Annotated in this window: 104 protein-coding genes and 1 CRISPR repeat array (2 of these 105 running past the window's edge); of the genes, 35 read left to right on the top strand and 69 right to left on the bottom strand. The window is 63.2% G+C overall.

Features of this window, described 5'->3' with window-relative positions; all coding sequences use genetic code 11:
• From RBH77_RS09185 to RBH77_RS09170, 4 genes are all read right to left on the bottom strand, one after another.
• Positions 1–2,503: the 5' portion of a sarcosine oxidase subunit alpha gene (locus RBH77_RS09185; RefSeq protein WP_311031820.1), read on the bottom strand. Its footprint begins 491 nt before the window's first position; 2,503 of the gene's 2,994 nt are visible here — the first part of the coding sequence; it begins with the start codon at positions 2,501–2,503; its stop codon lies beyond the left edge, outside the window.
• Positions 2,500–2,799 carry a sarcosine oxidase subunit delta gene (locus tag RBH77_RS09180; protein ID WP_311031818.1) on the bottom strand — a complete coding sequence of 100 codons (300 nt, stop codon included), beginning with the start codon at positions 2,797–2,799 and terminating at the stop codon, positions 2,500–2,502. Before RBH77_RS09180 ends, RBH77_RS09185 begins: the two co-directional genes overlap by 4 nt.
• Before the next feature lie 9 nt (positions 2,800–2,808).
• Positions 2,809–4,062: a sarcosine oxidase subunit beta gene (locus RBH77_RS09175; RefSeq protein WP_311031817.1), complete on the bottom strand. Its 1,254-nt coding sequence runs from the start codon at positions 4,060–4,062 to the stop codon at positions 2,809–2,811.
• A gap of 132 nt (positions 4,063–4,194) precedes the next feature.
• Positions 4,195–5,004, bottom strand: coding sequence for an AraC family transcriptional regulator (locus RBH77_RS09170; RefSeq protein ID WP_311031816.1), 810 nt, complete (start codon positions 5,002–5,004; stop codon positions 4,195–4,197).
• 51 nt (positions 5,005–5,055) lie between these two features.
• Between RBH77_RS09170 and RBH77_RS09165 the strand changes: the two genes are divergently transcribed.
• The 4 genes from RBH77_RS09165 to RBH77_RS09150 all read left to right on the top strand — a co-directional run bounded on the left by RBH77_RS09165 (position 5,056) and on the right by RBH77_RS09150 (position 7,672).
• Entirely contained in the window at positions 5,056–5,466 is a 411-nt protein-coding gene (locus RBH77_RS09165) for a DUF2000 family protein (RefSeq protein WP_311031815.1), read from the top strand.
• A gap of 197 nt (positions 5,467–5,663) precedes the next feature.
• The gene (gene rpsU, locus RBH77_RS09160; RefSeq protein WP_311031814.1) at positions 5,664–5,894 is read left to right on the top strand and encodes a 30S ribosomal protein S21; all 231 of its coding nucleotides are present in this window, start codon (positions 5,664–5,666) and stop codon (positions 5,892–5,894) included.
• 287 nt (positions 5,895–6,181) lie between these two features.
• Positions 6,182–6,955, top strand: coding sequence for a tetratricopeptide repeat protein (locus tag RBH77_RS09155; protein WP_311032483.1), 774 nt, complete (start codon positions 6,182–6,184; stop codon positions 6,953–6,955).
• 228 nt (positions 6,956–7,183) lie between these two features.
• Positions 7,184–7,672 (top strand): DUF992 domain-containing protein, encoded by a 489-nt coding sequence (locus tag RBH77_RS09150; RefSeq protein WP_311031813.1) that lies wholly within the window; start codon positions 7,184–7,186, stop codon positions 7,670–7,672.
• Between the two features lie 52 nt (positions 7,673–7,724).
• Here RBH77_RS09150 and RBH77_RS09145 read toward each other — a convergent pair whose 3' ends face one another.
• The 19 genes from RBH77_RS09145 to RBH77_RS09055 form a co-directional block, all read right to left on the bottom strand.
• Positions 7,725–8,567, bottom strand: coding sequence for an amino acid ABC transporter permease (locus RBH77_RS09145; RefSeq protein WP_311031812.1), 843 nt, complete (start codon positions 8,565–8,567; stop codon positions 7,725–7,727).
• 14 nt (positions 8,568–8,581) lie between these two features.
• Positions 8,582–9,424, bottom strand: coding sequence for a transporter substrate-binding domain-containing protein (locus RBH77_RS09140; RefSeq protein WP_311031811.1), 843 nt, complete (start codon positions 9,422–9,424; stop codon positions 8,582–8,584).
• Positions 9,425–9,588: 164 nt separating this feature from the next.
• Positions 9,589–10,986 (bottom strand): NAD(P)(+) transhydrogenase (Re/Si-specific) subunit beta, encoded by a 1,398-nt coding sequence (locus tag RBH77_RS09135; protein ID WP_311031810.1) that lies wholly within the window; start codon positions 10,984–10,986, stop codon positions 9,589–9,591.
• A gap of 3 nt (positions 10,987–10,989) precedes the next feature.
• Positions 10,990–11,421: a proton-translocating transhydrogenase family protein gene (locus tag RBH77_RS09130; RefSeq protein WP_311032482.1), complete on the bottom strand. Its 432-nt coding sequence runs from the start codon at positions 11,419–11,421 to the stop codon at positions 10,990–10,992.
• Positions 11,421–12,695, bottom strand: a complete 1,275-nt coding sequence (locus RBH77_RS09125; protein ID WP_311031808.1) for a Re/Si-specific NAD(P)(+) transhydrogenase subunit alpha — start codon at positions 12,693–12,695, stop codon at positions 11,421–11,423. Before RBH77_RS09125 ends, RBH77_RS09130 begins: the two co-directional genes overlap by 1 nt.
• Before the next feature lie 66 nt (positions 12,696–12,761).
• A complete protein-coding gene (locus RBH77_RS09120; protein WP_311031807.1) occupies positions 12,762–13,010 on the bottom strand; it encodes an aa3-type cytochrome c oxidase subunit IV in 249 nt (82 codons plus the stop codon).
• 114 nt (positions 13,011–13,124) lie between these two features.
• Positions 13,125–13,958, bottom strand: a complete 834-nt coding sequence (locus RBH77_RS09115; RefSeq protein ID WP_311031806.1) for an ABC transporter ATP-binding protein — start codon at positions 13,956–13,958, stop codon at positions 13,125–13,127.
• Between the two features lie 65 nt (positions 13,959–14,023).
• Positions 14,024–15,334, bottom strand: a complete 1,311-nt coding sequence (locus RBH77_RS09110) for an ABC transporter substrate-binding protein (protein WP_311031805.1) — start codon at positions 15,332–15,334, stop codon at positions 14,024–14,026.
• A 49-nt stretch (positions 15,335–15,383) separates the two neighbouring features.
• Positions 15,384–16,460: a branched-chain amino acid ABC transporter permease gene (locus RBH77_RS09105; protein ID WP_311031804.1), complete on the bottom strand. Its 1,077-nt coding sequence runs from the start codon at positions 16,458–16,460 to the stop codon at positions 15,384–15,386.
• 4 nt (positions 16,461–16,464) lie between these two features.
• Entirely contained in the window at positions 16,465–17,424 is a 960-nt protein-coding gene (locus RBH77_RS09100) for a branched-chain amino acid ABC transporter permease (RefSeq protein ID WP_311031803.1), read from the bottom strand.
• A 30-nt stretch (positions 17,425–17,454) separates the two neighbouring features.
• Entirely contained in the window at positions 17,455–17,598 is a 144-nt protein-coding gene (locus tag RBH77_RS09095; protein WP_311031801.1) for a DUF3096 domain-containing protein, read from the bottom strand.
• 19 nt (positions 17,599–17,617) lie between these two features.
• On the bottom strand, positions 17,618–18,442 hold the full coding sequence (locus tag RBH77_RS09090) for an ABC transporter ATP-binding protein (protein WP_311031800.1): 825 nt from the start codon (positions 18,440–18,442) through the stop codon (positions 17,618–17,620).
• The gene (locus tag RBH77_RS09085) at positions 18,439–20,424 is read right to left on the bottom strand and encodes an AMP-dependent synthetase/ligase (protein WP_311031799.1); all 1,986 of its coding nucleotides are present in this window, start codon (positions 20,422–20,424) and stop codon (positions 18,439–18,441) included. Before RBH77_RS09085 ends, RBH77_RS09090 begins: the two co-directional genes overlap by 4 nt.
• Positions 20,425–20,645: 221 nt before the next feature.
• Complete coding sequence (locus RBH77_RS09080; protein WP_311031798.1) at positions 20,646–21,332, bottom strand: Crp/Fnr family transcriptional regulator; 687 nt, start codon at positions 21,330–21,332, stop codon at positions 20,646–20,648.
• A 57-nt stretch (positions 21,333–21,389) separates the two neighbouring features.
• Entirely contained in the window at positions 21,390–22,103 is a 714-nt protein-coding gene (locus RBH77_RS09075) for an N-acyl amino acid synthase FeeM domain-containing protein (protein ID WP_311031797.1), read from the bottom strand.
• A 299-nt stretch (positions 22,104–22,402) separates the two neighbouring features.
• Complete coding sequence (locus tag RBH77_RS09070) at positions 22,403–24,715, bottom strand: putative bifunctional diguanylate cyclase/phosphodiesterase (protein ID WP_311032481.1); 2,313 nt, start codon at positions 24,713–24,715, stop codon at positions 22,403–22,405.
• 95 nt (positions 24,716–24,810) lie between these two features.
• The gene (locus RBH77_RS09065; RefSeq protein WP_311031796.1) at positions 24,811–28,290 is read right to left on the bottom strand and encodes an indolepyruvate ferredoxin oxidoreductase family protein; all 3,480 of its coding nucleotides are present in this window, start codon (positions 28,288–28,290) and stop codon (positions 24,811–24,813) included.
• A 198-nt stretch (positions 28,291–28,488) separates the two neighbouring features.
• Complete coding sequence (locus RBH77_RS09060; RefSeq protein WP_371832853.1) at positions 28,489–30,444, bottom strand: LTA synthase family protein; 1,956 nt, start codon at positions 30,442–30,444, stop codon at positions 28,489–28,491.
• Between the two features lie 150 nt (positions 30,445–30,594).
• Positions 30,595–31,944: an Nramp family divalent metal transporter gene (locus tag RBH77_RS09055; RefSeq protein WP_311031793.1), complete on the bottom strand. Its 1,350-nt coding sequence runs from the start codon at positions 31,942–31,944 to the stop codon at positions 30,595–30,597.
• A gap of 158 nt (positions 31,945–32,102) precedes the next feature.
• Between RBH77_RS09055 and mntR the strand changes: the two genes are divergently transcribed.
• The gene (mntR, locus tag RBH77_RS09050) at positions 32,103–32,561 is read left to right on the top strand and encodes a manganese-binding transcriptional regulator MntR (RefSeq protein WP_311031792.1); all 459 of its coding nucleotides are present in this window, start codon (positions 32,103–32,105) and stop codon (positions 32,559–32,561) included.
• 3 nt (positions 32,562–32,564) lie between these two features.
• Here the strand turns inward: mntR and RBH77_RS09045 are convergent, their stop codons facing one another.
• Genes RBH77_RS09045 through RBH77_RS09035 form a run of 3 tightly spaced genes read right to left on the bottom strand, consistent with a single transcriptional unit; the run spans position 32,565 to position 35,672 of the window.
• The gene (locus RBH77_RS09045; RefSeq protein ID WP_311031791.1) at positions 32,565–34,112 is read right to left on the bottom strand and encodes a DHA2 family efflux MFS transporter permease subunit; all 1,548 of its coding nucleotides are present in this window, start codon (positions 34,110–34,112) and stop codon (positions 32,565–32,567) included.
• Position 34,113: 1 nt separating this feature from the next.
• Positions 34,114–35,211: an HlyD family secretion protein gene (locus RBH77_RS09040; RefSeq protein ID WP_311031790.1), complete on the bottom strand. Its 1,098-nt coding sequence runs from the start codon at positions 35,209–35,211 to the stop codon at positions 34,114–34,116.
• Positions 35,208–35,672, bottom strand: coding sequence for a MarR family winged helix-turn-helix transcriptional regulator (locus RBH77_RS09035; RefSeq protein WP_311031789.1), 465 nt, complete (start codon positions 35,670–35,672; stop codon positions 35,208–35,210). The genes RBH77_RS09040 and RBH77_RS09035 overlap by 4 nt, the downstream gene beginning before the upstream one ends.
• A 451-nt stretch (positions 35,673–36,123) precedes the next feature.
• Between RBH77_RS09035 and RBH77_RS09030 the strand changes: the two genes are divergently transcribed.
• From RBH77_RS09030 to RBH77_RS09020, 3 genes are read left to right on the top strand one after another with little or no spacing between them, the layout of a single operon-like run.
• Positions 36,124–36,705 (top strand): TRAP transporter small permease subunit, encoded by a 582-nt coding sequence (locus tag RBH77_RS09030; RefSeq protein WP_311032480.1) that lies wholly within the window; start codon positions 36,124–36,126, stop codon positions 36,703–36,705.
• Complete coding sequence (locus RBH77_RS09025; protein ID WP_311031788.1) at positions 36,705–38,507, top strand: TRAP transporter large permease; 1,803 nt, start codon at positions 36,705–36,707, stop codon at positions 38,505–38,507. The genes RBH77_RS09030 and RBH77_RS09025 overlap by 1 nt, the downstream gene beginning before the upstream one ends.
• A gap of 23 nt (positions 38,508–38,530) precedes the next feature.
• Positions 38,531–39,337, top strand: coding sequence for an LssY C-terminal domain-containing protein (locus tag RBH77_RS09020; protein ID WP_311031787.1), 807 nt, complete (start codon positions 38,531–38,533; stop codon positions 39,335–39,337).
• 48 nt (positions 39,338–39,385) lie between these two features.
• Here the strand turns inward: RBH77_RS09020 and RBH77_RS09015 are convergent, their stop codons facing one another.
• Together RBH77_RS09015 and RBH77_RS09010 are read right to left on the bottom strand one after the other, a co-directional pair.
• Positions 39,386–40,492 (bottom strand): TRAP transporter substrate-binding protein, encoded by a 1,107-nt coding sequence (locus tag RBH77_RS09015; protein ID WP_311031786.1) that lies wholly within the window; start codon positions 40,490–40,492, stop codon positions 39,386–39,388.
• A 200-nt stretch (positions 40,493–40,692) separates the two neighbouring features.
• Positions 40,693–41,799, bottom strand: a complete 1,107-nt coding sequence (locus RBH77_RS09010) for a TRAP transporter substrate-binding protein (protein ID WP_311031785.1) — start codon at positions 41,797–41,799, stop codon at positions 40,693–40,695.
• 1,137 nt (positions 41,800–42,936) lie between these two features.
• Between RBH77_RS09010 and RBH77_RS09005 the strand changes: the two genes are divergently transcribed.
• Entirely contained in the window at positions 42,937–43,710 is a 774-nt protein-coding gene (locus tag RBH77_RS09005) for a gamma-glutamyl-gamma-aminobutyrate hydrolase family protein (RefSeq protein WP_311031784.1), read from the top strand.
• Positions 43,711–43,726: 16 nt separating this feature from the next.
• Here RBH77_RS09005 and RBH77_RS09000 read toward each other — a convergent pair whose 3' ends face one another.
• The 4 genes from RBH77_RS09000 to RBH77_RS08985 form a co-directional block, all read right to left on the bottom strand.
• Positions 43,727–44,143, bottom strand: a complete 417-nt coding sequence (locus tag RBH77_RS09000; protein ID WP_311031783.1) for a hypothetical protein — start codon at positions 44,141–44,143, stop codon at positions 43,727–43,729.
• Between the two features lie 82 nt (positions 44,144–44,225).
• Positions 44,226–45,200, bottom strand: a complete 975-nt coding sequence (locus RBH77_RS08995) for a 2-hydroxyacid dehydrogenase (protein ID WP_311031782.1) — start codon at positions 45,198–45,200, stop codon at positions 44,226–44,228.
• 18 nt (positions 45,201–45,218) lie between these two features.
• Positions 45,219–46,238, bottom strand: coding sequence for a LacI family DNA-binding transcriptional regulator (locus RBH77_RS08990; protein WP_311032479.1), 1,020 nt, complete (start codon positions 46,236–46,238; stop codon positions 45,219–45,221).
• A 107-nt stretch (positions 46,239–46,345) separates the two neighbouring features.
• Complete coding sequence (locus tag RBH77_RS08985) at positions 46,346–46,831, bottom strand: MarR family winged helix-turn-helix transcriptional regulator (protein WP_311031781.1); 486 nt, start codon at positions 46,829–46,831, stop codon at positions 46,346–46,348.
• A gap of 198 nt (positions 46,832–47,029) precedes the next feature.
• On the opposite strand from RBH77_RS08985, the gene RBH77_RS08980 reads away from it, so the two are divergent.
• From RBH77_RS08980 to RBH77_RS08970, 3 genes are all read left to right on the top strand, one after another.
• A complete protein-coding gene (locus tag RBH77_RS08980) occupies positions 47,030–48,094 on the top strand; it encodes a CobW family GTP-binding protein (RefSeq protein WP_311031779.1) in 1,065 nt (354 codons plus the stop codon).
• 7 nt (positions 48,095–48,101) lie between these two features.
• A complete protein-coding gene (locus RBH77_RS08975) occupies positions 48,102–49,076 on the top strand; it encodes a WD40 repeat domain-containing protein (protein WP_311031778.1) in 975 nt (324 codons plus the stop codon).
• Between the two features lie 62 nt (positions 49,077–49,138).
• Positions 49,139–49,801 (top strand): UdgX family uracil-DNA binding protein, encoded by a 663-nt coding sequence (locus RBH77_RS08970; RefSeq protein ID WP_311031777.1) that lies wholly within the window; start codon positions 49,139–49,141, stop codon positions 49,799–49,801.
• 234 nt (positions 49,802–50,035) lie between these two features.
• Here RBH77_RS08970 and RBH77_RS08965 read toward each other — a convergent pair whose 3' ends face one another.
• The 3 genes from RBH77_RS08965 to RBH77_RS08955 all read right to left on the bottom strand — a co-directional run bounded on the left by RBH77_RS08965 (position 50,036) and on the right by RBH77_RS08955 (position 54,093).
• A complete protein-coding gene (locus RBH77_RS08965; RefSeq protein ID WP_311031776.1) occupies positions 50,036–51,298 on the bottom strand; it encodes a glycerate kinase type-2 family protein in 1,263 nt (420 codons plus the stop codon).
• A gap of 244 nt (positions 51,299–51,542) precedes the next feature.
• Entirely contained in the window at positions 51,543–52,862 is a 1,320-nt protein-coding gene (gene guaD / locus RBH77_RS08960; protein WP_311031775.1) for a guanine deaminase, read from the bottom strand.
• 1 nt (position 52,863) lies between these two features.
• Positions 52,864–54,093, bottom strand: a complete 1,230-nt coding sequence (locus tag RBH77_RS08955; protein ID WP_311031774.1) for a urate hydroxylase PuuD — start codon at positions 54,091–54,093, stop codon at positions 52,864–52,866.
• A 123-nt stretch (positions 54,094–54,216) separates the two neighbouring features.
• Between RBH77_RS08955 and RBH77_RS08950 the strand changes: the two genes are divergently transcribed.
• The gene (locus tag RBH77_RS08950) at positions 54,217–55,137 is read left to right on the top strand and encodes a LysR family transcriptional regulator (RefSeq protein WP_311031773.1); all 921 of its coding nucleotides are present in this window, start codon (positions 54,217–54,219) and stop codon (positions 55,135–55,137) included.
• Between the two features lie 12 nt (positions 55,138–55,149).
• On the opposite strand, the gene RBH77_RS08945 is transcribed toward RBH77_RS08950, so the two are convergent.
• The 4 genes from RBH77_RS08945 to RBH77_RS08930 are packed head-to-tail and all read right to left on the bottom strand — an operon-like array spanning position 55,150 to position 60,216.
• A complete protein-coding gene (locus tag RBH77_RS08945; RefSeq protein ID WP_311031772.1) occupies positions 55,150–56,820 on the bottom strand; it encodes an ABC transporter ATP-binding protein in 1,671 nt (556 codons plus the stop codon).
• Positions 56,813–57,643 (bottom strand): ABC transporter permease, encoded by an 831-nt coding sequence (locus tag RBH77_RS08940; RefSeq protein WP_311031771.1) that lies wholly within the window; start codon positions 57,641–57,643, stop codon positions 56,813–56,815. Before RBH77_RS08940 ends, RBH77_RS08945 begins: the two co-directional genes overlap by 8 nt.
• 11 nt (positions 57,644–57,654) lie before the next feature.
• Positions 57,655–58,614 carry an ABC transporter permease gene (locus RBH77_RS08935; protein WP_311031770.1) on the bottom strand — a complete coding sequence of 320 codons (960 nt, stop codon included), beginning with the start codon at positions 58,612–58,614 and terminating at the stop codon, positions 57,655–57,657.
• Positions 58,615–58,629: 15 nt separating this feature from the next.
• Entirely contained in the window at positions 58,630–60,216 is a 1,587-nt protein-coding gene (locus RBH77_RS08930; RefSeq protein ID WP_311031769.1) for an ABC transporter substrate-binding protein, read from the bottom strand.
• Between the two features lie 558 nt (positions 60,217–60,774).
• On the opposite strand from RBH77_RS08930, the gene RBH77_RS08925 reads away from it, so the two are divergent.
• Positions 60,775–60,963 (top strand): type II toxin-antitoxin system Phd/YefM family antitoxin, encoded by a 189-nt coding sequence (locus RBH77_RS08925; protein WP_442920462.1) that lies wholly within the window; start codon positions 60,775–60,777, stop codon positions 60,961–60,963.
• Entirely contained in the window at positions 60,953–61,240 is a 288-nt protein-coding gene (locus RBH77_RS08920; RefSeq protein ID WP_311031767.1) for a type II toxin-antitoxin system RelE family toxin, read from the top strand. The genes RBH77_RS08925 and RBH77_RS08920 overlap by 11 nt, the downstream gene beginning before the upstream one ends.
• Before the next feature lie 12 nt (positions 61,241–61,252).
• Here RBH77_RS08920 and RBH77_RS08915 read toward each other — a convergent pair whose 3' ends face one another.
• From RBH77_RS08915 to puuE, 4 genes are read right to left on the bottom strand one after another with little or no spacing between them, the layout of a single operon-like run.
• Positions 61,253–61,846 carry a nucleoside deaminase gene (locus RBH77_RS08915; protein ID WP_311031766.1) on the bottom strand — a complete coding sequence of 198 codons (594 nt, stop codon included), beginning with the start codon at positions 61,844–61,846 and terminating at the stop codon, positions 61,253–61,255.
• A 10-nt stretch (positions 61,847–61,856) separates the two neighbouring features.
• Positions 61,857–62,351 carry an ureidoglycolate lyase gene (locus tag RBH77_RS08910; protein WP_311031765.1) on the bottom strand — a complete coding sequence of 165 codons (495 nt, stop codon included), beginning with the start codon at positions 62,349–62,351 and terminating at the stop codon, positions 61,857–61,859.
• On the bottom strand, positions 62,348–63,178 hold the full coding sequence (locus RBH77_RS08905) for a bifunctional allantoicase/(S)-ureidoglycine aminohydrolase (protein ID WP_311031764.1): 831 nt from the start codon (positions 63,176–63,178) through the stop codon (positions 62,348–62,350). Before RBH77_RS08905 ends, RBH77_RS08910 begins: the two co-directional genes overlap by 4 nt.
• 28 nt (positions 63,179–63,206) lie before the next feature.
• The gene (puuE, locus tag RBH77_RS08900) at positions 63,207–64,670 is read right to left on the bottom strand and encodes an allantoinase PuuE (protein WP_311031763.1); all 1,464 of its coding nucleotides are present in this window, start codon (positions 64,668–64,670) and stop codon (positions 63,207–63,209) included.
• Positions 64,671–64,839: 169 nt separating this feature from the next.
• Here puuE and uraH point away from each other — a divergent pair, with 169 nt between their 5' ends.
• The 4 genes from uraH to xdhC are packed head-to-tail and all read left to right on the top strand — an operon-like array spanning position 64,840 to position 69,891.
• The gene (gene uraH / locus RBH77_RS08895; RefSeq protein WP_311031762.1) at positions 64,840–65,205 is read left to right on the top strand and encodes a hydroxyisourate hydrolase; all 366 of its coding nucleotides are present in this window, start codon (positions 64,840–64,842) and stop codon (positions 65,203–65,205) included.
• Positions 65,206–65,207: 2 nt separating this feature from the next.
• Complete coding sequence (gene xdhA, locus RBH77_RS08890; protein WP_311031761.1) at positions 65,208–66,680, top strand: xanthine dehydrogenase small subunit; 1,473 nt, start codon at positions 65,208–65,210, stop codon at positions 66,678–66,680.
• The gene (gene xdhB / locus RBH77_RS08885) at positions 66,680–69,028 is read left to right on the top strand and encodes a xanthine dehydrogenase molybdopterin binding subunit (RefSeq protein WP_311031760.1); all 2,349 of its coding nucleotides are present in this window, start codon (positions 66,680–66,682) and stop codon (positions 69,026–69,028) included. The genes xdhA and xdhB overlap by 1 nt, the downstream gene beginning before the upstream one ends.
• Before the next feature lie 29 nt (positions 69,029–69,057).
• Positions 69,058–69,891 (top strand): xanthine dehydrogenase accessory protein XdhC, encoded by an 834-nt coding sequence (xdhC, locus tag RBH77_RS08880; RefSeq protein WP_311031759.1) that lies wholly within the window; start codon positions 69,058–69,060, stop codon positions 69,889–69,891.
• Between the two features lie 6 nt (positions 69,892–69,897).
• On the opposite strand, the gene RBH77_RS08875 is transcribed toward xdhC, so the two are convergent.
• The 6 genes from RBH77_RS08875 to bcoG form a co-directional block, all read right to left on the bottom strand.
• Positions 69,898–70,842: an alpha/beta hydrolase gene (locus tag RBH77_RS08875; protein ID WP_311031758.1), complete on the bottom strand. Its 945-nt coding sequence runs from the start codon at positions 70,840–70,842 to the stop codon at positions 69,898–69,900.
• Positions 70,842–71,624 carry a carnitinyl-CoA dehydratase gene (locus tag RBH77_RS08870; protein ID WP_311031757.1) on the bottom strand — a complete coding sequence of 261 codons (783 nt, stop codon included), beginning with the start codon at positions 71,622–71,624 and terminating at the stop codon, positions 70,842–70,844. The genes RBH77_RS08875 and RBH77_RS08870 overlap by 1 nt, the downstream gene beginning before the upstream one ends.
• The gene (locus tag RBH77_RS08865; protein ID WP_311031756.1) at positions 71,617–73,887 is read right to left on the bottom strand and encodes an acetate--CoA ligase family protein; all 2,271 of its coding nucleotides are present in this window, start codon (positions 73,885–73,887) and stop codon (positions 71,617–71,619) included. The genes RBH77_RS08870 and RBH77_RS08865 overlap by 8 nt, the downstream gene beginning before the upstream one ends.
• The gene (locus RBH77_RS08860; protein WP_311031755.1) at positions 73,884–75,059 is read right to left on the bottom strand and encodes an acyl-CoA dehydrogenase family protein; all 1,176 of its coding nucleotides are present in this window, start codon (positions 75,057–75,059) and stop codon (positions 73,884–73,886) included. Before RBH77_RS08860 ends, RBH77_RS08865 begins: the two co-directional genes overlap by 4 nt.
• Positions 75,060–75,257: 198 nt before the next feature.
• The gene (locus RBH77_RS08855) at positions 75,258–76,325 is read right to left on the bottom strand and encodes a carnitine 3-dehydrogenase (RefSeq protein ID WP_311031754.1); all 1,068 of its coding nucleotides are present in this window, start codon (positions 76,323–76,325) and stop codon (positions 75,258–75,260) included.
• Positions 76,326–76,335: 10 nt separating this feature from the next.
• The gene (gene bcoG / locus RBH77_RS08850; protein ID WP_311031753.1) at positions 76,336–77,259 is read right to left on the bottom strand and encodes a 3-dehydrocarnitine:acetyl-CoA trimethylamine transferase BcoG; all 924 of its coding nucleotides are present in this window, start codon (positions 77,257–77,259) and stop codon (positions 76,336–76,338) included.
• Between the two features lie 77 nt (positions 77,260–77,336).
• Between bcoG and RBH77_RS08845 the strand changes: the two genes are divergently transcribed.
• The 3 genes from RBH77_RS08845 to RBH77_RS08835 all read left to right on the top strand — a co-directional run bounded on the left by RBH77_RS08845 (position 77,337) and on the right by RBH77_RS08835 (position 79,070).
• Positions 77,337–78,311, top strand: coding sequence for a GlxA family transcriptional regulator (locus tag RBH77_RS08845; RefSeq protein ID WP_371832852.1), 975 nt, complete (start codon positions 77,337–77,339; stop codon positions 78,309–78,311).
• Between the two features lie 70 nt (positions 78,312–78,381).
• The gene (locus RBH77_RS08840; protein WP_311031751.1) at positions 78,382–78,666 is read left to right on the top strand and encodes an antitoxin; all 285 of its coding nucleotides are present in this window, start codon (positions 78,382–78,384) and stop codon (positions 78,664–78,666) included.
• Positions 78,663–79,070, top strand: coding sequence for a type II toxin-antitoxin system VapC family toxin (locus tag RBH77_RS08835; protein ID WP_311031750.1), 408 nt, complete (start codon positions 78,663–78,665; stop codon positions 79,068–79,070). The genes RBH77_RS08840 and RBH77_RS08835 overlap by 4 nt, the downstream gene beginning before the upstream one ends.
• Before the next feature lie 41 nt (positions 79,071–79,111).
• On the opposite strand, the gene pcaF is transcribed toward RBH77_RS08835, so the two are convergent.
• The 3 genes from pcaF to RBH77_RS08820 are packed head-to-tail and all read right to left on the bottom strand — an operon-like array spanning position 79,112 to position 81,706.
• Positions 79,112–80,317: a 3-oxoadipyl-CoA thiolase gene (gene pcaF, locus RBH77_RS08830; RefSeq protein WP_311031749.1), complete on the bottom strand. Its 1,206-nt coding sequence runs from the start codon at positions 80,315–80,317 to the stop codon at positions 79,112–79,114.
• Between the two features lies 1 nt (position 80,318).
• A complete protein-coding gene (locus RBH77_RS08825; RefSeq protein WP_311031748.1) occupies positions 80,319–80,990 on the bottom strand; it encodes a 3-oxoacid CoA-transferase subunit B in 672 nt (223 codons plus the stop codon).
• Positions 80,987–81,706 carry a 3-oxoacid CoA-transferase subunit A gene (locus RBH77_RS08820; RefSeq protein ID WP_311031747.1) on the bottom strand — a complete coding sequence of 240 codons (720 nt, stop codon included), beginning with the start codon at positions 81,704–81,706 and terminating at the stop codon, positions 80,987–80,989. The genes RBH77_RS08825 and RBH77_RS08820 overlap by 4 nt, the downstream gene beginning before the upstream one ends.
• Positions 81,707–81,768: 62 nt before the next feature.
• Between RBH77_RS08820 and RBH77_RS08815 the strand changes: the two genes are divergently transcribed.
• Entirely contained in the window at positions 81,769–82,563 is a 795-nt protein-coding gene (locus tag RBH77_RS08815) for an IclR family transcriptional regulator domain-containing protein (protein WP_311031746.1), read from the top strand.
• Here RBH77_RS08815 and RBH77_RS08810 read toward each other — a convergent pair.
• The 3 genes from RBH77_RS08810 to RBH77_RS08800 all read right to left on the bottom strand — a co-directional run bounded on the left by RBH77_RS08810 (position 82,545) and on the right by RBH77_RS08800 (position 85,867).
• Positions 82,545–84,065 (bottom strand): mannitol dehydrogenase family protein, encoded by a 1,521-nt coding sequence (locus RBH77_RS08810; RefSeq protein ID WP_311031745.1) that lies wholly within the window; start codon positions 84,063–84,065, stop codon positions 82,545–82,547. The genes RBH77_RS08815 and RBH77_RS08810 overlap by 19 nt on opposite strands.
• 48 nt (positions 84,066–84,113) lie before the next feature.
• Positions 84,114–85,439: a xylose isomerase gene (xylA, locus tag RBH77_RS08805; RefSeq protein ID WP_311031744.1), complete on the bottom strand. Its 1,326-nt coding sequence runs from the start codon at positions 85,437–85,439 to the stop codon at positions 84,114–84,116.
• A gap of 194 nt (positions 85,440–85,633) precedes the next feature.
• The gene (locus tag RBH77_RS08800) at positions 85,634–85,867 is read right to left on the bottom strand and encodes a hypothetical protein (protein WP_311031743.1); all 234 of its coding nucleotides are present in this window, start codon (positions 85,865–85,867) and stop codon (positions 85,634–85,636) included.
• Between the two features lie 280 nt (positions 85,868–86,147).
• On the opposite strand from RBH77_RS08800, the gene RBH77_RS08795 reads away from it, so the two are divergent.
• A complete protein-coding gene (locus tag RBH77_RS08795) occupies positions 86,148–87,191 on the top strand; it encodes a purine-nucleoside phosphorylase (RefSeq protein ID WP_311031742.1) in 1,044 nt (347 codons plus the stop codon).
• Between the two features lie 27 nt (positions 87,192–87,218).
• On the opposite strand, the gene xylB is transcribed toward RBH77_RS08795, so the two are convergent.
• Together xylB and RBH77_RS08785 are read right to left on the bottom strand one after the other, a co-directional pair.
• Positions 87,219–88,676 carry a xylulokinase gene (gene xylB / locus RBH77_RS08790; protein WP_311031741.1) on the bottom strand — a complete coding sequence of 486 codons (1,458 nt, stop codon included), beginning with the start codon at positions 88,674–88,676 and terminating at the stop codon, positions 87,219–87,221.
• 84 nt (positions 88,677–88,760) lie between these two features.
• Positions 88,761–89,348: a hypothetical protein gene (locus RBH77_RS08785; protein WP_311031740.1), complete on the bottom strand. Its 588-nt coding sequence runs from the start codon at positions 89,346–89,348 to the stop codon at positions 88,761–88,763.
• Positions 89,349–89,483: 135 nt separating this feature from the next.
• Between RBH77_RS08785 and RBH77_RS08780 the strand changes: the two genes are divergently transcribed.
• Complete coding sequence (locus tag RBH77_RS08780) at positions 89,484–90,242, top strand: SDR family NAD(P)-dependent oxidoreductase (protein ID WP_311031739.1); 759 nt, start codon at positions 89,484–89,486, stop codon at positions 90,240–90,242.
• Positions 90,243–90,255: 13 nt separating this feature from the next.
• Here the strand turns inward: RBH77_RS08780 and RBH77_RS08775 are convergent, their stop codons facing one another.
• Genes RBH77_RS08775 through RBH77_RS08750 form a run of 6 tightly spaced genes read right to left on the bottom strand, consistent with a single transcriptional unit; the run spans position 90,256 to position 95,491 of the window.
• Positions 90,256–90,789 (bottom strand): 2,4'-dihydroxyacetophenone dioxygenase family protein, encoded by a 534-nt coding sequence (locus tag RBH77_RS08775; RefSeq protein WP_311031738.1) that lies wholly within the window; start codon positions 90,787–90,789, stop codon positions 90,256–90,258.
• Between the two features lie 18 nt (positions 90,790–90,807).
• Positions 90,808–91,836, bottom strand: coding sequence for a branched-chain amino acid ABC transporter permease (locus RBH77_RS08770; protein ID WP_311031737.1), 1,029 nt, complete (start codon positions 91,834–91,836; stop codon positions 90,808–90,810).
• Between the two features lie 11 nt (positions 91,837–91,847).
• Positions 91,848–92,714 carry a branched-chain amino acid ABC transporter permease gene (locus tag RBH77_RS08765; protein WP_311031736.1) on the bottom strand — a complete coding sequence of 289 codons (867 nt, stop codon included), beginning with the start codon at positions 92,712–92,714 and terminating at the stop codon, positions 91,848–91,850.
• A gap of 4 nt (positions 92,715–92,718) precedes the next feature.
• Entirely contained in the window at positions 92,719–93,426 is a 708-nt protein-coding gene (locus RBH77_RS08760; RefSeq protein ID WP_311031735.1) for an ABC transporter ATP-binding protein, read from the bottom strand.
• On the bottom strand, positions 93,423–94,139 hold the full coding sequence (locus tag RBH77_RS08755) for an ABC transporter ATP-binding protein (protein ID WP_311031734.1): 717 nt from the start codon (positions 94,137–94,139) through the stop codon (positions 93,423–93,425). The genes RBH77_RS08760 and RBH77_RS08755 overlap by 4 nt, the downstream gene beginning before the upstream one ends.
• Positions 94,140–94,192: 53 nt before the next feature.
• A complete protein-coding gene (locus RBH77_RS08750; RefSeq protein ID WP_311031733.1) occupies positions 94,193–95,491 on the bottom strand; it encodes an ABC transporter substrate-binding protein in 1,299 nt (432 codons plus the stop codon).
• Between the two features lie 216 nt (positions 95,492–95,707).
• Here RBH77_RS08750 and RBH77_RS08745 point away from each other — a divergent pair, with 216 nt between their 5' ends.
• Positions 95,708–96,289, top strand: a complete 582-nt coding sequence (locus RBH77_RS08745) for a hypothetical protein (RefSeq protein ID WP_311031732.1) — start codon at positions 95,708–95,710, stop codon at positions 96,287–96,289.
• A 27-nt stretch (positions 96,290–96,316) separates the two neighbouring features.
• On the opposite strand, the gene RBH77_RS08740 is transcribed toward RBH77_RS08745, so the two are convergent.
• The 3 genes from RBH77_RS08740 to RBH77_RS08730 are packed head-to-tail and all read right to left on the bottom strand — an operon-like array spanning position 96,317 to position 100,129.
• Entirely contained in the window at positions 96,317–98,572 is a 2,256-nt protein-coding gene (locus tag RBH77_RS08740) for a xanthine dehydrogenase family protein molybdopterin-binding subunit (RefSeq protein WP_311031731.1), read from the bottom strand.
• Complete coding sequence (locus RBH77_RS08735) at positions 98,562–99,620, bottom strand: FAD binding domain-containing protein (protein ID WP_311031730.1); 1,059 nt, start codon at positions 99,618–99,620, stop codon at positions 98,562–98,564. The genes RBH77_RS08740 and RBH77_RS08735 overlap by 11 nt, the downstream gene beginning before the upstream one ends.
• Entirely contained in the window at positions 99,617–100,129 is a 513-nt protein-coding gene (locus RBH77_RS08730; RefSeq protein WP_311031729.1) for a (2Fe-2S)-binding protein, read from the bottom strand. The genes RBH77_RS08735 and RBH77_RS08730 overlap by 4 nt, the downstream gene beginning before the upstream one ends.
• 199 nt (positions 100,130–100,328) lie before the next feature.
• Here RBH77_RS08730 and RBH77_RS08725 point away from each other — a divergent pair, with 199 nt between their 5' ends.
• Positions 100,329–100,907, top strand: a complete 579-nt coding sequence (locus RBH77_RS08725; protein WP_311031728.1) for a TetR/AcrR family transcriptional regulator — start codon at positions 100,329–100,331, stop codon at positions 100,905–100,907.
• 84 nt (positions 100,908–100,991) lie between these two features.
• On the opposite strand, the gene RBH77_RS08720 is transcribed toward RBH77_RS08725, so the two are convergent.
• The 3 genes from RBH77_RS08720 to RBH77_RS08710 are packed head-to-tail and all read right to left on the bottom strand — an operon-like array spanning position 100,992 to position 103,302.
• Complete coding sequence (locus RBH77_RS08720) at positions 100,992–102,197, bottom strand: cyanate transporter (RefSeq protein ID WP_311031727.1); 1,206 nt, start codon at positions 102,195–102,197, stop codon at positions 100,992–100,994.
• Positions 102,198–102,200: 3 nt separating this feature from the next.
• On the bottom strand, positions 102,201–102,689 hold the full coding sequence (locus tag RBH77_RS08715) for a nucleoside deaminase (protein ID WP_311031726.1): 489 nt from the start codon (positions 102,687–102,689) through the stop codon (positions 102,201–102,203).
• Between the two features lie 19 nt (positions 102,690–102,708).
• A complete protein-coding gene (locus tag RBH77_RS08710; protein ID WP_311031725.1) occupies positions 102,709–103,302 on the bottom strand; it encodes an ankyrin repeat domain-containing protein in 594 nt (197 codons plus the stop codon).
• 253 nt (positions 103,303–103,555) lie between these two features.
• Between RBH77_RS08710 and RBH77_RS08705 the strand changes: the two genes are divergently transcribed.
• From RBH77_RS08705 to cas2, 8 genes are all read left to right on the top strand, one after another.
• Complete coding sequence (locus RBH77_RS08705) at positions 103,556–104,407, top strand: LysR family transcriptional regulator (RefSeq protein ID WP_311031724.1); 852 nt, start codon at positions 103,556–103,558, stop codon at positions 104,405–104,407.
• 561 nt (positions 104,408–104,968) lie between these two features.
• On the top strand, positions 104,969–107,239 hold the full coding sequence (locus tag RBH77_RS08700) for a CRISPR-associated endonuclease Cas3'' (protein ID WP_311031723.1): 2,271 nt from the start codon (positions 104,969–104,971) through the stop codon (positions 107,237–107,239).
• A gap of 56 nt (positions 107,240–107,295) precedes the next feature.
• Positions 107,296–107,994: a type I-C CRISPR-associated protein Cas5c gene (gene cas5c, locus RBH77_RS08695; protein ID WP_311031722.1), complete on the top strand. Its 699-nt coding sequence runs from the start codon at positions 107,296–107,298 to the stop codon at positions 107,992–107,994.
• Positions 107,991–109,772, top strand: a complete 1,782-nt coding sequence (gene cas8c, locus RBH77_RS08690; RefSeq protein ID WP_311031721.1) for a type I-C CRISPR-associated protein Cas8c/Csd1 — start codon at positions 107,991–107,993, stop codon at positions 109,770–109,772. Before cas5c ends, cas8c begins: the two co-directional genes overlap by 4 nt.
• A complete protein-coding gene (gene cas7c, locus RBH77_RS08685) occupies positions 109,769–110,722 on the top strand; it encodes a type I-C CRISPR-associated protein Cas7/Csd2 (RefSeq protein WP_311031720.1) in 954 nt (317 codons plus the stop codon). The genes cas8c and cas7c overlap by 4 nt, the downstream gene beginning before the upstream one ends.
• A 4-nt stretch (positions 110,723–110,726) precedes the next feature.
• On the top strand, positions 110,727–111,395 hold the full coding sequence (gene cas4, locus RBH77_RS08680; protein ID WP_311031719.1) for a CRISPR-associated protein Cas4: 669 nt from the start codon (positions 110,727–110,729) through the stop codon (positions 111,393–111,395).
• Positions 111,392–112,426 carry a type I-C CRISPR-associated endonuclease Cas1c gene (cas1c, locus tag RBH77_RS08675; RefSeq protein ID WP_311031718.1) on the top strand — a complete coding sequence of 345 codons (1,035 nt, stop codon included), beginning with the start codon at positions 111,392–111,394 and terminating at the stop codon, positions 112,424–112,426. Before cas4 ends, cas1c begins: the two co-directional genes overlap by 4 nt.
• Positions 112,427–112,428: 2 nt before the next feature.
• Positions 112,429–112,719, top strand: coding sequence for a CRISPR-associated endonuclease Cas2 (gene cas2 / locus RBH77_RS08670; RefSeq protein WP_311031717.1), 291 nt, complete (start codon positions 112,429–112,431; stop codon positions 112,717–112,719).
• Between the two features lie 208 nt (positions 112,720–112,927).
• Positions 112,928–113,493: direct repeats of the CRISPR family, unit length 33 nt; unit sequence GTCGCCCGTTCCCACGCGGGCGTGGATCGAAAC (it continues 4,127 nt past the right edge of the window).

Genomic DNA, 113,493 nt, shown 5'->3' with positions numbered 1-113,493 from the left:
GCTTCCAGATCGCCTCGATGACCGCCGGGCCGTAGTCGGACGGCACGTTGATCTCGAAGCCGCGCTCGCCGGAAAACGACATGCGGAAAAGCCGCGTCGGCACGCCGCAGAACTTCCCTTCCCGCACGGACATGTGCGGCAACGCCTCGTCCGAAATGTCGATGCCTTCCACAAAGGGCTGGATGATGTCCCGGCTCTTCGGCCCCTGAACGGCGATCACCGCCCACTGCTCGCTGGTCGAGGTCAGCCACACCTTCAGATGCGGGAATTCCGTCTGCAGATAATCTTCCATGTGCTGGAGAACGCGCGGCGCGCCGCCCGTCGTCGTGGTCACATGGAAGCGATCCGGCGCCAGCCGTCCGACGACACCGTCGTCATAGATGAAGCCGTCTTCCCTGAGCATGATGCCGTAGCGGCAACGGCCCGGATCGAGCTTCTGCCAGGGGTTGGTGTAGAGAAGTTCCATGAAGGTGGCGGCGTCCGGCCCCACCACCTCGATCTTGCCGAGCGTCGTGCCATCAAAGATGCCGGCCGCCTTGCGCACCGTGACGCATTCGCGGTTGACGGCAGCGTGCATGTCCTCGCCGGTCTGCGGGAAATACCAGGCGCGCTTCCATTGCCCGACATCCTCGAACACCGCGCCGCGCGCCACCGCGAAGTCGTGCATCGGCGTCCTGCGCGTCGGCTCGAATAGGCTCCCGCGAGAATGATTGACGATGGCGCCGAAGGTGACCGGCGTATAGGGCGGCCGGAAGGTCGTGAGCCCGACCTCCGGCATCGTCTTGCCGAGCATCTCGGCGGCGATCGCCAGACCGTGCAAATTCGATGTCTTGCCCTGGTCCGTCGCCATGCCGTTGGTGGTGTAGCGCTTGACGTGCTCGATCGAGTGCATGCCCTGCCCGACCGCGAGCCTTATATCCTTGGCCGTCACGTCGTTCTGGAAGTCGACGAAAGCCTTGGATTTCGCATCGGCTCCGGCGCCGGGCGCGGCTCCTGCCATCCCGCGCGACCAGCTTTCGCTCGTCTCCGCCTTCGGCCGCGACAGCCTGCGCGCCTTGGCGCCGGCCTCCCTAGCAGCCTTCTCGCCCGCCGCGAAAGCTTCCGCCACGGACGGGTCGATCCCGTCCGTACCATTGCAGGCCCCCACCGAAACGCAGGCCTGCGCATAGTCACCGGGCACGAAGCGGTTGGTCGTCTTGTTGAACGCGACCTTGCCGCGCGACTGCGAAAAGAGATGAACCGACGGCGTCCAGCCCGCTGACATCAGAAGCGCATCGACCCGGATGGTGCGCTCCGGCCCACCCTTCTTGGCCTGCACCACCATGGAGGAAACGCGCAGCCGGCCGTTCGTCCTGATCACCGTGCGCCCGAGATTGAGTTCGATACCGAGCGCGCGAGCCTCCTCGACGGCCGGCCCGCTCGGGTTGTCGCGTGTATCGACGATCGCCGCAACATTCACCCCGGCCTTCTTCAGATCGATCGCCGCCCAATAGGCGGAGTCGTTGGCGGTGAACACGCCGACATTCGAACCGACGGCGACGCCGTAGTAATTGAGATAGGTTCGCGCCGCGGAAGCCAGCATGACGCCCGGCCGGTCATTGTCGCCGAACACCATGTGGCGTTCGATGGCGCCCGTGGCGAGGATGACGCGCTTCGCCCGTACCTGCCAGAGCCGCTCGCGCGGCTGGTCGACTGACGGCTGGGCGAGATGGTCTGTCACGCGCTCGACGAGGCCGACGAAATTCTGCGCATAGTAGCCGAAGCCCGTGGTGCGGGTGAGCAGGAGCACATTATCCTTCGCGGCGAGCCTGGCGACAGTTGCCTGCGCCCACTCCCAGCCCGGCTGGCCGTCCACAGTCGCGCCCTGCTCGTAGCGTAGCGCGCCGCCCAGATCGGCCTGTTCATCGCAGACGATGACGCGCGCGCCCGTCTCAGCGGCCGCCAGCGCTGCCGCCAGACCAGCCACGCCACCACCGACGACCAGCACGTCGCAATGCGCATAGCGCGCCGAATAATGATCCGGATCGGGTTGATCGGGTGCCACGCCGAGACCCGCCGCCTCGCGGATCTTCGGCTCGTAGAGCGACTTCCACGCCGCTTTCGGCCACATGAAGGTCTTATAGTAGAAGCCGGCGGAAAGCAGCGGCGAGACGAGGTCGCTGACCGATCCAGCGTCGAAGGAGAGCGACGGCCAGTGGTTCTGCGAAACGGCTGTCAGCCCCTCATAGAGTTCCTGTACGGGGGCGCGGATATTGGGCGCTTTCCTCGCCGCATCGCGATGGATGCCGACAAGCGCGCTCGGCTCCTCCGCGCCGGCGGACAGGATGCCGCGCGGGCGATGATATTTGAACGAGCGCCCGACCAGATGAACGCCGTTGGCGAGCAGCGCCGAAGCGAGCGTATCGCCCTCGACGCCCGCATATTCCTTGCCGTCGAAGCTGAAACGGACGGATTTGCCGCGGCCGAGTCGGCCGGCATTGGCAAGGCGGAAAGACGCAGTCATTGCTTGCCCACCCCCGGCACTCTCTTCGGCTTCTTCTCACCGGCCTTGTAAGTCAGCAGGAACCTGTCGGTCACGGTATCGCGCACTGCGTTGAAGAAGCGCGCGCAGCCATGCACATGCCGCCAGCGTTCGTAGATGATCCCCTTGGGATTGGTGCGGATGAAGAAATGCTTCTCGAAATCGTCGTCGTTTTCATTCGCTATGTCGGCCGGCCGGGCGATATGCGCCTCGCCGGCATTGCGGAACTCGATTTCGGGAAGTTCCTGCTCGCAATAGGGGCAGCGGATCAGAAGCATTTCTTTTGCCTAATGTGCCACGGCGGCGGCCGCCGCCTCGTCGATCAGCCGGCCGGTGCGGAAACGCTCCAGCGTGAAGGGCGCGTTGATCGGGTGCGGATTGTCGTTGGCGATGGTGTGGGCGAAGACGTTCCCCGAGCCTGGCGTCGCCTTGAAGCCGCCGGTCCCCCAGCCGCAATTGACGTAAAGTCCCGGCACCGGCGTCTTGGCGAGGATCGGCGAGCGGTCCGGCGTCACGTCGACGATACCGCCCCACGAGCGCAGCATCTTCATGCGTGAGAACATCGGGAACATCTCGCAGATCGCGTCCAGCGTATGCTGGATGATGTGCAGGCCGCCCGTCTGCGAATAGGAGATGTACTGGTCGGTGCCCGCGCCGATGACGAGTTCGCCCTTGTCCGACTGCGAGATATAGGCATGCACCGTATTCGACATGACCACGCAGGGAAAGCACGGCTTCACCGGTTCCGACACCAGCGCCTGAAGCGGGTAGCTTTCTAGCGGCATGCGCACATCGGCCATCTCCATCAGCACCGAGGAATGCCCCGCCGCGACGACGCCGATCTTCTTCGCGCCGATCGGTCCCTTCGTCGTCTCGACGCCGGTGACATGGCCGTTCGGGCCGCGCCGGATGGCCGTCACCTCGCAATTCTGAATGATGTGGACACCGCGCGCCGAGGCCGCCCGCGCATAGCCCCAGGCGACCGCGTCGTGCCGCGCCGTGCCGCCGCGCCGTTGCAAGGCGGCGCCCATCACCGGATAGCGGGCGTCCTTCGAGATATTGAGCAGCGGACAGAATTCCTTCGCCTGTTCCGGCGTCAGCCATTCATTGTCGACGCCGTTCAGCCGATTTGCATGGATATGCCGCTTGAAGACCTGGATGTCGTGGACGTTGTGCGCCAGCATCATGACGCCGCGCGGCGAATACATGACATTGTAGTTGAGGTCCTGGCTCAACCCCTCCCACAGCTTCACCGCATGGTCGTAGATACCGGCCGATTCGTCATAGAGGTAGTTGGATCGGATGATGGTGGTGTTGCGGCCCGTATTGCCGCCGCCGAGCCAGCCCTTCTCCAGCACCGCGACATTGGTGATGCCGTGTTCCTTGGCGAGGTAATAGGCGGTGGCGAGCCCATGCCCGCCTGCACCCACGATGATGACATCGTATTCCGCGCGCGGCTCGGGCGAGGACCATTGTTCCTCCCAGCCCTTGTTCCCGCGCATGGCCTCGCGCGCGATCGCGAAAATAGAATATTTGCGCATGGCCTCTCCGCCCTGCTGCCTCGTCCGGAGCGACGTGTAGCACCACAGCCCCTGTACCGAAAAGGCCGGATCGGCCTTGCGCTGTTTGCGACGGTGTTTGCCGCTTTGCACCGAATGCCCCGGCGGCCTCTTTCATGTCCGGCCGCGCGCCAGCACCGCCATGCGACCAGGCGTGATGCCGTAACGCGCCTTGAAATGCCGCGTCATGTGCGCCTGATCGGCAAAGCCAACGCCGGCCGCCACATGCGAAATCTCCTCACCGGAAAGAATGGCGCGCCGCGCGGCTTCCAGGCGACGGCCGAGCAGATAACGGTAAGGCGAGGTACCAGCGAGCCGACGAAAGGCGCGTGCGAGCTCGAAACGGTCGAGGCCGGTTGCCTGTTCGAGATCGGAGGAGTTGAGCGGCCGCGCAAATTCGTCGCTCATCATTGCGCGTGCCTTCGCCACCTCGGCTTCCGGCAAAGCCATGATTCGCACGGTCTCGCCGTTGTCGCTCCTCCCCATCAGGAGTTCTGCGAGACGCGCGATATATTCGTCCCATGCAAGCGTTTCGGTACCCCGCCCGAAATCCTCGAACATCTCCTCCAGCAGCGCGGAAAGCGCCGGATCGGATGCCACTACCTCGGGCACGAAGGGAAGGCCGCCATGACCGTCTGACGCCCTGTGGATCAGCCAGGGCTCGACATAGACCATGCGATAGCGAAAACCGGTCGCGGCGGGTGCGTGGCCGTCATGAACCTCGTCGGGATGAATCACCATGCACTCCCCGGCGGAGCTTACCCGGCCGACGCAGCGATAGCGAAAGGCCTGCGCGCCCGAAAGCGTGTGCCCGATCGCATAGGTTTCGTGCCGATGCGGATCATAGGCGTGACCTTGGAACCCGGCGACAAGGCGCCGGACGCCGGGAGCCGGCTCGTCGGTCAGGATGAAATCTTCCGGCATGGCCTGCACGATCGTTCAAGACGTGTTCCACCCGACAGATAGGATGGATGCATGATCTATCCTACCAAAACCGCTCTCGTCCTGCTCGACGGTCTTCTTGCCTGGCAGAAAGTCAACGTCGCCGCCTTCCTGACCGGCGGCCTCATGCACAGCTATCCGGAACTTGCCGGTGAACCCTATGGTGACGCCGACGGCAACGCCTACCTGCCGCTCGTACGGGAACCGATCTTCGTCTTCGCCGCCGACGGGCAGACGATGCGCCGCACCTACGACCGGGCAATGTCGCGCGGCATAGGCTTCACGCTCTATACACGCCCGCTGTTCACGACGAGCAGCGACCCCGAAAACCGCGCTTCTGTTGCCGTCACCAACGCTGCGGATCTCGATCTCGTGGGGCTCGGCCTGCATGGCGAACGCAAGATCGTGGACAAGATCGTCAACGGGCTGAAACTGATGACCTGACTCGACGATCCCTCATCGGATCGTTCTGTTTCGATTGATGGATGCGTCTTTGCAAAAACTGCGCAATCCCGCGCTTTTCGCTCGACATTCCTTGCTCATTCTGCTAACAGCCGCCGCTATTCGCGACGGTGGTGCGCCGCGAAAGCCTTGGTGCTGGGCAGAAGACAGCAGCAACTCGCTCGGAAACAGGATCACACGTGCAGGTACTCGTCCGCGACAACAATGTTGACCAGGCGCTTCGCGCGCTCAAGAAGAAAATGCAGCGCGAGGGCATCTTCCGCGAAATGAAGATGCGCGGACATTATGAGAAGCCGTCCGAGAAGCGCGCCCGCGAGAAGGCTGAGGCCGTTCGCCGCGCCCGCAAGCTCGCACGCAAGCGCGCGCAGCGGGAAGGCCTCGTGGCCGGCCCCAAGGCGATAGCGCGCTAAGCGCCCATATTTCGACCTTTTCAAGGGATACTGGAGGCGGCGCGATCGGCAATCGCGGCCGCCTTTCTATTTGAGATCGCCGCTTCTGATGGTATCCCGTAAGCAGAACTAAAGCATGTCTCTCAAAAGTCGGGAGATATGCGTAAAATCAAGAACCTGAAACGTATGGGGCGAATCTGATCGCGACACGCTTCAGCGGCAGATGAGGAACTGACGGAATGGCGGATTTCGCAGATAGCAGGCATTCGGCGTCACGCAAGGCGGGTATTGCCGTCGCGCTGTTTGCGATGCTCGGGCTTGCCGCATGCCAGAGCGCGCCGGAACAGATGTACAATGTCGACCCCGCACAGGGCTCGGCGGAGAACATCGGCTCGTTGACGGCCGTCATCAACCGCAATCCGAACAGCCCCGAATCCTACAATGTCCGCGGGTCGGCCTACGGCCGTGCCGGCAAGTATCGCGACGCGCTCGACGACTTCGATACGGCGATCAAGCTCAACCCGAACTATTACCAGGCCTACGCCAACCGCGCGCTGATCTGGCACTATACCGGTGACGACGCCAAGGCCGTAGCGGACTACTCGCGCGCCATCCAGATCAATCCGAGCTACGATACCGCCTATATCGGTCGCGGCGACATCTACCGTCAGGCGGGCCGGCTCGACCAGGCACTCTCCGACTTCAATCAGGCCATCTCGCAGGACACGACCGATGGCCGTGCCTACCACGACCGCGGCCTGATCTATCAGGCGCAAGGACAGCACAAGCAGGCGATCGAGGATTTCTCCAAGGCGATATCGCTGTCGCCGCGCGCGCCTGAGCCCTACAACGGCCGTGGCCTTTCCTATCTGGCGCTCGGCGACACCGACAATGCCTTCGCCGACTTCAACACCGCCATCAAGCTCGACGGCAACGTCGCGGAAAGCTGGGCCAACCAGGCCCTGGTCTACGAAAAGCGCGGCGACAGGCAGAAGGCGGCTGCCTCCTATGCCAAGGCCGTACAGATCGACCGAAACTACAAGCCGGCCGTCGATGGCCTCGCCCGGACCCGCTCCAGCTAAGGCATGTCTCCCCAACGCGGGAACCGGTTTCGGGATAAAGACATGCGCAGAATCAGAAGCTGAAGCGCCTGGGGCGTATCTGAAAGATCGCGACGCGCTTTAAAGCGCCGCCATCCGGTCATCGCCGGCAAAAGTAAACCGAATCTCTTCCCTGTCACGATCCGTGATCGGAACCGTTGGCCTGTTCGCTGGTTAATCCGCCAGACGAAACGTCAAGGAGATCCCACGATGAAGACGCTCGCACCGGCGGCGGCTGCCGCCTTGTTTATGTCCATAGCTCCCGCCTTTGCCGCGGCATCGGATCAGGCCCAGGAAGTCGGCCGGCTTGAGTGCGTTATCCACGGCGGGGTCGGCATGATCGTCGGTTCGTCGAAGAAGCTGAACTGCACCTATACGCCCTCCGACCCGAACGTTCCGAAGGAGGACTATGTCGGCCGCGTCACCAAGATCGGGCTGGACGTCGGCGTCACCGGCAAATCCGTGATGCAATGGCTGGTGCTCGCCCCGACCAAGAGCGGTTATGGACCGGGCGCGCTCGCCGGCGACTACACGGGTGCTACCGCCGAGGCGACCGCCGGGGTCGGCGCCGGCGCCAACCTCCTGGTGGGCGGCTCCGACCGGACCTTCACGCTGCAGCCTGTCAGCGTCCAGGCGCAGACCGGCGTCAATGTCGCCGCCGGCGTCGCGAGCTTTCATCTGGAGAGCGTGCTGAAATAGGGACCGCTGACGGACAATCGAGGCAAGGGCCGGCCGTATACCCGTGGCCGGCCTATCTCTGCTGCCGGTAGCCTTTGCCGTAATAGGCTTCGAGACGCGCCTGTACGAGCTCGAACAGGAAAGACAGGAACCAGTAGATGACCGCCGCCGTGGTCAGCATCTCGATATAGCGATAACTGGCACGACCGAAGGATTGCGCCAGGAACATGATTTCCCACACGCCCATGACCGAGATGAGCGAGGAATCCTTCAGCATGGCGATGAACTGCGATCCCGTCGGCGGAATGACGATGCGCATCGCCTGCGGCAGCACGATCGTCCACATGATCTGACCACGATGCAGACCGAGCGAAGCGCCGGCCTCGCGCTGGCCCTGCGGCACCGACAGGATGCCGGAGCGGAAGATCTCACTGAGATACGCGCCGTAATTCAGCGAAAGCGCGATGATCCCCGACGGCACGGCGCGCGGCACCGGACCGATCTGCGGCAGGCCGAGATAGATCAGGAATATCTGGACGAGAAGCGGCGTGCCACGGAAGAAGGACGTATAGAAGGTGGAAATGCCGTAGAGGACGGCGCTCTTCGAAAGCCGTGACAGCGCCGACGCCAGCCCCAGGATGATCGACGCCACGATGGCGAAGAAGCAGACGAACAGCGTCAGCGCAGCACCCTGTATGAAGCCGTCGCGCGTCAGCCTGAGCCCCGCGAGCATCGGGAACTTCTCGATGATGAACGGGAAGTCGAGCCCGAAATTCAGGAAGAAGACGACGAAGAGCGCAAAAAGCGTCGTCCAGGTCGCGAGCACCCTCAGCCGGAACGCGTAATTGTGTTCGGAAGCGGGAAAGGGCGACGTCGCATTCCCCTCCCCGGCTGCCGCGTTTTCGCCCTCGCTCATGGGTACCGGAGCGCTCAGGGCTTGGTCGAGATGTCTTTGCCGACCCACTTCTCCGAGATATTCTTCAGCGTGCCGTCATCGTGCATCGCCTGGAATATCTCCTTGATCCTGGCTTCCCATTCCTTGTCGCCCTTGTCGACGGAAACCCAGATGGGCTCGGCATAGAGGCTGTCGCCAACGATCTTGAACTTGCCGTTCGACTTCTCGACCCGGTCCTTTGCGGTCATGTAGCCGCTGACGATGGCATCGAGCCGCTTGCCGCTGCCGAGTGCGAGGTCCTGGAAAGCCGTGTCCTCGGAATCATAGGGAACCACCTCGGCGTTGTCGAAGGGGAAGTCCGGCTTGACGGTGGGCTGTCCCGGAACCTCGATGACGAGCTGTTTCTGGATATATTTCTCGTAGGTCGTGCCGGCCTCTGCCCCGACCTTCTTGCCGTTCAGATCGGCCGCGCCCTTGATATCGGTATTATCCGAATTGACGACGATCACCGCAGGCGCCGCATAATATTCGTTGACGAAGTCGAGCACCTGTGCGCGCTCGGTCGTCGGCGTCATCGAACAGACGCAGATATCCCAACGGCCCTTCCAATTGCCGGCCGTGATGATCGCCCAGGACGGCGTCTCGACCTTGTAGCCGACGCCGAGCCGCTTCGCGACTTCCTTGGAAACGTCGATGTCGAAGCCATCCATCTCGCCCTTGTCGTTGAGATAGGAGAAAGGCGGATAGGCCTGGTCCGTGACCTCGACCAGCACCTTGTTCTTCATGACGCGGTCGAGCGTCTCCCCGGCCTGGGCCGAAGCCAGGGACAGGCCGAACATCCCGGCGATCACCGCCGATTGCAGCAGAATCTTCATCATGTACCCCACATTTCTGTCCCGCCTATGCGCGCATCCACGCGGCAGGCGACTGAAGATTGCCTATCTTGACCATGTGAGGCGCTTCGGCAAGAGACCAGCCGACATGCAGTACGAAGAGTCTCGATACGGAACAGCCCGGAGAGGGCTTGGCCGCTTTCCTTGGCCTACTCGTCAAGCGCCTTGACGATATCCTCGGTCATCTTCTTGGCGTCGCCGAGCAGCATCATCGTGCCGTCCTTATAGAACAGCGTGTTGTCGATGCCGGCATAGCCGGAGCCGAGCGAGCGCTTGACGAAGAGGCAGGTGCGCGCCTTGTCGACCTCGAGGATCGGCATGCCGTAGATCGGCGAGTTCTTGTCGTCGCGCGCGGCTGGATTCGTCACGTCGTTGGCGCCGATGACATAGGCGACGTCGGCTTGCGCGAACTCGGAGTTGATGTCCTCCAGCTCGAAGACCTCGTCATAGGGCACGTTGGCTTCGGCCAGAAGCACGTTCATGTGGCCGGGCATACGACCGGCGACCGGGTGGATGGCGTATTTGACCTCGACGCCCTCCGCCTTCAGCTTGTCGGCCATCTCGCGCAGCGCGTGCTGTGCCTGCGCCACCGCCATGCCGTAGCCCGGCACGATGATGACCTTCTGCGCGTTCTTCATGAGGAAGGCGGCATCGTCCGCCGAGCCTTGCTTGACGGTCCGCTCGATGCCGTCGTCGGCGGCCGCCGCCGTCTCGCCGCCGAAGCCGCCGAGGATGACGGAAATGAAGGAGCGGTTCATGCCCTTGCACATGATGTAGGACAGGATCGCGCCCGAGGAGCCGACCAGCGCGCCGGTGATGATCAGCGCCAAATTGCCCAGCGTGAAGCCGAGCGCCGCCGCCGCCCATCCCGAATAGGAGTTCAGCATCGAGATGACGACCGGCATGTCGGCGCCGCCGATCGGGACGATGAGGAGCACGCCGAGCAGGAGCGCCAGCGCCACGATCAGCCAGAATGCAAGATGGTTCTGCGTCGTGACCAGCAGGACGATGAGTACGACCAGGGCCACGGCGAGAAGGATGTTGATGGCGTGACGCGCCGGCAGCATGATCGGCTTGCCCGACATGCGGCCGTCGAGCTTGAGGAAGGCGATGACGGAGCCGGTGAAGGTGATGGCGCCGATGGCGACGCCGAGCGACATCTCGACCAGCGCCTGCGCGTGGACCGCGCCCACCGTGCCGATACCGAAGCTTCCGGGCGCATAGAGCGCGCCAGCCGCCACCATCACCGCGGCAAGGCCGACAAGCGAATGGAAGGCCGCGACAAGCTGCGGCATCGCCGTCATTGCGATCTTGCGCGCGATGAATGCGCCCGCCCCACCGCCGATGGCGATGCCGAGCACGATCAGCCCGAACCGGTCCCATGACGGCGTGGCGAGCGCCAGCGTCGTCAGGATGGCGATCGCCATGCCGATCATGCCGAGCGTGTTGCCGCGCCGGCTGGTCGTCGGATGCGACAGCCCCCTGAGTGCCAGGATGAAGAGGATGCCGGAGACGAGATAGAGGAAGGAAGCGACGTTAGCCGACATCGGTCACTTCTCTTTCTTCTTGTACATGGCGAGCATGCGCTGCGTGACCAGGAAGCCGCCGAAGATGTTGACCGAGGCGAGCACCAGCGCGACGAAGCCGAAACCGCTCGCAAGCCCGGATGCCGAAATGCCGACGGCAAGCAGCGCACCGACCACGATCACCGACGAGATGGCGTTGGTGACCGACATAAGCGGCGTGTGCAGTGCCGGCGTCACCGACCAGACCACGTAATAGCCGACGAAGATCGCCAGCACGAAGATGGCGAAGCGGAAGATGAAGGGGTCGATAGCACCGCCCGTTGCGGCATGCGCGGCCGCACCAGCCGCGTCGGCGGCATGGTCGGCATAGCCGGCGCTCGTCTCGAGAGCAGCCCGCACCGATGCGGAAGCCTTGTCGAGCTGGTCAAGGGCCTGTGTAAGCGCCGTCTTTTCCATCATGCGCCTCCCTTCGGCTTGGCGGGAGCCTTCTTCGCGCGCGTCTTGGCGGTTGCTGCCTTGCCACCGGCCTTCTTCGCGGCGGCAGGCTTCGATGCCGAAGCCGCTTCATCCGCCTTGGCCGCGCTCGCGGAAGGTGCGGCACCGGCGAAATTCGGATGAACGACCGCTCCGCCGTCCGTCAGCATCGTGGCCTTGACGAGCTCGTCATCACGATTGAGTGCGATCTGTTTCGCTTCCTTGTCCACCATCGTCTCGAGGAAGGTGTAGAGGTTCTTCGCGTAGAGCAGGGAGGCCGTCGCCGCGATGCGGCCCGGCATGTTGAGATGGCCGACGATCTTCACGCCGCTCGCCGTCGTAACGATCTTGCCCGCCGCGGCGCCCTCCACATTCCCGCCACGCTCCACCGCCAGATCGACGATGACCGAGCCCGGTCGCATGGATTTCACCATCCCAGCGGATATCAGACGTGGCGCGGGCCTGCCCGGAATGAGCGCCGTGGTGATGACGATATCCTGCTTGGCGATATGGTCGGCCGTGAGTTGCGCCTGCTTCGCCTGATATTCCTTGGACATCTCCTTGGCGTAGCCACCCGCCGTCTCGGCCGCCTTGAACTCCTCGTCCTCGACGGCGAGGAATTTTGCGCCAAGCGACTGCACCTGCTCCTTCACGGCGGGTCGCACGTCCGTCGCGGTGACGACCGCGCCGAGGCGCTTGGCGGTGGCGATCGCCTGCAGGCCGGCGACGCCGACGCCCATCACGAACACCTTCGCCGCCGGAACCGTGCCCGCCGCCGTCATCATCATCGGCAGCGCCCGGTCATATTCGGAAGCCGCATCGATGACCGCCTGATAGCCGGCTAGATTGGCCTGGCTGGAAAGTACGTCCATCGACTGCGCGCGCGTGATGCGGGGCATGAACTCCATGGCGAACGCCGTCACCCCGGCCTTCGCCATCGCCTGCACGTCGCCCTCGTTACCATACGGGTCCATCGTGGCGATGACGATGGCGCCCTTCCTGTATGATTTGAGCTCGGCGGCGGTCGGCCGGCGGACCTTGAGCACCACGTCGGCCTTGCCGACATCGGACGCCTTGCCGATCGTTGCGCCGGCCGCCTTGAAGTCCGTGTCCGGTATGCGCGAATGCTCTCCGGCACCGCCTTCGACGATGATTTCAAGGCCGAGGCCAGCCATGCGCTTCACCGTCTCGGGCGACGCCGCAACGCGCGGCTCGCCAGCCACCGTTTCCCGCGGGATGAAGACTGTTTGTCCCACCGCCTTATGCCCTCCCGATTGGGAAATAGGCGACTGCGGGCGTGTGCCGAGTCGCCGGAAGAAAGGTCAGGCCACGTGCTCGGGCGCGCGGCGCAGAAGATAGATGCCGACGAGCGAGATAATGATGAAAAGGATCAGCGCGGAGAAGAAGCCGGCGCTGGTGAAATAGCCGAACGCCATCGCGATCATCAGCGCCACGACATGCAGCGTGCCGTATTTCGTCAAGCCCAGGAAGAGCCGATAGGTCTTCTCGTGCTCCGGATAGTCCATCGGTGCGCCCATTTCGACCGGACCGGCGGGCGAATGATCTGCCATGGTGAAACCCTCAAGAATGCCGTTCCCGCCGACATAGCGAAAAGCCGGGTGAAGGGCAATGGCAGGTTTCGCCGCACATGCCGCCAAGGTCCGGCGCGTTGAGCCGTGACCCGTTCACGAAAGCCAGCGTTTACGCCGTTTGTAATGCTTGACGTTCTTGAAGGACCGGCGGCCTTCGCCGCCGATGCCGAGATAGAATTCCTTGACGTCCTCGTTTTCGCGCAGCGCATGCGCCTCGCCGTCGAGCACGATGCGTCCCGATTCGAGGATGTAGCCGTATTTCGCGTAACGCAGCGCGATGTTCGTGTTCTGCTCGGCAAGCAGGAAGGAAACGCCCTGCTCCTCGTTGAGCTTCCGCACGATCTCGAAAATCTCCTCGACCAGTTGCGGCGCAAGCCCCATGGACGGTTCATCGAGCAGGATCATCTTCGGCCGCGACATCAGTGCCCGCCCGATCGCCACCATCTGCTGCTCGCCGCCCGACGTGTAGCCGGCCTGGCTCGACCGCCTCACCTTGAGGCGCGGGAAATAGGAATAGACCAGTTCCAGGTCGCGGTGGATCGCCGCCTTGCCGTCGCGGCGCGTGAACGCGCCGGTCATGAGATTGTCCTCGACCGTCAGATGGCCGAAGCAATGGCGCCCTTCCATCACCTGGATGCAGCCGCGACGAACAAGTTCGTTCGGGGAGGAGGTCTGTATTTCCTTCCCCTCGAACAGGATGTTGCCCTTGGTGACTTCGCCGCGCTCGCCGCGCAGCAAGTTGGAGATCGCCTTCAGCGTCGTCGTCTTGCCGGCGCCGTTGGCGCCGAGAAGCGCCGTGATGCCGCCGGCCGGCACCGAAAAAGAGACACCTTTCAGGACAAGGATCACCCGGTCGTAGATGACCTCGATATTGTTGACCGACAAGATGGCGTCGGTTGCCGGTTGAAGGTTCGTTGCGATCGTCATCGAGGCTCCGCGCTTACTGCCCTTCTCCCCGCGAACGAGGGTTCGCGGGGAGAAGAACGCCTTCATTACATCTTGCACTCTTCGTTGACCGGCCAGGGCTTGTTCGCCTCGGCATATTTCGCGGCCTCGGTCTTGGACAGATCGGCATACATTTCCGTCTCCGGCTTCAGCAGATCGGAAGACTTCACGAATTTGGAGCCGTCCCACTGGAGCATCCAGCCGCCGGCGTGACCGGAATGGTCGGCGCAGGAAGTGGAGAAGGACGGCACCATGCCGGTCATACCGATCTCCGCCAGATGCGCGTCGTCAAGCTTGAGGTTCTCCAGCCCCCAGCGCAACTGCTCGGCCGATACGACCTTGGTGTTGAAATGCTCCTGCGCCGCCTTCATCGCCTCGACGGTGAACATCGAGATCACGACACCCCTCTGGTAGAAGACGTAGTCGAACTCGTCCTTGGGCAGCATCGACTGGCCCGCATCGACGACATATTTCTTCACGTCCTGCATGACCTTGGAGTTGGACTCCGGATAGCTCCACGAGATCGAGCGATAGCCCTTGCCGGCTTCCCCGACCGTCTTGAGGTCGGCATCGCTGCCCGACCACCAGATGCCGACGAAATGATCCATGGGGAACTTGGTCTTGACCGCTTCGGTGAGCGCGCCGGCATTCATGGCGCCCCAACCCCACATCAGGACGTAATCAGGTTTCTCGCGACGGATCTGCAACCACTGCGCAGACTGGTTCTGCATTTCTTTCACGCCGACCGGAATCGCCTGGAAGGTGAAGCCGTATTTATCCGCATAGGCCTGAAGCAGCGGGATCGGCTCCTTGCCGTAGGGCGCGTCGAGATGCAGGAGGACGATCTTCTTGCCTTTCAGGCTGGCGAGGTCGCCCTTGGCGATGTCCTGCAGGATCATCGAGGCGCCGTCCCAATAGCTGGTCGGCGGGTTGAAGGCCCACTGGAAGGTCTTGCCGTCGGCCATCGGCGAGAAGCCATAGCCCGGCGCCAGGATCGGCACCTTATCGATGTTCGACTTCGGCAGAACCTGCAGCGTGATACCGGTCGACCAGGGCTGCGTGACAATGCTCTGCCCCTTGGTCTTCTCGTAGCACTCGACACCCTTTTCGGTGTTGTAGCCGGTCTCGCATTCCTGATAGTCGATCTTCACGCCGTTGACGCCGCCGTCCCGCGCGTTGATCATCAGCATGTAGTCGCGCTGGCCGTTCATGACCGGCGTGCCGGTCGCCGCGAAGGGGCCGGTCCGATAGGAAAGATTGGTGACGTTCACCGAATCTTCCGCCAGCGCCGGAAGGGTGAGCATCGTCCCCATGGCCAGAAGGGCCGGTAGCAGGCATTTCCTTGTAAGTGCGTTCATCGCTTTTCCTCCACTCCAATTGTCACGACCCGGATGAGCCCGGCTTCGCCTAATGCGGGAAAGGCCAGATAATGAGCTTTTCCCTGATGATGCCCCAAAGCCTGGCCATGCCCAGCGGCTCGGCGATGAGGAAGGTGATGATGAGCGCCCCGACGATCATCGTGTTGAGGTGCTCCTGGGTCGCCGCCCCGATCGGCAGGCCGAGCGCCTCCGGTACGACGCCGAGGATGACGGGCAGCGCCACGATCAGGAGCGCGCCGAAATAATTGCCGATGATCGAGCCGAGCCCGCCTATGATCGCGATGAAGAGGATACGGAAGGAAAGCTGCACGTCGAACAGCACCGGCTCCGCCGCTCCGCGCCACAGGAACACGAACAGCGCGCCGCTCACCCCCGCGACATAAGACGATATGGCGAAGGCCGACAGCTTGGCGCGCATCAGGTTGATGCCCACCAGTTCGGCGGCGATATCCATGTCGCGCACGGCCTTCCACATCCGCCCGATACGGCCGCGCGTGATGTTGATGGCAAACCACGTCACAAGGCTGACGATGGCAAGCACGAAATAATACTGCGTCAGCGAACTGGCCTGCGGGCCGGCGACATAGACGCCGAACATCTTGATGTTCGGCACCTGGATGGCGCCCGAGGAATTGTAGTTGTAAAGCCACGCCCATTTCTCGAACAGCCAGACGAGGAAGAACTGCGCGGCGAGCGTTGCGATCGCGAGATAGAAGCCCTTGATACGCAGCGAGGGCAGGCCAAACACGACCCCCACCGACGCGGCGAAGAAGCCCGACAGCGCAATCGCCACCACGAGGTTCATGCCCGGAAAGATGGTCGTCAGCTTGTAGCAGGCATAGGCGCCGACCCCCATGAAGGCCGCCGTTCCGAGGGACAATTGCCCGGCATATCCGGTGAGAAGGTTAAGCCCAAGCGCGGCCAGCGAATAGATGAGGACGGGGATGAGCAGCGTCTGGAAGACGAATTCGTTGGCGCTGAACGGCAGGATCACCCATGCGAAAAACAGGATCACGCCGAGCAACACCGCGTCCTGGCGCACGGGGAAAAGCGCGAAATCCGCTTCGTAGCTGGTCTTGAACTGGCCCGCCGTCCGGTAAAGCATTCTTTTACACCCGCTCGATGATCTTTTCGCCGAAAATGCCCTGCGGCCGGAACAGGAGCACGATCAACGCAAGCACGTAGGCAAACCATGTCTCGGTGTTGCCGCCCAGTAGCGGCTGCCCCCAGTAGATCTCAAACAGCTTCTCCAGAAGGCCGATCGCCACGCCGCCAATGATGGCGCCGGGCACCGATTCCAGGCCGCCCAGCATCAGCACCGGCAGCGCCTTGTAGGCGATGACCTCCAGCGCGAAGGAAACGCCGGCACGCGCGCCCCACACGATGCCGGTAGCGAGCGCGATGATGCCCGCGATGAACCACACCACCACCCAGATCGTCGACAACGAGATGCCGACGGACATCGCCGCCTGATGATCGTCGCCGAGCGCGCGGATGGCGCGCCCCATCTTGGTCCGGTTGAGGAAGAGGATCAGCACCGCCACCAGAACCACCGCACCCACGACAGCGGTCAAATCCTTCTGTTCGATGGAAAGCAGCCCGCCGAAAGGCTCGAACTCGAAGCTGCCCGTAGGAATGCCCAGTTGCTCGGTGATCATCAGCTTGTTCTCGCCGCCGAAGATCAGCTCACCGAAACCGATGAGGAACAGCGTGATGCCGATCGTCGCCATGAAAAGGATGATGTCGGGCTGGTTGACGAGCGGCCTCAGCACGACCCTTTCCACCGTCACGGCCAGAACGAGCATGATGCCGAGAGTAAGGAGCACGGCGAGCCAGGCAGGCACGCCGTGCTCATGCAGGCCGACCAGCGACAGCGCGGCGAACACCACCATGATGCCTTGCGCGAAATTGAACACGCGCGAGGCCTTGAAGATCAGCACGAAGCCGAGCGCGATCAGCGCATAAAGCACGCCGGATACCAGCCCTTCCCAAAGAACCTGCATCAGGAAATCCGGCGCCGAAATCATGTCGGCGAACGGCTTGACCAGTATCTGATAGGCAAGATCCATGTTCCCCCTCCCGGCTCGTCCCCTTAGCAGCTAGCTCGCGAGCTGCGGGAACAGGCCGATAAGGCCGATGACGATCAAGTAGATTGCGACGATGTAGTTCAACAGGCGCGGCACGATCAGGATGAGAATGCCGGCGATAAGGGAGATCAGCGGTGCGAAATGAATTCCATGCATGTCTCTGGCTCCACGAATGTCAGTGTGCGACGCCGAGATAGGCGTCGATAACATCCTTGTTCGTCTTCACGGCGTCCGGAGGGCCGTCCGCGATCTTTTTTCCATAGTCGAGGACGACGACCCGGTCCGAGAGATCCATGACCACGCCCATATCGTGCTCGATCAGCGCGATCGTCGTGCCGCGATGGCGATTCACCTCCACGATGAAGCGGCTCATGTCCTCCTTTTCCTCGAGGTTCATGCCGGCCATCGGCTCGTCGAGAAGGAGAAGCATCGGCTCCATGGCGAGCGCGCGGCCGAGTTCCACGCGCTTCTGCAGCCCGTAGGGCAGCTTGCCGACCGGCGTATGCCTTATGTGCTCGATCTCCAGGAAATCGATGATCTCCTCCACGACCTCGCGGTGCTCGATCTCCTCGCGAAGCGCCGGGCCGTGGCGCAACATCTGCCAGAAAAGGCCGCTTTTCATTTTCACCGAGCGCCCGGCCATGATGTTATCGAGGGTCGACATGCCCTTGAACAGCGCGACGTTCTGGAAGGTGCGGGCGATCCCCTGCCCCACCGCCTCATGCGCCTTCATCGCGCGCCGTTCCCTGCCGCGAAAGAGGATGGTCCCTTGCTGCGCGGTATAGAAGCCGTTGATGACGTTGAGCATCGAGGTCTTGCCGGCGCCATTCGGGCCGATGATGGCGCGGATCTCGCCCTTCAGCACATCGAAGGAGATGTCGCTGATCGCCTTCACCCCGCCGAAGGAGAGCGACACGTTGCGCACATCGAGCAGCACTGCCCCGTCGGCGATCGCGTCGCCCGCATCGGCAAGTCCTGCAGGATCGGGACGCGCGTTCATTCGGCCGCCTCCCGCCAGCCCGTCCGGCCTTCGCCGAAGACCGGAGCGTCGAGGATCGAGAGCGTCGCCCGGATACGGCCCTTGCGGCCGTCTTCATAAGTGACTTCCGTCTCGACGTATTTCTCCGTCGAGCCGTCATAAAGCGCCTCGATCAGTTCGCCGTAGCGCTCGGCGATGAACCCTCGCCTCACCTTGAGCGTGCGGGTGAGTTCGCCGTCGTCGGCGTCGAGTTCCTTGTGCAGTACGATGAAGCGGCGGATCTGCGACCCCGCCATCAGTTCCTCGCGCGATAGCCTCAGATTCGCTTCCCCGACATGGCCGAGGATGATCTTGAGCACTTCGGGATGACTGGCCAGTTCCTGATAGGAAGCGTAGGCGATGCTGTTGCGCTCCGCCCAGTTGCCCACGGCCTGGAGATCGATATTGACGAACGCCGCGCAGAATTCGCGGCCGTGCCCGAAAGCAACCGCTTCCTTGATGTTGGGGAAGAATTTCAGCGTGTTCTCGACATATTTCGGGGCGAACAGCGCGCCCGTCTCCAGCCGGCCGACGTCCTTGGACCGGTCGATGATCTTCAACTGGCCGTCCTTGTCGAAGAAGCCGGCATCGCCGGTCTTGATGAAGCCGTCCGGCGTCATCACCTCGGCGGTCTTCGCGTCCTCCTTGTAATAGCCGGCGAACTGGCCCGGCGAGCGGAACTGCACCTCGCCATCCTCCGCGATGCGGATATCGACATTGGGCACGGCCGGGCCGACCGCGTCGGAACGGACCTCGCCGTCTTTCTGCGCCGTTACATACAAGAACGCTTCGGTCTGACCGTAAAGCTGCTTCAGGTTGATGCCGAGCGAGCGGAAGAAGGAAAATAAATCCTCGCCGATCGCCTCGCCGGCCGTATAGGCGATGCGGATGCGCGAAAGGCCAAGCACGTTCCGGAGCGGCGCATAGATGATGGCGTTGCCGAGCGCATAGGCGATGCGGCCCGAAAGCGGCACCGGGCGCTGCTCCAGGATCGCCTCGCCATATTTCTTCGCCACGCCGATGAAATGGCGGAAGAGCCAGCGCTTGGGACGGCTGGCATCCTCCATGCGGATGGTGACGCTGGTGAGCAACGATTCGAAGATGCGCGGCGGCGCGAAATAGAAGGTAGGCCCGATCTCCCTCAGATCCTGCGGCACCGTCTCCTGGCTTTCCGGGCAGGCCATGCAGAACCCGGAAACATAGCTCTGCGCGAAGTTCAGGTAGTGGTCGCCGACCCAGGCGAGCGGCAGATACGCGAGCACGCTGTCCTTTTCCGTCAGCGTGTCAAACGTCACCGTGTCGAGCGTCGCGGCGACCGCCGCCCCGGCACGCACCATCACCCCTTTGGAGCGTCCCGTCGTGCCGGATGTATAGAGCATGACGGAAACGTCCTCGCCGCTGGCGGCGCGGACCTTCTCCTCCCATCGGCGGGCCGCCTCCGGATCGGCGGCGACTATCTCCCTGCCACGCGCCTGCAACGCCTCGAAGGAATGGAGCGTAGCCGGATCGTAATCCTCGAGCCCGCGCGCCTCGTCATAGATGACGTGTTCGAGCGCCGGGATACGTTCGGCGAAGGACTGGATCTTGTCGACCTGCTCCTGATCGCTGACGATGGCGAAACGCGCACCGGCATGGTCAAGCACATAGGCCATCTCCTCGGCCACCGCGTCGGCATAGACGGGAACGGGAATGGCGCCAAGCGCCTGCGCCGCGGCGAAAGTCCAGTAAAGCCGCGGTCGGTTCGGCCCGACGATCGCAACCTTGTCGCCATGTTCGACGCCAAGTTCGGCAAGGCCGATTGAGAAGGCGCGCACCTCGTCGAGCTGCCGGGCCCAGGTCCAGCTTTGCCAGATGCCGTAATCCTTGAAGCGCATGGCGGGCCGCTCCGCGAAGCGCGAGGCGTTCAGCAGCAGATATTTCGGGAACGTGTCGAGAGTTTCGGCGGCACCCGCCGTCGAATCCATTTTTTATCTTCCTCCCAGCCGTCCTCGCATCATTCGCGATGTTGGACCAAATTTATCGCGTGCGCTGATCCAGCCGCAAGTAGCCAATCGGCTATGCCTGCCGAGCGGGCGACATGGACAGGATCGTTTAAATGGGTCTGTCCCGCAACAGATGGCTTGACAGACAGAGCGGCACGATGCGTGATAGATGGGAGCTTCTGTGTGTTTCGCGGCAAACAGCCTCAGTAGGTTCTGAGCGCCGCCAGGTTGAGCACCCTTATTTTTCCGTGCTCGGCACGGATCAGCCCCTCATCTTCCAGTTCGGCAAGGCTGCGGTTTGCGATTACGCGCGAAACGCCGGCCAGAAGCCCGAGCTCTTCCTGGGTGATCTCGATCTGAGAGCCGGCGCCCGGATAGAGCACCGGATTGAAGAGCCAAGACAGATTGCGGGCGACACGCGCCTTCGCGTCGAGGATCCGGTCGTGCTCGATCGTGGCGATGAACTGGCCCATGCGCTCGTTGAGCTGACGAACGAGGAACCGGTTGAAGCCGGTGCTGTTCTCGTAGAGCCAGAAGAAGGTGGCCCGGTTCATCATGGCGAGCCGCGTCTCGCGCAGCGCGACCAGATCGTATTGGCGCGGCTCCTCCTTGAGGATCGATCCTTCGCCGAACCAGCCGCCAGTGCCGATGCCGGCAAAAGTCATCGCCTTGCCGCCTTGCGATACGGTGCTGATCTTGACGAGACCCTGCGCCACTCCGGTCCAGTAATCGAGACGATCGCCGCGATGGCAGATATAGGCCCCCTTCGGAAAGACCTTCTCGATGGTGCCTTTGCGGGCACGATCGATCTCGTCCGCGGAAAGCTCCGCCGCCCAGACCGAATTGCGAACGGTCTCGTCTCGGGATGAACTCGCCTTGTAGCTCGTCAAATGTGTACGGTTTACCTCTCGAATGGCGCCTGCTGCAAGCGCGGCGCGAGCGGACCGTTATGCGGCGTGTCGGATATACTTCGCGCTCGGCAGGATCGTCAGCGACGCGGAGCGGTCATCTTCCGGCGGGCTGAACAGCAACCGCCTCTCGAGCGCCGTGGACCGGAAGAAGGCGAAGCGCCGCGCGCCCTGATCCGGCGACATCGGGCACGGAGCCTGCCAAAGATCCACCGGCGTCGTCAGGCCCGGATAGATGCGCCCTCTCACGATCGGCTCGGCGATGAATACGCGCCTGTAGAAGGCCGCATGCTCCTCTTTTATCGCTGTCAGGCAGGCGGTCGGCTTGAAATGGTGGCAGGCGATCAACGCAAGCCGCAACGTGATGTAAGGCAGGACCCTGAGTTCCGCCGACCAATCCTTGTCGGCCGCGAAGCGGCTGGGATCGACATAGGATGCACCATTGGCGATACGGGGCTCGAGCACATCGCCGAACACCTTGACGCTCGGCGAGACAGGTACCTCGCCGGTCACATGATGGAGCCTGACCGTGCTGACCAGATGGCCGTCATAATAGACGCCGTAGTTGAATACATTCGCGCTGTAGTCGAATTCATCTTCGACGATGCGCTTGGCATCCGCCTTGATCATGCCGACCGACAGGTAAGAATCGTAGCGGAGACGGAATATGCTTTCCAGATCTTCCCCGCTTCGGCAAATCCTGTATTCGATATGCTCCATCAATTGCAGGACAATTCTGGAGAAAGCGTTCATACCGGGATCGTCAAACTCTACACCCCCGCGCTTCCCCACACTTTCTTCGACAGAATGAGTGTCCAACACCGCCTCCTCTACCACCGTGGAAAGCGTAAACCCATCCTTAACCACAGGAAAGTTGAAAATAAAAACCAAAGAATTTACGGTATGTTAACCTTAACGGATCGTTAAGATCGGCTCTCTCCCGATGAAGGCAATGCCCCGAAGGTGAAGGCCGGTTTCGGGATAAGGCTATGCGCGAAATCACACGCTGAAGCGCGTGAGCCGGTCACAAAGATCGCGGCGCATTTTTGGCTTCAGCGCCGGGAGGATCTGCGGACGTTCTCGATTTCGCTGCCGAACGGCCATACGGTGCTGGACATCGTCTCGATGCCGGAAGCGGTGAGTGCCGAGCCGAAAAGGAAGCCCTGCACCAGGTCCGGCTTTACGTTCAGTGCAAGCACCTTCAATTGCTCGAAGGTTTCCACGCCTTCCATCGTGACGACGAGTCCGAGCGAACGCGACAGATCGGCGATCCCTCGCAGCAATTGCAGCGAACGCTCGTTGCGCACCACATCCATGAGGAAGCTGCGGTCGATCTTGACCTTGTCCAGCGGCAGCGTGTGCAGATAGCTGAGGCTCGAATAGCCGGTGCCGAAATCGTCGAGAGCGATCCTGACGCCAAGCGCCTTGAGTTCGCCCAGATACTCGCGCGTGAGCGACTTGTCGTCCAGAAGCGCCGTCTCGGTGACCTCGATCTCGAGCCGCCGCGGCGCCAGACCCGATGCGGCCAGCGCGTCGCGGACCTTTTCGACAATGCCGTGATCGCGGAAATCCTTGGCCGACAGATTGATGCAGACCGTTATGGGGTCCGGCCACTTGGCACATTCGGCGCAGGCCGCCGCCAGCATGAAGCTCGATATTTCCGAGATGATCCCCATCTCTTCGGCGAGAGGGATGAAGATCGCCGGCGAGATCGGGCCGAGCTGCGGGTGATCCCACCGGCAAAGCGCCTCGCAGCTTGCGATCCGCATCGTATCCATTGCCACGATCGGCTGATAGACCACTCTCAGTTCCCGCGCCTCGACGGCGCTGCGCAGATCGGCTTTCATGATCTGGCGATTGCGGAACGCCGCATCCATTGCGGTCTCGAAAAGCCTCCAGCTGTCCTTGCCCTGGTCCTTTGCCTTGTAGAGCGCGAGGTCGGCCTTGACGATCATGCTGTCGACATCGGTCTCGCCGACCATGTCCAGGACAGCGCCGGCGCTGCACTGGATGCGCAGGCAATGCCCGGCGACGTCGACTTCGCCTTGCAGGCCCTGGAAAATGGTATCGAGGTTTCGCTTGAAATCCGCCTCGTCGGCGATACGATCGAAGAAGATCATGAACTCGTCGCCACCGAAGCGGCTGACCTTGGCATCCTCGCTCGCAAAAGAGGCGAGCCTCTCGGCAACGGCATAGATCAGCCCGTCCCCCACCGGGTGCCCGAGCGTATCGTTGATGCTCTTGAAATCGTCGAGATCGAAGACGGCGAGGCCGCATAGCCGGTCGCGGCCGCCGCTCGCCATCGCCTCCATCACCTGTTCGTTGAAATAGGCCCGATTGGCAAGCCCGGTAAGATTGTCGTAGCGAGCCATGAAGCGAACGCGTTCCTCCGCCTCGACCCGAGCCGTCACATCCTCGAATGTTATGACGCCAAGTTCGTCACGGCCTTCGCGTGTGGAGAACTCGAAATGGCGACCGTTCCGGAAACTGAGCAGCAGCTTGCGGTCGCGGCCTTCGTGAAGCGCCCGCGTGAGCTGAGTCTCCGCGAATTGCGCATCCTTGCGGCTGAGAAGCCCCGCCGCGACACCCCGCGCCATGAGCGATTTCAGCGAACGGCCAAGCAACCTGTCAGGGGAAGCCGTGAGCATCAAATGCGCGGCTTCTGAATTGGCCACGGCCACCTGTCCCTCGGGGTTCAGCATGATCAGGCCGTGCGGCATGGTGTTCAATGCGCGGTCGAATCTCTGGGCCAGTTGCTTGGCAGTCCGATGGCCGATAACCGCCGAGAACAAGACTTCACGAATTTGACTGGCAGTGCTCCTGATGATCAGGAAAAATGGAATGGTCATTATCCCGAGCAGGATATGGGCGATATCCCCGCGCAGAACGAGCCCAAGACCATACGGAGTCAGAAAGCACGCGGAAAATATCGCCACCATTCGCGGTGAGCCATAATTGCGCCCCGCCACCGTGACGATGGAACCGAATGTCAGGCACACAGCAACTATTTCAGCGAAATGATCTCTCGCTACAAAAAAAGCAACGAAGCAAAATAGTCCAAGGGAAAACGCCTGAGCGCTTCCCCGAAAAATATAGTGTTTTTCCCACCGTTGCGCATCGCTCTCGTCGATGATCTGTTCCGAGCGATAGAATTTCAGCATTCCGACGTAACGCCAGATGCCGACGATCAAGAGCAGGATCGCCATTTCGGCGTAGATTGGATAGCCGCTTTTCCAGAAAGTCAGAAAAGCAAGGAATGCGTGGATACAGGCGCCGGAAAGAACAGTATGGACGCTGTTAAACAACGAGCGAACAAACTGGATGTAGACATCGGCAGGGATGTTTCCCGGTTTTGTTCGCTTCATTGATAGGAGTCCGCCGGCTGACGGCAGATAATGGCACACCCCCCTTAATAAATCGCTTATGTAGCGCCAAGCAGGGAGAAGCCGAAAAGCCCTTATCATTCAGCGGCTTGCAGCACCTCGGATGCTTCAGAACCGTGCAAAAATCGGGACGTAAGGCGCTTGCGCTCCCCCTCGGCCTTGGCCGCATTGGCCGCCTTCACGTGGCCGAAGCCGCGGATCAGCGACGGCACCGAGGCGAGCGCCACGGCGGCCTGGATCCGCTCCGCCGAAAGCGTCGCGGCGATACGGTCCAAATCGCTCTCGTACTCGGCAAGCAGACGCTTCTCCATATGCCGCTCTTCCGAATAGCCGAAGATGTCGAACACTGTGCCGCGCAGCCCTTTCAGCGAGGCAAGCACGCCGAACGCCTTCATCATCCACGGGCCGAATTTCGACTTGCGCAAGCGGCCGTCCGCACCACGCCGATTGAGGATCGGAGGCGCGAGGTGGAATTCGAGCTTGTCGTAATGCTCGAACTCGGCGGCAAGCTGCTTCCGGAACGAGCCGTCCGTATAGAGCCGGGCAACTTCGTACTCGTCCTTGACCGCCATCAGTTTGAAGAGGTTGCGCGCCACCGCCTCGGCCACAACGGTCGAGCCTGGCACGGCCTTCTCCTCGGCCGAGCGGATCGCGGCTAAGCGCTTGCGGTAGCGCTCCGCATAAGCCTTGTCCTGATAGGAAGTCAGGAACGCGGCGCGCTTCTGGACGATCTCGTCGAGCCCTTCGGCGAATTTGCGATCGGACGCTCCGCCGCGTGCCTTCTCGACCATGCCACGGACGAAATCCGGATCGTGCGCCGCGCGCCGGCCCCAGCGGAAGGCCGAGACGTTCATAGCCACCGCCTGCCCGTTGAGCTCGATGGCGCGCTCGATCGCCTCCGCAGAAAGCGGCAGTCCGCCATGCTGATAAGCGAAGCCGAGCATGAACATGTTGGCGCCGAGCGAATTGCCGAACAGGACGGTCGCGGTGCGCGTCGCGTCGAAGAAATGCGCATGCTCCTCGCCCGCCGCCGTCCTGATCGCCTTCTTCAGCCGCTCGGTCGGCAGCGAGAAATCGGTCGAGCGGGCAAAGTCGCCCGGCATCACTTCGGCGGTATTGGCGACGAAGATCGTATGCCCCTCGCGGGCCGCCGCCAGCACCTTCTTGGCACCCGATACGACAAGATCGCAGCCAAGGATCAGGTCCGCCTTGCCGGCGGATACACGGATGGCGTGGATGTCGGCCGGAGACCTTGCCACCTGGATGTGGCTGTAGACGGCGCCACCCTTTTGCGCGAGGCCGGCCATGTCGATCATGCCGCAGCCCTTGTCTTCCAGATGGGCGGCCATGCCGAGGATGGCGCCGACGGTGACGACGCCCGTCCCGCCGATGCCGTCCACGATCGCCGACCATCCGCCTCCGAGCGGTGCAAGCTCGGGCTCCGGCACGCCTTCCAGCGGATCGTGCCGGCCGGCCGCGCCCTCCGCCTTGCGGATGCGCGCGCCATGCACCGTCACGAAGGACGGGCAGAAGCCATTGACGCAGGAGAAGTCCTTGTTGCAACTCGACTGGTCGATCCGCCGCTTGCGGCCGAACTCGGTTTCCAGCGGCTGCACGGAGACGCAATTGGAGGCGATGCCGCAATCGCCGCAGCCCTCGCAGACCAGTTCGTTGATAACGACCCGCTTGTCCGGATCGGGGAACGTGCCGCGCTTGCGGCGGCGGCGCTTCTCCGCCGCGCAGGTCTGGTCATAGAGCAGCACCGAGACGCCCGGTACCTCACGCAACTCGCGCTGAACGGCATCCAGATCGTCGCGATGGCTGATCGTCGCGCCCACGGGGAAATCGGCTTTGCCGGCATATTTTTCCGGCTCGTCAGTCACGATTGCGACGCGCTGCACGCCCTCGGCGCGCACCTGCCGGGCGATCGCATCGACGGAAAGGCCGCCCTCATGCGGCTGTCCGCCGGTCATGGCCACGGCGTCGTTGTAAAGGATCTTGTAGGTGATGTTGGCGTCCGAAGCGAGCGCGAAGCGCAGCGCCAGCATTCCGGAATGGTTGTAGGTGCCGTCGCCGAGGTTCTGGAAGATGTGGTCGCGCTTGGAGAAAGGCGCCTGGCCGATCCATTGCGCGCCCTCTCCGCCCATCGCCGTGAAGCCGACGGTGGAGCGGTCCATCCAAAGCGACATGAAATGGCAGCCGATACCCGCTGACGCGAGCGAGCCTTCCGGCACCTTGGTCGAGGAATTGTGCGGGCACCCTGAACAGAAATAGGGCGTGCGCGTCGCCACGTCCGTCGTGTCGGCGAGCATCGCCTGGAACTGCCGCATGCGGTCGACGCGGGCCGCGATCTCTTCCGAAGGCCCGATGATCTTGAGCACGCGCTCGCCGATGGCAATGGCGACCTCGTTCGGATCGAGCGCCCCCTTGGCCGGGAAGAGCCAGTCGCCGCGCTCGTCCTTCTTGCCGACGATGACCGGCTGCATCGCCGTGCCGTACAGGCTTTCGCGCAACTGCACCTCGATCAGCGACCGCTTCTCCTCGACCACCATCACCGTTTCGAGGCCCTTGACGAATTCGCCGATATGCTCGAAATCGAGCGGCCACGGGCAGGCGACCTTGAAGAGACGGATGCCGAGTTCGTTGGCGCGCGCCTCGTCGATACCGATATCGTCAAGCGCCTGGCGCACGTCGAGATAGCTTTTTCCCACCGTGATGATGCCGAGCTTGGGATCGCGCCCGCCGGAATAGACGATCCGGTTCAGGTTGTTGGCGCGGATGAAGGCGGCCGCCGCCCGTCGCTTGTGCTCGTGCAGCCGCTCTTCCTGACCGAGCATGTCGATCTCATGGCGGATAGAGAGTCCGCCGTGCGGCATTTCGATCTCTGGCAGGGTAATGGCGAGCCGGTCGAGTGAAACATCGACCGAGGCGGTCGATTCAATATTGTCCTTGACGCATTTCATCGCCGCCCACATGCCGGCGAAACGTGAAAGCGCGTAACCGTAGATGCCGTAATCGACCATCTCCTGAACCCCGGCCGGGTTGAAGATCGGGATCATCGCATCGACGAACGCGAATTCGCTCGAATGCGCAGTGGTGGAGGATTCGGCCGTGTGGTCGTCGCCCATCAGTGCAAGCACGCCGCCATGCGGAGACGTGCCGGCGAGATTGGCGTGGCGGAACACATCGCCGGAACGATCGACGCCCGGGCCCTTGCCGTACCAGAGGGCGAAGACCCCGTCATATTTGCCTTCGCCGAGAAGTTCAGTCTGCTGCGAGCCCCATGCGGCGGTCGCCGCCAGTTCCTCGTTGAGACCGGGCTGGAAGACGATGTCGGAAGCCGACAGTTGCTTCTTTGCCTTCCAGAGTTGCTGGTCCAGCCCTCCCAACGGAGAGCCGCGATAACCCGAGATGAAGCCGGCAGTATTCAGCCCGTCGCGGCGGTCGCGCTCGCGCTGCATGAGAAGCATGCGCACGATCGCCTGCGAGCCGGAGATGAATATCCGCTCCTTGGAAAGATCGTATTTGTCGTCGAGCGCGACCTGATGCAGCGTCATCTGCCATTCCTTCCGGTTCCGCGCTCGTTCGGCGGACTCTGTAACGGATCAGGAGATAGTGTTTCGCCGCTTTCTTACCACGTCAAACGAAATCGTGCCCCAGCGAAGATGGCGACAGGAAGCAACACCGAGCGCACGCAGGCAGAAATATTGCTGCGCTGAAACCGCCTTACCCGCATGAAAATTACGGCACTTCCGTCAGCTTCCCGGCTTCGATGCCTGCATGGCCGGGAAGAATTTCGGCGAGGCATATTCCTTGCCGAACATCTGATCGTACTGGATCAGGCGAAAATCACGCAACACCGGGTCAGCCGGCTCCTTTTTCTGCCAATTGTCCACGGCGTTGCCATCCGCGCCGATCAGCATCTGCCGATAGACCACCGGATAGCGATCGCGCACCTGGCTGAGGAAGCCGGTGTAATAAGGATGCTCGATCCCGGCGAGCTTGAGAACATAGAGCGGGATGAGCGAGGGGCTGATCGTGCCGACATCGCGGACCGAACCGGAACGATTCGACCAGATGACGAGCGGCGTTTCGTGGTCCATCTTCATCTTGTCGACAGGGCCGCTGCGTGGTGCGACATTGTCTTTCAGGAAGCCGGTCGCGACATAGGCGGGGCCGAGCGGCGGCAGATGGTCGCCGAACATGACGAGGATCGTGTGCCGCTTGCGGTGCTTGGCCCAGTCCATCAGACTCGCCAGCGCCTTATCGCCGTCCGCCGTGCCCTGGGCGTAGCTCAGGATCGATTGCTTGGAGGCGTCGTCAGCCGTCGTCTCGACATCGATTGTCGGGTCTGTGTAGCGGAACGGCTCGTACGGACCATGATTCTGCAGCGTGACGGCAAAGAAGAAGAAGGGCCTTTTCTGCTGGTCGGCCTCACGGATGATCTCGTTGAAAAGGGCCTTGTCGGAGACGAGCGGGCCATGTGTGTCGAGCGGCGGCAGGTTCTCCTCCGACATGAAGCTGTCGAAGCCGAAATCCTTGTAGGTCGTCCCGCGGTTCCAGAACCACTTCGCGAACGGATGCAGCGCGCGCGTCACATAGCCCTGCGAGCCGAGGAAGGACGCGAGCGACGGCATCGGCCGACGCATATATTGCTGATAGGGGATACTGCCATACGGCAGGAAGGCATTCGAAAAGCCCGTCAGCGCCTCGAATTCGATATTCGCGGTAGTACCGCCGAACTCCGGCGAGAACATCTCGCCCGAAAGATTGGCGCGCACTGTCGGGATCGGGTCGGGCGTTATCTTGGTGTTGGGCAGCCGGGTCGCATCCCAGAATGATTCGTTCATGACGATGATGATGTCTGGCGCATCGGACGGCACGGAGATGGCCGGGCCTGCCGCGAGGCTTTCGATTGCCTTTTTCGAGTAGCCCTTCGGCTTGGCGACATCGGCCATCGGCACGTTGAGGATGAAGGCGGCGGCAAAGCCGTTATGCGAATAGTTCTCCTTCTGGTCCCACATGATGGGGCTGATGCTCAGTCGGTCGCGCACCCACGAGAAAGTGGAATAATCCATGACCGATGCGAAGGAGGCGAGCACCGGCAACGCCACGGCAAGCCGCAGGATACGCCCGCGCCAGGCGATCGGCGCCTTCCGACGCCACAGCATCAGCGCCGCGATCAAAAGGGCGACACCGCCGACCGCGCCGGCAACCACCGCCACCATCGTCCACGGCCGCTCGCGTGCGAGCAGCGGCAGGAGATCGAGAATCTGCCGCGCATAGAGGATATCGGCCGGATAGAGCGGATCGCCGAGATAGCGCGCCTTCTCATGGCTGATGAAGGCCAAGGCAAGTACGATCGGCCCAACGATGATCACTGCCTGATGCGCTCGCCCCAGTATCGCATCAAGCGCGATCAGAAACAGCGCGAAGAGAAGGATCGTCGACCAGCCCGGCATTTCGACGGTCGAGAAAAACTGCACCGTCTCGGCAAACGAGCCGCGCACGATAAGTTCGACCAGAAAGACGAGAGCGGACGCAAGAACGACGGTGACCAGCACCGAGCCCGCCGTCCGCAGCAAAGGCCAACGCCGCGCGGCTGGCGTGCCCTCGCGAACCGACGAAGATTCAGAAACCGGGTGATTTTGAACCGAACCCGTCAACGCATCTCTCCACGCAGCAAGCCACGCCTGTCGCGCAGCCGTCATATGGCTGTCATCCAATTGTCACATAAGTTAGACGGCGCGGAAGAAAAGTGACGTTTTCGTAATGTCCATCAAATCTTACGCAAAGCCGAAACGTCGCGTGAATGTCAGGCGCAAGAGAAAATCGTGGAAGGAAGACGGGTTTGGTTCAATTCAATATGAAATGAAAGTATCGAAAAGTAATTTTACATTGAGAACTATGATAACTGCCGCGACAACCCATGCAATGCAGGCAGTCTTTCTTGATATTGCGAATTCCCCCATCTGGCCACGGTCGGTGACGAACCGGATCAAAGGCACGATGGCGAAGGGCAGTTGCATGGATAGAATGACCTGGCTGAGCACGAGAAGCTTGGCGGTCCCGCTTTCTCCATAGAGCGCCGTCACGAAAACCACCGGCACGATGGCGATGCCGCGGGTCACGAGCCGCCGCGCCCATGGCGGCATCCGAAGCTGCAGGAACCCCTCCATGACGATCTGCCCGGCAAGCGTTGCCGTGACGGTCGAATTCAGGCCGGATGCGAGCAGCGCCACCGCGAACAGCGTCGAGGCGATACCAAGCCCCAGAAGCGGCGACAGAAGCTCGAAGGCCTGGCCGATCTCCTCGACCTGATGGCCGCTGGTATGGAAACTCGCCGCCGCCACGATGAGAATGGCCGCGTTGACGAACAGTGCCAGCATCAGCGCGATGGTCGAATCGATCGTCGCGAACTTCACCGCCTCCCGCCTGCCTTCCGGGTTCCGCTTATAGGCGCGCGTCTGCACGATCGAGGAATGCAGGTAGAGATTGTGCGGCATGACCGTCGCGCCGATGATGCCGATCGCGATGTAAAGCATCTCGGGATGGCGGACGATCTCGGGCGACGGGACGAAACCGCGGAGCAATTCGCCGACCACCGGCTGGGCCGCGATCACCTGAACGCCGAAGCAGACGGAAATGACGATCAGCAGCGCCACAACGAAGGCTTCCAGGTAGCGGAATCCCTTGTGCATCAGGAGAAGCACCAGGAAGGCGTCGAGCGCGGTGATGAGCGCGCCGGCGATCAGCGGGATGCCGAAAAGCAGATTGAGCGCAATCGCCGTGCCGATCACCTCGGCCAGATCGCAGGCGATAATGGCCAGTTCGCACAGGAACCAGAGCGCCAGATTGACCGGGCGAGGGTAATACGCGCGGCACGCCTGTGCCAAATCCCGGCCCGTCGCGATGCCAAGCCGCGCGGCAAGCGCCTGCAGCAGGATCGCCATCAAATTGGAAAGCAGGATGACCGACAGGAGCGTGTAGCCGAATTTCGAGCCGCCGGCGAGGTCGGTCGCCCAGTTGCCGGGGTCCATATAGCCCACCGAGACCATGTAGCCCGGACCGGCGAAGGCAAACAGCCTTCTCAGCCAGGACGCGCCATGCGGAACCACCACCGTCGAATTGACCTCGGCGAGGCTTGCCCTGCCGCCCTCGGCGAGGTCGGAACGGCTTTCGTCGATCGTACGGGATGTGACCTGGAGCATGATCTTCAATCTGAATATAGCAGATGCTATAATTAAGAGTTAATGCTAACTACCGGTTTGTCAAGATGCCATCGTCGCCTCCTTCCAGTCAGGGGGTTCCAATTCCCCGCCCGCTGACGCAAATAGGGGTGATTGGGAGAACCGCCGGGACGACCATGGTGAGCCGACCGACGCATGCCGACGACCCTTCGCTTCCGGATGCGGATGTGCAGGCCGAGGCGTTTCGCCAGGCGCGCGAAGCGCGCAAGGTGGAACTGTTCGAGGATTATGTCGAACTGATAGACGATCTGATCCGCGACGGCGGCGAAGCGCGTCAGGTGGACATTGCCGCACGGCTCGGCGTGGCCCAGCCTACCGTGGCGCGCATGCTGAAGCGGCTGATCGAGGAGGGGCTGGTCTCGCGCAAGCCCTATCGCGGCGTCTTCCTGACCGAGCGCGGCCGCACGCTCGCCGAGCAAAGCCGCATCCGCCATGGTATCGTTGAACGTTTCCTGATCGATATCGGAGTGGATCCCGAGACCGCCCGCCGCGACGCGGAAGGCATCGAGCACCATGTCAGCGAGGCGACATTGGAAGCCTTCCGGCTTTATTCCGCAGGCTGCGCCAGGCGGAGATAGCGATCACTCCATCACCGCATGCGTCCCCGCCCCGCTTCCCGCCTGGTGCTTCGGCGAACGCAGGAGGAGAATGATCGGCATGGCCAACAGACAGATCACCATCATCAGCCTGAAATCGTCGAGATAACCGATCATGGCCGCCTGTCGCGTCACCTCGCCGTTGATCTGGGCGAGCGTCATGGGATCGCCTGTCAGGAGCCCCGGGGCGTGGTTGACGACGTTGCGGTTGAACGGCGTCAAAAAGCTGCCGATCTCCGCGTGGTTGACCTGTGTCATCTGGGCGAGGACCGTCGAGACCACCGAGATGCCGATGCTGGACCCGACATTGCGCACGAGGCTGAACAGGCCGGTCCCGTCTGTCCGGTAGCGGGGTGGAAGGGTGGCGAAGGCAAGCGTGGTAAGCGGCACGAACACGAGGCCCATGCCGATCCCCTGGACGACGCCGCTGGTGATGAAGGGCCAGTCCGACATGATGATGGAGAATTCCGCCATCATGTGCATGGAATAGGCCGTCAGCGTCAAGCCGATGAAGACGAGGATGCGCGCATCGACGATACGCGTCAGCCGCCCGACGATGATCATGGATAGCATCGTGCCGACGCCGCGCGGCGCCATGACCAGCCCGGTGGTGATGACGGGATAACCGAGCAGGCTCTGCATCAAGGGCGGCAACAACGCCAGGCTCGCCAGAAGCACGATGCCGATGATGAAGATGAAGACCAGGCCCATCGAGAAGTTGCGATCCCGGAACATGGCGATGTCGATGAAGGGATTCTCGGCCGTCAGCGAATGAACGACGAATACCCACGCGCCCGTGATCGTCAGCGCAAGCTCGATCCAGATTTCAGGCGAATTGAACCAGTCGAGCTGTTCGCCACGGTCGAGCATCATCTGGAGCGCGCCGATGGCGAGCGACAGCATGGCGAAACCGAACAGGTCGAAGCGGCGTTCTCGTGTCGGCTCCTTGGGCAGGAACACTAGGATGCCGGAGAAGGCGAGGATGCCCACCGGCAGGTTGACCAGGAACACCCAGCGCCAATTGTAGCTTTCCGTCAGCCAGCCGCCGAGCGTCGGCCCGATGATCGGCGCCACCATGATGCCCGCGCCCCACAGGGCCATCGCCTGACCATGACGCTCACGCGGGTTAATATCGAGGAGAACGGCCTGCGAAAGGGGAACCAGCGCGGCGCCGCACAGACCCTGGAAGAGGCGGTACATCACCATTTCCGGCAGGCTCGTGGCAATGCCGCAGGCGAGCGAAGCAAGCGTGAAGCCGGCGACGGAAAGGAGGAAAAGGTTCTTGCGGCCCAACCGGTCCGAGAGCCATCCGGTCACCGGCGTCATGATCGCGGCGGCGACGATATAGGACGTCAGGACCCAGGTGATCTGGTCCTGCGCCGCATTGAGGCTGCCCTGCATGTGAGGCAGAGCGACGTTGGCGATCGTGGTGTCGAGCACCTGCATGATCGTGGCCAGCATCACCGCCACGGTGATGGCGCCGCGGTTGCTGACGGATTCTGCAGCCTGCCCGCTAGCGGCCGCTCCGCTCATGTCAGAATATCCCGCGATCGAGCCGGGTCTTGCCAGTATCGACCGTCACGTCGGAGCTCATGCCGGCACGCAGGATGTCGGCGCCTTTCTGGTCGACGCGTATCCGGACGGGAATACGCTGCACGACTTTGACCCAGTTGCCGGTCGCGTTCTGCGCCGGGATCAGCGAGAATTCCGAGCCGGTCCCCTGACCGATCGACTCGACCTTGCCTTCGAGCTTCAGCCCCGGATAGGTGTCGACCGTCACCACGACCGACTGGCCGGGATGCATATCGGTGAGCTGCGTTTCCTTGAAATTGGCCTCGATCCAAGTGTCGCTCGTCTCGACCAGCGAGAGCATTTCGGTGCCTTCCGAGACGTACTGGCCGACATTGACCTTGGCCACCTGGCTGGCAATCCCGTTCTTGGGCGCCTTGACCGTCGTGCGCGCCAGATCGAGCACGTCCTTTTCCTTCGCAGCCAGCGCGGCCTGGACGGTCGGGTGGGCGTCGATCGGCGCACCGGGATTGCCGTCGAGGGCGGCGGCCGCGGCATCGACGCCTTTCTGCGAAAGCTCGACCTGCGCGTCGGCCTGCTGTGCCGCAAGCCGGCTCTCGTCGAGCGCCGAGGCTGCCGCGAAGCCCTTGCCAGCAAGCTCGACGGAACGCGTCAGTTCACGATGCCTGATCTCTGCCGTCGCCTGATCGGCCTTCAGCTTGGCCTCGGCTGTCGCGTAGGCGGCGTGCAATTGCTTGACTTGAAGCCTTGCGTTCGCCAGCGCCGCATCCGCCTGATCGACCGCGATCCGGAAGGGTTCGGGATCGATCTTGAAGAGCACGTCTCCCACCTTGACCTTCTGGTTTTCCCGGACGTCGACCTCGATGATCTTACCCGCGACATCGGACGAGATGGCGGCCATCGTCTGCTTGACGTAGGCGTTGTCCGTCTCGATGTAGCGGCCACCGGTCAACCAGAAATAAGCCCCCGCCACCGCCAGCAGCAGCGGCACGCTGACCATCAGCACAAGACGCCACATACGCCGCTTGCGCCTCTGCGGCGGGAAAGAGGTCTCCGGAACGGCCGTCTTGACGTCCGCCGGTACTTCGACACGCGCATTCATGCAATTTCTTCCTCGCGAACCGCGATCACCCTGGAAAGGTTCGCGTTGATCCTGTTGAGCGTACCAACCAGCCGCACGCGCTCGTCTTCCTCGAATCCGGCAAAGGCATCTTCGTAGACTTCCGCCGCCACGACCTTCATGACGTCGAGCAGTTCGCGGGACCTCTCCGTGAGGTAGACAAGCTTCGCGCGTTTGTCCGCCGGGTCGGGCTGGCGCACGACGAAGCCGCCCGCTTCCATGCGATCCACCAGGCGGCACACACTCATCGGCTCGATCTCGAGGAGATGCGCCAGCGCCACCTGGGTCAGCCCGTCATTGCGCGACAACTGCGCCATCGCGCGCCATTGGGCGGAGGTGATGTTGTAGTCGCCCGCCTTCTGCTCGAAGCGCCGGCGCAGGAGCCGCGCCGTATCGTTGAGCAGATAGCCGAAGCCGTTGAGAGTGTTCCTTGGCGATGCCATAAGCGCCGATATAATCACCTAGCTTATTATATCAAGTTAATTCCGCACCGATCGGTGACCAAAATGCTGTCGCCGCCGAAATCTCCGAAAAAGCGGCATCTACCGACGCACCTCAGAGGGCAGCCCGGCCCATACCTATCAACAGGTTTGCGGCGGCGAGGCGATCAAAACTTACCAAAGGGCACCGACCCGCCGCACCATTTTGTTTGCACGAAGCGGTAAAGCTGTTAGGGGAAAAATGCGATTCTCGCGCACGTGTAAAAGCACGGCGCCGAGAACAGCCAAGGAAGGACCGCCGGTCGGGAGCAGGCGGTCCGATACTCGTTGAGGGGAGGAAAAGCGGGTGGGGTTCCATCTTGCCATTGACCTGTCGCCGGCGACGGAGGTCATAGGAGCCATCGTTCTGGCCGTCGCGGCGGCCGCATTGTGGACGCTCCTGTTCGACCGCCGGATGACGGTCCTGATCGCGCTGGCGCGCATCATCGACCGGATAACCGCCTTCGTCGGCAAGGCGGTTTCCTGGCTGATCCTGCTGGCCGTTCTCGTCAGCGCCGGCAATGCGATTTCGAGAAAGGCATTCGATGTCGCCTCGAATGCCTGGCTCGAATTGCAATGGTATCTGTTCGGCGCGGCCTATCTCCTCGCCGCAGCCTATACGCTCCAGCAGAACGAGCACATCCGTATCGATATCCTCTACAACATGTATTCGCGCCGTAAGCAGAACATTGTCGATCTGTTTGGGCATATCTTCTTCCTGATGCCCTTCGTTCTCCTGATGCTTTCCTATTTCTTTCCTTACGTCCTGCTCTCCTACCATTCCGGCGAAGTATCGACGAATGCCGGCGGCCTCATCATCTGGCCGGGTAAGCTGATGCTGCTTCTCGGATTCGGGCTGCTCGCACTGCAAGGCGTGTCCGAGATCGTCAAGAAGATCGCCATCATGCGCGGCCTGATGCCTGATGAGCACCAGCATGTCGCAACGCACCAATCCCTCGACGATATCGAGGAACTCGATCCCTCGGAGATCCGCTGATGATCGAGTTGATCGCGCAGAACATGGCGCCAATCATGTTCGCCGCCCTGGTGATCTTCCTCATCATCGGGTACCCCGCCGCCTTCGCGCTCGCCGCGAACGGGCTTCTGTTCTTCTTTATCGGCGTGGAACTGGCGCCTTATTCGGGCGGCAGCATTTCGCTGTCATGGCCGCTTCTCTACGCGCTTCCCGAGCGCTTCTGGGGCATCATGTCGAACGAGACGCTGCTTGCAGTCCCGTTCTTCACCTTCATGGGCATCATCCTCGAACGATCCGGCATGGCCGAGGATTTGCTCGACACGATCGGGCAATTGTTCGGCCCGGTCCGCGGCGGCCTCGCCTACGCGGTCATCTTCGTCGGTGCGCTTCTCGCCGCGACGACCGGCGTGGTCGCGGCTTCCGTCATCGCCATGGGCCTGATCTCGCTCCCGATCATGCTGCGCTACGGCTATGACAGGCGCATCGCCAGCGGCGTCATCACCGCGTCCGGCACGCTCGCCCAGATCATCCCGCCCTCGCTGGTGCTGATCGTTCTGGCCGACCAGCTCGGCCGCTCCGTCGGCGACATGTATGCGGGCGCGATCGTGCCCGGCCTCGTGCTGACCGGCCTCTACATGGGCTACGTTCTTATCATGTCGATCGTCAGGCCGGACTCGATGCCGGCTCTGCCGCCCGAAGCACGCACCCTCGGCTCAGGCGTCACGTCGCTGATCGTGGCGCTGGTGATAGCGGTTGCCGTCGCCTACGGCGCGAACCGCATCCTCATCCCCCATTACGGCCAGAACGCCGACATCTGGGGCGCGACGATCGGCATCATCGTCATCTACGTCGCGGCGATCCTCGATAAGGGCCTGAAGATCGGTCTGATGTCACGATTGGCGCAGCAGGTGGTCATCGTGCTCATTCCGCCGCTGGCCCTTATCTTCCTCGTGCTCGGCACCATCTTCCTCGGCATCGCCACGCCGACCGAAGGCGGCGCGATGGGCGCGGTCGGCGCGCTTGTCATGGCGGCGGTAAAGGGCCGGCTCTCGATGGACGTGGTCCGGCAGGCGCTCACCTCGACAACGCGGCTCTCCTCCTTCGTGCTCTTCATCCTGATCGGCGCGCGCACCTTTTCGCTCACCTTCTACGGCGTCAACGGGCATCTCTGGGTGGAGCATCTCCTGCTGTCGGTGCCGGGCGGCGAACTCGGCTTCCTGATCGTCGTCAACATCCTGGTTTTCGTCCTCGCCTTCTTCCTCGATTTCTTCGAACTCGCCTTCATCCTCATCCCGCTGCTGGCGCCCGTCGCGGACAAGCTCGGCATCGACCTGATCTGGTTCGGCGTGCTCCTGGGCGTCAACATGCAGACGAGCTTCATGCACCCGCCGTTCGGCTTCGCATTGTTCTACCTGCGCTCGGTCGCTGCCCGCGTGCCCTATATCGACAAGGTTACCGGAAAGAAGATCGAGCCGATCACGACCGGCCAGATCTACTGGGGCGCGGTGCCGTTCGTCGTCATCCAGGTCATCATGATCGGCCTAACCATCGCCTTCCCGCAAATGGTGATGCGCTACAAGGCCGATGCCGTTCACGAGGACATAACGAACATCCATATCCAGGTGCCGGGTCTGGGCGGCGGCGGCATAGGTTTCAATCCTTTCGCCACGCCGGGCAGCGGCAATGCGCAGTCACCTGGCCTCGGCGGTACGCCTCCGGGCCTTGGCGGCACACCGCCGGCGCTGGGCGGCGGTAACAACGCACCCAAGCCGGCAACACCCGCTCCGGGGACCGACCTCAGCCAGCCGCCTAAATTCAACTAGGACGCACCAAGGAAGAGACGGCGATGTCCGAAAGGCCCTCGTCTCTCCTTCGCCGTCATCGTCGCCTTCTGGGCCTGCTGGCGGCGGTGGTTGTGCTGTACGTGACCGTTGCTTATTTCGTGCTGCCGCTTCTATGGGTCCACTATGAACATCAGCGCGGTCTCACTGGCCTGCCGATGGTAACCCGTACCGGCGACGACCTTCCAGGGGATCCGCTCAACATAGGCATGGTCGGAGCAACAGAAGACCTGGTCCACGCCATGCACGCTGCCGGCTGGCACCCGGCCGACCCCGTTACCTTCCGCACCAGCATCGGCATCATAGGCAGCGTCGTTCTCGATCGTCCCTATCCGGACGCGCCGGTCAGCCCGCTCTTTCTCGATGGCCGTCGCGAGGATCTCGCTTTCGAGAAGCCGGACGGCAGGAGCGCTGATCGCCGCCACCACGTCCGGCTGTGGCGCGTACTGGAAAACGGCGAAGAAGGACGTCCGGTCTGGCTTGGCGCGGCGACATTCGACAAAGGCGTCGGCATCAGCCGCTATACGGGCCAGGTGACGCATCACATCGCGCCGGACATCGACGCGGAGCGCGAATTGCTGGCGCACGAATTGGAGGCTGCGAAGATGGCGACCGAGACCTACGAGGTTTCCGGCATCGGGCCGACCCTTCTCGGCCGCAACGGCGGCGGCGACCCCTACTACACCGATGGTGAAATCCGCGTGCTCGTTCTCACAAGAGACGGCCGTCCGGCCACCACAGCACCCGTCAACCTGCCATCGCCTCCCCTGATCGAATGGAAGAACCGGCTCTGGCACGGCGTCGCCGACTGAAAAGGCCCCGGCGCTTGCCGGGGCCTTTCGATCATGAAATCAGGCGGCTCAGAGCTTTCCGGCGCGCTGCTGGATCATCATGAACGTGTCATAGGTATATTCCGCGACCTGCGCCCACAGATAGGCGTCCTTCTTGAACGCGGTCTGGCTGTCGTAGATCTTCTTGAAGCCCGCATTCGACGCGGTGATTTCCTTGTAGGTCTCCATCGCGGCGTTGAACGCGGCCTCGAGGATCTCCTGGCTGAACGGACGCAGCACCGCGCCGCTACCGACCAGGCTCTTCAGCGCGCCCGGGTTCTTATAGTCGTAGTTGGCCATCATGTCGCAGTTCGCCGCCTCGCAGGCGGATTTCAGCGCCGCCTGGTAGGGCTTCGGAAGCGCGTTCCACTTCTCCAGGTTGATGAGAGAGTGCAGCGTCGGGCCGCCTTCCCACCAGCCGGGGTAGTAGTAGTATTTGGCGACCTTGGCGAAGCCGAGCTTCTCGTCGTCATACGGGCCGACCCATTCGCAGGCGTCGAGCGTGCCTTTTTCCAGCGCCGGGTAGATGTCGCCGCCGGCGATCTGCTGCGGCACCACGCCAAGCTTCTCGATGATCTTGCCGGCGAAGCCGCCGATGCGCATCTTCAGACCCTTGAGGTCTTCGAGCGTGTTGATCTCCTTGCGATACCAGCCGCCCATCTGCACGCCGGTATTACCGGCCGGCAGTCCGTAAAGCCCGTGCGTCGCGAAGAATTCGTTGAGCAGGTCGTTGCCGCCGCCATAGTACAGCCAGGCGTTCATCTGCCGGTCGTTGAGGCTGAACGGCACCGCCGTCGCCAGCGCCCAGGTCGGATCCTTCCCCCAGAAATAATAGCAGGCCGTATGGCACATCTCGACCGTACCGGCCGCCGCGGCGTCCATCGCCTGCAGGCCCGGTACGATTTCGCCGGAAGCGAAAACCTGTATGTTGAAATTGCCGTCGGTCGACTCCTTTACGTAGTTGGCCATGGTCTGCGCGGCGCCGAAAATCGTGTCGAGCGACTTCGGGAAGGACGAGGTGCACCGCCATGTCACCTTCGGCTGCGACTGGGCGATGGCCGGTGCGGCAAGCGTTCCGGCGGCTGCGACGCCGGCGCCGGCAGCACCTGCCTTCTTGAAAAACGTACGACGATCCATTGAATTTCCTCCCGAGTTGACAAACGGCGGCCAGGCTTTGTTTTCCCCTTGGCCCGCCGCCGTGCCGGACATCAATACACGGGCGGTTTCGTTAGTCCAGTATACATTTCAAGGTGATCCAGCGCCTTCACGCGGCGGCCCAGAACGCAAAAACCCGGAGCGCAGCGCGCCCCGGGTCGGCATGCAATCGGCTGTGACGATCAGAGCTTTCCGGCGCGCTGCTGGATCATCATGAAGGTGTCGAAATTGTATTCGGCCACCTGGTCCCACAGATAGAAGTCCTTGCGGAACGCCGTGATCGAATCCCACACCTTCTTGAAGCCGGCGTTGGAGGCCATCATCTCGGCGTAGACCTTGTTGGAGGCGTCGAAGCAGGCTTCGAGGATCTCCTTGCTGAACGGCCGAAGCTGCGCGCCCTGTGCCACCAGCCGCTTGATCGCCGCCGTGTTCACATAATCGTACTTCTGCAGCATGTCGGCGTCGGACGCCTGGGCCGCCGTGCGGAAGAGCGACTGGTAGGTCTTCGGAAGGCTCTCCCACTTCTCCTTGTTGATCATGTAGCTGACGCTCGGGCCGCCTTCCCACCAGCCGGGATAGTAGTAGAACGGCGCCACCTTCACGAAGCCGAGCTTCTCGTCGTCATAGGGACCGACGAATTCGCAGGCGTCGAGCGTGCCCTTCTCCAGCGCCGGGTAGATGTCGCCGCCGGCGAGTTGCTGCGGCACCACGCCAAGGCTTTCCAGCACCTTGCCTGCAAAACCGCCGACGCGGAACTTCAGCCCCTTGAGGTCGGCGACCGTATTGATTTCCTTGCGGAACCAGCCGCCCATCTGCGTGCCGGTATTGCCGCCGGGGTACGCGACCAGGTTCTTGTCGCTCAGGAAGTCGTTCATCAGGTCGATGCCGCCGCCGTGATAGAGCCACGCATTGCGCCCGCGCGCATTGAGCGCGAACGGCACGTCGGCGAACAGCGCCCAGGTGGGGTCCTTGCCCCAGTAATAATATGCCACCGTATGCGCGACCTCGACCGTACCGGCCGCCGCCGCGTCCATCGCTTGCAGGCCCGGAACGATCTCGCCGGCGGCGAAGGGCTGCATGGTGAAATTACCGTCCGTCGCTTCCGACAGTTGCCTGGCCATGTTCTCCGAGGCACCGAAGAGCGTGTCGAGAGACTTCGGGAAGGACGACGCACAGCGCCAGGTCACTTTCGGCATCGACTGCGCGATTGCGGGTGCCGCGAGCGAACCGGCGGCCGCGACGCCGGCGCCGGCAACGCCTGCCTTCTTGAAAAATGTACGACGATCCATCGAGATTCTCCGTAACGGTTGGGGGAATTGGACAGCAAAGCTGACCGAAAAACTCAGGATGCACCCTATACAAGGCGGCAATGGTGTCCAGAGCAAAAGCCTGAAAAACACGATGGCATAATACTAAGGTAATCTGGCGTAAGAGCTGTTTTCCTTTTCGCGGGTTTGTTTTCGCTCACGCCCGTACCGCCGCTGACGCGGTTGAGCTCCGCGGGGGCGCGCCATCGGGCGCGACGCCCGGTCGGGCGTTTGGGGATGTTCGCCTGAAGCTTATTGCCGTTGTGGACATCCTTTCCTGTCTGCGCCCCTGCGTACCCCCCTCTGTCCTGCCGCACATCTCCCCCTCAAGGGGGGAGATCAGCCCGCCGCGCTCTTGGCTCCCCTTTTCTGCAATGCCGAAGGTTAGGCGGAGACCGCGATGCCAGCCAATCTCCCCCCTTGAGGGGGAGATGTCCGGCAGGACAGAGGGGGGTGCGAAGGGGCAAAAGACTATCCGCATTTGCCTTCCAGACATGCCTCATCTTCGCCACGCTGCCCTTCGGGCCCTGGCCATTGTTCACTTGGGAAAGACGGGCGGCGGCAGGCTCGCTCATCTAAGCAATTTACGTGCGTCCTCTCGGCCGCCCCGTCCGGCGATTTCTGTTCCCGCCTGTTCCGCTGCTCCCGAAGCGCTCTTCTGCTTCGGGTCTGTGTGCCTTCTTCCGGCACGCAGGGGTCATAGTGCCCCCAGGGGAACCTCCAGACGGGACCTCCCCGGCCGTGATGCCACGTCGGCATCACGGCGGAGGCGCCGGCTCCTCCCCACGCAATCACCGTCATGATCGGTGTTCCCGATGGGAGGAACTGAAAGGGAGTATGGAGGAAACGCGGAAGGCATGGATAAAAGGAGAGAAGAAAAATGCGGGAAGCGCGGAAGCTAGCGGCTTCCGGAGGCCGGCAGGCTTGATCCCATCCACGTTTTCGCCGGCCAACCCGACGCGCGTCATGCCGGTTCAGATATCGGCGAGGCGAGCGTCGAAGAAAAGCGGATCAAGAAATGGCGTCGCGAGGTTAGGCCCTGGCCACGATTGGAAATCCCGGCAAATAATATTATCTCTTTGCTGCCGGCCTTGCCGGAACAGCTCTCCGAGGATTTCGATGAACCAGCCGCTGGTTGCCGTCTCCACCGATGTCAGGGCGTTCGAGAATTACGTCTGGCATGCGGCGCCTGAGCAGTATCTGGAAGCGGCCATATCCGCCTCCGGCGTGCTACCCGTCCTCGTCCCTTCCTTCGGTGAGCGGCTCGATCTGGAGGCTCTTCTCGCCGCAGTGGACGGTGTCATGGTCACCGGATCGAAATCCAATGTGCATCCCTCGCTCTATGGCCGCGAGGCGACGGAGGCAGACGGCCCCTACGATCCGGGCCGTGACGCGACGACGCTGCCACTTATCCGCAAGGCGGTGGCGCGAGGCGTTCCGCTGCTTGCCATCTGCCGCGGCATACAGGAGATGAACGTGGCGCTGGGCGGCACGCTGGCGACGGAGATACAGGAGCGCGAGGGCGCGATCGACCACCGCGCGCCGGCAAGCGCCAGCCAGGACGAGCGCTTCGCCATCCGCCAGAAGGTCTCCATCCGGCCGGGAAGCTGCCTCGCCGGCATCTTCGGCGCGGGCGAGGTCCAGGTGAATTCGCTGCACCGCCAGGGAGTAGACCGGCTTGGCCCCAGGCTAGATGTCGAGGCCGTCGCCGAGGACGGCACGGTCGAAGCCGTGTCGGTCAGGGGCGCCCCGGCCTTTGCCGTCGGCGTACAGTGGCATCCCGAATATTGGGCGCACAAGGATGACGCCTCGCGCCGTATCTTCGAAGCCTTCGGCGATGCAGTGCGCGCGCATGCCGCCGCGCGGACGACGGTGCGACAGGCGGCGGAATAGGATCGCTTGCGGCGGTCTATCGTTCTGCGATGAGCGACAGGATCCTGGAGCGCGGGCGGATGGATTCGTAGCCGGCCCCGTCGGCCTGCGCGAACCGGACCAGCGTCCGTCCGCCCCTGCCGATGAAGTCGACCGTCCCGTCATCCCCCTCGCGCCACACGGCCGCATCGCCGAGCGGCGCGAAGATCGCGGCGCAGCGCGGCCCCGGCTCGATAAGTGAACGACCGTCGGAAAGCTTCCGCCCCTTGCGCACGATGCAGCTCATCTGGCCGCCGGCGTTCTCCAGCCGGAAGACCGTATCCGGCTTCAGGAGAGCCTCTGTCTCGACGCTCTTTGCCGGCGCCTCGTCGATCGCCGTCACAGGCTTTTTCAGCGCCGCCACGCCGAGCGTCGCGGCCAGCCCGGCCACCAACCCGATGGATAACAAATTCATATGCTGGCCCCCCGGCCACGGCGAAAATGCCGCCTTTCACCGGGAGAATGGGGAACAAGCCTTAAACGGGCGTTAAGAAATCCTAAGATTTGGGCTGGAGGTGCCGCGTCTCCGATACCGGCGTGATCGCCTTTCCTTCGGAAAACCAGGAGGCCAGATTATCGACCTGCAGATCGGCCATCGCGTCCCGCGTGTACACACTGGCGGAGCCGACATGCGGCAGGAGGCAGGTGTTGGGCGCATCGAGGAGCCGTCGCGGCACGTTCGGCTCGTCGGCGAAGACGTCGAGGCCGGCCGCGTGGATGGTGCCGCTTTCGAGCGCCGCGGCAAGCGCGTCCTCGTCCACAGAACTGCCGCGCCCGACATTGACGAACACGCCGTTCGGGCCGAGCGCCTTGAGCACTTCGGCGTTGACGGCCTTTTCGGTGCCCTTGCCGCCGGGGGCCACGCAAATGAGCGTATCGACGGCCTTCGCCAGTTCGACGAGGCTTGGATAGTAGGTATAAGGCGAGCCCTCGACCGGATTCCTGTTGTGATAGGCAACCGGCATGCCGAGCACTTCGAGCCTGACCGCGATCGCCTTGCCGATGCGGCCCAGCCCGAAAATGCCGGCGTGGCGCCCCCGCAAGGTCGCGCGGGTCAGCGGATAGGAGCCTTCCTTCGGCCAGCGCCCTTCGCGCAGCCATTTTTCCGCGCTGGGCAGTTCGCGCGCCGCGTTGATAAGGAGGCCGAGCGCCGTGTCGGCGACCTCTTCGGTCAACACGTCGGGCGTGTTGGTGACCATGATGCCCTTCGCTGCAGCATGGGCAGAATCCACCGCGTCATAGCCGACGCCGAAATTGGCGATGATCTCGAGCTTCGGCAGCGCGTCGATCAGCGGGGCTCTGACCGGAGCCATCGAGGCGATGCCGCGCACGCTTGCCGCCATCGCGGGCGTGACCAGCGTCGCGTCGCCGGTCGGTATGTGCTCCATCGCAAACGTATCGCCTATACGCTGACGCGCATGCTCGTTGAGGGGGCCCGGCACAAGCACGCCGATTTCACCCAAAGCTTTCATTCCGTCTCTCTCACTTCTTCATCTTTCTTTCGGTCGGCCGGTGGACTGACGAACATGCAGTTCCGGTCGGATGAGTTCCTGCCCGCCATGGACTTCAATACCGCTCAGGCGATCGAGCAGAGCCCGCGCGGCGCGGCGCCCGACTTCGCGCTGCCCATTCCAGACGGTCGTCAGCGCAGGAGTGGCGATTGCCGCCTCTTCCAAATCGTCATAGCCGGTGACCGAGATATCCACGCCCGTCACCATGCCCGCGCGCGCGATGCCGTTCATCAGTCCGATCGCGACGAGGTCGTTCCAGCAGACGGCGGCCGTCGGTTTGTCCTTCAAGGCCAGGAATTGTTGCGCCGCCTCGAAGCCCGACTGCTTGGTACGCGGGCCGGACAGCCGCCATTCGGACTTCAGTTCCATGCCGGCCTTTTTCATGGCGATCACGTAGCCGCGATAGCGGTCGCGCCCGGTAGAAGTGTTGTCCGTGCCGCCGATCATGGCGATGCGGCTGTGTCCCAGCGAGATCAGATGGTTGGTGGCAAGGCCGATCCCGTAGGCATCGTCGCCGCGAAAGACGGGCACATCCGCGCCCGTCACGCTGCGGGCGATCAGCACCGCCGGCAGACCGTTCTCCTCGGCCAGCGCGATGTCCTCCTTCGGCGTGCCGATCGCCGCCGACATGATGACGCCGTCGGCGCCGAGCTGAAGCAGCGTGTCGATGAAGGTGCGCTGCTTTTCCAGATCGTCGTAATGGTTGCAGAGCAGGAAGGTCTGGCGGCCGCGATCGAGCTCGGATTCGATCGAACGCAGGATCTCGGCGTAGAACGGGTTCATGATGTCGTGCACGACGACGCCGACGATACCCGAGCGGGACGTCCGAAGGCTCGCCGCGCGGCGGTTGTAGATATAGCCGATGGCGCGCGCGTGCTCCTTGATGCGCTCGCGCGTCTTGTCGGCGACGAGCGGCGAATCGCGGAGCGCCAGCGACACCGTGGCCGTCGATACCTTCAGCGCATCGGCGATCGTGGACAGCTTGATCTTCTGGGCCAGAACCCTCTCCCGGCAAGCGAGCCTTAAACAGTTTAAAGCTGCTTATGCCATCGAAAGATGGCCGGATCAAAGCTTTTTCGGCTGCAGCGGCGTTACGCGGAAGGAGGCTATTCGGCGGCGGCCGGCGTCTCTTCCTCGGTTCCCTCGTCCGCCTCGATATACTCGGCATCCGACAGGTTTGCCTCGATACGCCGGAGAAGCTTGGCGAGCGTCTTCTGCTCCTTCTTGTCGAGGCCCTTCAGCGCGAGTTTCTGCGTCTTGCGCACGGATTTCTCGATCGCCTTGATGGCATCGCGCCCGCTTTCCGTCAGGAATACATGCGCCTGCCGCCCGTCCTGCTCGGAAGCCTGTTTGGCAAGGAAGCCCTGGCCCTGCAGCCGGTTGAGGGTCTTGGTGATGGTGGGCGGCCTGACGCCCAGGCGGAGCGCGAGCTGGCCGGGCGTCTGCCCGTCCTCTTCGGCCAACGCCAGCACGATCTGGTCCTGCCCGGGATAGAGGCCTTGGCCGTTCAGCCGTGACGCCAGAGCGGTGCGCGAAAGCCGCGCGGCCGATTGCAGCAGATTCATCGTCGCGACCCTGTTGCCCCTGGCCATGGCTTTTCCTCTCCGGCCGTCCGGATACGAAACTTAGCGGCAGCCGAAACTTTCGCAACCGTCATGCCGCTGGCGACATTTTGCCGGCAACGGATGTGCTTTCATTGCAGACCCATGTGACAGCCGGATGACAATCAAGGGGCGTGCAATCGGGAAGCCGCCGTCCTATATGAAACGCGCATCCGAAAGAGGAATACCATGACCGACACCCAGGCGCAGATCCCGGTAACCGTGCTGACCGGTTACCTCGGGTCCGGCAAGACGACGCTTTTGAACCGCATCCTTTCGGAGGACCACGGCAAGCGCTACGCCATCATCGTCAACGAGTTCGGCGAGATCGGCATCGACAACGACCTGATCGTGGAATCCGACGAGGAAATCTACGAGATGAACAATGGCTGCGTCTGCTGCACGGTGCGCGGCGACCTGATCCGCGTCGTCGAGGGGCTGATGCGGCGACCGGGCCGTTTCGACGCGATCCTGGTCGAGACGACCGGGCTTGCCGATCCCGTGCCGGTTGCGCAGACCTTCTTCATGGACGACGACGTACGCGCAAAGACCAGGCTCGACGCCGTGGTGGCGCTGGTCGACGCCAAGCATCTGCCGCTCAGGCTTAAGGACAGTCGCGAGGCGGAAGACCAGATCGCCTTTGCCGACGTGGTCCTGCTTAACAAGACCGATCTCGTCAGCGAGGAGGAACTTGAACACGTCGAAGCGACGATCCGTGCCATCAACCCGTCGGCGCGCATCCATCGCACGACCCGCGCCGGCATCGACCTTTCTGAAGTGCTCGACCGCGGCGCCTTCGACCTCGACCGAGCGCTGGAGAACGATCCTCACTTCCTCGACGCGGACGAACATGACCATGACGGGCACGACCACGATCATGACCATCATCACGATCATGACGGCCACGATCATCACCACCACCATCACCATGACGGCGAGCTGTCGGACATCCACGACGTGACGGTGCAGTCGGTGTCGCTCAGAGGCGGCGAGATGGACTCACGGAAATTCTTCCCCTGGATCCAGAAGGTGACGCAGCTCGAAGGCCCGAACATCCTTCGCCTCAAGGGCATCATCGCCTTCAAGGACGATCCCGACCGCTACGTGCTGCAAGGCGTGCACATGATCATCGAGGGCGACCACCAGCGCCCGTGGAAGGACAGCGAGAAGCACGAAAGCCGGCTTGTCTTCATCGGCCGTGAGCTCGACGCCGAGCGGCTGACAAAGAGCTTCGAAGCGTGCATGGCGGCCTGATCGCCTGATGCCCACCGTCGCCCCGCTCGACCTCGACGGCCATTGCGTGACCGCCGCCTTTATTCGTGGCGTCCCGCATTTCGCGCTCGCCGACGGCACCGTCCACCGCCTCGACCACGGCCACAAAACGGCGGAAGTCCATGATGGCCTGCTCTGCGCCGTGCCGTCCCTCGACAACGGCACGCTTCTCACCGGCGGCGAAGACGGCAAGGTCGCCGAACTCTCGGCGGACGGCACGGTGAAAATCCTTGCCGAAGCCGGCCGCAAATGGATCACGAGCATCGCCGCCGGTCCGCAGGGCGCGGTCGCCTACGCCACCGGCCGCACGGCGATCGTCCGCCTCGGTGACGGCAAGACCCGCGCCTTCGAATGCCCGCGCTCGGTCGAGGGGCTGGCCTTCGCGCCGAAGGGCATGCGGCTCGGCATAGCGCGCTACAACGGCGCGACGCTCACCTTCCCCGCCACTGAGGGCAAGCCCGTCGAACTGGAATGGGCCGGCGCCCATACCGGCATCACCTTCTCGCCGGACGGCAGTTACCTCGTCACCACCATGCAGGAGAATGCGCTCCACGGCTGGCGGCTCGTCGACGGCAGGCACATGCGCATGGCCGGCTATCCGGCAAAGATCAAGAGCTTCTCCTGGTCGCCGAAAGGGCGCTGGCTGGCGACCTCAGGCGCGTCGGCGGCCATCGTCTGGCCCTTCACCGGCAAGGACGGTCCGATGGGCAAGGCGCCCACCGAACTCGGCACGCGGGGCGACACGATGGTGACGAACGTCGCCTGCCACCCGGCCGAGGAGATCGTCGCCATCGGTTATCAGGACGGCATGGTGCTTGTCGCCCGCATCACCGACCAGAAAGAAGTGCTGCTCCGCCGCCCCGGCAAGGGCGCCGTCACCTCGATGGCCTGGGACAGCGACGGCAAGCGCCTCGTCTTCGGCAGCGACGCCGGCGATTGCGGGGTTATAGACATCGGCGCCTAGGCGGAACCCGGAAGCATCCCCCGCCGTTCGGCAGGCATGTACGCATTTTCGACGAGCCTCCGATGAACGCCGCCTCTCCACGAGGGAAGATACAGGCCGATCTTTTCGCCGAAGCGGCCAGCAATGCGGACGCGCCGCAGAGCCTGCGAGAGGCGCGCGAGGCAGCCGCAACCTGCCGGCGCTGCCATCTGTGGGAATACGCCACCCAGACCGTTTTTGGCGAAGGACCGGGGAGCGCCACGGTGGTCTTCGTCGGCGAGCAGCCGGGCGATCAGGAGGATCTGGCCGGCAAGCCTTTCGTCGGGCCGGCGGGCAAAATGTTCGACGCCGTTCTGGAAGATGCCGACTTCGACCGGAAGAAGACCTATGTCACCAACGCGGTCAAGCATTTCAAGTTCGAGCCGCGCGGCAGGAAGCGCATCCATTCCAAGCCGAATGCCGGTGAAATCCAGGCCTGTCACTGGTGGCTCCACAGCGAGCTGAAGCTGATCAAGCCCGAACTCGCAGTGGCGCTCGGCGCGACAGCGGCCCAGTCCCTGCTCGGCAGGGCCATACCGGTGACCAAGCTGCGCGGCACGACGGTGGAGCGGGAAGACGGGCTGAAAATCTTCGTCACTGTCCACCCCTCCTATCTCTTGCGCATCCCGGATGAAGTCGCCAAACAGGCGGAGCGGCGGAGATTTCTCGACGACATGAGGAAGGTGAAGAAACTGGCGGGGATGTGAAGCTGATGAGGCCTGCGACGCTGGTCCGCTGATTGGTGTTTCGGTGCGTCCTTCGAGGCTCGCTCCGCTCGCACCTCAGGATGAGGGGGGCTTTTACACTCGGCCTAATCCCTGAGATGCGGCATCCGGCATAACAGTGTGTTCCAAGCTACCAGAACTTCGGCGACCAACACAAACCTCCCTCATCCTGAGGTGCGAGCGGAGCGAGCCTCGAAGGACGCACCGAAACGCCGGTCACCGCACCAACACAGCCCGAAAATCATTCACATTCGTTCCCGTCGGTCCCGGTACGAACAGATCGCCGATCGCGCCGAAAGCACTCCACGCGTCGTTGTTGGCAAGAAAGGCGCGGCCATCGACCCCGGTTTCCCTCAGCCGCGCGGCAGTCGCGCCGTCGCAGAATGCTCCGGCATTGTCCTCCGAGCCGTCGATCCCGTCCGTATCGGCGGCAAGCGCGTGGATACCATCTGCCCCGTCGATACCGAGCGCGAAGGCGAGCAGGAACTCGCTGTTGCGCCCGCCCTTGCCCTTGCCACGGATCGTTACCGTCGTCTCGCCGCCGGAGAGGATCACCACCGGCTTGCGGAAGGGCCGGTCACGCAGCGCCACTTCGCGCGCGATCGCCGCATGCACGCCGCCCACCTCCCGCGCCTCGCCCTCGATGGCGTCGGACAGGATCACGGCTTCGACCCCCTGCCGCTTCGCCTCGGCGGCGGCGGCTTCCAGTGATACGGCGGCCGACGCGATGATGTGCACCTCGTTGCCGGCGAAGCGCCGATCGTCCGACTTCGGTGCATCGGCGGATGGAGAATTGAGATGCGCCATGACGGGCGCCGGCAGGTCGAGCCGATAGGCTTCGACGATCGCCAGCGCATCCTGCCGCGAGGCGCGATCGGGCACGGTCGGGCCGGAGGCGACGAATGCCGGATTGTCGCCCGGGATATCCGAGACAACGAGCGAAACCACCTTCGCCGGATAGGCGGCCACCGCGAGCCGCCCGCCCTTGATGGCGGAAATATGCTTGCGCAGCGTGTTCATCGCCGAAATGGGCGCGCCGGAGGCAAGCAGCGCCTTGTTCACCGCGATCTCGTCGGCAAGCGTGAGGTCACCGGCCGGCGCGGGCAGAAGCGCCGAGCCACCGCCGGAAATCAGCGCAATGACGAGATCGTCTTCAGTGAGGCCAGAAACCTGGTCCAGCAGCCGCCGCGCGGCTTTCAATCCGGCTTCGTCCGGCACCGGATGCGCCGCTTCCAGCACCTCGATCCGCTCGCAAGGCGCGGCATAGCCGTAGCGCGTGACCACGACGCCGTCGAGCGGTCCGTCCCAGGCCTTTTCCAGCGCCCGCGCCATCTGCGCGGAACCCTTGCCTGCGCCGACAACGATCGTACGGCCCTTTGGCTTCGCCGGCAGATACGCGCGGATCGTCCGCTCCGGATCGGCGGCCGAGACGGCGGCGTTGAAGAGCGAGGTCAGGAAGGGTCTGGGGGCGAGGATCATGCGGCAATCGGCGGAATGCTTGTAAAACGTCTACACAGGTGCCCTCTCGCACCCCCCTCTGTCCTGCCGGACATCTCCCCCTCAAGGGGGGAGATCACGCCGGCCGCCCGGGCCGGCTCTAATTCTGCAACGATTCCGAGATAGCGCCGGGCGGTGCCGCTGCCAATCTCCCTCCTTGAGGGGGAGATGTCCGGCAGGACAGAGGGGTGCGAAGGGGCCCAAGTTTTTCAGAACCATCCCTCCCTCATTCCTCGCCCAACGCGCTCTTCGCCGCCCTGCCCGCGACATAGACCTCGACCGCCGCGCGGTCGTCGCCAAGCGTCTGCAAGAGGAAAAGCTCTTCGGTCAAGGTCCCGGTCCGTTCCATCCTGAGCCTCATCGCGGGCGTCGCGCTCGAATTAAGCACCACGATGTCCGCGTCGCCGCCGATCTCCAGCGAGCCGACGCGGTCGCCGATCGACAGCGCCTCGGCGTTGCCACGCGTGATCTGCCAGAAGGAGGCGAGCGGGTTCAGCTTCTCGCCGTTCAGCGCGACCACCTTGTAGCCCTCGTCCATCGTCCTCAGCATCGAATAGTTGGTGCCGCCGCCGACATCGGTCGCCGACGCGATGCGGAGCGGCTTATCCCGTTTGCGGTAGCGCTGGTAGTCGAAAAGACCTGAACCTAGGAAAAGGTTGGAGGTCGGGCAGAAGACGGCGACGGAGCCGGATTCGGACAAGGCGTCGGCCTCGCGCTCCGACAGATGGATGCAATGGCCAAACAGGCTCTTTTTCCCCAGCAGGCCGTAATGGTCGTAGATTTCGGTGTAATCCTTCGACCAGGGATAAAGCTCCTGCGTGAACGCGATCTCGTCATGGTTCTCCGACAGATGCGTCTGCATGTGGCAATCGGGGAATTCGCGCACCAGCGCCTCGGCCATCTCCATCTGCTCCGGCGAAGACGTGATGGCGAAGCGCGGAGTGATCGCATAATTCTGGCGCCCCTTGCCGTGCCATTCCTCGATCAGCGCCTTCGTGTCGTCGTAGCCCGACTGCGGCGTGTCGGTGACGCCGTCCGGCGCATTGCGGTCCATCATCACCTTGCCGGCGATCATCAGCATGTCGCGTTCATGCGCCTCGGCGAAGAAGGCTTCGGCGGAAGATTTGTGCACCGAACAATAGACTGCCGCCGTCGTCGTGCCGTGGCGGATCAGTTCATCGAGAAACAGCCGGGAGATGCGCCTTCCATGCTGGGCGTCGCGGAAACGCGCCTCCTCGGGGAAGGTGTATTCGTTCAGCCATTCGAGCAGTTCGGCGCCGTAGGACGCGATGACCTGCATCTGGGGGTAGTGCACATGTGCATCGATAAAGCCGGGGAGAAGAAGATGCGGCCGGTGGTCGATGACGGCGGCGCCCTCCCCCGCCTTCCTGCTCACCGAGACGTAGTCGCCACGCGCGGTAATCTTGCCGGCGCGGACGAGTAGCGCGCCGTCCTCTTCGTAAAGATAGGATGCCTTGTCGTCGACGCCTCGCGGCTCGCGCAGGAAGGCGAGCAGGCGCCCGCGAATGATGGTCTCGTTGGCCATGTCAGTTAGCGGCGCTCACCTGCTCGAACCACGCGACGATGCTTTTCCGCTCCTCGGGCGTGATCTGTGTCACGTTCCCGCCGGGCGGCATGGCGATGCTGCGCCCGGCTTGAAGATAGATCTCGCGGGCATGTTCGGCGATGCGCGCGTCGGTGTCGAGCATTACGCCTTTCGGCGCCTCGTAGATGCCTTCATAGGAGGGCTCCTGCGCGTGGCACATGGAACAGCGACCCATGACCGTGTCGCGCACATGGGCGAACTGGGCCGACGCCATATAGGGCTCAGCTGCGGCGGAGACCTTGTCGCCATTGCCGCCCAGCACGCTCGGCGCCGTCGAAAGCCACATGATGAGGATGAAAAGGATGCCGGCCAGGAGCCATGTCCAGTTCGGCCGGCCCTTATGCGCGTGCAGCGTGTTGAAGAAATGCCGGATGAGAACGCCGATCAGGAACACCAGAAGCGCGATGATCCAGTTATAGCGCGTGGCGAAAGCCAGCGGGTAATGGTTTGACAACATCAGGAAGATCACCGGCAGCGTCAGATAATTGTTGTGCAGCGAGCGCGTCTTGGCGATGCGGCCGTATTTCGGATCGGGCTTGCGGCCGGCGATCAGGTCGGCGACGACGATCTTCTGGTTCGGAATGATGATGAAGAACACGTTGGCCGACATGATGGTCGCCGTGAATGCGCCAAGGTGCAGCAGCGCGGCACGGCCGGTGAAGAGGTGCGTATAGCCCCACGCCATGAAGACCAGCACGACAAAGAGCACGATCATCAGCGCGGTGTCGTTGTGGCCGAGCGGCGATTTGCAGATGAGGTCGTAGACGATCCAGCCGAGCGCGATCGAGGCGATGGAGATGCCGATCGCGACCGGCGCCGAAACGTCGAGCACGTTGGGGTCGATCAGGAAGAGGTGCGCACCGGCATAATAGACGATGCACAGCATGGCGAAGCCGGTAAGCCATGTCGAATAGGCTTCCCATTTGAACCAGGTGAGATGCTCCGGCATGGCTGCCGGCGCGACCAGGTATTTCTGGACATGATAGAAGCCGCCGCCATGCACCTGCCACTCCTCGCCATAGGCGCCGGCGGGCAGGCCCGGGCGCTGCTTGAGGCCGAGATCAAGTGCGATGAAATAGAAGGAAGAGCCGATCCAGGCGATGCCGGTGATCACGTGCAGCCAGCGCACGCCGAAGGCCAGCCACTCCCACAAAACCGCATAGTCGTTCATCGTAGATTTCCCCTTTCCCCGATCATTGCGGCTGGCGCTTCAAACCGGAAGAGGTGCGTTGCGCGATGACTTTCAAAAAAATCTGGAAAATACTACCCTGTACCGGCAGGGGACGGAAAGCGCGTGGCGTATCTCGACAATATAGCCGTATTCGTCCGGGTGGTGGAACTGGGCAACCTTTCCGCGGCGGGGCGCGATATGCGCATTTCGCCGGCGGTGGCGTCGAACCGCATCAAGGAGCTCGAAAAGCATCTCGGCGTGCGGCTTTTCAACCGCACGACGCGGCAATTGATGCCCACCGAGCACGGCCGCGTCTTCTACGAACATGCCGTCACCGTCTTGCAGGCCGTCGCCGAGGCGGAAGCCGCGGTGAGCGCGCTTTCCGGCCAACCGCGCGGGACGATCCGCGTCACCGCGCCGCTCGGGCTCGGCCGCCGGCTGATCGCGTCGGGCATCCCGGAATTCCATCAGCGCTATCCCGACATCGAGGTGCGGCTGAGGCTCTCCGACCACGAGGTCGACATGATGCGCGAGGGCATCGACGTCGCCTTCCATCTCGGCATATTGGAAGATTCCAGCCTGCGCATGCGCGGCATCATGGAATGCCAGCGCGTGCTTGTGGCCGCGCCGGCCTATCTCGATCGGCGCGGTGAGCCGAAGGCGCCGCAGGATCTCGTCAGCGACCGGCACGACTGCCTGATCCTGCGCTATCCCGGCGCGCGCGAATTCCAGTGGTATCTGGCGACGCCGGAGGGACCGAAAAAATTGGAGGTCAAGGGGCCGTATGATTCCGACGACGGCGACGTGTTGACCAACTGGGCGATCGCCGGCCACGGCATTATCAACAAGCCGCGTTTCGAGGTAGAACCCTATATCCGCGACGGCCGGTTGAAGGTGATCCTTCCCGACACGCCGCCGGTTCCCATCCAACTCGCCGCCGTCTTCCCGCACCGCAAATTCCAGGACCCAAAGGTGCGGCTCCTGCTCGATTTCATGGCCGAGCGCTGCCAACGCATGATCCGCGAGGCGCTGGGCGGGAAGTAGGCTTCGCGCCGTTCAGTTTCCCGCTGCCTCCATGCGCCGGCCGGCCATCGCCTTCTCCAGCCAGCCGAGTTCCATCTCCGGCACGGAGGAAAGCAAAAGGTCGGTATAGGCGTCGAAGGGTGGCTTGAGCACCTCGCTCTTGGAGCCGTAGCGCACGACCGAGCCCTGATACATGACGGCGATGGAATCCGCGATGGATTTCACCGTCGCCAGATCGTGCGTGATAAAGAGATAGGCGACCTTTTCTTCCTTCTGGAGATTGAGCAGGAGCTTCAATATGCCGTTGGCCACCAGAGGATCGAGCGCGCTCGTCACCTCGTCGCAGATGATAAGGCTGGGCTTCGCCGCGAGCGCGCGCGCGATGCAGACGCGCTGCTTCTGCCCGCCCGAAAGCTCGGCCGGATAGCGGTCGGCGAAGCCAGTCCCCATCTCGATCTTGTCCAGCAATTCGGCGACCATCCGGTCGCGCTCGCGCCCGCGCTTGCCGAAATAGAACTCGATCGGCCGGCCGATGATCGTACCGACGGTCTGGCGCGGATTCATCGCCACGTCGGCCATCTGGTAGATCATCTGCAATTCGCGCAAATCGTTCTTGGTACGGTTGGCGAGCCTGGGCGGCAGGACACGGCCGGAAAATTCGATGCTTCCCAGCATCGGCGGCAAGAGGCCGGTAATCGCGCGCGCCAGCGTCGACTTGCCCGAACCGGATTCGCCGACGACGGCAAGCGTCTGGCCGGGATGGATATCGACGGAGACGTCCTTCAACACCTTGACCTTGCCGCCCCCGTAGGCTGCGGTGATGTTCCTGACCGACAGGATCGGATCGCCGGCCGGCTTCTTTTCCTCATGCGGGATGGAATGCACCGAAACGAGCGCGTTGGTGTATTCCTGCCTGGGCTCCTTGATGATCTGGTGCGTGTCGCCCTTCTCGATCTTCTTGCCGTGGCGCAGCACCATGATGTCGTCAGCGACCTGCGCCACGACCGCAAGGTCGTGGGTGATGTAGAGCGCCGCGACGCCGGTGTCGCGAATGGCTTTTTTGATCGCTGCCAGAACGTCGATCTGCGTCGTCACGTCGAGCGCGGTGGTCGGCTCGTCGAAGACGATGAGGTCCGGCTTGGAGCAGAGCGCCATCGCCGTCATCACGCGCTGCAACTGACCGCCCGAAACCTGGTGCGGATAACGCTCCCCGATATGCTCGGGGTCGGGCAGGCTGACCTCCCTGAAGAGCGCGATCGCCCGCTTTTCCGCCTCCGCGCGGGAGGAGACGCCGTGCTTCAGCGACGCTTCGACCACCTGCCGCATCAATTTGTGCGCCGGGTTGAAGGCCGCCGCCGCCGACTGGGCGACATAGCAGACCTCCTTGCCGCGCAGCTTGCGGAAGCCCCTCTCCCCGCCCTTCAATATATCGCGGCCGTTGAGGATCACCTCGCCGCCGGTAATGCGCACGCCGCCCCGCCCGTATCCCATGGAGGAAAGGCCGATGGTGGATTTTCCGGCGCCGGATTCGCCAATGAGGCCGAGCACTTTTCCACGCTCCAGCTTCACCGAGACGTCGTCGACGATGACGACGTCCCTCGGGGCCTCGCCGGGCGGATAGACCGTCGCCTCGATCCTGAGATTGCGGATATCGAGGAGCGTATCGGACGTTCGGTCGGCCGCGTTTTTCGCTTGCCTAGCCATTGCCGCGCCCTCCCTTGAGGTCGGTGGTGCGGTTGAGGATCCAGTCCGCCACAAGATTGACCGAGATGGCGAGGACGGAGATCGCCGCCGCCGGCAAAAGCGCCGCCGGTATGCCGAACACGATGCCGTCCTTGTTGTCCTTGACCATGCCGCCCCAATCCGATTCCGGCGGCTGTACGCCGAGACCGAGGAAGGAAAGAGCCGACAGGAACAGGATGGCGAAGATGAAACGCAGCCCGAGTTCCGCCACCAACGGCGAAAGTGCATTGGGCAGGATTTCCCGGAAGATGATCCACAGCCGGCCCTCGCCGCGCAACTTGGCCGCCTCGACGAAATCCATGACGTTGATATCGACGGCGACGGCGCGGGAAATCCGGAAGACGCGGGTGGAATCGAGGATACCCATGACGAGGATGAGCGTCAGCGTCGTCGACGGAAGCACCGAGAGAACGACGAGCGCGAAGATCAGCGTCGGGATCGACATGAAGAGGTCGACGAAACGCGACAGCAACTCGTCGAACCAGCCGCCGATCACGGCCGCGGAAAAGCCAAGGCTGGCGCCGAGCGTGAATGACAGCGCCGTCGCCAGGAAAGCAATGAACAGCGTGATGCGCGCGCCATACAGCAGCCGGGTCAGCAGGTCGCGGCCGAGATTGTCGGTCCCAAGCCAGTGTGCGGCCGAAGCCGGCGCCCAAACGTCGCCGACGATCTCCGTGTTCGAATATGGCGCGATCCAGGGCGTGAAGATCGCTGCCAGCACGAACAGCAGCGTCACCAATATGCCGATGAGCGCGCTGATCGGGATTCGCTTTATGTTCAGCATCCGCCGTTCCCCTATTTCGGATGCCTGAGGCGCGGGTTGGACAGGATCGAGAATATATCCGCCAGCATGTTGAGGCCGATATAGACGGCGGCGAAGATAAGCCCGCAATCCTGGACAACCGGCACGTCGCGCTTGGCGACGTGATCCACCAGATATTGCCCCATGCCGGGATAGACGAAGATCACTTCGATGACGACCACGCCGACGACCAGATAGGCGAGGTTCAGCATCACGACATTGATGATCGGCGCCACTGCGTTGGGAAAGGCGTGCCGCCAGATAATCTCCGACCGCGACAGGCCCTTGAGTTCCGCCGTCTCCACATAGGCCGATTGCATGACGTTCAGGATCGCCGCACGCGTCATGCGCATCATCTGGGCGAGCACGACCAGCGTCAGCGTCGTGGCGGGCAGCGCGATCGCCGACATGCGTTTGAGGAACGGCATGCCGTCGAAGACCGTCGAGACGCTCGTGAACCAGCCGAGCTTCACCGCGACGAAGTAGATCAGGAGATAGCCGATGAAGAACTCCGGCAGCGAGACCGCCGCCAGAGTGGATGCCGAAATCAGCTTGTCGACGAAGCCGTTCCTGTGGCGCACCGCGATGAGCCCGAGGAGGATGGCCAGCGGCACCGACACTGCCGCCGCCCAGAAGGCAAGGAACAGCGTGTTGGAGAGCCGTTCCGCGATCGCCGGTCCGATCGGGAGCCCGCTCGAGAGCGCATTGCCCAGATCGCCGGTCAGCAGACCGAAAAGCCACCGGAAATAGCGGACATAGGCGGGATCGTTGAGCCCGAGTTGGGCCCTGAGATTGGCGACCGCCTCCGGCGTCGCCGCCTGGCCGAGGATCGACTGGGCGACGTCGCCGGGCAGGATCTGGGTGCCGACGAAGATCAGCACCGAGACCGCGAAGAGCAAGATAATGCTCAGCCCGATCCGCTTACCGACGAGCTTGACAAGGGATGCCCCCATGGGTTCGCGGCCCGTCTAGGCCGCGACCCAGCACAGGGACAGCGCGTAGCCGTTGCACATCTCCTGAGACGGGTTGTTCACCCAACCCTCGACATTCTTGCCGGTGGCGTCGATGTACTGGTTGAAGAAGGGGACGATCAGGCCGCCTTCGTCGCGCATCATCATGCCCATGTCGGCATACATCTTCTTGCGCTTTTCCTGGTCGAGTTCGCCGCGCGCAGCGATGACCATCTTGTCGAACTCCGGACGCTTCCAGCGCGTGTCGTTCCAGTCCGCGCTGGAGATGTAGGCCGTCGAATACATCTGGTCCTGGGTCGCGCGCCCGCCCCAATAGGAAAGCGAAAAGGGCTGCTTGTTCCACACCTGAGACCAATAGCCGTCGCCCGGCTCGCGCTTGATCTCGATCTTGATGCCGGCCTTGGCGCAGCTCTGCTGGTAGAGCGCGGCGGCATCGACAGCGCCGGGGAAGGCGACGTCGGAGGTGCGCAGGAGGATGGAGCCGGAATGGCCGGACTTCTTGTAATATTCCGCCGCTTTCTCGGGGTCGAACTTCCTCTGCTCGAGCGCGGTGAAGAGCGGGTAGGCCTCGTTGATGGGGAAATCGTTGCCGACGGAACCATAGCCGCGCAGGATCTTCTCCAGCATCTCGTCGCGGTCCATGGCGAGCTTCAGCGCCATCCTGAGATCGTTGCTGTCGAAGGGCGCGGTGTCGCAGAACATGTTGAAGGGATAAAAGCCCTTGCCCGCCACGTTGCGGATCGTCACGCCGGGAATGCGCTTGACGAGATCGACGATCTTCGGCTCGACGCGGTTGATCATCTGCACTTGGCCGCTCTGCAGCGCGGCGGTGCGCGCGGTGGCATCGTTGATAACGACGATCTCCACCTGGTCCGCATGGCCGAGCTTGTCGCCCTGCCAGTAATTCTTGAACTTCTCGCCGCCGTAGCGCACGCCCGGCTCGTTGGCGGTGACCTTGTAGGGGCCGGCGCTGATGCCGGCATTCGGATCGTCCTTGCCGCCGTTCGGCTGGATGACAAGGTGATAGTCCGCCATCAGGTAGGGGAAGTCGGCATTGGCGTCCTTCAAGGTGATGACGACCTCGTCGCCGTTCACCTTCATCGTGTCGATGCCCTGCAGGATGCCGAGGGCCGCCGATTTCGACTTCTTGTCGCCGTGGCGCTCGAGCGTGGCGACGACGTCGGCCGCGGTAACCGTCTTGCCGTTATGGAACTCGATGCCCTTGCGGATCTTCATGGTCCAGGTCTTGGCGTCCGGCGCCGATTCGATCGATTCGGCGATGCGCTGCTCGAGGCCGCCATCCGGCTTCAATTCGACCAGCAATTCTCCCCAGCACTTGCCGAAACTGAAATTGACCTGGCTGAGGTTCAGCGCCGGATCGAGGACATTGGTTGACTCGCCGCCTTGCAGGCCGGCCTTCAGCGTGCCGCCCTTGACCGGTTCGGCCGCCATGACGGCATTCGCCAGCATGGAGTTTGCGACAGTCGCCGCGACGCCGAGCGCGGCGGCGCGGCCAAGGAAATCGCGGCGGGTCAGCCGGCCGGCCGCAACACGATGGCTGAGATACTCAAGTTCGCTGGACATGGATGCTCCTCACTCTGGATTTGTCGTTTTTGTTTGCTTTGTTGACGCAATATTGACGGGAATCCCAGCCCGCCAACAAGCTTGAATGCGACATGGGGTGGCGTAAATGATGCGCCCTGACTGGACCAAGCCGTCGGTTTTCATACACCTCCCAGATGGCGTGACGCTTACCGTTGAAGCGCGCCGTTCCCTTGCCCTACTCTGCGACCCCTCTTCGCCGCGGTCAAGCGGCGGTCAACAGGAGAAGCGCCTTCCGCGCGCCACGCGATCGCGCCGGGATTCCCGTTCACGCGATAGCATGATCTCCCCACCGGCTTCACGTGCCTTCACCGCTCCCATTATCACCACTCGGGGTGCAATCTGCTTTACATTTTACGAATACACTTTGATATCTTCCGAAGATTCCACAAGCGGGTGATAGCGGAAGGGTTCATGTCGCGAGCTTGAAGAGACCTATTCAGAGTGCTATTTAAGGTGCGATTAATTCGAGGATGAACCATGCCAAACACCATACTTGCGGAAACTACCGCAAGCGTTTCCGAGTTGAAAAGAAACCCCATGGGAACCGTCGCAGCCGGCGAAGGTTTTCCGGTGGCGATCCTCAACCGCAACGAACCGGCTTTCTATTGCGTGCCGGCCAAGGCCTTCGAGGCGATGCTCGACCGACTGGAAGACATCGAACTGACCGCCATTGCCGATGCCCGGAAGGGAGAACGGCGTATCCGCGTGAAACTGGATGAGCTATGAACTCGAATTCCTTGAGCCGGCGCTCAAGGAATGGAGGAAGCTCGATCCCAATACACGCGAGCAATTCCGCAAGAAGCTGGCGGAACGCTGCGAAAACCCGCATGCCCCCTCAGCTCGGCTCCACGGCTCTACCAATCGCTACAAGATAAAGCTCCGCAGCGTTGGCTACCGCCTCGTCTACGAGGTAATCGAGAAGGAAATCATCGTGCTGGTGATTACGGTCGGGAGGCGCGAGCAGGCTGAAATCTACAAGACGGCTTCCCGCCGCTCTCGTTGATCAATCAGCCGGTCAGTTCAGCGGAATATCGTTGTCCGCCTTGCCTTCCTGATACTCACTGGAAAGCGCGTCGTAACGCCCGGAAATGGCGCGGATGCGGGCTTCAAGCCTTGCGCGCTCCCGCTCCGGCATCGCCTTCACCAGCTTCGGCAGCGCGTAACTCTTCCAGTAGGCGTTCTCGGCATTGTAGCCGCCCGGATCGAGCGTGAAGACTTCCTTCAATATCTTCAGATCGTGCGGGATGGCGAAGCTGTCGCGCGAATCTTCGTGGCTGAAGAGATAATAGAAATTGTCGAAGCCGGTCCAGGTGATCGCAGAGAGGCAGAGCGAGCAGGGCTCGTGCGTGGCGAGGAAGATGCAGTCCTTCGTCTCCGGCCGCGACGCCTTCGGCATCTCGTAGAAACGCTTCAGCGCATGAACCTCGCCATGCCAGAGCGGGTTTTCAGTCTCGTTGTTGGTTTCGGCGAGCACCAGCTTGCGGTCCTTCTTCCTCAGGATCGCGGCGCCGAACAATTTGTTGCCCTCGGCGACGCCGGCGGCCGTCTTCGGCAGGATGTCGTGCTCGATGACGTCCAGCAGCCGGTCGATGAGAGAAACGTCAGTCATCGCTTACCTTTCATGGCAGACGTACTTTCCACGGCTCGTCGAAGAAGAATTCCTCGACATTCGAGCCGTCGCCACCGCGATCGACCACGACGAAATCCTGAGGCTCGTTGAGCGGCGTCAAAACGCCGTGCCAGCGGCCGCGTGGATAATTCACACCCTGCCCGGGCCGCGTGAGGAAGGCACGCGGCTCGCCGGGGCGATTGCCGTCATCCGGACACACCACCACAAGGAAGGGCCGAGGCGAGAGCGGGATGAAGGCCTGGCTGCCGAAAGGATGCCGCTCCACCATGCCGACTTTCAGCGGGGTGGCGTATGGCTGCCCGCGAAAGAGATTGACGATCACCCGTGCGTTCGGACCGGTCGTCTCCACCCTGGCGAGGTCATGATAGCGCTCGCACCTGCCGCCGTTGATCGGAAAATGTTCCGCGCCGTCCATCTCGATGACATCGCCGAAGGGGGCGAAAGCCTCGCGGGTGAGCGGTTCGGCGGTGACGATGCGGGTCACGTTGCCCCCTTGAGCTTCGCGTGTCGGTTCATGTCCTTGTAGAGGAGGTAGCGGAAATCGCCTGGTCCGCCGGCATAGCAAGCCTGCGGGCAAAACGCGCGCAGCCACATATAGTCGCCGGCCTCGACCTCTACCCAATCCTGGTTCAGCCGGTAGACCGCCTTGCCTTCCAGCACGTAGAGCCCGTGCTCCATGACATGCGTTTCCGGGAACGGGATCACCGCGCCCGGCTTCAGCGTGACGATGGTGACGTGCATGTCGTGACGCATGTCGGCCGGATCGACGAAGCGCGTCGTCGCCCACCTTCCCTCCGTATCCGGCATAGGCGAAGGTTCGATGTCGGCCTCGTTCGCGAAGATCGGTTCCGGCGCGTCGATGCCCTCGACCTTCTCATAGGCCTTGCGGATCCAGTGGAAGCGCGCGGGCGCCCCACCTTCGTTGCGCACCGCCCAGCCGCTCGACGGCGGCAGGTAGGCATAACCACCGGGCTTCATCACATGCTTCGTGCCGCCGACCGAAACCGTCAACGCGCCCTCGACCACGAAGAATACGCCTTCCGCTTCCGGATCGAGTTCCGGCCTGTCGCTGCCGCCGCCCGGCGCCACTTCCATGATGTATTGCGAGAAAGTCTCGGCAAAGCCCGAAAGCGGCCGCGCGATGATCCACGCCCGCGTCTTCTCCCAGAAAGGCAGCGGGCTGGTGACGATGTCGCGCATCGTGCCCTTCGGGATCACCGCATAGGCCTCGGTGAAGACGGCGCGGTCGGTCAGGAGCTGGGTCTGCGGCGGCAGCCCGCCCCTGGGCGCGTAGTAGGAACGGCCGGTCATGCAATATCCCTCTTGCAGGTAAGTTCGCTCATACGGGCAGCAAATCCTTCAATCTCAAAAGCGCGATGCGCTCGACCTGCCGGCAGGCGGTTGCGAATTCTTCCTCGCGATCGTTCTCCAGCCGAGTCTCGAACGCTGCCAATATGTCGGCCTTGGCCAGCCCGCGCACCGCGATGATGAAGGGGAAGCCGAACTTCTTGCCATAGGCCTCGTTGAGCTCGGTGAATTTCCGGCGCTCCTCGTCGGTCAGCGCGTCGAGACCGGCGGAGGCCTGCTCGCCGGTCGATGCTTCCGTTAGCCGCCTGGCTCGCGCCAGCTTGCCGGCAAGGTCGGGGTGCGCGGTGAGCACGCCAAGCCGCTCCTCATCGCTCGCGGCGCGGAACACGCGGCAGAGCGCGTTGTGGAGGCCAACCGCGCTGTCATGCGAGAAGCCGAGTTCCAACTGGTAGGCGCGCTCGGCGACCCAGGACGAGTGCTCGAAAATACCGCCGAACCGCTCGACGAATTCCGGCAGCGCCATGCGCGAAGGCCTGAGCTTCGGCGCTTGATAGGGATGATGCTCGTGCCAGTGGCGGGCAATATCGATGCGCCGCGCCAGCCACACCTTGTCGTGGCCCTTGACGTAGTCGACGAAGCGCTTCAGCGCCGCCACGCGCCCCGGCCTGCCGATCAGGCGGTTGTGCAGGCCGATATTCATCATCTTCGGCCGGCCGGCCTTGCCCTCGGCATAGAGCGTGTCGAACGCGTCCTTCAGGTAGCTGAAAAACTGGTCGCCTGAATTGAAGCCCTGCGGCGTGGCGAACCGCATGTCGTTGGCGTCGAGCGTGTAGGGGATGACGAGCTGCGGCGGGATCGGATTTCCGTGCCCGTCATGGTCGAGCCAGTAGGGCAGGTCGTCGTCATAGGTGTCGGAGACATATTCGAAGCCGCCCTCTTCGGCGGCGAGCCGCACCGTGTTCACCGAGCAGCGGCCGTAATAATAGCCGAGCGGCCGCTCGCCGGTCACTTCCGTGTGCAGCCGCACCGCCCTGGCGATGTCGGCGCGCTCCACCTCCGGCGCCACATCCTTGAACTCGACCCATTTATTGCCGTGCGAGGCGATCTCCCAGCCGGCCTCCTGCATCGCCGCCAACTGGTTGGGCGAACGCGCGAGCGCGGTCGCGACGCCATAGACAGTGACCGGCACCTCGGCCCCGGTGAACAGCCGGTGCAATCGCCAGAAGGCGGCGCGGGCACCATATTCGTAGATGGATTCCATGTTCCAGTGGCGCTGGCCCGGCCATTGCGCCGCGCCGACGATCTCCGAAAGGAAAGCCTCCGAGGCGGCATCGCCGTGCAGCACGCAGTTCTCGCCACCCTCCTCGTAATTCAGCACGAACTGGACGGCGATATGCGCGCCGCCCGGCCATTTGGCGTCGGGCGGATTGGCCCCGTAGCCGCGCATGTCGCGCATATAGCGCGCCGGGCCGCCGCTTTTCTTCTGTTCGGCCATCACCTCACCTCTTTCCTGCACGATAATCGAAAGGAGAACGGGTTCATTCCCTCGAAAAATTTGAAAGTCTTTTTGTGGCCGCCCTCTTCGCCAGCGTCTATGCATTGGCCTATCGTGATCCACAATCGACGGCAAGAAAGCCGCTGGACTTAATGGGAGAAGAAAGGCCATGGCGAATGCCGGTGCGGGCAGGCTGACCACGCATGTGCTCGATACGGCGCTGGGCAAACCCGCCGCGGGCCTGCCGGTGACGCTCTACCGCATCGAAGGCGAGCGCCGCACCGAGCTTGCGTCCGCCGTCACCAATGCGGACGGCCGCTGCGATAAGCCGCTTCTCGAAGGCGATGCATTTCGCGCCGGTGAGTACGAGCTGGTCTTTGCCGCCGGAAACTATCTTCGGAAGACCGGACTGGCGCTTGCCGAGCCGCCCTTCCTCGACACGATACCCATCCGCTTCGGCATGGCCGGCTCCGGCCACTATCATGTGCCGCTGCTTTTATCACCCTTCGGCTATTCGACCTATCGGGGGAGCTGACGATGAAGACCCGTTCCGAAATCCGCTTCATCCTGAACGGCGAGGATGTCTGCCTCACGGAAGTCGCGCCCGACGAGATGCTGCTCGACTATCTCAGGCTTCGCCGCTCGCTCGTCGGCACCAAGGAAGGCTGCGCGGAAGGCGATTGCGGCGCCTGCACGGTGCTGGTCGGCCGCCTGACGCCGGACGGCCTTGTCTATGAGAGCGTCAATTCCTGCATCCGCTTTCTGGGTTCGCTCGACGGCACCCATGTCGTTACCGTCGAACATCTCGCGCCGGCTTCGGACAAGCTGCACCCCGTCCAGCAGGCGCTGGTCGACTTCCACGGCTCGCAATGCGGCTTCTGCACGCCGGGCTTCGTCATGTCGCTCTATGCTTTGTGGATGCAGGAGCCGAACCCGTCCGAGCAGCGCATCGAAAAGGCTCTCCAGGGTAATCTGTGCCGCTGCACCGGCTACGAGCCGATCGTGCGCGCCGCCCATGCGGTTTCTTCCTACGCGGATGCACGAAACGATCCGCTGGCCACCGAACGCGCCGAAATCACCAGCCGGCTGAAATCCATGCGCGACGGCGCCCGCGTCGAGATCAAAACGGATACGAAACGTTTTTACGTGCCGGCCTCGGTCGATGATCTGGCCGACATTCTCGACATGGAGCCGAAGGCGAGGATCGTCGCCGGTGCGACCGATGTCGGGCTTTGGGTGACGAAGTTCATGCGCGAGATCGCGCCGGTCGTGTTCATCGGCCATCTGGACGAGCTTCGCCGCACGTCCGAGAAGGACGGTATCCTGACCATCGGCGCGGGCGTTTCCTACACGGAGGCGTTCAAGCTGCTCGCCGGTCGCGTCCCGGCGCTTGCCGATCTCATCGACCGCATCGGCGGCGAGCAGGTGCGCAATATGGGCACGCTCGGCGGCAACATCGCCAACGGCTCGCCGATCGGCGACACGCCGCCACCCCTGATCGCGCTCGGCGCGACCTTGACGCTGCGCAAGGGCAAGGCGCGGCGCACCATTCCGCTTGAAAAATTCTTCATCGACTACGGCAAGCAGGACCGGCAGGCCGGCGAGTTCGTCGAAGCCGTGCACGTTCCCCTGCCCACTTCCGGCAGCCGCTTTGCGATCTACAAGATCACCAAGCGCCGCGACGAAGACATCACCGCTACGCTCGGCGCCTTCAACCTCACGCTCGGTGCGAGCGGCAAGGTCGCAGCCATCCGCATCGCCTATGGCGGCATGGCGGCGACGCCGAAGCGCGCGCATGCGGTCGAGACCGCACTTGCCGGCAAGCCATGGACGCGCGAAACTGTCGACGCGGCGCTCGAAGCCTATGAAAAGGATTTCAAGCCGCTCGCCGACATGCGCGCATCGGCGGAATATCGTATGCTGGCGTCGAAGAACCTGCTTATCCGCTTCTTCCTGGAGACGTCCGGCCATGCCGGGCCGGTGCAGGTCGGCCGCTACGAGGCAGCATGATGAACAAGCACACGGCACCAGACCTCAAGTCGATCGCCATTGCCGGCGGTGTCCACACCAGGCAGCAGCACGATTCCGCGCACAAGCACGTCACCGGCACGGCCGTCTATATCGACGACATGCCCGAACCGGCCGGCACGCTGCATGGCTGTCTCGGTCTTTCGACGGCTACCCACGCCACGATCCGTTCGATGGACCTTTCGGCCGTGCGCGCCGCGCAGGGCGTGGTCGACGTGCTGACCGGCAGCGACGTGCCAGGCGAAAACGACATCTCGCCGACCGGGCGGCACGACGAACCGGTGCTGGCCGAAGGCAGGGTCCAGTTTTATGGCCAGCCGATCTTCTGCGTCATCGCAAGGACCCGCGAGGCGGCGCGGCGCGCCTGCCGGCTGGCTAAGGTCGAATATCACGAACTGCCCTTCATCACCGACGTTTCCGAGGCCGATCCGAAAAAGCTGAGGCTGGTCACCGACCCGCTGACGCTGAAACGCGGCGATGCCGCCGCCGCGATCGCCGGATCGCCGCGCAAGGTGAAGGGCCAGATGCGCGTCGGCGGGCAGGATCATTTCTACCTCGAAGGCCAGATCGCGCTCGCGATTCCCGGCGAGGACCGCGACGTCACCGTCTATTCCTCCACCCAGCACCCGAGCGAGGTGCAGCATATGGTGGCGCATGCGCTCGGCATACCCAGTAATGCCGTGACCATCGAGGTGCGCCGCATGGGCGGTGGCTTCGGCGGTAAGGAGACGCAGGGCAACCAGTTCGCGGCTCTGGCCGCCATCGCCGCCAAGCGAACCGGCAAGGCCGTGAAGATCAGGCCCGACCGCGACGACGACATGACCGCCACCGGCAAGCGCCACGATTTCCTGATCGACTACGAGGCCGGCTACGACGACGACGGCAACATTCTGGGCGTCGAACTGCGCTACGCGGCGCGATGCGGGTTTTCAGCGGATCTTTCCGGAGCCGTAACGGACCGCGCGCTGTTCCATTGCGACAATTCCTATTTCTATCCGGCGGTGAAGGCCGTCTCGGCGCCGCTTTATACCAACACCGTCTCCAACACCGCCTTCCGCGGTTTCGGCGGCCCGCAGGGCATGGTCGGCGCGGAGCGCATCATCGACGAGATCGCGTTCGCGCTTCAAAAGGACCCGCTCGAAATCCGCCGGAAGAATTTCTACGGCACCGATACGCGCAACGTCACGCCCTACCACCAGACGGTGGAGGACAATATCATCGGGCGCATCGTGGACGAGCTTGAAAAAAGCTCGGACTACCAGCGCCGCCGCCGCCAGATCGCCGCCTTCAACGCCAACAGCGACATAATCAAGCGCGGCATCGCGCTGACGCCGGTCAAGTTCGGCATCTCGTTCACGGCGACCCATTTCAACCAGGCCGGCGCGCTCGTGCATGTCTATACGGATGGCTCGGTGCATCTGAACCATGGCGGCACCGAGATGGGCCAGGGCCTCTACGTCAAGGTGGCGCAGGTGGTCGCCGAAGAATTCCAGATCGACCTCGACCAGGTGAAGATAACCGCCACGACTACAGGCAAGGTACCTAACACCTCGGCTACCGCCGCCTCCTCGGGCTCCGATTTGAACGGCATGGCGGCGCAGAACGGGGCGCGTCAGATCAAGGATCGCCTGATTGATTTCGCCTCCGAAACGCATGGGGTGGCGAAGGACCAGATCGTGTTCCTGCCCAACCGCGTGCGCATCGGCAACGCGGAAATCCCCTTTGCGGAACTGGTGAAGCAAGCCTATGAGGCGCGCGTCCAGCTTTCCGCCGCCGGCTTCTACAAGACCCCGAAAATCCACTGGGACCGCGACAAGGGCACCGGTCATCCCTTCTACTATTTCGCCTATGGCGCGGCCTGCTCGGAAGTGTCGGTCGACACACTGACCGGCGAATACATGGTCGAGCGCACCGACATATTGCACGAGACGGGCCGCTCGCTGAACCCGGCCATCGACCTTGGCCAGATCGAGGGCGGCTTCATCCAGGGCATGGGCTGGCTGACCACGGAAGAGCTTTGGTGGGACGAGAAGGGCAGGCTGAGGACCCATGCGCCCTCGACCTACAAGATACCGCTCGCCTCGGATCGGCCGAAGATATTCAACGTCACGCTCGCGGACTGGCCGGAGGCCGGCGAGCCGACCGTCCACCGCTCCAAGGCCGTGGGCGAGCCGCCCTTCATGCTGGCGATGTCGGTGCTGCACGCGCTTTCCGACGCCGTCGCCTCGGTCGCCGATCACAAGGTCTGCCCGCGCCTCGACGCGCCGGCGACGCCGGAACGTATTTTGACGACAATCGGGCAGTTGAAGAAGACACCGGTGGAGCACTGATCGCTCCGTGGCACGCGGAGCGGGCGAACATGGCCAGCACGAAAAAAGGCGTCGAGAACTTCCTGGACAATTCGCCCGTCGCGGCACTGATAAAGGTCGCGGAGGCCAAGGGATCGACGCCGCGCGAAAAGGGCGCATGGATGCTGGTTTCGCCTGAAGCCACCTTCGGCACGATCGGCGGCGGCCAGCTCGAATTCATGGCGATCGCCAAGGCGCGGGAAGCGATCGTCTCCAGATCACCGGCGGGCGAAGACGGCGCATCCGGCGTCTCGCTCAACATTCCGCTCGGCCCAGAGATAGGCCAGTGCTGCGGCGGCCACGTGGAACTCAGCATCCGCCATGTCGATTCCGGCCTGCGCGATGAACTGACCGCAACCGCCGCCGCCGAGGATGGCGCCTACCCTCATGTCTATCTCTTCGGCGGCGGCCATGTCGGCCACGCGCTGGCCTCCGCCCTGTCGCTTCTGCCGCTAAAAGTGACCGTCGTGGAGACCCGCGCCGACGCGCTCGAGGGCATGCCGGAGGCGGTGACGACCAGGCTGACGCCGATGCCGGAGGAAGCCGTCCGTGCGGCACCCGCCGGCTCCGCCTTCGTCGTCCTGACCCACGACCATGCGCTCGACTTCCTCATCGTCGGTGAGGCGCTGAAAAGGCCGGACGCCGCCTATATCGGCATGATCGGCTCGAAGACCAAGAAGGCGACCTGCAAAAGCTGGTACCTGAAAACGGCCGGCGGTACGGAAGAGGAATTCGCCCGCCTCGTCTCGCCGATCGGCGGCAGCGCGCTGCGCGACAAGCGCCCCTCGGTCATCGCCGCGCTCGCCGCAGCCGAGATCATGAGGGCACTGGCGAAGCCGGAATAACGAACCTCAATAGATCCACTTGCCCTTGCCGAGCACCTTCACCGCCTCGGCAATCCGGGTGAAGCTGGTGCGTGCGCGGCCGACATTGTGCCGTGCCCTCAGATAGCCGTGCACGAGCCCTTTCTCGTTGAACCAGACGCAGCGTCCGCCATCGGCCGTCATGCGCTCGCAATAGGCTTGCCCGTCCGAGGACAGCGGATCGCATTCGGCCGAGACGATTACCGTCGGCGGCAGATTGGCGAAAACAGCGTCCTTCAGCGGAGCGAAAGTGATATCGGCGGAAACATCGACGCCGCCGGTACGTACCTCGTCGTAGAAGGCCATGTCGCGCACCGTCAGCATCGGCGCTTCGGCATGCATAACGTAGGAGCCCTTGGTATGGTCACCGCCAAGCGTCGGATAAATCAGCACCTGCCCGGCCGGGCGGCGGCGGTGCCCGCGCGTCGCATGGCTGACGCCAGCGGCCAAATTGGCGCCGGCTGAATCTCCGCACAGCACGATGTTGCGTCCGGTCGTCGCGATCGCCCAATCGAACGCCGCGAGTGCATCGTCGAAGGCTGCCGGATGCGGATGTTCCGGCGCTAACCGGTAGTCCACTGCTACGATTTCGTAGCCCGTGCGCTTGCATAGTTCGGCGCAAACATCGTCGTGGCTTTCCAGCCCGCCAAGCATAAAGCCGCCGCCGTGGAAATAGAGGACGAGCGCCGCGTCGTCCGCTTCCTCGTTGCGATAGGTACGGATCGGGATGTCGTGACTTTCCTCTGCAATCGCTCCAGCCTCCGCGGTAACGCCCTTTGGATAGCCGGCAAAGAATTCTCTGCACATGCGGTCGTAGATCGCCCGGCGTTCTTCAATCGTATAGTCCACCTTGCCCGGCGGATAGTGGCCGTTGGAACGTTCGATGAACGCCCAAACCTCCTTGTCGAGGAGCTTCGAATAATCGGGTGCCACTACCGCCCCTTCCAGACCGGGTCGCGTTTCTCCGCGAAGGCGCGGAAACCTTCCTGATTATCCTCCGAGGCATAGAGTTCGTCCACCGTGCGGAACTTGCGCTTGGTGATCCGATTCATGGCGTCCTGGAAGGTCATGGCCTCGGCCTCGCGCGCCACTTCCTTGATTGCCGCGAAGACGAGCGGCGGCCCGCCGGCGAGCATCCGCGCGACCTCCCACACGCGATCCTCCAGCTTCTCCTTGGGCAACACCTCGTTGACCAGCCCCCAACGCTGCGCTTCGGCGGCATCCATCCAGCGGCCGGTCAGGAGCAGGTCCATGGCGACATGGTAGGGAATACGCTTCGGCAGCTTCACGGTCGCCGCGTCGGCGAGTGTGCCGGCGCGGATCTCCGGTAGCGCGAAACGCGAATGCTCGGCCGCGTAGATCAGGTCGCAGGAAAGCGCCAATTCGAAGCCGCCCCCGACCGCCATGCCGTTGACGCATGCGATCACCGGCTTGTTCATGTCGCGGAGCTCCTGCAGGCCCGCAAAGCCGCCGACGCCGTAGTCGCCGTCCACGGCATCCCCACCGGCCGCAGCCTTCAGGTCCCAGCCAGCGGAAAAGAACTTTTCGCCAGCCGTCTGGACGATCGCCACCCGCAGTTCCGGATCATCACGGAAGGCGCGGAAGGTCTCGCCCATCAGTCGCGAAGTTACCAGATCAATGGCGTTCGCCTTCGGGCGGTCGAGCGTGACTTCGAGGATGGGACCTTCGCGGCGCGTAGTGACGATTTCAGGCATAGGCTGGTTCCCTTGCATCCACCGTTGCCGCAGGAACAAACAGCGCGTCGGCGATCCACGCGCCCTCTCCTTGCCGGCAAACGATCAGCGGGTTGATATCGAGTTCATCGATCGCCTGGGCGTTCTCCAGTGCGAAAGAGGCGACGCCGAGAATCGCGTCGATGGCGGCAGAGAGATCCGCCTTTGGCCGCCCGCGATAGCCGTCGAGCAGCGGAAAAAGCTTCAGGCCGCGCAGTGCCGCCTCTACATCGTCGCGGCCGGCCGGCAGCAGCAGCGTGGCCGAATCCTGCAACAGTTCCACCAGCACGCCGCCGGAACCGATCGTCATCACCGGTCCGAACAGCGCATCACGCGTGATGCCGACGATCAGTTCGACAACGCCGCCCATTACCATTTTCTCGACATAGAGGCCCGAGCCCAAAGGCAGGAGATCGCCCGCCGCCGCTTCCACCTCAACGGCGCTCGCCAGATTGAGGCGTACCGCCCCCCGCTCGGATTTATGCGCCACGCCAAGTGCCTTCAGCGCCACGGGAAAGCCAAGTCCACCGGCGATCGCAGCCGCCTCGTCCAGCGTCGATACTTGTCGTCCCAGAGGAATAGGGAGACCATATTCCGCCAGTAAGGATTTGGCGTCGGCCTCGGAGGGCTGGCTCCTTTCTTCCCGCCGGCGGTATTCGGACGGCTCCTTACCCCCACCCTTAATCCCTCCCCACAAGGGGGAGGGAGACGCTGTCACCGCTTGCGGAGCCGAAACCGTTAAAGTTCGCTGCCATATAGCGCTGGCGCAAAGTTCTCCTCCCCCTTGTGGGGAGGGGTTAGGAGTGGGGGTGCCTTCACGCGAAACCATTCTCTCACCAATGGGGGGCGAGGAAGGATGCTTCCACCGCTCACCGATAAATGCTGCCGCCTCCGCCGCGTCCATCGCCTCGGCAATGCCCATGAACGGGACGATGCCTCGGCCGATCAGATCGGCAGCATAGTCCTCCGGCAGATTCTCGCCCATCGACGCGACGATGGCGCCCCTGGCGTTGTTCACCTTCAACGCCGCCTCGAAAGCGCGCACGGTCGGCCACCAGTCGGAGTCCGAGCAGCGGTCCGAGCGCGGGAAGTCGAGCACCAGCATGTTGAGGTCGATATCGCCTGAAACGAAGGCCGAAAAAGTCGAGGCCAGCGCCGGTTCGTTGTTCCAGATGAAAGTGTTGTAGTCGAGCGGATTGGCCACCGCCACAAGAGGCCCCAGTGTCTCCTTCACACGCGCCCGATGTTCCGCCGTCAAAACCGGGAAACTGAGGCTGCGTCCCTCCACGCTATCGGCCATCACCGACGCTTCGCCGCCGGAACAGCTCATCGAGGAAAGCGTATAGCCGGCTAACGGGCCGACTGTGTGCAAGAGCTTCAGCGTCTCCAGGAAGGACGGGATCGTATCGACCCGGGCGATGCCGAGCCGCTTCAGGAAAGCGTTGGAAGCGGCATCGGAGCCTGCGAGCGAAGCCGTATGCGAGATCGTCGCGGCGCGCGCCTGTTCCGAGCGGCCGACCTTCATGGCAACGATCGGCTTCTTCAATTCGCGCCCCCGCGCCGCCAACCGTTCGAAGCCGGAAACGGAATCGAACCCTTCGATGTGCAGCCCGAGCGCCGAGACGCGATCGTCCTCGATCAGCCCGAGCGCCATTTCCGACAGGCCCGTCTGCGCCTGGTTGCCGGCCGTCATCAGATAGGCGATCGGCAGGCCGCGCTTCTGCATGGTGAGGTTGCAGGCGATGTTCGAGGACTGAGTGATGATGGCAACACCGCGTTGGCCGGGCTCCAGCCGACGACCGCCATGCTGGTCGGGCCACAGAAGCGCGCCGTCGGCATAGTTGATGAGGCCGTAGCAGTTCGGCCCGATGATCGGCATTTCGCCCGCTACCTCGACAAGGGCCGCTTGCAGGGACGCCCCCTCGGCGTCGTCACCTTTGGCTTCGAGGAAGCCGGCGGCGAAGCAGACCGCTCCACCGGCGTTTCGCTTCCGTAACGAGCCTACAATTTCCAATGTGATATGACGGTTAACGCCAATAAAGACGGCATCCGGCGCACTGGGCAGTTCTTCGACCGAGCGGTAGGCTTTCACGCCGGCCACAGTTTCTTTCGTCGGGTGCACCGGCCACAGATCGCCGGCATATCCCATCTTCACGCATTGCTCGACGACATTCGTCGCGAACGCCCCACCGCCGACCACGGTGATAGATTTCGGACGCAGCAGGCGGTCGAGGCGTCCACTCATCCCCCAACCGCCCTCAAAAGCGCCCGGCTGATGATGTGTCGTTGGATCTCGCTGGTGCCTTCCCAGATGCGCTCGACGCGCGCGTCGCGCCAGATGCGCTCCAGTGGCAGATCGTCCATCAGACCCATGCCGCCATGGATCTGGATGGCCTCGTCGGCGACGAAGGCGAGCATTTCGGTCGCCTTGAGTTTCGCCATGGCCATGTCCTGGTCCGTCACCGTGCCGGCATCGTATTTCCAGCCGGCCTCCAGCACCATCAGTTCGGCTGCCTTCAGTTCCGTCGCCATGTCGGCAAGTTTGAAGGAGACTCCCTGGAACTTGCCGATCTTCTGGCCGAATTGCTGGCGCTCGGCGGCGTAGCCGATCGCGTGGCCGAGCGCGCGCTCCGCCCGTCCAAGACAGGTCGCAGCCACTTGCAGCCTAGTCGCGCCGAGCCACGAATTGGCGACCTCGAAGCCGCAATGCACCTCGCCCAGCACCTGGCTTGCCGGTAACCGGCAATCGTCGAATTCGAGGATCGAGTTGGTGTAGCCGCGATGCGATACGTTGCGGTAGCCCTCGCGCACGGTGAACCCCGGCGCGCCCTTGTCGACGAAGAAGGCGGTGATCTTCTTTCGCTTGGCGCCCCCATGGGTATTGGGTCTGTCCTCTTCGCCCGAGGCCATGAAGACAATGGCGAAATCGGCGAGATCGGCGTGGCTGATGAAATGCTTGGTGCCGTTCAGCACCCAGTCCGCCCCATCCTGCACTGCCGTGGCCTTCATACCGCGCAGATCGGAGCCGGCGCCAGGCTCGGTCATGGCGAGGCAGTCCCATTTCTCGCCGCGGATGCAGGGATAGAGATATTTTTCCTTCTGTTCCTCCGTACCGGCGAGCAGGATGTTCGAGGGCCGCGCGACGCAGGTCCAGTGCAGCGCATAGTTGGCGCGGCCAAGCTCCTTTTCGTAAAGCAGCCAGGTCAACGTATCGAGCCCGGCCCCACCGACCTCGGCCGGCATATTGGCGGCATAAAGCCCGGCGGCAATCGCCTTCGCCTGCAATTCCCTGATGAGTTCGGGCCTCAGATGGCCGGTGCGCTCGACCTCGCGTTCATGCGGATAAAGCTCGTTTTCGACAAAGGCGCGCGTCGTGTCGACGATAAGCTGCTGCTCTTCGGTGAGGCCAAAATTCATGGGTGCACCGCAATTCGATTGTGCGTCCTTCGAGGCTCGCTCCGCTCGCACCTCAGGATGAGGACGTTTGTTGCCGACACTCGCCGGTGTCCCGTGCCTACGCGCCGGCCTCGCCGAAGTCGATGCTTACACCGCCCTCCCTCATCCTGAGGTGCGAGCGGAGCGAGCCTCGAAGGACGCACCCAAAATATCACAGCCCTAGTCCTTCTTTTTTTTCTTCCTCGGCTTTTCAGCCTTGGCTTTCGCAGCCGCCTTCGAGATCTGCTTTTTCGCGGCCACCTTGCCGAGCTTCTTCACATAGTCCCTGTGCAGCGCGCCGGCACCCCAGCCCTTGCCTTTATTGGTCCTGGACAGCGCCTCCATGATCGCGACGAGATTTTCATCACGGATTTTTTCCAGCTCGCGGATCGGCCACTGGCCCGACTGATCGTCGGACTGCGTGGCGATCAAATCGACCAGCTCGTCGTTGAACTCCGGCACGTCCATCAGCTTCGTCCACGGCCATGACAGGCAGGGTCCGAACTGCGCCATGAAGTGGCGCATGCCGGCCTCGCCGCCGGCGACGCGATAGACCTGGAACATGCCCATCTGCGCCCATCTGAGACCAAAGCCATAGCGCATGATGTCGTCGAGTTCCTCGACGGTGCAGATACCGTCCTTGATGAGCCAGAGCGATTCACGCCACGCGGCCTCGAGCAGCCGGTCGCCGACAAAGGCCTCGATCTCCTTACGGATGACGACCGGCTTCATGCCGATCGAGGCGTAAAGCGCCTTCGCCTTCTCGATTGCCGTCTTTGACGTATCCTTGCCGCCGACAATCTCGACCAGCGGCAGGAGATAGACGGGGTTATAGGGATGCGCGACGACGAGCCGGTCGCCACGCTTCATCGCAGTCTGCATGTCGGAGGGCAGGATGCCTGAGGTGGAGGACCCGACAATCGCGTCGGGTGCTGCATGTAGGTCGATCTCGGCGAGCACCTTGTGCTTGAGGTCCAGCCGTTCCGGCACGCTTTCCTGGATGAAGTCGGCGCCTGCGACGGCCTCCGCGATCGACTTCGCATAGGTGATCTTGCCTTCCTTCGGGAGACCGCCGGTCGCCATCGCCTTATAAGCGCGGCGTGCGTTCTTCATCACCTCGCCGACCTTGCGGGATGCTTCGGGGTCCGGATCGAAGATCGAGACATCGACGCCGTTCAGCACGAGCCGCGCCACCCATCCCGCGCCAATGACGCCTCCGCCGATGCAGGCTGCCTTGCTAATCGCCATATTTCGCTCCCTAAGCCGCCTTCGCCAGCGGCGCGCGTTTGGTGAGTCCAAGCTTCTTGCGCACTTCCCCCGGCCCGATGACCCGCGCTCCGAGATTCTCGATGATTGTCACGGCACGCTCGACAAGCTGCGCGTTGGTGGCGAGCACGCCCTTGTCGAGCCACAGATTGTCCTCCAGCCCAACGCGCACATTGCCGCCGGCAAGCACGGCGGCCGCAACATAGGCCATCTGGCTGCGGCCGAGCGAGAAGGCGGAGAAGGTCCATTCCTTCGGTACGTTGTTGACCATCGCCATGAAGGTGTTGAGGTCGTCCGGCGCGCCCCAGGGAACCCCCATGCAAAGCTGCACCAGCGCATCCGGTTTCAGCACCTTCTCCTCGACAAGCTGCCTCGCGAACCAGAGGTGCCCGGTGTCGAAGGCTTCGATTTCCGGCTTGACGCCGAGTTCAGTCATCATGGAGCCCATGGCGCGCAGCATGCCGGGCGTGTTGGTCATCACATAGTCGGCCTCGGCGAAGTTCATCGTACCGCAATCGAGCGTGCAGATTTCCGGCAGACACTGGCGCACATGCTCGACGCGCTCGGCGGCACCGGCCATATCGGTCCCCGCTTCTCGAAGCGGCAGCGGGCTCTCCGTCGGACCGAACACCATATCTCCGCCCATGCCGGCCGTGAGGTTGAGCACGACATCGACGTTTGCCGCGCGGATACGCTCGGTCACCTCGCGATAGAGCGAAACGTCGCGGCGGGGTTTGCCGGTCTCGGGATCGCGTACATGGCAGTGGACGACCGCCGCGCCGGCCTTTGCCGCCGCGATGGCGCTCTCCGCGATCTGTTGGGGCGAGCGCGGCACGTGCGGGCTGCGATCCTGCGTGCCGCCCGATCCGGTGACGGCACAGGTGATGAACACCTCACGGTTCATGGCGAGCGGCATCGGCTTCCTCCTGAAATGGCGCTCCGATCATCGCCTCCCTTGCGGCGAATTGCTTTGCGAATTACGCATCGGGGTTGATGAAAAACGAAACATCCATCTTCCGCCCGGAACGCGATACACTCGTGCTGACCTTCCTCGTGCTCTCGGGCGCGTCGATCATGTGCGTGGCATCCGCGATCGACCCGCTGCGCGCCGCCAACCGTATCAGCGGGCGAAATGTTTTTGAATGGAAGATCGTCTCGGCGGACGGTAAGTCACCACTTACGAGCTGCGGGATGCCGGTTGCCGTCTCCGGCCCGCTCGATCCGGGGATAAGGACCAATGTTCTCGTCGTCATCGCCGGCTTCGGCAATCGCGAACAGGCGACCCCCGCCCTCCTCTCGCGGATCAGGCGGACGGCAAGGTCGGCACGCGCCTATGGCGGTGTCGAAGCGGGTGCCTGGCTGATCGCCCGCGCCGGCCTGCTGGAAGGCAGGGCCGCCACTACCCATTGGGAAGACATGGAGGACTTCGCCGCCGCCTTCCCCGAAAGCGACATCCGGCCTGACCGCTATGTGATCGACGGCCCGGCCTTCACCACCGGCGGCGCCTCACCGACCTTCGACTTGATGCTGCACCTCGTCCGCAGCCGGCTCGGCATGGCGGTGGCGCTCGACGTGGCAAGCGTCTTTATCTACGATCAGGCGCATGCCTCGTCGGACGCCCAGCCGCTGGTGTCGCTCGGCCGCCTCGACGGCTACGATCCACGTCTGGCGCAGGCGATCCGCCTGATGGAAACGTATATCGATCACCCGCTCACCATTTCCGCCATCGCCCGGCGGACCGGCGTCACGGCACGTTCGCTGGAGACGATTTTCCGCAGATCGATCGGAGAGACTCCCGGCGCCTATTATCTCAGGTTGCGGCTCGGCGCGGCACGCAGGCTCGTGCTCGACACAAGGATACCGATGGCCGACATTGCCGCGCGTACCGGCTTCTCCTCCGCCGCCGCCTTCAGCCGGGCTTTCAGCCGCGCCTTCGACAAGGCGCCCGTCCGGATGCGGAGAGCGTAGCTCAAACCAAGTTGCGGATATAATCTCGCGATGATATATACCATGGTATAGACCATTGCAGGAGGCAAGCATGAACGAAACGCCTCGCATTCCAAAACCTGCTGCCGTCGGTAAGCTGTTCAAGAATGGACGTAGCCAGGCGGTAAGGATTCCAGCCGAGTTTCGCTTCGAAGGAACAGAGGTCGAATTCCGCCCTGGGCCTAATCCGGGTGAAGTGATCATCGCGCCGGTCTATCGACGTACCGGTAATCTACAGAAGTTCTTCGAGGCCAGGGATAAGCTGCGTCCGGAAGATATTCCGGAAGGGTTCCCATGGCGTGACAGGCGTCCGCATGATCGTGATCCCTTTGCATGAGTCCGCGCTTCCTGCTTGACACGAACACGATAAGCATTCTTGCGTTGAACCGATCGAAAGGGGCGGATAAGCGGTTTGTCGAGACATCGCTCGACCGCGTTTACACATCAGCAATAGTCTACGGCGAAATTCTGTTTGGGCTCGAGCGCCGGCCGGAAAAAACGAGGCTGAGGGACACTGTACTCCCGCTATTGGCCGAAATCCGAATTCTGGATTGGACATCAAAGAGCGGCGTCACTTACGCGACCCTTCGCGCGCAAATGGAACAGTCTGGGAAATCCCTCCAGCCCCTCGACATGCTGATAGCCGCCCACGCGCTTGAAGCCGGCGCGACGCTGGTCACAAACGACCGGGCGTTTCGACATGTGCCGGGGTTGGAAATCGACGATTGGACAGCCGAATAAAGCGGCAAAGGCCTGACCTGCATCCGCTGCTTACTCGGAACTCACACCCTCTCCAGCGCCACCGCGATGCCCTGGCCGACGCCGATGCACATGGTCGCCAGCGCGAGCGTGCCCCGCCGCTCGTTCAGTTCCAGCGCTGCCGTTCCGGCGATGCGCGCGCCTGACATGCCGAGCGGATGGCCGAGCGCAATAGCGCCGCCATTCGGGTTGACGAATTCCGCATCTTCCGGAATGCCGAGGTCGCGCAGCACCGCGATGCCCTGCGAGGCGAACGCCTCGTTGAGTTCGATCACGTCGAAATCGGAGGGCTTCAGGCCAAGCCGTTCGCAGAGCTTCTTCGTCGCCGGAGCCGGGCCGAAGCCCATGATGCGCGGCTCGACGCCGGCCGCCGCACCGCCGAGAATGCGCGCGATCGGTTTCAAATCGTACTTTTCGATCGCCGCTTCCGAAGCGACGATCAGCGCCGCGGCACCATCGTTCACGCCCGACGCATTGCCGGCCGTCACCGTGCCGCCCTCGCGGAACGGCGTCGGCAGCTTCGCCAGCACCTCCAGCGTGGTGCCGGCGCGCGGGTGCTCGTCCTTGTCGACCACGATCGGATCGCCCTTGCGCTGCGGGATGGTCACCTGGACGATCTCCTTCGCCAGCCGTCCGTTGCCTTGGGCGGCGACCGCCTTCTCCTGGCTGCGCACAGCGAACGCATCCTGGTCCTTGCGGCTGATCTGGAACTGCTCGGCGACGTTTTCGCCGGTCTCCGGCATGGAATCGATGCCGTACTGCTTCTTCATCAGCGGGTTGACGAAGCGCCAGCCGATGGTGGTGTCATAGATTTCCGCATGCCGCGAAAAGGCCGTGTCCGCCTTCGGCATGACGAAGGGCGCGCGGCTCATGGATTCAACGCCGCCGGCGACGATGATTTCAGCCTCGCCGGCCTTGATGGCGCGAGCGGCGGAAATGGTGGCGTCCATGCCCGAACCGCACAGCCGATTGATGGTCGCGGCCGGCATTTCCTTCGGCATGCCGGCGAGAAGCAGCGCCATGCGCGCGACGTTGCGGTTGTCCTCGCCGGCCTGGTTGGCGCAGCCATAGAGGAGATCGTCCACCGCTTCCCAGTCGACGCCCTTGTTGCGCTCCATCAGCGCGCGCAGCGGGATCGCTCCGAGATCGTCGGCGCGGACGGCGGCAAGCGAGCCAGCGAAGCGGCCGATCGGAGTGCGGATGTAGTCACAGATAAAAGCTTCGGCCATCTCAAACCTCCGGCACGATCAAATCCTTGACGTCGCCATCGACCGTCAGCGTCGCCCCCGTCAAGCCCTGCAGTTCGTCGAGCCCCATGCCCGGCAGCTTTTCACGGAGCACGAACCGCGCATTCACGATATCGACCACCGCCAAGCTGGTATAGACCGTAGTCACGCAGCCGACGCCGGTCAGCGGCAGGCTGCATTTCCTGACGAGCTTCGGCCTGCCGTCCTTGGTGACATGGTCGGTGATGACTGCGACACGCCTTGCACCATGGACCAGGTCCATCGCCCCGCCGACCGCCGGCACCGAGCCAGGACCCGTGCTCCAATTGGCAAGATCGCCGTTTTCCGCGACCTCGTAGGCACCCAGGATCGCAACATCGAGATGCCCGCCGCGTACCATCGCAAACGAGTCCGCATGATGGAAGAACGATGCGCCCGGTTTCAGCGTGACCGGCTTCTTGCCGGCATTGATCAGGTCCCAGTCTTCCTCGCCCGCGGGCGGCGCCTCGCCGAAGCCAAGGATGCCGTTCTCCGTATGATAGATGACCTCGCGACCTTTAGGCTTGAACTTGGCCACCATCTCGGGGAAGCCGATGCCGAGATTTACATAGGCCCCGTCGGGGATGTCCTGCGCGGCGCGCCACGCGATCTGCGCATTGGTCAGCTTGGCGGTCATTGCTTCGCTCCCTCGCGCAGCAGGACTTCTTCCTGTCTGGCGTCCGCGATCTCGACGATCCGGTCGACGAATATGCCCGGCGTGACGACATGTTCGGGATCGATATCGCCAGGTTCGACGATCCGCCGCGCTTGGACGATCGTTGTGGCCGCCGCCATCGCCATCAGCGGCGCGAAATTTCGCGCGGCCTTCTTGTAGGTAAGGTTTCCGTTACGGTCGGCAATCTCCGCCTTGATCAGCGCCACGTCCGCCTTCAGCCAGCGCTCCTGCACGTAATGTCGCCCCTCGAACTCGGCGACCGGCTTGCCCTCGGCAAGCTGGGTGCCATAACTCGTCGGAGTGTAGAAGGCGGGAATGCCGGCTCCGGCCGCGCGGATGCGCTCTGCCAGCGTCCCCTGCGGGACCAGTTCCAGTTCGATCCTGCCGGCGAGGTAGCGCTCGGTGAAGGCCTTCGGATCCGACGAGCGCGGGAAGGAGCACACCATCTTGGCGACCATGCCGGCATAGATCATCGCGGCGATGCCGACGGCGCCGTTACCGGCATTGTTGTTGATCACCGTCAGCGATCCGGGCGATCCGGTCGCCCTGTAGCGCTCGATCAGCGCGCCGATAAGCTCGATCGGCGCGCCGGCGCCGCCAAACCCCCCGATCATGACCGACGATCCGTCCTGAATATCGGCAATCGCCGCCTCGATACCGGGAGAGACCTTGTTCATCGTCGATTCCGCTGACAGAAGTTCGTATTGTGAACAAATGTTTTATATGCAATATTTTCTAGATGAAGACGGGAACCGAGTCAATCGCACGCGCCGATCCGAAGCGCGACCAAGTCGGTTCGCTCGCGAAGGGCCTCGCGGTGATGGAAATCCTGGCCGCGCATCCGTCCGGCCTGACGCTGACGGAAATGGCCCGGAAAGCCGGCCTAACGCGGGCCGGCGCAAGGCGTCTGCTGTTGACCCTGGTGGCCGCAGGCCATGCGACGCAGAACGGCCGCCGCTTTCAACTGTCCTCCAAACTGCTCGCACTGGCACGCACATGGCTGCAGGGTACGCCGCTGTGGACCTTCGCGGAGCCGTTCATGCGCGAGCTTTCCGCGACCTTCAACGAGTCCTGTTCGGCCGCGATCCTCGCCGGCGAGGACGTCGTCTATGTTGCGCGGGCGCCGAGCCGCGCCATTCTTTCGGTAACGCTGCATGTCGGCACGCGGCTGCCTGCCTATTGCACTTCGATGGGCAAGATCCTGCTTTCGGGCCTCGATGACGAGCAACTTGCTACCTTCCTGAAGAAGGCGGTTCTGAAGCCCAACACGCCGAAGACGATTACCGATCCGACGGCGCTTCGTGAGGCGATCGAAAAGGTCCGCCGTGATGGTTTCGCCGTCGCTGACGAAGAACTGGAACTCGGCCTTCGCTCCATCGCCGTACCCATCCATGACGGGACCGGCGGGACGGTTGCGGCGCTCAACGTCTCCACCCAGACCGCCCGCTTTTCAGTCGCCGAGATGAAGCGCGAGATTCTGCCGAGATTGAAAGAGGCCGCGGCGAAGATCGAGGATTATTTTCTCGTGCAGTAGCGGCTTCCCGCGACGGCTTTCCCTTCGCGGGAGAGCAAACTTCGTGCTTCTTCCTCGATCGCTGCCCGCATTCCCTTGTCCATCATGAGGGCAAGCCTGCGTTTCACCCCATCCGTCCAGATCCGGTTGCCGCCGAGCACAGCTGGAAACAGCCCCGGCAGAGCCAAAAGGGCGTCGGCCATTGCACCGGCATCCTTGCCGGCTCTTTCCAGCATCGCGGCAATTTCCTTTTCACGCGGGTCGCGCAGGGCATAGGACTCACCGCCTTCCTCCCTACCGAGCGCGTAACGCATCCACGCTGCGACAGCGAAGGCGAAGGCGTCGATTCCCTGCCCCCGCTCCAGCGCCACGATTGCCGGTTCGAGCAGGCGCTGCGGCAATTTCTGCGTGCCGTCCATGGCGATCTGATAGGTCTCGTGCGCGATGGCCGGATTGCGGAAGCGCTCCTGCAAATCCGCCGCGTACTGGCCGAGATCGACGCCGGGCACCGGATCGAGCGTTGCGGCGGCCGCCTTCATATGCCGCGCCACCAGAGCGGCAAGCGCCGGGTCGCCCATCACGTCGCGCACATAGCGGCGGCCGGCGAGGAAGCCCGAATAGGCAAGCATGGAGTGCGCGCCGTTCAGCATGCGGAGCTTCATCTTCTCGTAAGGCGCGACATCGGCGACGAAGAGCGCACCTCCCGCCTCCCAGTCCGGCCGTCCCGCGACGAAATCGTCTTCGATGATCCATTGCGAGAATGGCTCGGTCTCGACCACGCCCTGATCGTCGAAGCCGGTCAGCGCCCGGACATCCGCGAAGGTCTTTTGGATGGCGGCGGGCGTGATGCGATCGACCATGGTCGAGGGAAAGGAAACGTTCGCCTCGATGAACGGCAAGAGGTCTGGCGCGGCTTCCGCAGCGAATTCCCTGACCAGCCGCGCAACCACCTTGCCGTTGGAAGGAAGGTTGTCGCAGCAAAGAACGGTAACGCCGGAGAGCCCCGCTTCATGCCGGAGGCGTAGCGCCTCGACAATGGAACCGACCGCTCCCTGCGGACGGCGCGGGTCGGCAAGGTCGGCGGCGACCGCCGGGTGCGCCCGGTCGAGCCCGCCTGTCTTCGGATCGAGTCCGTAGCCCTTCTCGGTGATGGTGAGGCTGACGATCTTCGTCTCCGGCGCCGCCAGTGCATCGAGCACTTTTTGCGGCTCTTCCGGCGCGACGAGCACATGGCGTATACTGCCGATAACCCGCGCCTCGACACCTGCCGGTCCGCGCGTCAAAAGCGTATAGAGCCCGTCCTGCGGGTTGAGCTGGTTCGCCACATCGGGCGAGCGGAGGCTGACGCCGGTGATCATCCAGCCGCCATCTGATTTCGCTAGCGCATCGTCCGTATAGACAGCCTGATGCGCGCGATGGAACGCGCCTGTGCCGAGATGCACGATGCCAGCGGGCACCGAGCGATCATAGGACGGTGCGCGGACAGAGGACGACAAATCGGAGTTAGAGGAAAGGCGAGGCATCGGGATCGTCTCCGGTCGTTAAGCGAAAAATCCTAAGGGATACTGCGCTCACACATACCGGTTGACGATATTCTCCAGATGCTCCTGGCGGCCGGATTTCGGCTGAGGTTCGATCTTTTCCCTCACGACGCGTTCGGCGACCTCTTCCAATGTCCGCTTGCCCGACAGGATCGCCTGCGCCTCAGTCGATTTCCACCCTGCATAGCGCTTCTCGAGCGGGCCGGAGAGCGCCTTGTCCTCGATCATTCGCGCAGCCGCCTTCAAGCCTCGCGCGCAGCAATCCATGCCGCCGATATGCGCGATCAGCAGGTCCTGCGGATCGAGCGACTGACGCCTGAGCTTGGCGTCGAAATTCGTGCCGCCGGTCTTGAAGCCGCCGGCGTGCAGGACCTGATAATAGGCGAGCGCCATCTCCGGCACATTGTTGGGGAACTGGTCTGTGTCCCAGCCCGACTGGTAGTCGTTGCGGTTCATGTCGATGGAGCCGAATATGCCGAGCGCCGCGGCCAGCGCCAGTTCGTGCTCGAAGGTGTGGCCGGCAAGGATGGCGTGGCCCTGCTCGATATTGACCTTGACCTCGTTTTCCAGCCCAAAGCGCTTGAGGAAACCGTAGACGGTCGCGACATCGTAATCGTACTGATGCTTGGTCGGCTCCTGCGGTTTCGGCTCGATCAGGATCGTGCCCTTGAAGCCGATGCGGTGCTTGTAGTCGACGACCATGGAGAGGAAGCGCCCGGCCTGTCCCGTCTCGCGGCCGATATCGGTATTGAGCAGCGTCTCGTAACCCTCGCGCCCGCCCCAAAGTACATAGTTCTCGCCTTTCAGGCGCTTGGTGACATCGATACATTTCTTCACTGTCGCCGCGGCATAGGCGAAGACGTCAGGATCGGGATTGGTTGCGGCACCCGCCATGAAGCGGCGGTGGGAGAACAGGTTCGCCGTGCCCCACAGAAGCTTGACACCGGTTTCCTTCATCTTCGCCTCGAACACATCGGCTATCTCGTCGAGGCGCGAAGCGCTTTCCGCAAAGGTCGTTCCCTCCGGACGCACATCGGCGTCATGGAAGCAGAAATAGGGCGTGCCCAAAAGCGAGAACATCTCGAAGGCAGCGTCCGCCTTGAGCTTCGCATGCTCCATCGTCTCGACCTCGCCCGGCCTGGCGAACCATGGCCGCTCGAAGGTCTGGCCGCCGAAGGGATCGCCGCCCGGCCAGGTAAAGGAATGCCAGTAGGCAACAGCGAAGCGCAGATGGTCCGCCATGCGCTTGCCCATGACGATCTCGTCGGCATCGTAGTGCCGATAGGCCAGCGGGTTCTCGCTTTCCGGCCCCTCGTATCTAATCGGTTTGATGTCGCCGAAAAAGCCGCTGCTCATGCCTCTTCCCTCTCGATTATGGGGCTTCATCATGCCGCCGCGGTTCGGCAGCAGCGATGCGGCGCGACACTATTGGGCCGGACGCGCGGTTTCAAGCAGGGAAACCGGCCCGAACGCTTTCGGTGGCTTTGAGAGAAAGATGGGGCGAAAAAGGCGCCGGAGCTTTATCTCCGGCGCCTCGGCTTGACAGAAGTTTATTCGCAGACACGCACGCGACGAATAACCCGCTCGCCATGGTGCCAGGAGCGGCGCACCTTCACCCAGCAGTGGCGTTCATGATGACGCCGCCAGTGACGGTGATCGTTATGACGACGATCGTGGTGCCAGCCATTGTCCGTCCGGATAACGACGCTGGCCGCCTGGGCCGGCACGCCGGCGGCGGCAACACCGCCGATTGCGATCATCGCAGCGATCAATATGCTCTTCATTATCGTTCTCCTTGTTCAATGCCAGAGAAACGCGAAACGCCGCTCGTCGTTCCCGCGAAAAGCGCGCCATTCGCCGCACCGCCCGCGTGAACGACATGCGGAAAACCTCAAAAAGACGATTGTGGAAAGCCGCCGGCCGCAAGATGATGGTCCGGTTCGCGGGATAAGGGCGTCGGGTCCCGACGAGGCTTGCAACACGACCGTAAACATCTGATACGGTTGGGAGAAACAGTACAGTAAGACGGCATTTCTCGCGCCCGACATCAAAAGGATCACCGAATTGAAGCTTTTCACCGCCGCCTGTGTCGTTGCAACTTGCCTGCCGGTGGTCGTTCCCGCCGCCGCGCAGGAGAAGGGGGCGGCGATCACGCCTAAAGTCCTCGTCGTCACGATGTTTGAAGTGCCGGGCGATACGCCGGGCGAGGCGCAGCGCTGGATAGAAAACGAGAAGCTCACCACGAGGATCCAGATCCCCGGTCTTTCAAAGGCCTTCCCCGACCTGCTCTGCAACGAGGAGGGCCTGTGTCTCGTGACCACGTCGATGGGCTACGCGAATGCCGCAAGTTCCATATCGGCGCTGGTCCATTCCGACCGGTTGGATCTGTCGCACTCCTATATCCTGATCGCAGGCATCGCCGGCGTCGATCCGGCCGACGGCACGCTTGGCTCCGCGCACTGGGCGCGCTATGCCATCGACGGTGGCTTGCAATGGTACATCGACCCCCGCCAGATCCCGAAGGAGTGGAGCACCGGTCGGCTCGGCATCTTCAGTCCCACGCCGAAGGACAAGCCGAAGCCTGACTACGGCACCGAAGTCTTCCACCTGAACGAGAAGCTGACGCAGCGCGCCTACGATCTCTCGAAGGACGTGAAGCTGGAGGACGGCGACAAGGCGAAGGAATACCGGGCGCACTACCCGAACGCGCCGGCAAACCAGCCGCCGGCGATATCGATCTGCGACACCATCTCGGCCGATACGTGGTGGCACGGCTCGCTGACGAGCAAGGCGATGAACGACTGGGCTAAGCTGATGACCGACGGCGCCGCCAATTACTGCACCACCCAGCAGGAGGACAACGCCACCCTCACCGCGTTGAGCCGCGGCGCCGATATGGGCCGCATCGATATGAAACGGGTGGCGCTGCTGCGCACGGCATCGAATTTCGACCAGGAATATCCGGGCCAGACGCCCGACCAGTCGCTGCACGCCCAGTCGGGCGGCTTCATACCCTCCGTCGAGAACGCCTATCTCGTCGGTTCCCGCCTCACCCACGCCATCGTCAGCGACTGGGCAAGCTGGAAGGACGGCGTGCCGGCAAACTGAGACGCAACCGCGCCTCGCATACCCGTCTTATCCGGCGGTTGCTTTCTTCACGGCAGGATAAAGCGCCCGGTAGCGCTGGTAGGCCTCTTCATACGCATCCGTCAGCGCCCCATCGGGATCGACCGAATGGGAGATCGCGGGCGGCGTGCAGATGGCGACGGGATCGGCGCTCTCGGCGGCGATCAGGCCGAGCCGCGCCGCCCCGAAGGCGGCGCCGAAATCGCCTTCGGCCGGGATGTCGACCGGCAGACCGAGCGCCGTGGCGATCGACTTCAGCCAGTAGGCCGAGCGCGAACCACCGCCGATCGCGGTGACACGGTCGAGCGTCGTGCCGGCCTTCCTGAGCGCTTCGAGACAGTCGCGGAAGGCGAACGCCACGCCCTCGAGTACAGCCTGCGTCAGTACCGTTCGGCCGGATTCATGTCCGAGCCCTGCGAAGGCGCCGCGGATAGCCGCATCGTTGTAGGGTGTACGCTCTCCCGAAAGGTAAGGCAGGAAGGTGACGCCGCCTGGCGCCTTCAACGCCTCACCGAGTTCGCCGGTCAGTTCCGCTGCCGAGCGGCCGGTGACGTCGGACAACCAATTGAGCGAGTCGGTCGCCGACAGGATGACACCCATCTGGTGCCATGTCCGCGGCAGCGCGTGGCAGAACGTGTGAACCGCGCTTTCCGGGTTAGGCAGATAGGCCGCGTTGGCCGCGAAGAGCACGCCCGACGTGCCGATCGAGACGAAGGCGTGCCCCTCACCGATCGTCCCCATGCCACAAGCCGACGCGGCGTTGTCCCCTGCCCCGCCGGCGACGACCGCCGGTCCGCCGATCCCCCATCGGGCCGCCAGTTCCGGTTTCAGCATGCCGGCCCTTTCTGTGCCTTCCACGAGCGAAGGCATTTGGCTTTCGTCCATCCCCGTCGCCGCGAGCAGTTCGTCCGACCAGTGCCGAGCGGAGACATCCAGCCATGCGGTGCCGCTCGCGTCGGACATTTCCGAGATGTGCTCGCCGGTCAGCCAGAGGCGCAGATAGTCCTTCGGCAAAAGCACCTTCCTCACTTTCGCAAAGATTTCAGGCTCGTTGTTTTTGACCCACACGAGCTTCGGCGCGGTGAAGCCGGGGAACACGATGTTGCCGGTAACGGCGCGGAAGCGCGGATCGGCGTCGAGCGCCGCCGCCTCGGCAAAGCTCCTCGTATCGTTCCACAGGATGCACGGCCTCAGGACCGCGTCGGAGGCGTCGAGCAGCGTCGCGCCGTGCATCTGACCCGAAAGGCCGATCCCTTTCACGGCGGCTAGCGCCTTCGGATGCGCTTGCTTGAGCGCTCCGACTGCTTCTTCCGTGGCGCGTATCCAGTCGGCCGAATCCTGCTCCGACCAGCCCGAATGCGGACGCGATACGTCCAGTTCGCCGTGGGCCGAACCGACGATCGCCTGCCTTTCGTCGATGAGCAGCGCCTTGACGCCCGAGGTGCCGAGATCGAGTCCGAGATACATGCGACAAACTCCTCCGCGTGCCGTCGTCGGCCGGAGACGCCTGCCTAGAACGCTATCGGCTCTCGATCAATGGCCGACGCCGGATCAGAGGTCGGGGTTGGGCGTATAACCGGGCCCGATGACCACCGGCTTCTTCGGCACGACGCTGTCATCGAGATCGCTCTTGTAGTCGCGGGTGGTCGACCAGATCAGTTTCTTTCTTTCCCGGTCATAGATGCGGATCACCACGTGATAGGGCTTGTTCGCGACGACGCCATGGACGTCCGGCGAGTGGAAGGCGTAGCGGTTCGTCCGCGCGCTTACCCGCTCGGAGACGATGAACGGCTTCCCGCCGACCGGATTCTCGAACTCGACCTCGATGATAGAGCCTTCGGCGAGCGGTTTCTGGACCATGGTGGTGAGGCCGTAGAACTCCTCGCCTTCTCGGTAATTGTAGATGAAGCCGCCGCCGAGAACACCGAGATAGGGCTTTTCCGACGGATCGTGGCGCGTTGCCCAACCGAACGAAAAAAGGATCAGGAGCAGCACGCCCATCCCCACAATGATGCGCCGGCCCGTGAATTGACGGAACAGATCCTCCCACGTCACGCGCCGAAGCCCGGTCAGGATCGCGGCCATACCGATGGTTGGGAAAGACGGGATGGTCAGGACGGCAGAATGGATATTTCGCATGACCTTGCTCCTCGGTTCCGGTCAACGAAGGCGCCCGGGCGGGAACCCGAAACGTCATGGACAAAGAATGCCTCTTTCATCCGCACGCGTCGAGAGGGTATCGATCTCAAATTCGAACAGGGAGGACACCGTTCAATGGGCGCTTTGCAGGGCAAGGTCTGTCTCATCACCGGCGGCGCCGGCAGCCTCGGCCGCGCCGTCGCAAAACTCTTCGCCGATGAAGGCGCGAAGCTCGTCCTGTCGGACTTGGACGAAAGCGCGCTGGCCAACGCCCGTGAGGGGATCGGGAACAAACAAACGGCGACTGTCGCCGGCGACGTCACTCGCGCCGAAGACGCCGAGCGGATGATCGAGACAGCTATCGCGGCCTTCGGCCGGCTCGACGTGGTCGTCAGCAATGCGGGAAATTTCGGCACCGTCGCGCCGATCGGGGAGTATCCCGAAGAGGTCTTCGACGCGGTCTACCGTGTCCACGTCAAGGGCGCCTTCCTGCTCGCCCAGGCCGCAGTGCCGAAGATGGCGGACGGCGGCAGCATTATCATCATGTCGAGCGTCGCCGGCACGCGCGGCGATCCCGGCGTCTATGGTTACATCACCGCCAAGCACGCGCAGGTCGGGCTGATGCGCTGCCTCGCCAAAGAACTTGCGCCGCGCCGCATCCGCGTGAACACGCTCAATCCGGGGCCAGTGGCGAATTCCTTCCAGGGAGCGGTCGAGGCCGATCTTTCGAGCATCATCGGCCGCGACGGCACGCAATTCTTCAACGAGATCATCCCGCTCGGCCGCCACGCCGAACCGGAGGAGATCGCGCGCTCCGCCCTCTATCTCGCCTCGGACCAGTCGAGTTTCACCACCGGCACGACGCTGATGGTCGACGGCGGCATGAGCGCCTGAAGGCCAGGAACGACTACCGCAAGATCGCGTCGATCAAACCGGCGCCTAGCCCGACCTTCTCGTAATGTGCCTTGCACATGGCGATGTACATGTGGACGTCGAAATAGCCGTCCGCCTCGCCCTTGTCGTCGAGCCAGATCAGCGGGCCTTCCACGACGAAAATCGTCCTCATCGGCTCGTCATGCTCATAGGCGACCAGCGTATGCCCTTCGCCCGGCGTCTCGTAGACGAAGTCGCCCGCGGTCGCGGTCCAATCGTGCTCCAGATAGCCCCATTTGCCGGAGATCGTGTAGGCAAACACCTGATGCGGATGGTAGTGGCGGTTCACCAGCCCCGCTTTCTTCGCCATCAATATGTCACACCATTTGTTCTGGCTGGGCGAAATCCAGAGCGGCCGCGACGAAACCGTCTCGGTGAACGGCACATAGTAGCGCTCGTCCTCGGTCGCCGCGTTGGCGGTGTAGATTTCCGGCAGCGCGTTCGGCTGGAAGACGGTCGTGATCGGCTTGAGGTCGCGCCAGAATTCGTTTGTGGCTTTTTCGGGCATCTCTCTTCTCCTCGATGATTACGCGTGCGGGACACTCTCCGCCTGTCGGGCAACCGGCGCCGGTGGACGCCGTGTGATCGGGATCACGTCCCCCGGCAGGAAGCGCCGGACCAGCCCCCACAGGCCGCGCGGCTCGACCAGCACGACAGCGATCGACAGCACGCCGAGAATGATGAAGTGCCAGACGCCGATCTCGCTCAGATAAGAGCGGATCAGGAAGAAGATGACGGTGCCGATAATCGGCCCCTCGAAGCTGCCGATGCCGCCGATCACCACGATGAAGATCACATAGACCGTCCAGTCGATGATGGAGAAGGAGGCAGGCGGCGCCACCCTCAATTTCTGAAGCGTGATAACGGCGCCAGCGAGACCGAGAAACGGCGCCGCCCAGAGGAAGCAGAGGATGCGCAGGCCGGAAAGATTGACGCCGACGACGCCGGCACCCTCTTCGTCGTCGCGAATAGCGGTGAGCCCTAGCCCGATGCGCGAGCGCATGAGAAGCCAGGTCGAGGCGAGCGCAAGCGCGGCGACCGCGAAGGCGATCCAGTAGATCGTCGCATAGCGCTCCGCCGGGTGCACGCCGAAGACGCGCACGACCGATACCGGCATACTCACCCCCGACCCGCCGCCGAAGGCGGAGAGCTTCCCCGCCGCCAGCATCAGCGTCTCCGCGACCACCCAGCTTCCGACGGCAAGATAGGCGGCGCGCAAGCGGAAGATGATCGCCATCACCGGGATTGCAAACAGGAACGCCACCAGCGCCGCCAGGGCAATGGCCAGGAACGGGTTGACATGCGCGATGACCGCGAAGCCGAAAAAGGCATAGGCGCCGACGCCGACAAAGGCGTGCTGGCCGACAGAGACGATATCGGCATAGCCGGCGACGAGGTTCCACATGATGGCGATCGTCAACAGCGACAGGAATTCGGTCAGGAGCGCGACATCGGTGACGCGGAAGACCAGCGGCGCGACGGCGAGGACTGCCGCCCCTGCAAATATGGCGAGGCGTCCGCCCCAGATCGCATATGTTCCTGCGGATGTCTTCATCCCACCCGCCCTCAATATTTCGGGAACAGGCCCTCGGGCCTGAGCATGAAGATGGCGAGGAAGACGAGGTGCCCGGCGAGCAGTTGCCACGCGGCGTCGACCTGCGCGCCGATCGCCTGCGCGACGCCGATGATGATGCCGCCGACAAGCGTGCCCCACAGGCTGCCGAGCCCGCCAAGCACCACCGCCTCGAATGCGACCAGTAGCCGGCTCGGTCCGCTGGTCGGGTCGAAATTCGTCCAGATGGACATGAAGCCCGCCGATATCGCGATGGTGACGCCGACGATCCCCATTGCGGTGGCGTAGATGCGCGCGGACGGTAGTCCGACCAGATCGGCTGCGGCCACATCGTCGGAGACGGCGCGGATGCGGGCGCCGAGCCGCGTCCGGTAGAGTACGAAGTCGAGAACGATCACCATGGCGATCGCCGAAAGAAAGATCGCCAGCGGCAGGAGCCCGACATTGATGCCGCCGCCGAGCACCAGCGTCGCCGTCTCGAAAGAACCGCCGGCTACCTTGCGCGTGTCCGCGCCGAAAGTTCCCAGAAGCCCGTTCTGGATGATGATCGAAAGACCGAAGGTGACGAGGATGATCGGCAGCACGCCCTTGCCGAGCACGCGCTGCAGGAGAAGCCGCTGCAGCAGGTAGCCGCCCAAAAAGGTGATCGGCAAGGTGACGAGCACCGCGAGAAGTGGAGAAAGCCCGAGCGTCGTCGTGAGCGTCAGGATGAGGAAGGAGACGAGCACGATCAAGTCGCCATGAGCGATGTTGACGAAGCGCATGATGCCGACCGACAGCGACAGGCCCATGGCGAAGGTTGCGTAGAGCCCACCGAGGAGTACGCCCTGCACGATCTGATTGAGCCAGCCACCCAGCATTGCGCTACTCCCCGAAATAGTGGCTGGCAACGACATCGCGGCTGGTTTCCGCCGGCCGGCCGCTCAAGTTTACGCGGCCTTCCAGCAGGCAATAGAAGCGGTCGGCGACAGCGAGCGAGCGGCTGATGTCCTGCTCGACCACGAGGATACCGATGCCGCGCTCGCGGATTTTCGGCAGCATCTCGTAGAGGTCGCCGATGATGACCGGAGCGAGGCCGAGGCTGATCTCGTCGCAAAGCAACAGCTTCGGGTTGGCGAGCAGTGCGCGGCCGACGGCGACCATCTGTTGCTGGCCGCCCGAAAGCTGCCGCGCTAACTGGCGCCGCCGCTCCTTCAATACCGGGAACATGCGATAGACATCCGCGAAGCCGATATCGCCTTCGCGCCCGACTTCCCGTCCGATCCGCAGATTCTCCTCGACCGTCAACGAGGAGAAAAGCCGTCTCCCTTCCGGCACGAGCGCGACGCCGGCCTTGGCAATCTCCGCCGTATTGCGGCCCGAGAGATCGGCGCCCTCGAGCCGGATACGCCCCTCGATCCGGTCGGCCTGGCCGACGATCGCCTTCATCAGCGACGACTTGCCCGCTCCGTTGGCGCCGATGATCGAGACGATCTCGCCAGCCCCGACGGAAAGGTCGATATCGCTCAGCGCGCGGAAGTGCCCATAGAAGACCGAGAGGGCCTCGACAGACAGGAGCGGCGTGCCGTTCATGCCACCGCGTTCCCGAGATAGACCTCGTGCACGCGCGGGTCGGCAAGGACATCGTCCGGCGCTCCGGTCGCGATGATCCTGCCGCCATGCAGCACGGCAAGCCGGCTGGCCACCCCACGCAGCGCCCGCACGACGTGCTCGATCCACACGATGGTGATGCCGCGCTCGCCGAGCGACCGCAAGATGGCAAGCAGCACTTCGCATTCCCGGTCGGTCAGCCCTCCGGCGATCTCGTCGAGCAGGAGAAGGCGCGGGCGGCAGGCGATCGCCTTGGCAAGTTCCAGCCGCTTCAGATCGAGCAGAGGTAGGTCGCCGGCGCGCTGGCCGATGCGGTGCGAAAGCCCTGCGCCGACAAGCGCTTCCTCCGCCTGCCGGCGTCCCTCGGCGAGCGAAAGGCGGCCGCCATGCACGGCCGATGTCAGTACATTGTCGAAGACCGTCATATCGGAGAAGGGCCGCGGCACCTGGAAGGTGCGGCCGATACCGGCCCGGCAGCGGTGCCACATGCGCATCGCGCCGAGGTCGCGTCCCTCGAAGAGGACGCGCCCGGCGTTCGGCCTGTGCACGCCGACGATGACGTTGAAGAGCGTCGTCTTGCCAGCGCCGTTCGGCCCGAGCACGCCGAGCACCTCGCCGCGCTCGACGGTAAGGTCGAGCCCGTCGAGCACCCTGAGCGCACCGAATTGAAGGGACAGACCGATCAGTTCCAGCATTCCGTCCGGTTCCAGCGGTGGCTTTTGGCTTCCTGTGGCGGTGCTGCGCCGCTCTATGCGTAGGGTATCGGCTCCGGCTTGCCGCCGACGGGAATCTCCGGGAATTTCGAATTGTCGACGATGACGATGTCGAAGGGGTATTTCTTCCCCTTGCGCCATTGCGCCATGACGAGCGGTGTCAGCGAGCAGTTGGGAAGCGGGCCCGTGGTGAAATCGATCGGCCCGACGATCGTCTTTAACTTCGTCGCCTTCAACGCGTCGCGAATGGATTCGGGACTGTCGAGGTCCTGGGCGCGCTTCAGCGTGTCGAGCGCAACCTCGAAGAGCGAATGCCGGAAACCGAGCGGCTGCGACCATTGGCGCCCGCTCTCGGCCTCGTAAGCATCGGCGAGTTCCTTCGAGGTCTGCCCGTTCATGGACGAGGAGTAGGGATGGAAGGGCGACCACCACACCTCCGTCGTAAGGCCCTCGGCGCGCGCGCCGAGCGGCGCTATTCCCGCCGGAAATTCGAGCGCCTTGCCCATATAGACGGCCTTCGGCTTGTAGCCCTGCTGGGCGCAGCCGTTCCAGAAGGTGGTCATCTCCGGCGGCGGCACCACGCCCGAGACGATATCGCAGCCGGCTGCCTTGAAGGCGCCGATCTGGGCATTGTAGTTGCTGGCCGGCATGTCGAAGCGGCCCGGATCGGTGACGGTGTAGCCGGCCTTCTCCATCACCGGCGGGAAGCCCTTCGACTGCGCGATGCCGTCGCCGTCGTTCGGCCACAGCCCGCCGATCTTCTTGTTGGTATCGAGCCGGTTCCAGAAGGGAACCAGGCAGTTGACCAGTTCTTCGCCACTGAAGAAGAAGTGATAGGTCCACTCGAACCCCTTCTTCGGGTCGCCGTGACGGCCGAAGAAATAGGGTTCGAGCGGCGCGTCGTTCGACACGCAGGGAACGCCGTTCAGTTCGCACTGGTCGGAAACCGGGTTGACCGTTTCCGGCGTTGCGAAGGTGGCGATGAGATTGACGCCCTCGTTGAGGATCAGGTCCTGCGTCACCTCCGCGGCCCGGTTGGGGTTCGACTGGCTGTCGCGGATCACGATCTCCAGCGGATGCTGCGTTCCGCCGACTTCGAGGTTTCCACCGGTTGCCTTCTTCACCTGTTCGAGCACGAAGGGGATATGCTCGCAGAAGAACGCGAGCGGGCCCGTCTTCGGCATCACCAGTCCGATCTTGATGGTCTTCGGCGCGGAAAAAGCCGGCCGCAACCCGCCGAAGCTTACCGCGCCGGCGGCACCGGCGGCCGCCATGCCCTTGAGGACGGCACGCCGCCCCAGACCTTTTGTCCCCAGTCCTTTCATCGACGTCATCTGTTCCTCCCGATAACGATCCGGCAAGGATCGCTCCTCGCCCGCCGAGATAGTTTGATACAAAACTATCGCGTCGGCAAGCCGGCTTCGACATGGATCACAGCCACCCGAAAGGAGGCGGGACCCGATCAGGCATCCGTCCTGTCGATTTGGATTGGCTGGAAGGAGGCGCGGGCGTATCCTCCCCTCCCGTTTTGGGCGGCAAGGGGCGGGATCATGGCGGCAATCGAAGGAATACCGGGCGGACAACAAAGCCTGATCCGGTGGCATTACCTATGGTATGTGGCGGCCGCACTTCTGGTGATGATCGCCGCTATCGTCTACGGCAATATCTGGTTCCTCAACTGGGTCCATGTCATGAGCGGGGTGCTATGGACCGGTATCGACCTGTTCATGGGCTTCGTCATCGGCCCGATCATCCGAAGCGTCGCCGTCCCGGTTCGCAAGGAAATCATCACGCGGCTTACGCCGGTGACGCTGTTCCTCATGCCGACGCTCTCGGTCATCGCCGGGACGGCGGGCTGGTTCCTCGCCGTCGAGCTCGGCTTCACAGAACTGCCCTGGCCCCAATTCGGCTGGATCGCCGCAGCGCTGGTGCTGGTCACGCTGATGACGATCCAGGGGCTTGGCTATCTCCTGCCGACGAGCCTGCGCGTCTGCTTCGAGTTGCAGAAGCCGCAGCCAGACGGCCCGAAGATCGGCCGCATGATGAGCCGCTTCTACTATGTCGTGGCGAGCCAGGGCGTCATGCAGGTGGCCATCATCGTGGTCATGGCGAAGCTGGTCACCGGCGTATGATCGAGCAGGGGCAAGGCCCTCGCCCGTTCAACCGACGAGCAGATCCTCGATATGGATCGGAAAGCGGCGGACGCGCACGCCTGTCGCATGCCAGACCGCATTGGTGATCGCACCCACCGTGCCGGTGATGGCGATCTCTCCCACCCCCTTGATGCCAAGCGGATTGACGTGCGCGTCATCCTCCGGGATCAGGATCGCCTCGACCGAGGGCACGTCCGCGTTGACCGGCACGTGATAGCCGGCAAGGTCGGCATTCATGATGCGACCGGTCCTTTTGTCGGTGACCGCCTCCTCGTGCAGCGCGAACGATATGCCCCAGATCATGCCGCCGTAATACTGGCTGCGCACCAGCCGGGGGTTGATGATCCGACCGGCCGCGAAGGCCCCGACCAGCCGCGACACCCGCACCTGACCGAGTTCGGGATCGACCTTCACCTCGGCGAAGACGGCGCCATGCGAGAACATCGCATAGTCCGTGGCGACGGCCGGATCGCGTGCCGTCTTGGCCGTGCCGACCACTTCGCGGCGCCCTGCACGTTTCAGGATATCGGCATAGCTTTCGCCGCGCGCTTCGTCGTCCACTCGGTAAAGCCGACCGCCCCGCGCCACCACACCGATATTGCCGGCGCCGAAGAGCGGCGATGCGTGGTCGGCGGTGGCGAGTTCCGCAAGTTTTGCGATCGCGTCCTCGCCGGCATTGTGGAGCGCCAGCCCGGCACTTGCGGTGTGGGCCGATCCACCTGCCACGCCGCCGTCCGGCAGGCTGGAGAGGCCGGAATGGATCTCGACCCGGTCGGGATCGAGACCGAGCGCTTCAGCGCCGATCTGGGCGAGCGCCGTCCATGCTCCCTGCCCCATATCCGCCCCGGCGGTCTCCACGAGCGCCGTGCCGTCGGCGCGCAAGGTGGCGCGTGCCTCGGCCGGGAAGTGCGGGCAGTGGAAGAAGGCGGTGCCCATGCCCCAGCCGACGAGGAAACCGTTCTCGTCGCGCATGCGGCGCGGTTCGAGCGGCCGGCCGGACCAGCCGAAGCGTTTGGCTCCTTCCGCATAGCATTCGCGCAGCGCCTTTGACGAAAAGGGCCGGCCGGTGCCCGGCTCCGTCTCGGCATAGTTGGCGAGACGGAATTCGAGCGGATCCATGCCGCAGGCCTCTGCGGCCTCGTCCATCGCCGCCTCGAGTACCGCCGATCCGGACGCCGCGCCCGGCGCGCGCATTGGACCGGGCGTCCCCACGTTGAGCCGCAGGCCTTCGTGTTCGACAAGGATGGCGGAAGCCGAATAGAGCGGCAACGACACATTGCCGGCCGCCTCGATGAAATCGTCGAAAACGGAAGTCTCGGCAAGCGCGTGATGATAAAGCGCGGTGAGATGCCCTTTGCTGTCCGTGCCGATGCGCAACGTCTGCCAGGTCGCCCCGCGATGTCCAACGGGTCCGAACATCTGGTTTCGCGCCAGCGCCAGCTTGACCGGACGCTTGAGCATCCGCGCGGCGAGGATCGTCAGAAGCTGCGGCCCGTTGAGTATGGCCTTCGAACCGAAGCCGCCGCCGAGAAAGGGCGAGCGGATCAGGACATTCTCGACCGGGATGCCGAAATAGGCCGCATAGGAGGCGGCGCTGAGCGCCATCGCCTGGTTGGGCATATCGATCGTCACACGATCGCCGTCCCATTCCGCCACGACCGCGTGCGGTTCCATAGCGTTGTGGTACTGCGACGGCGTGGCGTAGGCGGCTTCCGTGGTGTGGGCAGCGGCTACGAAACCGGCCTCGATATCGCCATGCACGGTTCTTGACGGCACCCCAATGCCAACCAGCTCGGGATGGAAACGTTCGCCGTTATCCAGCCCCGTTTTCGCGCTTTCGACCTCATACTGCGGGTCGAGCAGGGCCGCGCCCTCCGTCGCCGCTTCCAGAGTCTCCGCGACCACCAGCGCAATCGGCTGGTTGACATAACGTACCGTATCGTCCTGCAGCACCTCCACGCGAAAGCCGAAAGGCGGCATCTTCTCGTCGGGATCGTGGGCAAGCGGCGGCCGATTTTCCGGCGTCAGCACCTCTACCACGCCGGGATGCGCTTTTGCCGCGGCGACGTCGAGCGAGACGACCCGCCCGCGCGCGATGCGGCTGCCGGCCGCCACAGCATAGAGCATGCCTTCAGGGTGGTTGTCGGCCGCATAGGTGGCGCGGCCGGTGACTTTGAGCACGCCGTCGCGGCGCGTCAGCGGCTGGCCGGCATTGGAGCCGTGACGGACATAAAGGGGAGAGGATGCGGTCTCAGGCGACATGGTTCGCTCCGATTTTCGTGGAAAAGGGCGAGGCCGGCAGCGCTGGCATGGCTTCCGGCGTTCCCTCCGATGCAAGCGTGAGCGCGCGCGTGACGATGCGGCGCGCAAGTTCAATCTTGAAGGCGTTGTCGCCGGACGGACGCGCCTCGGCGAGCGCAAGTTCAGCCGCTTTGGCGAAGGCTTCGGCGGTGGGCTCCGCGCGTTCCAGCAAAACCTCCACCTCACGCGCCCGCCACGGCTTCGCGGCGACACCACCGAGCGCCACCCGCGCCCTCAGGATCGTGCCGCCCTCGACTTCCAGCATGGCTGCCGCCGACACCACGGCAAAGGCATAGGAGGTGCGCTCGCGCAGCTTGAGATAACGCGCGTTGCGCGAGAAAGCCGCCGCATCCGCCGGAAGCCTGAGCGCGACGATCAGTTCGCCGGGCGCCAGCGTCGTTTCCTGCTCCGGCGTGGCCCCGGGCAGTGCGTGCAGCCTGTCGATATCGATCTCGCGGGCACCGTGCGGGCCCTCCACCTCGACCACCGCATCGAGCGCCACCAGCGGCACGCAGAAATCCGAAGGGTGTGTGGCGATGCAGTGCTCGCTCCAGCCGAGCACGGCATGCAGGCGGTTTTCGCCTTCAAGCGCATCGCAGCCCGATCCAGGTACACGGCGGTTGCAGGCACTTTGAAGGTCGTGGAAATAGGCGCAGCGCGTATGCTGCATCAGATTGCCGCCGACCGTCGCCGCGTTGCGAAGCTGTGCCGAAGCGCCGGAAAGCAATGCTTCAGCGATGGAAGGGAAAGTGCGCGCGAAGCGCTCGTCATAGGCGAGGTCGGAATTGCGGACCATCGCGCCGATGCGCACGCCGCCATCCGGCAGCCACTCGATTTGGTCGAGGCCGGGCAGCCGCGTGATGTCGATGACGCGGCCGGGCCTTGCCACACCGACCTTCATCAGGTCGAGAAGATTGGTGCCAGCCCCCAGATAGGCCGATCCCGGGTCGGACGCAGCCGCGATGGCCTCAGCCACGCTGGCCGGCCGCACATAATCGAAACGGTTCATGCCGCGTCCCTCCGATTGCCTTCCGCACCGCTCTTGTCGGCAATTGCCTTCTGGGCTTCCAGAACCGCTTCGGTGATGCCCTTATAGGCGGCGCAGCGGCAGATATTGCCGCTCATCAATTCACGGACGCGCTCGGGGTCATCGCCGGCATGGCCTTCCGCGATGAGGCCGACGGCGCTCATGATCTGGCCCGGCGTGCAATAGCCGCACTGGAAACCGTCATGCGCGATGAAGGCGGCCTGCACCGGATGCAGCGTCTCGCCCTGGGCAAGGCCCTCGATGGTGGTGATCTCTGCCCCGTCGAGGCTGGCGGCAAGCGCGAGACATGAATTGATGCGCCGCCCATCGACGAGCACCGTGCAGGCGCCGCACTGGCCGCGATCGCACCCCTTCTTGGTGCCTGTCAGGAAAAGCCGTTCGCGCAAGAGGTCGAGCAAGGTCACGCGCGGATCGTCGAGCGCGATGTCAAGCGGCTGGCCATTGATGGCGAGGCTGATGGAGAATGACATAATGTACTCCATTCAGTGCTAGTGTTGTATGGATCGAAGCCGCCGGTTGGCGACGAGGGGAACGAGCGCGAGGAAGAATCAGAAACGAGCCTTCGCCGGCCCTGACGGGGATGCGTGCCTTTATGCGTTTCCCCGATACTGCTATTTATACGGAGGGTTCCTCCGTTTATCAAGAGGGAACGTGTCCGTTGTGAGAAAAATGGGAAACGTCGCCGAGAAGACAAGACGCAAACCGCGCGCGGATTCAATCCGCAACCGGGAGATCCTACTCGAGGCGGCTACGCAGGTCTTCAGCGCCGGAGGACCGCAGGCAAGCCTGGAGGCGGTCGCCCGGCAGGCGGGTGTCGGGATCGGCACGCTCTATCGGCATTTCCCGACCCGCGAGGCGTTGTTCGAGGCCGTCTACCGCCACGAGGTCGATCATCTGGTCGAACTGGCCGGAGAGCTTTCCGGCGAGGCCGACACCGTCGAGGCGCTGCGCAAATGGCTGCATGCCAATGTCCGGCTGGTGGCGACGAAAAAGGGCATGATCGGGGCGCTGCAACTGGTCGCGCACGGCTCTTCGGATTTGAAAGCCTATTCCTTCGAGCAACTCACCGGCGCGATCCGCCTGCTGCTTGATCGGGCGATCGCCGCGGACGAGGCACGTTCCGACATCCCGCCGGAAGACCTGCTGCGCACTTTGATCGGTATCTTCTATTCGCAGAGCACGGCCGACTGGCAGCCCACCGCGCTCCGCCTCGTCGACATCTTCGTCGACGGGCTGCGCAAACGCTGAGATCTGGCGATGTTGGCCGCCGTGCGCGCAATCGGCCTGTCATCGGGCAAGGCTGCCTCTACAACGACGCCATGCCCGCACATCTTATACCGGTCGCATTTGCGTCGGCGGGCTCATTGCCCTGGCATAGCTGGCCGGAGCGACGCGCCAGTACAACACCACGACGATGGCCACACTGACCAGATGCATCAGCCAGCCGGCAACAAAACCGCCGGTCAGGTCGTGCAGCACCGCAACGATCCACGGCGGCAGCGCCGTGATCAGGAAGCCGCCGCCCTGCATCAGCGCCGAGAGCGCCCCGGCCTCGGCCGGGTCCGGCAGATGATCGAGCGCAACGATCATCGATAGCGAGAAACAGCCGCCCAATCCGGCGCCGAGCACCGCCGCCCACAGGACGGGCGCCGTCAGTGGCGAGAACGCCAGCGCGGCAAAGCCAATGGCCTGCAGGGCGAGCGTCAGCCACAGCCCGGGCCGGAGATCCTTGCCTCGGACAAGCATCGGCAGAAGCAACGCCGCCAGCGCCTGGCACACCGCCATGATCGCCAGCAAGCTGCCGCTGGCGGAGGCACTCCAGCCATGCTCACGGTAGAAAGGCGCCAGCCATGCCACGACGGTCGAGTAGCCGCCATTAACGAGGCCGAAGCAGGCCATCAGCAGCCAGACCCTCGGGCGCTTCAGAAGGGCGATTGCGCTTGTTCGTTTCTGTCCGGACCCGCCGTCGCGAGGAAGGTAGAGTGCGGCCAGCAGCAATGCCAACGCCGCCGGAACAGCCATCCAGGCGAGGCCGACGTGCCAGTTCCCGGCAGCGGCCGCGATCAGCGGCGCGGCCTGCGCGCCGAGCGCGCCGCCGCCCATCAGGGTTGCCGAATAGAGCCCCATGACGACGCCGACATGGTGCGGAAACTGCCTTTTGACGATACCGGGAAACACCGCCTGGATAACCGCCACGCCCAGTCCGAGCAGAGCCGCCGTTCCTACCATCTGCCAGCCGTTCGTCGAGAACAGCCGCAGGGCAGAGCCGAGAACGAGCACGGCGAGAGAAGCAATGGTCGAGGGCCGCGCGCCGACGCGGGACTGCAAAAAGGGTCCGGCAAAGGCGAACAGACCCATCAGGAACATCGGCACCAGCGTCAGCAGCGAGATACCCTTGAGATCGAGGCCCGTCTCGGCGCCGATGTCCGCCGCCAGCGGCCCGATGCCGGTGATGAACGGCCTGAGGTTCAGCCCGACCAGGGCAACGGCAACAAGCAGCAGCAGTTTGGCGGTGCGCGAGGGCGCTTCGGAAACCATGGATCAGGCCTGCTTGCCTTGGGCCTGTTTGCTCCGGGTCTCGGTCCATTCGGCGTAGAGATCGGTCTTGCCTTCCGGCCGCACTGGCACGTAACGGATGGCCATGGATTGCTTCGCGAACGGCTTGGCGAGGTCCTCGTAGATCGCCGCCGTGGAAAGCCCGAACGGCGCACCATCGTCGTTGGAATATGCATAGAAAACCTTGGCCACGCCGGCCAGCCGCATCGCCGCCATGCACATGGGGCATGGGTGCCCGCTGGCGTACATCGCGCTTCCCTTGAGGTCCGGCGTACCGAGTTGATGGCTGGCAGCGCGGATCGCGTTCATCTCCGCATGCGAGGTCGGATCGTTGCTGGCGTGGATCTCGTTCACCGCCGTGGCGATCACCTTGCCGTCGCGCACCAGCACGGCACCGAAGGGCCGCCCGCCCCTGCCGATATTGGCACGGGCAAGTTCGATCGCTTCGCCGAGGAAACGGCTTTCGTCGGACATGGCTGGATTCCTTGTCTCTCTATTGCGCTCCGGCCGCCAGCAGCGTCGCCTCGATTTCCTTATAACCGCTTGCCCGGGCATGCTGGAGCGGTGTCATGCCTTTGCCGTCGGCCAGGTTGACGTCGGCGCCCGCCTTGACCAGCAGATCGACGATCTCCTGGTGCCGCTCACCACCGTCGCCGAGAATGATCGCCTCCAGAAGCGCCGTCCAATGCAGCTTGTTGACGTGGTCTACATCGACACCGGCCGCGATCAGCGTGCGCACGGTCTCGACATGGCCACGCTCGGAAGCAGGGATGAGGGCGGTGCCGCCGTAACGATTGACGCTCTTGAGATCGGCGCCGTGCGCCAGGATCACCTTCAGGATTTCGAGATGCCCGCGCGCGCCGGCATAGAGATACGGACTATCCTCGATCTTGTCCTTGGCGTTGACGTTGGCGCCGGCGTCGATCAACACCTTGGCGGCTTCGACCCGATTGGCATGGACGGCAACAAGAAGCGCGGTGGCTCCTGTGCCATCGCGCGCATCGATCTCGGCTCCGTCGGCCAGAAGCTTCTCGATGGCGGCGACGTCATTGTTTTCCGCTGCCGCATGCAATGGGATTCCGCTCATGACTTTTCCTGTCGCAACGAGAGGGACGACCGTCAACAGCAGAGACACGGCACCGGTAAGAACTGAACGGCGAAGCATGTTCTGTTTCCTGTAATGACGGGTCAAATGCAGCCTGCCTGGAGATGGCTGTGGTTTGATGACCACGACGTCCCAGATAGGGGCGGAGCCTAACATTTGGAAATTAAATATTCAGATCAACTATATTATGATCATGAATATCTATCGAGACCGACGCCGGTCCATGGTGGGAGACATGTTCGATCCACGCCTTCTTCGTGCCTTCACCGCAATCGTCGATGCGGGGAGCTTCTCGCTCGCGGCGGAGCACCTGCACATGACGCAATCCACCATCAGTCAGCAGCTCGCGCGGCTGGAAGAAGCCGTCGGGTTGACGTTGGTCGACCGCGCCGCCCGACCGGTCGAGCCGACGACGGCCGGCGAACGGCTTCTCGGTTACGCCCGGCGAATCCTGGCTCTGCAGCAGGAAGCGAAATCGGCACTCGGCGATCGCGCCGGCACGACGTCCGTTCGCATAGGTGTTCCCGAGGATATCGTCAGCACGGCGATGGCAAAAGTGTTCGGCGATTTCGTGCAGCGCCACCGCGAGATCCAGCTCGATGTGACTGCCGGGTTGAGCCGCGATCTGACCCGGCGCTACCGCTCCGGCGAATTCGACATCGCGATCGTCAAGGAGCCGCAGGCGAGCGCCGATTGCCGGGCGACATTCCCGGAAGCCATGGCATGGTTCGAAAGCGCCGACGCGCGGGGCGAGTGGCCCAATCCAATTCCGCTGGTCGCATTTCCTCCAGGCGGCCTTTATCGCGAGGCGATGTTCGAGCGTATCGAGCGCGAACAGCATCGCTGGTACATCGCCTTCGCGGGCAGCAGCCTTCACAACGTATTGGTAGCGGTGGAAGCCGGGCTCGGCCTGTCGCTTCTGCCCAGATCAGCGGCGCGCGGATATCGCGTTCGGCAATACGCGCCTTTCGGCACGGAGCGTCCGATGGCCGTCTCCGTTTATTCCTGGGAAAGCACCGGACCCGCCTCGGAACTGGTCGAGCGGATGGGAGCGGTCCTTGCTGCCGGACGCCCCCGACATGGTTAGGAAGGATTGATGGTTCCGAACACAGGTTGCGACGCCCATTTCAGCTATGATAATCGCCCGATCCCTCGTGAGCCAGGACATGGCGGCTTCAACAAAATCTAAAACCCGGCCAAGGCGCAGCACAACGCAAGTGCGGCTTGAAACGACCAGGCTCAATCGAAGCCCGGTCTTGGTGCCTGTCTTTGTCGTGACGGGATTATAAAAATGGCGCACCGTCTCAGGCGATAAAGCGAACTATGTCTACTCTGAGCCTTCTGGGGCGCTCTTCTCGCGAGAAACGCGGCCTGCTGCCCTTTCAGCAAGGTGCCAATCAGCTTGCCGCTCATTCACGACTTGGAGACCGAAGCGGCCTCATGGCTGTGGGCGTCCACGTAACGAGAGCAGACGTCCAATCGGTATGGCACTAAAGTCATAAACTGACCTGTTCCAGAGATTCGGCATGTCATGTCGCTTCGTCTAGCTGCGCGTAGAGTAAAATGGATGGACCTCATCCGGCGCCAACTGTCCGCCGATCAGAGAGTGTTGGAGCTTCCGGAATTCCAAACGTCACTGGAAACGTGAATGCCCTATTTTGCCCATTCCGGCACACCTGGAAACAAATGCGACTGGCAAACCCTGTCAATCCACCTGAACGAGACCGCCGAACTGGCAGCCGAGTTTGCAGCGCCTTTCGGTCTTGAACGGTTGGCTTTTATCACCGGCTTGTTCCACGACCTCGGCAAGTATGACCCTCAATTCCAGCGGCGGCTGGAAGGCGCGAATATCCGTGTCGACCATTCGACGGCCGGCGCGGCGGTCCTGCGCGATCTGGCAAAGGGTTCGGATACCTACCACCGCCTGATGACGGAGATCGCCGCCTACGCCATACTCGGTCATCACGCCGGCATGCCCGACAAGAACACCTCCGAAGCGTCCTGCTTCGTGCTGCGTGAGAAAGCTTTCGAGAACCGGCTCGACCCGGTGTGGAAACAGGAGACCCGGCCCGACCTTGCCGGCATCGTGCCTGACTGGCTGCCGAAAGCGATCCGTCCGGCAAGCCCGCATTGGCAGTTCGACGCTTCGGTCGTCGCACGTTTTCTGTTCTCGTGCCTGGTCGACGCGGATTTCAAGAACACCGAGGAATTTTACACAAAGCTGGAAAAGCGCGAGGTGGAACGCAAGTGGCCTGCCTTGCAGGATCTCTTGCCGGATTTCCGCGCCCGTTTCGACACACACATAGCCGGGTTGAAACAGGAGGGCGACCTCAACGCCCTGCGCCGCGACATCCTTGCCCATGTATGCGGCAAGGCTGCGCTGCCACCCGGCCTGTTCACGCTCACCGTGCCGACGGGCGGCGGCAAGACGCTGGCCTCGCTCGGCTTCGCGCTGAATCATGCAGCGACGCACGGTCACAGCCGGATCATCTACGCCATACCGTTCACATCGATCATCGACCAGACGGCCGACATCTTCCGGAGTGTACTCGGCCGGGAATACGTGCTCGAGCATCACTCGGCCATCGAGGAGGACGCGGAAGCGGCCCGCCGCGAGCGGCGCGGATTTCCCACCAGCCGCGACAAGCTGAAACTCGCCATGGAAGACTGGGCGGCGCCCGTCGTCGTCACCACCAACGTGCAGTTCTTCGAAAGCCTGTTTGCGGCCAAAACCTCCCGCGCACGCAAGCTGCACAACATCGCCGGCTCGATCGTCATCCTCGATGAGGCCCAGACCATCCCGCGCCCGCTTCTGAAGCCTTGCGTGAGGATGCTCGATACGCTCGCCCGCCTGTTCGGCTGCACGATCATATTATGCACGGCCACCCAGCCGGCGCTGGGCAAGCCGAATTTTCCCGACGGGCTCGACCTGGATACAGGCCGTGAACTGGCACCCGATCCCGAGGGCCTTGCCAGCCGGCTGCGCCGCACTCGCGTCGAGCGGGTCGGCGAAATGGACAATGCCGCGCTGGTGGCTTCGCTCGCCTGCGAACCGCAGGCGCTGACCATCGTCAACAGCCGCAAGCACGCGCTGGCGCTCTACAGGCAGGCGAAGGAGGCGGGGCTGGACGGTCTCGTGCACCTGACCACACGACAATGCGCGGCGCACCGGCGGGAAATCCTCGGCGGCGTGCGCGGCCGGCTGAAGGACAAACAAGCCTGCCGCGTGATCGCCACAAGCCTCATCGAAGCCGGCGTCGACGTGGACTTTCCGAAAGTCTGGCGTGCTGAAGCCGGTTGGGACCAGATCATGCAGGCCGCGGGCCGCTGTAACCGCGAGGGGCGGCTGCTAGCGGATGAAAGCGTCGTCACCGTATTTTCGGCGCCGGACTACCCGCCTCCGCCCGAAATCAGGTCGCTGATGGGCGATGCGGAGCGCGCGCTGAAGGATTTTGACGGCGACGTCCAATCGCTCGAAGCGATCCGGAAATTCTTCGGCGAGGTCTACTGGCGCGCAGGGTCAGGACTGGACCTGAAAAGCATCGTCGCAGACTTCAGGATCGGCAGTGACGGCACGGACTTCGCCTTCCGCGAAGTGGCACGGAAATTCTGCATGATCGAAAGCAACATGGAGCCCGTGATCGTGCCTTGGGACAACAAAGCCAAGCAAGCGGTGGATAAACTCAATCTGGAGAAGATTCCTTCTGGCGTCATCGCGCGAGAATTGCAGACTTATGTTGTCCAGGTTCCGCCGAAGGCGCGGGAATTGCTGATACGCTGCGGCCATGTGGCGTTCGAATCTCCGACGCTGCGCGCTGACCAATTCGCGGTGCTGCAAAAGGCAAGCCTGTACGACCCGGAGGTGGGGCTCCTCTGGGAGACGCCCGAATATCTGGCGCTGGAGGACATGTTTATGTGATCTTTTCCGTCGCGCCGCCGGCGCAATTCGGAGAGATCGCGAGGGCGGGAGAAAAGATGGCTTACGGCATCCGGTTGAAGGTCTGGGGCGACTACGCCTGTTTTACGCGGCCGGAAATGAAGGTCGAGCGCGTCTCCTATGACGTGATGACGCCGTCCGCCGCGCGCGGCATTCTCGAAGCTGTCCACTGGAAGCCGGCGATCCGCTGGGTGGTGGACGCTATCCATGTGATGAAGAAGCCGCAATTCCAGTCGGTCCGGCGCAACGAGGTCGGCTCGAAAATACCGGCAGGCAAGGTCAAGAGCGCGATGAAGCGCGGCGATCTCGAAGGGCTGCAACTGCTGGTCGACGAGGACCGCCAACAGCGCGCCTCGACCGTTCTGGTGAAACCCCGCTACGTGATCGCCGCTCATTTCGAACTGACGACAAAGGCCGACGCCGACGACAGCGAGGGCAAGCATCTCGACATCTTCAACCGGCGCGCGCGGCGCGGCCAGTGCTTCCACCAGCCTTGCCTCGGCACGCGGGAGTTCGCCGCCAGTTTTGAGCTGGTCGAGCCGGGCGATCCGACTCCGGAGCCGGCGCCGGAGGACCGCACCAGAGACCTTGGGTTTGAAGACGCCCGCAGGCTGGGCTTCATGCTGTGGGACATCGACCACCAGGCAAAAGGAAAGCCCTCGATGTTCTTCGACGCGGTGCTGCGCGACGGCGTCATGCAGGTGCCGCAGCCCGGCTCGCCGGAGATCCGCAAATGAGCATCCTCGCTTCGCTCGCCCGCGCCTATGAGCGGCTGCCGGACGCACCGCCCTTCGGCTACTCGGTGCAGAATATCGGCGTCATCGTCGGCCTCAATGAAGACGGCACGGTTGCGAGCGTCACGCCCTGGTTCGACGGCGAGGGCAAGAAGCGCAAGCCGCGCCCCATGCTGGTGCCGCAACCGGTGAAGCGCACAGCCGGCATCGCGCCGAACTTCCTGTGGGACAAGACATCCTATGTTCTGGGCGTCACCTCCGGCGAGGGTAAACGCACGGCCGACGAACACGCCGCTTTCAAGGAGCGGCACGAGAAGGAACTGGCGGGCACGGACGATCCGGGTCTGAAGGCGCTGCTTCTGTTCCTGCGGCGGTGGACGCCGGACCAATTCGACGCCTCGCAATGGAGCGACGATTTCAAGGATCAGAACGTCGTCTTCGCCCTCGAAACCGACCGCCACAATAATCTCTGGCTGCACAACCGCGATGCCGCAAAGGCGCTGTGGATGCGCGTGTCGGGCGGTGACGGCAAGAACCCGCAGATCTGCCTGGTTACCGGCAAGTCCGGCCCGGTCGCGCGAGTGCATCCGGCGATCAAGGGCGTATGGGGCGGCCAGTCGTCAGGCGGTTCCATCGTCTCCTTCAACCTCGATGCCTTCACCTCCTACGGCCACATGCAGGGCGACAACGCGCCGGTCTCGGAGGCCGCCGCCTTTGCCTACACCACCGCACTGAACACCTTCCTGTCGGACAAAAAGCACCGCCTCCAGATCGGCGACGCCTCTACCGTATTCTGGGCGGATGCCGAGGATGCGGAAGCAGCGCTTCTGGCGGAAGCTGCATTCCCCGAGTTCTTCGACCCTGCAAAAGAAGATGCGGACACGACGAAGGAGGTCAAGATCCTGCTCGAGCGCCTCCGTAAAGGCGATCAGGAACTGGACAAGGACCTGGCGCTGGAAGCGGGCGAACTCGTCAAGAAGCTGGAAAAAGGCGTGCGCTTTTATGTGCTGGGACTGGCTCCTAATGCCGCACGCATTTCCATCCGCTTTTATTACGAGAGCGATTTCGGTGAACTGGCAAGGAACTATCAGCGCTTCGTCAACGACATGCGTATTGAACCGCCGTGGCGCGAACCCTACGCGCCGCTATGGCGTTACCTTGTCGAGACGGCGGTGCTCGGCAAGCGCGAGAACGTGCCGCCCAATCTGGCCGGCGAATGGATGCGCGCGATCCTCAACGGTGCGGACTATCCGCTGACGCTGCTTTCGACGGTCTTGTCGCGCATTCGCGCCGACGGCGAGATCAACGCCCTGCGCGCCTCCATTCTGAAGGCCGTCCTGATTCGAAACTACGAAAGGAAGGTTCCAGTGGCACTCGATCCCACCATGACAGACAGCAAAGGATACCTGCTCGGGCGCCTCTTCGCCGTCTACGAGGAAATCCAGCGCGCGGCGCTGGGCGGCAACGTCAACGCCACGATCAAGGACAAATTCTACGGATCGGCCTCGGCAACGCCGCGCAAAGTCTTTGGCCTTCTCGAAAGCGGCTCGGCCAACCATCTGGCCAAAGTACGCAAGCTCAGTCCCGGGCGCGCGGTGAATCTACTGAAACTGCAAGACCAGATCATGGACCTGATGGAACCGTCGAAGGGTCCGTATCCGGCCTTCTTCTCGGCCGACGAACAGGCTTTTTTCGGCTTGGGCTACCACCATCAGCACAGCGACTTTTTCAAGTCCCGCAAGGATAACCAGACCGACGCTTCGGGGGAGACTGCACAATGACCGCCATCGCCAACCGTTACGACTTCGTCCTTTTGTTCGACGTCACCAAGGGTAACCCCAACGGCGACCCCGATGCCGGTAATTTGCCGCGCCTCGACCCTGAAACCAATCAAGGGCTGGTGTCGGACGTCAGCCTCAAGCGCAAGGTGCGTAATTATGTGGGACTGGCCAAAGGCGACACGGACGGACACCACATCTATGTCGAGGAAGGCGCCATCTTAAACGACAAGCATCGGCAGGCGTACAAGGCTCTGCGGCCGAACGACGCCAAGGTCGAAAAAGATGCCAAGCTCAATCCGAAGGACGACGCCGAGGCGAAGGAAATCCGCGACTTCATGTGCCGCAACTTCTTCGACGTACGCACCTTCGGTGCCGTCATGTCCACCGGCATCAACGCCGGGCAGGTGCGCGGCCCGGTGCAGATGACCTTCGCCGGTTCCGTCGAGCCGATCCTGCCGCAGGAAATCTCCATCACCCGCATGGCGGCCACCAACGAAGCCGAGAAGAAAAAACAGGCTGAAGGCAGCGAGGAAGGCAACGAGCGCGTCGACAACCGCACCATGGGCCGCAAGTACATCGTGCCGTACGCGCTCTATCGCGCACACGGTTTCATTTCCGCCAAGCTGGCCGAGCGGACCGGCTTTTCAGACGCCGATCTCGACCTTCTGTTCGAGGCACTGTGCACCATGTTCGAGCACGACCATTCCGCGGCGCGCGGAGAGATGGCCACGCGCAAGCTGATCGTCTTCAAGCACGGCAACGCCATGGGCAACGCCCCGGCCCACGCCCTGTTCGAGCGGGTGGATATCGGCCGCAATATCGACAGTGAGTTCAAGGCTATCGACCGGAACATCGACAACTATCCGCCGGCCCGCGCCTTCTCCGACTACACCGTCACCATCGACCGCGACAACCTGCCCGAAGGGGTGGAGATCATCGAGAAGTGCTGACGCCATGACCGCTGCGGATGCAGGAGCGCTGGATAGCGACCCCTTCCCGCTCTCCGCGCTCCAGCACGCGGTCTATTGCCTGCGGCAGGCCACGCTGATCCACATCGAGCGCGCCTGGGCCGACAATCGCTTCACGGCGGAAGGGCATGTGCTGCACGCCGTCGCCGACAAGGGCGGCTCGCGCAAGGCGCGCGGCGTGCGCCGTGTCATGGCTCTGCCACTCGCCTGCAAGCGGTTGGGTTTTGCCGGCACCGCCGACTTGGTGGAATTCCACCCGCAGCCAGATGGCACGGAGACGCCCTATCCGGTGGAATACAAGCGCGGCAAGCCGAAATTACACCGCGCCGACGAGGTGCAGCTTTGCGCACAGGCGCTCGCCCTGGAGGAGATGACCGGTACGCCGGCGCCGCAAGGCGCTATCTTCTATGCTGAAACCAAGCGGCGCGTCGTCGTGCCGTTCGATGCCGAACTGCGCCGGTTGACCGAGGAAACGGCCACGGCCTTCGCCGACGTCTTTTCCTCCGGCGTCACGCCACCACCGACGACGCGGCGTGAGCGCTGCCGCGCCTGTTCGCTCAAGGACATCTGCCGTCCCGATGCCGCCGCCAGGCCGGCAAAGGCATGGCGAGCCCGTATGGTCGCGCGCCTGTCGGCGGAGGAACCGGCGCCGTGAAGAAACTTCTCAACACCGTCTATGTCACGACCGAAGGGGCCGCGCTACGCAAGGACAGCGAGAATCTGGTCGCGGAGGTGGAGGGCGAAGAGAAGGCGCGTGTGCCGCTGCACATGTTGGCCTCGATCGTCGTCTTCGGACCCATCTTCCTGTCTCCCGCTCTTGTCGCCGCCTGCGCCGAGGCCGGGATCTGCATTACCCTTCTGGGCCGCAACGGCCGGTTTCAGGCGCGGATCGAAGGGCCGGTGTCAGGCAATGTGCTGTTGCGGCGGGCGCAGTACCGAGCCTCCGACAGGCCAGAAGACATCGTGCGCTCTCTCGTGGTGGGCAAGGTTTCCAACCAGCGCGCGGTGCTGATGCGGGCGCTGCGCGACTATGGCGGCGAGATGGAGGGGGCCGTCCGCGACGCCATCGCAGTCGTCGTCGAGCGGCTGGCTCACATCATGCGGCGTGTCGAACTGGCCGGCGAGGACGTCGACCGCCTGCGCGGTTCGGAAGGCGAGGCGGCCAATCTCTATTTTTCGGTGTTCGATCATCTCGTTCGCTCTCCCGATGCCGAGATGCGCTGGACGGGGCGCTCCCGCCGGCCACCGCTCGATCCGCTCAACGCCTTGCTTTCATTCCTCTATACGCTGCTCACGCACGATTGCCGCAGCGCCTGCGAAAGCGTTGGATTGGATCCCTCGGTCGGCTTCCTGCACCGTGACCGGCCGGGCCGGCCGAGCCTTGCGCTCGATCTGATGGAGGAACTACGGCCGGTGCTCGTCGATCGACTGGCGCTGTCACTGGTCAACCGCCGGCAATTGCGCACCGGTGATTTCGACAGAAGCGACAGCGGCGCGGTGCTTTTGACCGACGAGGCGCGCCGCACGGTGCTGACCGCCTGGCAGGAGCGCAAAAAGGAGGAGCGGCGACATGCCTTCCTGGAGGAAAAAGCGCCATTGGGTCTGGTGCCGTTCCTGCAGGCGCAGATGCTGGCGCGCCATTTGCGTGGTGATCTGGACGCCTATCCGCCATGGTTCTGGAAATAGCCATGCTGGTACTCGTGACCTATGACGTTGCCACATCCACAAGCGGAGGCGCCGCCCGGTTGCGTGCCGTCGCCAAGGCATGCCGTGACTTTGGCCAGCGTGTGCAGTACTCGGTGTTCGAGATCGAAGTCGACCCCGCCCAATGGACAAGGCTGAAAGCGCGCCTGGAAGGCATAATCGATCCGGCGACCGACAGCTTGCGCTACTATCACCTCGGCGCGAACTGGCAGCGGAAAGTGGAGCATGTTGGCGCGAAGCCCGCTGCAGACCTGGGTGGCACGTTGATCGTGTAGCACAGCCCCGCGCCATGGTGCCGCCTGGTCGGCGCGAACCCCAAGCGTGTCGGTATTTTCAGATGGGTTCGCACTACGGCCAGTTCTTTGAAATCGTGAAGAAATTTTCTTGGCCTTGTGTACACGACGCATTGTGGGGCGCTTATTTCAGCGTGCTCGCGATAACTTGGCTATTTCCTCAAAGTAACCAGTAGGTTAGATGGAAGGCGTCGCCCGTTCCCACGCGGGCGTGGATCGAAACAGCGTAGCCCTTGGCTTTGACGCTGCGGACCTTTCGTCGCCCGTTCCCACGCGGGCGTGGATCGAAACTTCATGTACCAACGGTTGGCGGTCGGAGTGACCTTGGTCGCCCGTTCCCACGCGGGCGTGGATCGAAACCGGTAATTGTGCGAGGCGAAGATCCCCGACATGGGTCGCCCGTTCCCACGCGGGCGTGGATCGAAACGCGTCATGGACGTGCAGCCATACGACTGCTCCGAGTCGCCCGTTCCCACGCGGGCGTGGATCGAAACATGCCATGCACAAGAATGTCGCCGGCATGTTCGGGAGTCGCCCGTTCCCACGCGGGCGTGGATCGAAACTTGATATTCTTGTTGGCCCCGCTGCCGCCATCGGCGGTCGCCCGTTCCCACGCGGGCGTGGATCGAAACTATCTTCGATAGCCGACCAATCAACCAGACCCGCAAGTCGCCCGTTCCCACGCGGGCGTGGATCGAAACTGGCGAATGGCATTGTCCACATTGCCGCCTGATCGTCGCCCGTTCCCACGCGGGC

The organism is Mesorhizobium koreense (assembly GCF_031656215.1).
Taxonomy (GTDB): Bacteria; Pseudomonadota; Alphaproteobacteria; order Rhizobiales; family Rhizobiaceae; genus Mesorhizobium_L; species Mesorhizobium_L koreense.
This window is presented reverse-complemented; position numbering and strand designations above follow the sequence as displayed.

Excerpts from the sequence above, each read along its gene's own strand:
- RBH77_RS08855 (WP_311031754.1), bottom strand. The coding sequence starts at position 76,325 with ATGGCGATTAGCAAGGCAGCCTGCATCGGCGGAGGCGTCATTGGCGCG.
- RBH77_RS08705 (WP_311031724.1), top strand. The coding sequence starts at position 103,556 with ATGTTCGATCCACGCCTTCTTCGTGCCTTCACCGCAATCGTCGATGCG.
- RBH77_RS09025 (WP_311031788.1), top strand. The coding sequence starts at position 36,705 with ATGATCGAGTTGATCGCGCAGAACATGGCGCCAATCATGTTCGCCGCC.
- RBH77_RS08750 (WP_311031733.1), bottom strand. The coding sequence starts at position 95,491 with ATGACGTCGATGAAAGGACTGGGGACAAAAGGTCTGGGGCGGCGTGCC.
- RBH77_RS09115 (WP_311031806.1), bottom strand. The coding sequence starts at position 13,958 with ATGACGATCGCAACGAACCTTCAACCGGCAACCGACGCCATCTTGTCG.
- RBH77_RS09015 (WP_311031786.1), bottom strand. The coding sequence starts at position 40,492 with ATGGATCGTCGTACGTTTTTCAAGAAGGCAGGTGCTGCCGGCGCCGGC.
- guaD (WP_311031775.1), bottom strand. The coding sequence starts at position 52,862 with ATGGCCAACGAGACCATCATTCGCGGGCGCCTGCTCGCCTTCCTGCGC.
- RBH77_RS09010 (WP_311031785.1), bottom strand. The coding sequence starts at position 41,799 with ATGGATCGTCGTACATTTTTCAAGAAGGCAGGCGTTGCCGGCGCCGGC.
- RBH77_RS08930 (WP_311031769.1), bottom strand. The coding sequence starts at position 60,216 with ATGTCCAGCGAACTTGAGTATCTCAGCCATCGTGTTGCGGCCGGCCGG.
- RBH77_RS08935 (WP_311031770.1), bottom strand. The coding sequence starts at position 58,614 with ATGGGGGCATCCCTTGTCAAGCTCGTCGGTAAGCGGATCGGGCTGAGC.
- RBH77_RS08815 (WP_311031746.1), top strand. The coding sequence starts at position 81,769 with ATGAAGACGGGAACCGAGTCAATCGCACGCGCCGATCCGAAGCGCGAC.
- RBH77_RS08955 (WP_311031774.1), bottom strand. The coding sequence starts at position 54,093 with ATGAACGACTATGCGGTTTTGTGGGAGTGGCTGGCCTTCGGCGTGCGC.
- xdhB (WP_311031760.1), top strand. The coding sequence starts at position 66,680 with ATGAACAAGCACACGGCACCAGACCTCAAGTCGATCGCCATTGCCGGC.
- cas7c (WP_311031720.1), top strand. The coding sequence starts at position 109,769 with ATGACCGCCATCGCCAACCGTTACGACTTCGTCCTTTTGTTCGACGTC.
- RBH77_RS08765 (WP_311031736.1), bottom strand. The coding sequence starts at position 92,714 with ATGCTGGGTGGCTGGCTCAATCAGATCGTGCAGGGCGTACTCCTCGGT.
- RBH77_RS09065 (WP_311031796.1), bottom strand. The coding sequence starts at position 28,290 with ATGACGCTGCATCAGGTCGCGCTCGACGACAAATACGATCTTTCCAAG.
- RBH77_RS08870 (WP_311031757.1), bottom strand. The coding sequence starts at position 71,624 with ATGCCTGAAATCGTCACTACGCGCCGCGAAGGTCCCATCCTCGAAGTC.
- RBH77_RS09100 (WP_311031803.1), bottom strand. The coding sequence starts at position 17,424 with ATGGATCTTGCCTATCAGATACTGGTCAAGCCGTTCGCCGACATGATT.
- RBH77_RS08820 (WP_311031747.1), bottom strand. The coding sequence starts at position 81,706 with ATGAACAAGGTCTCTCCCGGTATCGAGGCGGCGATTGCCGATATTCAG.
- RBH77_RS08995 (WP_311031782.1), bottom strand. The coding sequence starts at position 45,200 with ATGAAAGCTTTGGGTGAAATCGGCGTGCTTGTGCCGGGCCCCCTCAAC.
- RBH77_RS09135 (WP_311031810.1), bottom strand. The coding sequence starts at position 10,986 with ATGTCGGCTAACGTCGCTTCCTTCCTCTATCTCGTCTCCGGCATCCTC.
- RBH77_RS09165 (WP_311031815.1), top strand. The coding sequence starts at position 5,056 with ATGATCTATCCTACCAAAACCGCTCTCGTCCTGCTCGACGGTCTTCTT.
- RBH77_RS09070 (WP_311032481.1), bottom strand. The coding sequence starts at position 24,715 with ATGAAGCGAACAAAACCGGGAAACATCCCTGCCGATGTCTACATCCAG.
- RBH77_RS08975 (WP_311031778.1), top strand. The coding sequence starts at position 48,102 with ATGCCCACCGTCGCCCCGCTCGACCTCGACGGCCATTGCGTGACCGCC.
- RBH77_RS08785 (WP_311031740.1), bottom strand. The coding sequence starts at position 89,348 with ATGCGAAATATCCATTCTGCCGTCCTGACCATCCCGTCTTTCCCAACC.
- RBH77_RS08775 (WP_311031738.1), bottom strand. The coding sequence starts at position 90,789 with ATGCCCGAAAAAGCCACAAACGAATTCTGGCGCGACCTCAAGCCGATC.
- RBH77_RS09030 (WP_311032480.1), top strand. The coding sequence starts at position 36,124 with ATGACGGTCCTGATCGCGCTGGCGCGCATCATCGACCGGATAACCGCC.
- RBH77_RS08915 (WP_311031766.1), bottom strand. The coding sequence starts at position 61,846 with ATGACTGACGTTTCTCTCATCGACCGGCTGCTGGACGTCATCGAGCAC.
- RBH77_RS09045 (WP_311031791.1), bottom strand. The coding sequence starts at position 34,112 with ATGAGCGGAGCGGCCGCTAGCGGGCAGGCTGCAGAATCCGTCAGCAAC.
- RBH77_RS08735 (WP_311031730.1), bottom strand. The coding sequence starts at position 99,620 with ATGAACCGTTTCGATTATGTGCGGCCGGCCAGCGTGGCTGAGGCCATC.
- RBH77_RS09060 (WP_371832853.1), bottom strand. The coding sequence starts at position 30,444 with ATGACGGCTGCGCGACAGGCGTGGCTTGCTGCGTGGAGAGATGCGTTG.
- RBH77_RS08825 (WP_311031748.1), bottom strand. The coding sequence starts at position 80,990 with ATGACCGCCAAGCTGACCAATGCGCAGATCGCGTGGCGCGCCGCGCAG.
- RBH77_RS09000 (WP_311031783.1), bottom strand. The coding sequence starts at position 44,143 with ATGAATTTGTTATCCATCGGGTTGGTGGCCGGGCTGGCCGCGACGCTC.
- RBH77_RS09105 (WP_311031804.1), bottom strand. The coding sequence starts at position 16,460 with ATGCTTTACCGGACGGCGGGCCAGTTCAAGACCAGCTACGAAGCGGAT.
- RBH77_RS09085 (WP_311031799.1), bottom strand. The coding sequence starts at position 20,424 with ATGGATTCGACGGCGGGTGCCGCCGAAACTCTCGACACGTTCCCGAAA.
- RBH77_RS08980 (WP_311031779.1), top strand. The coding sequence starts at position 47,030 with ATGACCGACACCCAGGCGCAGATCCCGGTAACCGTGCTGACCGGTTAC.
- RBH77_RS08985 (WP_311031781.1), bottom strand. The coding sequence starts at position 46,831 with ATGGCCAGGGGCAACAGGGTCGCGACGATGAATCTGCTGCAATCGGCC.
- RBH77_RS09120 (WP_311031807.1), bottom strand. The coding sequence starts at position 13,010 with ATGGCAGATCATTCGCCCGCCGGTCCGGTCGAAATGGGCGCACCGATG.
- cas8c (WP_311031721.1), top strand. The coding sequence starts at position 107,991 with ATGAGCATCCTCGCTTCGCTCGCCCGCGCCTATGAGCGGCTGCCGGAC.
- RBH77_RS09180 (WP_311031818.1), bottom strand. The coding sequence starts at position 2,799 with ATGCTTCTGATCCGCTGCCCCTATTGCGAGCAGGAACTTCCCGAAATC.
- RBH77_RS09005 (WP_311031784.1), top strand. The coding sequence starts at position 42,937 with ATGAACCAGCCGCTGGTTGCCGTCTCCACCGATGTCAGGGCGTTCGAG.
- RBH77_RS08970 (WP_311031777.1), top strand. The coding sequence starts at position 49,139 with ATGAACGCCGCCTCTCCACGAGGGAAGATACAGGCCGATCTTTTCGCC.
- RBH77_RS08730 (WP_311031729.1), bottom strand. The coding sequence starts at position 100,129 with ATGTCATTCTCCATCAGCCTCGCCATCAATGGCCAGCCGCTTGACATC.
- RBH77_RS08745 (WP_311031732.1), top strand. The coding sequence starts at position 95,708 with ATGGCGGCAATCGAAGGAATACCGGGCGGACAACAAAGCCTGATCCGG.
- RBH77_RS08860 (WP_311031755.1), bottom strand. The coding sequence starts at position 75,059 with ATGAATTTTGGCCTCACCGAAGAGCAGCAGCTTATCGTCGACACGACG.
- RBH77_RS08925 (WP_442920462.1), top strand. The coding sequence starts at position 60,775 with ATGGGAACCGTCGCAGCCGGCGAAGGTTTTCCGGTGGCGATCCTCAAC.
- RBH77_RS08770 (WP_311031737.1), bottom strand. The coding sequence starts at position 91,836 with ATGAAGACATCCGCAGGAACATATGCGATCTGGGGCGGACGCCTCGCC.
- cas5c (WP_311031722.1), top strand. The coding sequence starts at position 107,296 with ATGGCTTACGGCATCCGGTTGAAGGTCTGGGGCGACTACGCCTGTTTT.
- RBH77_RS09090 (WP_311031800.1), bottom strand. The coding sequence starts at position 18,442 with ATGAACGCGCGTCCCGATCCTGCAGGACTTGCCGATGCGGGCGACGCG.
- RBH77_RS09035 (WP_311031789.1), bottom strand. The coding sequence starts at position 35,672 with ATGGCATCGCCAAGGAACACTCTCAACGGCTTCGGCTATCTGCTCAAC.
- uraH (WP_311031762.1), top strand. The coding sequence starts at position 64,840 with ATGGCGAATGCCGGTGCGGGCAGGCTGACCACGCATGTGCTCGATACG.
- RBH77_RS08920 (WP_311031767.1), top strand. The coding sequence starts at position 60,953 with ATGAGCTATGAACTCGAATTCCTTGAGCCGGCGCTCAAGGAATGGAGG.
- RBH77_RS08720 (WP_311031727.1), bottom strand. The coding sequence starts at position 102,197 with ATGGTTTCCGAAGCGCCCTCGCGCACCGCCAAACTGCTGCTGCTTGTT.
- RBH77_RS08800 (WP_311031743.1), bottom strand. The coding sequence starts at position 85,867 with ATGAAGAGCATATTGATCGCTGCGATGATCGCAATCGGCGGTGTTGCC.
- RBH77_RS09150 (WP_311031813.1), top strand. The coding sequence starts at position 7,184 with ATGAAGACGCTCGCACCGGCGGCGGCTGCCGCCTTGTTTATGTCCATA.
- puuE (WP_311031763.1), bottom strand. The coding sequence starts at position 64,670 with ATGGCCGAACAGAAGAAAAGCGGCGGCCCGGCGCGCTATATGCGCGAC.
- RBH77_RS08755 (WP_311031734.1), bottom strand. The coding sequence starts at position 94,139 with ATGCTGGAACTGATCGGTCTGTCCCTTCAATTCGGTGCGCTCAGGGTG.
- cas2 (WP_311031717.1), top strand. The coding sequence starts at position 112,429 with ATGCTGGTACTCGTGACCTATGACGTTGCCACATCCACAAGCGGAGGC.
- RBH77_RS08710 (WP_311031725.1), bottom strand. The coding sequence starts at position 103,302 with ATGAGCGGAATCCCATTGCATGCGGCAGCGGAAAACAATGACGTCGCC.
- RBH77_RS08700 (WP_311031723.1), top strand. The coding sequence starts at position 104,969 with ATGCCCTATTTTGCCCATTCCGGCACACCTGGAAACAAATGCGACTGG.
- RBH77_RS09155 (WP_311032483.1), top strand. The coding sequence starts at position 6,182 with ATGCTCGGGCTTGCCGCATGCCAGAGCGCGCCGGAACAGATGTACAAT.
- xylB (WP_311031741.1), bottom strand. The coding sequence starts at position 88,676 with ATGTATCTCGGACTCGATCTCGGCACCTCGGGCGTCAAGGCGCTGCTC.
- RBH77_RS08810 (WP_311031745.1), bottom strand. The coding sequence starts at position 84,065 with ATGCCTCGCCTTTCCTCTAACTCCGATTTGTCGTCCTCTGTCCGCGCA.
- RBH77_RS09175 (WP_311031817.1), bottom strand. The coding sequence starts at position 4,062 with ATGCGCAAATATTCTATTTTCGCGATCGCGCGCGAGGCCATGCGCGGG.
- RBH77_RS09170 (WP_311031816.1), bottom strand. The coding sequence starts at position 5,004 with ATGCCGGAAGATTTCATCCTGACCGACGAGCCGGCTCCCGGCGTCCGG.
- RBH77_RS08945 (WP_311031772.1), bottom strand. The coding sequence starts at position 56,820 with ATGGCTAGGCAAGCGAAAAACGCGGCCGACCGAACGTCCGATACGCTC.
- RBH77_RS09020 (WP_311031787.1), top strand. The coding sequence starts at position 38,531 with ATGTCCGAAAGGCCCTCGTCTCTCCTTCGCCGTCATCGTCGCCTTCTG.
- RBH77_RS09130 (WP_311032482.1), bottom strand. The coding sequence starts at position 11,421 with ATGGAAAAGACGGCGCTTACACAGGCCCTTGACCAGCTCGACAAGGCT.
- bcoG (WP_311031753.1), bottom strand. The coding sequence starts at position 77,259 with ATGCCGCTCGCCATGAACCGTGAGGTGTTCATCACCTGTGCCGTCACC.
- RBH77_RS08940 (WP_311031771.1), bottom strand. The coding sequence starts at position 57,643 with ATGCTGAACATAAAGCGAATCCCGATCAGCGCGCTCATCGGCATATTG.
- RBH77_RS08840 (WP_311031751.1), top strand. The coding sequence starts at position 78,382 with ATGAACGAAACGCCTCGCATTCCAAAACCTGCTGCCGTCGGTAAGCTG.
- RBH77_RS08865 (WP_311031756.1), bottom strand. The coding sequence starts at position 73,887 with ATGAGTGGACGCCTCGACCGCCTGCTGCGTCCGAAATCTATCACCGTG.
- RBH77_RS09095 (WP_311031801.1), bottom strand. The coding sequence starts at position 17,598 with ATGCATGGAATTCATTTCGCACCGCTGATCTCCCTTATCGCCGGCATT.
- RBH77_RS08780 (WP_311031739.1), top strand. The coding sequence starts at position 89,484 with ATGGGCGCTTTGCAGGGCAAGGTCTGTCTCATCACCGGCGGCGCCGGC.
- RBH77_RS09110 (WP_311031805.1), bottom strand. The coding sequence starts at position 15,334 with ATGAACGCACTTACAAGGAAATGCCTGCTACCGGCCCTTCTGGCCATG.
- RBH77_RS08725 (WP_311031728.1), top strand. The coding sequence starts at position 100,329 with ATGGGAAACGTCGCCGAGAAGACAAGACGCAAACCGCGCGCGGATTCA.
- RBH77_RS08835 (WP_311031750.1), top strand. The coding sequence starts at position 78,663 with ATGAGTCCGCGCTTCCTGCTTGACACGAACACGATAAGCATTCTTGCG.
- cas4 (WP_311031719.1), top strand. The coding sequence starts at position 110,727 with ATGACCGCTGCGGATGCAGGAGCGCTGGATAGCGACCCCTTCCCGCTC.
- xylA (WP_311031744.1), bottom strand. The coding sequence starts at position 85,439 with ATGAGCAGCGGCTTTTTCGGCGACATCAAACCGATTAGATACGAGGGG.
- RBH77_RS09075 (WP_311031797.1), bottom strand. The coding sequence starts at position 22,103 with ATGAACGCTTTCTCCAGAATTGTCCTGCAATTGATGGAGCATATCGAA.
- RBH77_RS08965 (WP_311031776.1), bottom strand. The coding sequence starts at position 51,298 with ATGATCCTCGCCCCCAGACCCTTCCTGACCTCGCTCTTCAACGCCGCC.
- RBH77_RS09040 (WP_311031790.1), bottom strand. The coding sequence starts at position 35,211 with ATGAATGCGCGTGTCGAAGTACCGGCGGACGTCAAGACGGCCGTTCCG.
- RBH77_RS08715 (WP_311031726.1), bottom strand. The coding sequence starts at position 102,689 with ATGTCCGACGAAAGCCGTTTCCTCGGCGAAGCGATCGAACTTGCCCGT.
- RBH77_RS08760 (WP_311031735.1), bottom strand. The coding sequence starts at position 93,426 with ATGAACGGCACGCCGCTCCTGTCTGTCGAGGCCCTCTCGGTCTTCTAT.
- RBH77_RS08905 (WP_311031764.1), bottom strand. The coding sequence starts at position 63,178 with ATGACCGGCCGTTCCTACTACGCGCCCAGGGGCGGGCTGCCGCCGCAG.
- xdhC (WP_311031759.1), top strand. The coding sequence starts at position 69,058 with ATGGCCAGCACGAAAAAAGGCGTCGAGAACTTCCTGGACAATTCGCCC.
- RBH77_RS09140 (WP_311031811.1), bottom strand. The coding sequence starts at position 9,424 with ATGATGAAGATTCTGCTGCAATCGGCGGTGATCGCCGGGATGTTCGGC.
- xdhA (WP_311031761.1), top strand. The coding sequence starts at position 65,208 with ATGAAGACCCGTTCCGAAATCCGCTTCATCCTGAACGGCGAGGATGTC.
- RBH77_RS08845 (WP_371832852.1), top strand. The coding sequence starts at position 77,337 with ATGAAAAACGAAACATCCATCTTCCGCCCGGAACGCGATACACTCGTG.
- RBH77_RS08740 (WP_311031731.1), bottom strand. The coding sequence starts at position 98,572 with ATGTCGCCTGAGACCGCATCCTCTCCCCTTTATGTCCGTCACGGCTCC.
- RBH77_RS09145 (WP_311031812.1), bottom strand. The coding sequence starts at position 8,567 with ATGAGCGAGGGCGAAAACGCGGCAGCCGGGGAGGGGAATGCGACGTCG.
- pcaF (WP_311031749.1), bottom strand. The coding sequence starts at position 80,317 with ATGGCCGAAGCTTTTATCTGTGACTACATCCGCACTCCGATCGGCCGC.
- RBH77_RS09055 (WP_311031793.1), bottom strand. The coding sequence starts at position 31,944 with ATGCTCCAGGTCACATCCCGTACGATCGACGAAAGCCGTTCCGACCTC.